Genomic DNA, 115,343 nt, shown 5'->3' on the forward strand with positions numbered 1-115,343 from the left:
GGTGTGGTCGACCACCACGCCCATGTCGGTCTCCCGGCCGAACAGGTCGGCCCAGGAGGCGTAGAACCCGAAGGCCTGGTTGGCGGCGAGTCCCACCGACACGAAGATCAGGAGCTGCGTCGCGAACAGCAGCCCTATACGGCCGCTGACGGGCCGCCAGCCCCGGCGCGCCAACCGTGGCCAGAGCCACACCGTGCCGGCGAAGACGGCCAGGGCGGCCAGGACCGCCAGCACCAGCGTGACGTTGCTCGTGAGACCCATTGCTTGCTTTCGCTTTCCTCGGCCTTTGAAACGGCTTTGAGGAGCTGAGTGAACCTCTCCTCACCAGACACCGTCCTAGAGGGCGCAATGTCGCCGGATGCCCGAATGAAGGCTCCGGATCCAAGGTCACTCGCAGAACCACGGGATGCGATGTCTGTCAGGACAGATGAGGAAATGTCGGGCGGGGTTCCGATCCGATCAACACGGCTGCGGCGTGCACTGCACGGGCCGCGCCCCGAGGCCGTACCCGTCCTCGTCGCCAGAGCCTGCACGCTCGTGGGTCTGCTGGACATCGCCGCCGGCGTCTTCCCACGCTTCCGGCACAGCCGTATGCACACCATGGCGGAGGTGCTGCCCGGCGCGCTGGGCCCGTTCGCGGCCGCGCTCTCGCTCAGCGCCGGTGTGCTGTTGCTGCTGCTGGCCCACGGCCTCAGGCGCCACAAGCGCCGGGCCTGGCGGGCGGCCGTGGTCCTGCTGCCGGCGGGCGCGCTGGCGCAGTTCACGTACCGGCACTCCCTGGTCGGGGCGGCCATCTCGCTCGCCCTGCTCGCGCCGCTGCTGCGCCACCGCGACCAGTTCAGGGCGCTGCCCGACCCGCGCAGCCGCTGGCGCGCGCTCGCCAACTTCGTCCTCATGGGCGCCGGTTCCCTCTTCCTCGGGCTGATCATCGTCAGCGTCCACCCGAACCGCATGGTCGGCGACCCGAGCCTGGCCGATCGCATCACGCACGTCCTGTACGGCCTCTTCGGCTTCGAGGGCCCCGTCGACTACCAGGGCGACACCTCGTGGACCGTCGGAGCCTCCCTGGGCGCCCTGGGCCTGCTCACCGCCATCACCACGATCTACCTCGCCTTCCGGCCCGAGCACCCGGCCGCCCACCTCACGGAGGAGGACGAGAGCCGTCTGCGGGCCCTGCTGGCCAAGCACGGCGGCCGCGACTCCCTCGGCCACTTCGCGCTGCGCCGCGACAAGGCCGTCGTCTTCTCCCCCAGCGGCAAGGCGGCGGTGACCTACCGCGTCGTCTCCGGTGTGATGCTCGCCAGCGGCGACCCGATCGGCGACGTGGAGGCCTGGCCGGGCGCCATCGAGCGCTTCATGGACGAGGCCAAGGCGCACTCCTGGACGCCCGCCGTCATGGGCTGCTCGGAGACCGGCGGGGAGGTCTGGACCCGGGAGACCGGCCTGGACGCCCTCGAACTCGGCGACGAGGCGGTGGTGGACGTCGCGGATTTCTCGCTCGCCGGCCGCGCGATGCGCAACGTCCGCCAGATGGTCAAGCGCATCGAGCGGGCCGGTTACGAGACCCGGGTACGGCGCGTCCGTGACCTCGGGGAGACCGAGCTGGAGCGCATCCGGCAGGCCGCCGACGACTGGCGCGGCACCGACACCGAGCGCGGCTTCTCGATGGCCCTGGGCCGCATCGGGGACCTCGCCGACGGCGACTGCCTCATCGCCACCGCCCACAAGGCGGACGACCAGCCCGGCCCGTACGGCGACCTCAAGGCGATCCTGCACTTCGTGCCCTGGGGCACCGACGGGGCCTCCCTCGACCTCATGCGACGGGACCGGTCCGCCGACCCCGGCATGAACGAACTGCTCATCGTGGCGGCCCTCCAGGCGGCCCCGAAGCTCGGCATCACGCGCATGTCGCTGAACTTCGCCATGTTCCGCTCCGCGCTCGCCCGCGGCGAGAAGATCGGCGCGGGACCGGTGCTGCGCGCCTGGCGCGGCCTGCTGGTCTTCCTGTCCCGCTGGTTCCAGATCGAGTCCCTGTACAAGTTCAACGCGAAGTTCCAGCCCCGCTGGGAGCCCCGCTTCGTCGTCTACCGGGCCTCCGGCGACCTCCCGCGCATCGGCTTCGCCGCCATGCAGGCCGAGGGCTTCGTCAACCTCGCCCTCCCGCTGCCGCGCTTCCTGCGCCGCCGCTCGCACACCGCACGCGTGTGTGCCCACGCGGTCGGAGAGCGGGACGTAAGAGCGGCGTGACCGGCCACCCCGGGACCGGCCCGGACGGAAGCCCCACCCCTCCTCCAGCCCGGGGGCTTCCGTCCGGGCCGTGCGATACCGCGGCTCCACGCTGGGCCTAGGCTGAACGCATGAGCAAGCAGAGCGGACGCGGGCGCGTCGCCGGCCTCCCCCCATGGGACCGCTGCGCGGTCATGGGAGTCGTGAACGTCACCCCCGACTCCTTCTCCGACGGCGGCCGCTGGTTCGACACGACGGCCGCCGTCAAGCACGGCCTCACCCTCGTGGAGGAGGGCGCCGACCTCGTCGACGTCGGCGGTGAGTCCACCCGTCCCGGCGCCACCCGCGTCGACGAGGACGAAGAGCTGCGACGCGTCATCCCCGTCGTCCGCGGCCTCGCCTCCGAGGGCGTGCCCGTCTCCGTCGACACCATGCGCGCCTCCGTCGCCGCCCAGGCCCTCGCCGCCGGCGCGGCGCTCGTCAACGACGTCAGCGGCGGCCTCGCCGACCCCGCGATGATCCCGGTCGTCGCCGACGCGGGCGCCCCCTTCGTCGTCATGCACTGGCGCGGCTTCCTGGAGGGCGGCAACGTCAGGGGCGTCTACGCCGACGTCGTCGCCGAGGTCGTCGACGAACTCCACGCGCGCGTGGACGCCGTCCTCGCGGGCGGCATCGCCCCCGACCGCGTGGTCGTCGACCCGGGCCTCGGCTTCTCCAAGGACGCCGAGCACGACCTCGTGCTCCTCTCCCACCTCGACCGCCTCCTCGGCCTCGGCCACCCCCTTCTGGTCGCCGCCTCCCGCAAGCGCTTCCTCGGCCGGGTCCTCGCCGGCCCGGAGGGCGCCCCGCCGCCCGCGCGCGAGCGCGACGCCGCCACGGCCGCCGTCTCGGCCCTCGCCGCGCACGCCGGCGCGTGGGCGGTGCGCGTGCACGAGGTACGCGCCACGGCCGACGCGGTACGGGTCGCCCGCGCCGTGGAAGGGGCGCGCGCCGACAGCGCGCGCACCGCGGACAACGGCGCGGAAGGAGCCCGGTGAGCGCCCCGCACACCGACGTGGAGCAGGTGGAAGCCGCCAACACCGCCTTCTACGAGGCACTGGAGCGCGGCGACTTCGAGGAGCTGTCCTCGCTCTGGCTCACCCCGGCCGACCTGGGGGTCGACGAGACCTACCACGACCCGGCGGATGTCGGCGTGGTCTCCTGCGTGCACCCCGGCTGGCCCGTGCTGACCGGGCGCGGCGAGGTCCTGAGGTCGTACGCGCTGATCATGGCGAACACGGACTACATCCAGTTCTTCCTCACCGACGTGCACGTCTCCGTCACCGGCGACACCGCCCTGGTGACCTGCACCGAGAACATCCTCAGCGGCGGCCCGGCGCCCGAGGGCGGCGAGGAGCTGGGCCCGCTCGTCGGCCAGCTCGTGGTCGCCACGAACGTGTTCCGCCGCACCTCCGAGGGCTGGAAGCTGTGGTCCCACCACGCCTCCCCGGTGCTGGCCGAGAACGGCGAGGACGAGGACGAGGAAACCCCGTCCTGAACCCGACGGGACCCGACGGGACCAATACGTGGTTGGAATCACGAACCCCTGGGTATGGGCGGCTACCAACCCGTGAGCCGCCGGGTTCCCCAGGGGAAACACACGGTGAAACCTCCTGGACCCGGCACCGGACGCGCCCCCGCGGCCCGGCCCTGTCAGTGCTCGCAGGTAGATTCGTTCGAGGCCGGGGTACCGCCCGCACACGGTACGGACCGGCCGTCACCGACGATTGCAGGAGTGATTCGCGTGGATCGTGTCGCGCTGCGCGGCCTGAAGGCCCGCGGGCACCACGGTGTGTTCCCCGAGGAGCGCCGGGAGGGCCAGACCTTCGTCGTGGACCTCGTCCTCGGACTGGACACCCGGCCGGCCGCCGCCGACGACGACCTGACGAAGACCGTGCACTACGGCGTCGTGGCGGAGGAGGTCGTGGCCGTCGTCGAGGGCGAGCCCGTCGACCTCGTCGAGACGCTCGCCGAGCGCATCGCCCAGGTCTGTCTGAAGCACGAACGGGTAGAGGAGGTCGAGGTCAGGGTCCACAAACCCGACGCACCGATCACCGTGCCCTTCGACGACGTGACCGTCACCATCACCCGGAGCCGAGTATGACCGCGTCCTTCGCCGCGGGTCCGAGCGACCCGACCGTACAGCCGGTGCCCGCCTCGGTCGTGCAGCAGGTGGACGCCGCCGACACCACCCTCCACAACCCCATGCGGGCCGTGCTCTCCCTAGGTTCCAACCTCGGCAACCGTCTGGAGACCCTCCAGGGGGCCGTCGACGCCCTGGAGGACACGCCCGGAGTCCGCGTCAAGGCCGTCTCCCCGGTCTACGAGACGGAGCCGTGGGGCGTGGCCGCCGACAGCCAGCCCTCGTACTTCAACGCGGTCGTCGTGCTGAAGACCACGCTCCCCCCGTCCTCCCTGCTGGAGCGGGCGCACGCGGTCGAGGAGGCCTTCAACCGGGTGCGGGACGAGCGCTGGGGCCCGCGCACCCTCGACGTCGACATCGTCACGTACGCCGAGGTGGTCTCCGACGACCCGGTCCTCACCCTGCCGCACCCTCGCGCCCACGAGCGCGCGTTCGTGCTCGTCCCCTGGCACGACGTGGAGCCCGAGGCCCAGCTGCCCGGCCGCGGCCCGGTCGCAGCTCTCCTCGACACCGTCGCGCGAGACGGCGTGGAGCCCCGCAAGGACCTGGAACTCCGGCTGCCCGAATAGCCGTTAAGGTCAACACGACCACTGTCCGTGGGACCGCCCAAGGACCTCGGGGGAGCTGAAGGGGCACCGTGAGAGAGCTGCGCATCAGGCTGCTGGCCGGCGTGTTCGCCGTCGCCGGGATCCTGTCCTGGGCGGGCGCCCGCCTGTGGAACTCGATCGGGACCCTGCCCAGCGTCCCGCTGGCCGCCCCCATCGTGCTGGCCCTGATCGCCGTGGTCCTCGTGGCCACGGCGCTCTCCCTGCGCGCCCGCCTCAAGGCGCAGCGCGAGCGCGTCCCCGAGGCGAAGGGCGTCGACCCCCTCATGGCGGCCCGCGCGGTCGTCTTCGGCCAGGCCAGCGCCCTGGTGGCCGCCCTCGTCTCCGGCATGTACGGCGGCACCGGCGTCTTCCTCCTGGAGTCCCTCGACATCCCCGCCCGCCGCGACCAGGCCATCTACGCCGGCTTCTCGGTCCTCGCGGGCATCGCGGTGATAGCGGCGGCGATCTTCCTGGAGCGGGTGTGCAAACTCCCGGAGGACGACGACCGCGGCTCCGGGGCTACGTCGACCGCGTGACGAAGCGCGGCGTCAACGCGCCATGATCAGGCTCATCGCCTCGTTCCGCGTCGCCGCGTCCCGCAGCTGACCGCGTACGGCCGAGGTGAGCGTCTTGGCGCCGGGCTTGCGGATCCCCCGCATCGACATGCACATGTGCTCGCACTCCACGACGACGATCACACCGCGCGGCTCCAGGATCTCCATCAGGGAGTCCGCGATCTGCGTGGTGAGCCGTTCCTGCACCTGCGGCCTACGGGCGTAGACGTCCACGAGCCGGGCCAGCTTGGACAGCCCCGTGATCTTGCCGGTGGTGGCCGGAATGTATCCGACGTGGGCGACACCCCGGAACGGCACGAGATGGTGCTCACAGGTCGAGTACACCTCGATGTCCTTCACGAGCACCATCTCGTCGTGCCCGATGTCGAACGTCGTGGTCAGCACGTCCTGGGGCCTCTGCCACAGCCCCGCGAATATCTCCTTGTACGCCCGCGCCACCCGCCCCGGCGTCTCCCGGAGCCCCTCGCGGTCCGGGTCCTCGCCGACCGCGATCAGGAGCTCACGTACGGCGTTCTCGGCGCGCTTCTCGTCGAACTCGCCGATGGAGCCCTCGCCGTCCAGCGTCACGCGGTCGGTCATCTGGTGCCTCGTTCCTAGAGTCCTCACGGCCGAAAAATGCCGCGGCCCCCCAGGCTAGAACCTGGGGGGCGCGGCATCCATTCCGGGCCCGGTGAGGTCACCGGCGCGGGACGGGTGAGCGTCAGCTCTCGGGGCGCTCCTCGGGAACGGCATCCGTGGCCTGCTCCGACGCGGTGGCCTTGGCGGTGGTGATCGCCGGGGTCGCGCCGTTGGCGCCGTTCGTCAGTGCGAGCTCCTTGGGGGAGAGCACCGGCGGACGGGTGGACGGCGTGCGGCGGGAGGAGCCGGTCCAGGCAGGGCGCGGGGGACGCTTGACGATGGGAGCGAAGATCTCGGCGATCTGCTCCTTGTTCAGCGTCTCCTTCTCCAGCAGCTGGAGCACCAGCTGATCGAGGACGTCGCGGTTCTCGACCAGGATCTCCCAGGCCTCGTTGTGCGCGGTCTCGATGAGCTTCTTGACCTCTTCGTCGACCAGCGCGGCGACCTCTTCCGAGTAGTCGCGCGGGTGCGACATCTCACGCCCGAGGAACGGCTCGGTGTTGTCGCCACCGAACTTGATGGCGCCCAGACGCTCGGTCATGCCGTACTGGGTGACCATCGCGCGGGCCGTCGCCGTGGCCTTCTCGATGTCGTTCGCGGCGCCGGTGGTCGGGTCGTGGAAGACCAGTTCCTCGGCGGCGCGACCGCCCAGCATGTAGGCGAGCTGGTCGAGCATCTCGTTGCGGGTGGTCGAGTACTTGTCCTCGTCCGGCAGGACCATGGTGTAGCCAAGGGCACGGCCTCGGGAGAGGATCGTGATCTTGTGCACCGGGTCGGAGTTCGGGGAGGCCGCCGCGACCAGGGCGTGTCCGCCCTCGTGGTACGCGGTGATCTTCTTCTCCTTGTCCGACATGATCCGGGTCCGCTTCTGCGGGCCCGCCACCACGCGGTCGATCGCCTCGTCCAGCATCGAGTTGTCGATCAGCTTCTTGTCGCTGCGGGCGGTGAGCAGGGCGGCCTCGTTGAGGACGTTGCTCAGGTCCGCGCCGGTGAAGCCCGGCGTGCGACGCGCGACGGCCGACAGGTCGACGTCGGGCGCGACCGGCTTGCCCTTCTGGTGGACCTTGAGGATCTCCAGACGGCCCTGCATGTCCGGGCGGTCGACCGCGATCTGGCGGTCGAAGCGGCCGGGGCGCAGGAGGGCCGGGTCGAGGATGTCGGGCCGGTTCGTCGCGGCGATGAGGATCACACCGCCCTTGACGTCGAAGCCGTCCATCTCGACGAGCAGCTGGTTCAGCGTCTGCTCGCGCTCGTCGTGACCGCCGCCGAGGCCGGCGCCGCGGTGGCGGCCGACCGCGTCGATCTCGTCGACGAAGACGATCGCCGGGGCGTTCGCCTTGGCCTGCTCGAACAGGTCACGGACTCGGGAGGCACCGACACCGACGAACATCTCGACGAAGTCGGAACCGGAGATCGAGTAGAACGGCACGCCGGCCTCGCCCGCGACGGCGCGCGCGAGCAGGGTCTTGCCGGTGCCGGGGGGGCCGTACAGCAGTACGCCCTTGGGGATCTTGGCCCCGACGGCCTGGAACTTCGCCGGTTCCTGGAGGAACTCCTTGATCTCCTGGAGCTCCTCGACGGCCTCGTCCGAGCCGGCGACGTCCGAGAACGTCGTCTTCGGGGTGTCCTTGGTGATGAGCTTCGCCTTGGACTTCCCGAAGTTCATGACCCGGGAGCCGCCGCCCTGCATCTGATTCATCAGGAACAGGAAGACGACCACGATGAGGACGAAGGGGAGCAGGGAGAGCAGGATCCCGACGAAGGCGTTCTGCTTCGTCGGAGAGACGGTGTACCCGTCGGGGATCTGCTTGTCCTGGTACTTGTTCTGCAGCACGGTGGCGAGGTCACGGCCCTGGTCGCCGATGTAGCTCGCCTGGATCTTCGAGCTGCCCTCGACCTTTTCGCCGTCCTTGAGCTGCACCTTGATGGTGTTCTCGTCGCCGGTGGTCAGTTTCGCTGATTCGGCCTTGTTGTCATTGATCGCCTGGACGACCTGGCCGGTGTCCACCGTCTTGTAGCCACCGGACGAGCCGACGACCTGCATCAACACGACCACGGCAAGGACGGCCAGCACGATCCACATGACCGGCCCACGGAAGTATCGCTTCACGTCCATCCATACGGAGCGGTGCCGCCCCGTCCCTCCTGCCATAGTGAGTTTGATAAGACAGTTCTTCTGACGGTACCCCAGCATCGTCGACCGAAGCCGCACGGGAGGGCTGGCAGACCCGTCTGCATGCTCCAACGGCGCGAAACCCGCGAGGGTTCCCGTTCGCCCTACAAAGACGGCTCTGTTGGCTCAGCGGACGCCGCAGCCACCTTCAGCCGCCGTAGACGTGGGGCGCGAGCGTACCGACGAACGGGAGGTTGCGGTACTTCTCGGCGTAGTCGAGACCGTAGCCGACGACGAACTCGTTGGGGATGTCGAAGCCGACCCACTCGACGTCGATGGCGACCTTGGCGGCGTCCGGCTTGCGCAGCAGGGTGCACACCTTCAGCGACTCCGGCTCGCGCGAGCCGAGGTTGGACAGCAGCCACGACAGGGTCAGGCCGGAGTCGATGATGTCCTCGACGATCAGGACGTGCCGGCCCTTGATGTCGGTGTCGAGGTCCTTGAGGATCCGCACCACGCCGGAGGACTGGGTGCCCGCGCCGTAGGACGACACGGCCATCCAGTCCATGGTGACGGGGGTGGACAGCGCCCGGGCGAGATCGGCCATGACCATCACCGCGCCCTTGAGGACGCCGACGATCAGCAGGTCCTTGCCCGCGTACTCCGCGTCGATCTTCGCGGCGAGCTCCACGAGCTTCGCGTCGATCTCTTCCTTGGTGATGAGTACCTCTTTGAGGTCGGCACCCATGTCTTTCGCGTCCACCCGCATCACTTTCGGTCGTCCCACGAGCCGCCCGTCGCCCCCCGGAGGGAGCGGGGACTCAGCCTTGCCGAATCACCAGTCTGCCACCCTGCCGCTGGGCGACGACCTTGCCGGGGAGATTGATGGCTCCCTGGCCGCGCCAACCGGTGATCAGCCGGTCGACTTCCTCGATGTGGCGGGCGAACAGCGATCCGGCCGGGGCGCCCGCCTCGATGGCCGCCTGGCGCAGGATGCGGCGGCGCACGGCGGGCGGCAGCGCGTAGAGCTTGGCGCACTCCAGGAGGCCGGCCGCGTCCCGTACGGAGGCCTCGGCCTGGCGGGCCCAGGAGTCGAGGGCGTCGGCGTCGTCGCGGGAGAGCTGGGCCGTGCGCGCGAGGGCCTCGACGACTCCTTTGCCGAGGGCCTTCTCCAGGGCGGGCAGACCTTCGTGGCGCAGCCGGGAGCGTGTGTAGGCGGGGTCGGTGTTGTGCGGGTCGTCCCACACGGGCAGGGACTGGACCATGCAGGCCTTGCGGGCGGTCTGCCGGTCGAGTCCCAGGAAGGGGCGCCGGTAACGGCCGTCGGCCCCCGAGACCGCGGCCATGCCGGACAGGGAGCGGATGCCGGAGCCGCGGGCGAGGCCGAGCAGGACGGTTTCGGCCTGGTCGTCGCGGGTGTGGCCGAGCAGGACGGCGATCGCGCCGTGGCGTTCGGCCGCGGCGTCGAGGGCGGCGTAGCGGGCGTCACGCGCGGCGGCCTCGGGTCCGCCTTCGCGGCCCACGGTCACGGCGGTGGACTCGACGGGGTCCAGGCCGAGTTCGCGCAGCCTGAGGACGACTTCCTCGGCGCGCAGGTCGGAGCCGGGCTGGAGGCCGTGGTCGACGGTGACGCCGCCGGCGCGGAGGCCGAGTCTGGGGGCCTCGAAGGCGAGGGCGGAGGCGAGGGCCATGGAGTCGGCACCGCCGGAGCAGGCCACGAGGACGAGCGGCGAGGGCGGCCGCTCGTGCGGACGCTGCTCGGTGGAAGCGTGGTGGTCGGTGAGGAGGTCGTGGAGGACGCGGCGGACCGCCAGGCGTATCGCCGCGACCGCAGGATGGGGACCCATGTCCGGTTCCCTTCATGAAGTTTTCGGGGGGTGAGCCCGAGGTTCGGTCACTCAGAGTGTGTAGATGGTGACAGAACCGGGCCGTTCCCCGAGCATTGCACGCCTACCCATGGCTCACGGTCCCTCGGACGGGTGATTGAAGGGGCGTTCGCCTGCCGTCGGCCGGATTCCTCTCACGACGTCCGCACGTGGTTCACGACTCGGCCTTGCGGTGCACCCGCGCGACCCAGTCCGCCGGTTTGGCGATCTCGGACTTGGTCGGGAGGGTGTTCGGGGAGGTCCACACGCGGTTGAAGCCGTCCATGCCGACCTGGTCGACGACGGCCCGCACGAAGCGTTCGCCGTCGCGGTACTGGCGGAGCTTGGCGTCCAGGCCGAGCAGCTTGCGCAGGGCCATGTCCAGGCGGGAGGCGCCCTTGGCCCGCCGTTGCTGGAACTTCTCGCGGATCTCGGCGACGCTCGGCACGACGGCCGGGCCCACTCCGTCCATGACGAAGTCGGCGTGGCCCTCCAGGAGGGACATCACGGCGGTGAGGCGGGCGAGGATCTCCCGCTGGGCCGGCGTCTGCACGATCTCCACGAGCGAGCGCCCGCCGTCGTCGTCCTCCTCGCCCTCGGGCCGACCGCCGGCCAGCGACTGGGCGGCCTCCCGGATGCGCTCCAGGACGGTCATGGGGTCGACCTCGGTCTCCCCCAGGAACGACTGGATCTCGCCCTCCAGGTGGTCGCGCAGCCAGGGCACGGCCGTGAACTGGGTGCGGTGGGTCTCCTCGTGCAGACACACCCACAGGCGGAAGTCGTGGGGCTGGACGTCGAGTTCGCGCTCGACGTGGACGATGTTGGGGGCGACGAGGAGGAGTCGGCCGCCGCCGTTCTCCCCCGCGGGCAGTTCGCGGGTGGCCGGGGCGAAGGTCTCGTACTGGCCGAGGACGCGGGACGACAGGAACGACAGCAGCATCCCGAGTTCGACGCCGGTCACCTTGCCGCCGACGGCGCCGAGGACCGCGCCGCCGGGGGTGTTGCCGCGCCGCTCCTGCATCTTCTCCAGGAGGGGTTTGAGGAGTTCCCGGAACCCGGCGACGTTCGCCCGGACCCAGCCGGGACGGTCGACCACCAGTACGGGAGTGTCGTGGACGCCTTCCGTCCCCATCCGGGTGAAGCCGCGGACGTGTTCCTCCGAGGCCTTGGCGTGCCGGCGCAGCTCCGCGACGACGGCCCGGGCCTCCTCGCGGCTCACCTCGGGGCCCGGCCGTACGAGCCGGGTCGCGGTCGCCACCGCGAGATTCCAGTCGACCATCTGAGAAGAAGCCGCACCACCGATGCTCGTCATGCGTCAACCGTACGTGAGCCCTCCCGCTTGGGGCAGGCCGCGCGGGAGGGCAACGCGCACGCGTGGTCAGCCGCAGCCGCAGGCGGCCAGCGCCGTGGCCGTGCGGTCGAGCGCGCTCTGGGCCGCCGCCGGGTCCGTCGTGTCCGAGGCCAGGAACGCGAAGGCCAGCAGCCGCCCGTCCTGGTCGACGACCGTCCCGGCCAGGGTGTTCACCCCGGTCAGGGTGCCCGTCTTGGCCCGTACGACGCCGGCCGCGCCGTCGGTGTAACGGCTGGTCAGGGTTCCGGTGAAGCCGGCCACCGGGAGGCCGGTGAGGACGGGGCGCAGGTCCGGCCGGTCCGGGTCGCCGGCCTTCACCAGCAGGGCGGTCAGCAGGTTCGCCGTGAGCCGGTCGGCACGGTTCAGTCCGCTGCCGTCGTGGAAGTCGGCGCCGGCGAGCGGGAGTCCGAGCTTCTTCAACTGCGCACGGATCGCGTCGCCGCCGCCCTCGAAGTCGGCGCGTTGCTCGTCCGCCAGGGCGGTCTGGCGGGCGAGGGCCTCGGCGATGTCGTTGTCGCTGTTGGTCAGCATGCGTTCGACCAGGGCGGACAGGGGCGGTGAGAAGACCTCGGCGAGGTTCTGGGCGCGGCCGGTCGCCTTGGAGGGGCCGGGGGACGTCGTCTTGATGCCGTCGGCCGCGAGGAACCGGGCGAAGGTCCGGGTCGCGTCCGCCGCCGGGTCGCTCACGCGCGCGACGGGGCCGCTCGAGGAGTCGTCGGTGCGGGCCTCGTCCACCATCAGGGCGCTGACGGGGGCCAGGTTGTCGTTGACCCCGATCGGGTGGATCTCGGGGCCCGCGTAGAGGGTCTTGTCGTAGGAGAGCGTGACGGCCTTGATGTCGCGCTTCTTGAGGGCCGCGGCGGTCTCCCGGGCCAGCTCGCGCAGGCTCGCCCAGCCGGCGGTGTCCTGGCGGGCGGTGAGGGTGGGGTCGCCGCCGCCGACGAGGACGAGCTCCTTGGTGTCGGGCTCCAGGGCCGTGCGCGTGGTGAGGCGGTGGTCGGCGCCGAGGGCGGACAGGGCGGCGACGGCGGTGGCGATCTTCGTGGTGGAGGCGGGGGTCAGCGCGGTGTCGGCGCCCGCGCCGTAGAGCCGCTTGCCGCTGGCGACGTCCACGACGGCCGCGGTGTGGCGGGTGCCGAGCGAGGAGTTGCCGAGGAGCGGTCCGAGGACGGTGGCCAGGGCTTTGCCGGTGGGCGCGGACTTCACCGTGGCGGTCCCGCCGCCGAGTGCGGTGAGCACGGACGCGGCGCTCGGTGCGGGACGCGGTGCGGCGTCCGCCGTACCGGAACCGCCTTCGTGATCTGTGCCACCCGTCCGCTCGAGGGCGACCGCCCGGTCCCGCTCGGCCGTACGCTGACCCGAGGAGTCCCACGGACCGGCGGCGGTCGCCACGGTGGCGGCCAGCGCCAGACCGGCGCCGGCGGCGCCGGCGGTGTACTGCCAGGTCCTGACGGTCTTCGGCCGGGACATCCCGGCCAGCCGTGTGACCTGCGGCTTCACGGCGTCGGCGGTCCGTTGCAGATACGGCCGTACGGTGTCCGTGGCCCGGGTCAGTCCTGGACGTACGGCGTCCGCGGCGCGTGCCAGACGCGGTCGTACGGCGTGCGCGACCCGCACCACATGCGGTCTCGCGGCCCGCCAAGGCCTCAGTTCAGGCACGACCAACAGCCCCTTTCGCGATCACACACCTGCGTGAGGGACACTTAACCACCAGAACTATGTGTTGATCATGGAGGAGCCACCGGTGGAGTTCGACGTCACGATCGAGATCCCGAAGGGTTCGCGGAACAAGTACGAGGTGGACCACGAGACCGGTCGGATCCGCCTGGACCGTCGACTCTTCACCTCGACCGCCTACCCGACCGACTACGGCTTCGTCGAGAACACCCTCGGCGAGGACGGCGACCCGCTGGACGCGCTGGTCATTCTTGACGAGCCGACGTTCCCGGGCTGTCTCATCAAGTGCCGTGCGATCGGCATGTTCCGTATGACGGACGAGGCCGGCGGCGACGACAAGCTGCTGTGCGTCCCGGCGACGGACCCGCGTGTGGAGCACCTGCGTGACATCCACCACGTGTCCGAGTTCGACCGCCTGGAGATCCAGCACTTCTTCGAGGTCTACAAGGACCTGGAGCCCGGCAAGTCCGTCGAGGGCGCCGACTGGGTCGGCCGTGTCGACGCCGAGGCCGAGATCGAGCGGTCCTACAAGCGCTTCAAGGACCAGGGCGGCCACTGAGCCCTTGTCACGGACGGGCCGCACGCGCACGCGTGCGGCCCGTTCGCATGCCCGCGCATACTGAGGCTTACGGAATGTGTCGTTCAGGGAGCGTTACGGAGTGACGGAGGCGGAGCACCGCAAGCCGCAGTCGGACGAGGCCAGGAGTTTCTACGACTCCGAGATCACGTCCGAGTTCGCCCTCCCCGACGGGCTCGCGGTGCCGAGAACCGCCGGCGGCGAGCCGGAGACCACGTCGGAGTTCGCGCTGCCGAAGGGGCTGGAGGTTCAGCAGCCGTCGGCCGCGGAGCCGGAGGGCTCGGCGTTCAGCATGCCGCGCACCTACAGCGCGAAGGACGCCCCGCCCGCGTTCACCCCGCCGACCGGCATACCGGTGGTCCGTCTCACCAAGGACGTGCCCTGGCAGGACCGGATGCGCACGATGCTGCGGATGCCGGTGACCGAGCGGCCCGCGCCGGAACCGGTGCAGAAGTCCGAGGACGACACCGGCCCCGCCGTCCCGCGCGTGCTCGACCTGACCCTGCGTATCGGCGAGCTGCTGCTCGCGGGCGGTGAGGGCGCGGAGGACGTGGAGGCGGCGATGTTCGCGGTCTGCCGGTCCTACGGCCTGGACCGCTGCGAGCCCAACGTCACCTTCACACTGCTGTCGATCTCGTACCAGCCGTCGCTCGTGGACGACCCCGTGACGGCCTCCAGGACGGTACGGCGGCGCGGCACCGACTACACGCGCCTCGCGGCCGTCTTCCAGCTCGTGGACGACCTCAGCGACCCCGAGACGGCGATCTCCCTGGAGGAGGCCTACCGGCGGCTCGCGGAAATCCGACGCAACCGGCACCCGTATCCGACCTGGGTGCTCACCTCGGCGAGCGGGCTGCTCGCGGGCGCGGCCTCCGTGCTGGTGGGTGGTGACCTGCTGGTGTTCGTCGCGGCCGTGCTGGGCGCGATGCTCGGCGACCGGCTGGCGTGGCTGTGCGCGGGGCGCGGACTGCCGGAGTTCTACCAGTTCACGGTCGCCGCGATGCCGCCGGCCGCGATCGGGATCGCGCTGACGCTGGCCCACGTGGACGTGAAGGCGTCCGCGGTCATCACCGGTGGGCTGTTCGCGCTGCTGCCCGGGCGGGCGCTGGTGGCGGGCGTGCAGGACGGCCTGACCGGCTTCTACATCACCGCGTCGGCCCGGCTCCTGGAGGTCATGTACTTCTTCGTGGGCATCGTGGTGGGCGTGCTGGTCATGCTCTACGTCGGGGTGCAGCTCGGGGTGCATCTCAACCCGGACGAGGCACTGTCGACGGATCCGCGGCCGCTGTGGCAGATCGCGGCGTCGATGCTGCTGTCGCTGACGTTCGCGGTGCTGTTGCAGCAGGAACGATCCACCGTGCTGGCCGTGACCCTGAACGGCGGTGTCGCCTGGTGCGTGTACGGCGCGATGCACTACACCGGCGAGTTCTCCCCGGTCGCCTCCACGGCCGTCGCGGCGGGGCTGGTCGGGCTGTTCGGGCAGCTGCTGTCCCGGTACCGGTTCGCTTCCGCGCTGCCGTACACGACCGCGGCGATCGGTCCCCTGCTGCCGGGATCCGCGACGTACTTCGGGTTGTTGTCGATCGCCGGGAGCCAGGTCGACGAAGGGCTGGTGTCGCTGTCGAAGGCGGCGGCGCTGGCCATGGCCATCGCCATCGGGGTCAACCTGGGGTCGGAGATCTCCCGGCTGTTCCTTCGGGTGGGATCCGCCAGCAAGCGGCGGGCCGCCAAGCGGACGCGGGGGTTCTGACCCGCCGCGCCCCGGCAGCTCTCAGTACCCCTGGTTGTAGGGGTTCTGCTGGTCCTGTCGGCCGTACTGCTGGTTGCCGTAGTGCTGCGGGTACTGCTGGGCGTACGGCTGCTGTTGCTGCGGCTGCTGTTGCTGCGGCTGCTGGCCGTAGTACTGGTCGTAGCCGTTGTGCTGCTGCTGAGGGGCCTGCTGCGGCTGGTCGTCGGACGGGATGCGGCGGAGCTGGGTCGTCGCGTCGTCCATGGGCTGGTACTGCTGCTGGGGCGGGGCCTGCGCCGCAGCCTTCTTCTTCTTGGAGCGCTCGCGCAGGTACTCGATGAGGATCGGGACCACCGAGACCAGGACGATCAGGACGAGGATCGCCTCGACGTTCTTCTTGATGACGTCGATCTGGCCGAGCCAGTAGCCGGCGAGGGTGACGCCGGTGCCCCAGGCCACGCCGCCGATCACGTTGTACGTCAGGAAGGTGCGGTACTTCATCCGGCCGGCGCCCGCGACGATCGGCGCGAAGGTCCGCACGATCGGCACGAAGCGGGCCAGGACGATGGCCTTGGGACCGTACTTCTCCATGAACTCGTGGGCCTTCTCCAGGTTCTCCTGCTTGAAGAGCTTGGAGTTGGGGCGGCTGAAGAGCCTCGGGCCGAAGAACTTGCCGATCATGTAGCCGACCTGGTCGCCGAGGACGGCGGCCAGCACGATGAGCGTGCACACCAGCCACAGGGGCTGGCTGATGAAGTTGCCCTCGGCCACGAAGAGACCCGCCGTGAACAGCAGGGAGTCGCCCGGCAGGAACGCGAAGAGACCCGACTCGGCGAAGACGATCAGCAGGATTCCGGGGAGGCTGAAGGTCTCGATCAGGTAGTCGGGGCTGATCCACTCGGGGCCGAGCGCGAGCGTGGTCACGGGATTGTGGCTCCTGCGTGTGGGGGTCGGGCTGGGACTGGCTGCCCTCAAGTATCAACGCAGCCACGGTGGCCCAGGTTCCATGGGGGTCCCCAGGATGCACTGTGCGCCGTCCGGGACAAAGCTGTGAGCCATGGGTATTGACGAATACGGCGGCGGCCAGGAGCCCCGACCGGATGTGCTCGTGGTGACCACGAACGACGTACCCGGCCACCGGGTCCAGGAGGTGCTGGGCGAGGTCTTCGGGTTGACCGTGCGGTCCCGGCACCTCGGCAGCCAGATCGGTGCCGGGCTGAAGTCGATGATCGGCGGCGAGCTCAGGGGGCTCACCAAGACGCTGGTGCAGACCCGCAACCAGGCCATGGAGCGGCTCGTCGAGCAGGCACGCGCGCGTGGCGCGAACGCCGTGCTGATGTTCCGCTTCGACGTGACCGAGGCGGCGGACGTCGGCACGGAGGTGTGCGCCTACGGCACGGCGGTGGTCCTGACCCGGGAGTAGCCCCCGGCTCCCCGGGTCAGGCGCTCTAGGCGGTGTGCCGGGCCGCGTTCGCCCTGATCGCGTCCCTGAGGTGCTCGGCGAGACCGGGGCGCATGGAGTCGTAGAACGCCTTGAAGCGCTCGTCCGACACGTACATCTCGGCCAGCCCCTGGTGCATCTCGTACGGGCAGTCGTAGAACCAGCCGCAGATGTGCTGCCGGTGCTCCTCCGCCATGTCCATGGCGGCAGGGGAGGTGGGTGTGTCACCGGCGGCCATCAGGGCGTCGTAGCGCTCGCCCCAGTCGGCCACCTCGGCCTGCATGCGCTTCCAGTCTTCCTTGGTGTACCGGGCGGCGCGGCGCTGCGACTCGGCGTACGCCTCCGTGCCGCCCCAGCGCTCCTCCGCCTCCTGCGCGTACTGCTCCGGGTCCTTGTCCCCGAACACCTCGAACCTCTCCTCCGGCGTCAGATCGATGCCCATCGTGCGTGCCTCCATGGCGTGCTCCACGGCCGTCGCCATCTTCTGCAGCTTCTCGATCCGGGCGGTCAGCAGCTCGTGCTGGCGGCGCAGGTGCGCGCGCGGGTCCGCGTCCGGGTCGTCGAGCAGGGCGGCGACCTCGTCGAGCGGGAAGCCGAGCTCGCGGTAGAACAGGATCTGCTGCAGCCGGTCGAGGTCGGCGTCGCTGTAGCGCCGGTGGCCCGCGTGGCTGCGCTCGCTGGGCACGAGCAGGCCGATGTCGTCGTAGTGGTGCAGCGTGCGCACCGTGACGCCGGCGAAGCCCGCGACCTGTCCCACGGAGTAGCTCACTTCGTCCGCTCCCTTCTCGGTACGCGCTCCACGGTGGCTCCTCACGCCACGTGAGGTGCAAGCCCGGCACGGACACCTCCGGATGTCACGTCCGTTATGTCCGCTTATCGTGAGCCCGTGGCCCAGGACACCGCGCAGCAGGCATCCGCCGCCCCGGCGACCCCGGCGCGCGCCCTGCTGCCGTTGATCCTCCCCGCTCTCGTCGTCGGGGTGGGCGCGAGTCTGCTGTTCATCGGGGTGAGCGCGGCGGCCGAGGAGCTCCAGCACGTGCTGTGGCGGAACCTGCCGGACGCGCTGGGGGTGGGCCGGTACTCCGTGCTGTGGATGCTGGTCATGCTCACGGCCACGGGGCTGGCCGTGGGGCTGGTGGTGTGGAAGGTCCCCGGGCACGCCGGTCCGGATCCGGCCACCATGGGGCTCGACGCTCCCGTGCTGCCGCCCGCCGTGCTCCCGGGGCTCCTCCTGGCGACCGCGCTGATGCTCGCGGGCGGCCCGAGCCTCGGGCCCGAGAACCCGGTCATCGCGGTGAACGTGGGGCTCGCCTTCTGGCTGGGTTGCCGGCTGGCTCCCCGCATGCCGCGCGGGCTGTGGCCGGCGCTGGCGGAGGCGGCCACGATCGGCGCGCTGTTCGGGACGCCGGTTGCGGCGGCGCTGGTGATCTCCGAGGCGCTGGCGGGGCGGCAGCTCAGGGGCGCGCTGTGGGACAACGTCTTCGGGCCGCTGCTGGCGGCCGCGACCGGCGCGCTGACGACCACTCTGCTGGCCCGTCCGAGCTTCGACCTGCGACTGCCCGCGTTCGGACGCCCCGGTTGGGGCGATCTGCTGGCCGTGCTGGTGGTCGCGTCGGCCGCCGCGCTGCTCGGCATGGCGGCCGTGCTGGCCTTCCCGTACGTCCATGGCGCGTTCACGCGGTTGCGGCACCCGATGGTCGCGCTCCCGGTCGGCGGGCTCGTCCTGGGGCTGCTCGCGGCCGTCGGCGGCCATCTGACGCTCTTCAAGGGGCTGGACGAGATCGGCGAGCTGGCGGCCGATCCGACGGGCTGGTCGGCCGGGGAGTTCGCCACCATGACGGTGGTGAAGCTGGCCGCGCTGCTCGTCGCGGCCTCCTGCGGCTTCCGGGGCGGGCGGATCTTCCCGGCCGTGTTCGTCGGCGTCGCGTTCGGGCTGTGCGCCCACGCGCTCGTGGACGCCGTACACCCGGCCCTCGGCGTGGCGGCCGGGGTGCTGGGCATGCTGCTCGCCGTCACCCGGCAGGCGTGGGTGAGTCTCTTCGTCGCCGCCGTACTGGTGGCCTCACCCGCGATCCTCGCCCTGTTGTGCGTCGCCTCGCTGCCGGCCTGGCTGCTGGTGACAGGGCGGCCGCAGATGCAGTTGCGCGCGGACGGAACCCCGGTCCGCTGACCGACGTCGATCCCTTCAGGAGGCACGCCCATGCCACTGCACCAAGGGCCCGAGAAGCCCGACGAGCGCCCGCTGTCCGTCAACCCCTTCTACGGCGAGGCCGATCCGGTCGGCGGGATGACCGAGGCCCCGCCCAAGCACCGGCTGCCCACCGCTCCCCTGCCGCCGTCGACCGCCTACCAGGTGGTCCACGACGAGCTGATGCTCGACGGCAACTCCCGGCTGAACCTCGCCACCTTCGTCACGACCTGGATGGAACCGCAGGCCGGGGTCCTGATGGGTGAGTGCCGGGACAAGAACATGATCGACAAGGACGAGTACCCGCGCACCGCCGAACTGGAGCGGCGCTGTGTGGCGATGCTCGCCGACCTGTGGCACGCGCCGGATCCCTCGGCGGCGGTGGGGTGTTCGACGACCGGGTCCAGCGAGGCGTGCATGCTCGCGGGCATGGCGCTGAAGCGGCGTTGGGCGCGGCGCAACGCCGACCGCTACCCGGGGGCGCGGCCCAACCTGGTCATGGGGGTCAACGTCCAGGTGTGCTGGGAGAAGTTCTGCAACTTCTGGGAGGTGGAGGCCCGCCTGGTGCCCATGGAGGGCGAGCGCTTCCACCTCGACCCGCAGGCCGCCGCCGAGCTGTGCGACGAGAACACCATCGGGGTCGTGGGCATCCTCGGCTCCACCTTCGACGGCTCCTACGAGCCGATCGCGGACCTGTGCGCCGCCCTGGACGCCCTCCAGGAGCGCACCGGCCTGGACATCCCCGTGCACGTCGACGGGGCGTCCGGCGCCATGGTCGCGCCCTTCCTCGACGAGGACCTGGTGTGGGACTTCCGGCTCCCGCGCGTGGCGTCGATCAACACCTCGGGGCACAAGTACGGGCTGGTCTATCCCGGTGTCGGCTGGGCGCTGTGGCGGGACAAGGAGGCGCTGCCCGAGGAGCTCGTGTTCCGCGTGAACTACCTGGGCGGCGACATGCCCACCTTCGCGCTGAACTTCTCCCGCCCCGGCGCGCAGGTCGTCGCCCAGTACTACACCTTCCTGCGGCTGGGCCGCGAGGGCTACCGGGCCGTGCAGCAGTCCACGCGGGACGTGGCCCGGGGCGTCGCCGACCGCGTGGAGGCGCTCGGCGACTTCCGGTTGCTGACCCGCGGCGACGAGCTCCCGGTGTTCGCGTTCACCACGGCCCCCGACGTCCAGGCGTACGACGTCTTCGACGTGTCCCGACGGCTGCGCGAGCGGGGCTGGCTGGTGCCGGCGTACACCTTCCCGCCGAACCGCGAGGACCTGTCGGTGCTGAGGGTGGTGTGCCGCAACGGTTTCTCGACCGACCTCGCCGACCTGTTCGTGGAGGACCTGGAGCGGCTGCTGCCGGAACTGCGCCGCCAGCCGCACCCGTTCACCAAGGACAGGGGGGCGGCGACGGGCTTCCACCACTAGGCCCGCCGGGCGGGGGGGGGCGACCGCTCCGGCCGTGCCGCCGGGAGGTGCCGGGAGCGGCGCACTCCGGTCCCCGCGGGACCACCGGCCACCTTTCGGCCGTGTGGACCGGTGGGGACCGCCGCGCCGCCGACCCTTGGGGAGCCGCCTGCCGTGCGGACGGCTCACCGCCGACCCTTGCCGCCAGCAATGCCAGCGGCCACTCCACCGCCGCCCACACGTGCCCCGGTTCACCGCCGCGGAGGTAGCCGGAGCGGCGCACCCCGGCCCCTGCGGCTCCGCCGGATACCGTTCGGCCGCGCGAACCGCCGTGCTGCCGACCCTGCCGGGCCGCCTGACTGCGGGGACCGCCGCGCCGCCGACCCTTGCCGCCAGCAATGCCAGCGGCCACTCCACCGCCGCTCACACGTGCCCCTGTTCACCGCCGCGGAGGTAGCGGGAGCGGCGCACCCCGGCCCCTGCGGCTCCGCCGGATACCGTTCGGCCGCGTGGACCGCTGTGCTGCCGACCCTGCCGGGCCGCCTGACTGCGGGGACCGCCGAACCGCCGACCCTTGGGGAGCCGCCTGCCGTGCGGACCGCTCACCGACGCCGGGCTGCCCTAGCGGCTCAGTCGGGCGAACCGCCGTAGGGCCAGCGGGAAGAAGACCGCCAGCAGTCCCAGCGGCCACAGGACGGCGGCCCAGGCATGCCCCGGTTCGCCGCCGGGGCCGCCCAGCAGGTCGCGGACGGCGGTCACCGTCTGGGACATCGGGTTCCACTCGACGACCGTGCCCAGCCAGCCGGGCATGGAGTCCGGGGTCGCGAAGGCGTTGGACAGGAAGCCGACCGGCCAGACCAGGATCTGCACGGCCTGCACCATCTCCGGCTTCCCGGCGACCATCGCCAGATGGATGCCGATCCAGAGCATGGCGAAGCGGAACAGGAGCAACAGGCCGACCGCGGCCAGGAGTCCGGTGAAGCCACCCTGGACCCGCCAGCCGATCGCGTACCCGACGCCGATCATCGCGGCCAGGCTCAGCACGGACTGGAGCATGTCGGCGGCCGAACGGCCCACCAGGACCGCCCCGTTGGTCATCGGCATGGACCGGAAGCGGTCGATCACCCCCTTGTTGAGGTCCTGGGTGACGGCGATCATGGTCGCCTCCAGCCCGAACGCCATGGTCAGCGCGAGCATCCCCGGCACCAGGTAGCCGAGATAGTCCCCGTCGACACCGCGGCCGCCGCCGACGAGGTAGCCGAACATCAGCAGCAGCATCACGGGGAAGACCAGACCGACGAGGACCCGCACCGGCTGCCGTGCCCAGTGGGCGAGTTCGCGCCGGGTCATGATCCAGGAATCGGTCAGCGCGTACGTGCTCACACGGCCTCCTTGACTCGGTTCTCGTCACCGGTGAGGTGCAGGAACACCTCGTCCAGCGTGGGCCGGCGCAGGGCCACGTCCTCCGCCTCGATCCCGGCCGCCTCCAGGGCCCGTACGACCTCGGAGAGCGCCGCCATCCGGTCGGTGACCGGCGCGCTGAGCAGCCTGCGGTCGGGGTCGACGGAGACGCCCTTCGACGGCACCGGCAACAGGGCCAGCGCCGCGCCCAGTTGGCCCGCGTCCCGCAGGACCACGTCGACGCGGTCGCCCCCGATGCGCGCCTTCAGCTCGTCCGGTGTGCCGTCGGCGGCGACCCGGCCCCGGTCGACGAGGGAGATCCGGTCGGCGAGCTGGTCGGCCTCCTCCAGGTACTGCGTGGTCAGCAGGACCGTCGTACCGCCGCCGACCAGGGAGCGGACCGCGGCCCACACCTCGGCGCGGCCGCGCGGGTCGAGGCCGGTGGTGGGTTCGTCCAGGAACAGCACCTCCGGATCGCGGACGAGGGAGGCGGCGAGGTCCAGGCGGCGCCGCATGCCGCCGCTGTAGGCACGCACCGGTTTGCGGCCGGTGTCGGCGAGGCCGAAGCGCTCCAGGAGTTCGTCGGCGCGCACGCGCGCGTGGCGGGCGCCGAGGTGGTAGAGGCGCGCGAACATCTCCAGGTTCTGGCGGCCGCCGAGCTCCTCGTCGAGGGCCGCGTGCTGGCCGAGCAGGCCGATGCGCAGGCGCACGGCGTAGGCCTCGCGCTGCACGTCGTGGCCCGCCACCGTCGCGCGGCCCTCGTCCGGGCGCAGCAGGGTGGCGAGGACACGGACCAGGGTGGTCTTGCCCGCGCCGTTGGGGCCGAGCACGCCGTGGACGGTGCCGCGCGCGACCCTCAGGTCGAGCCCGTCCAGGGCGGCCTTGTCGCCGTACCGCTTCCGCAGGCCTTCCGCGACGATCACGTCGGTCATCGGGCACCCTCCCCAGGGGTCATGTAGTCAAACTTGACTACATGGGCAGAGTACTGCCGTCGGTCGCACTCGTCAAACTTGATTAGCTCGCGTCCTCGGGATGCCGCTCCCCCGTCGCGTACGGGTTCTCCTCGCCCTCGGCGAGGACGCCCACGAAGGGGTCGCCCTCCCCTGCGAAGGTGTACGCCCCGTCCTCGACGCGGGCGATGAGCCCCCGGGTCCACTCGGCCTCGGCGTCGGCCGTGTGGACCCAGAGGTTCATGATCTCGCCGATGTGGCCGAGCTGCTGCGGACCCTCCTCGGGGACGTAGTGCTCGGTGACGGCGGAGCGCCACTCCTCGATGCGCCGGATGCGCTCCTTGAGCAGTGCGACCGCCTCCGCGCGCGGCAGGTCGACCATGAAGCCGATGGCCGCCGACTTGATGTCCATCTTCTGGTCGTAGGAGGTCAGCGCCTCCCGCACCAGCCGCAGGAACTCCTCGGTGCCCACGTCGGTGATCTCGTACTCGGTGCGCGGGGGCCCGCCGACCGTGGAGGGCGCGATCTCGTGCGCGTGCAGCAGCCCCTGCTTCGCCATCTGCTTCAGGGCGTGGTAGATCGAGCCGGGCTTGGCGTTGGACCACTCGTGCGCGCCCCAGTACTCCAGGTCGTTGCGCACCTGGTAGCCATGGGCCCGCCCGTGCTGGCGCACCGCGCCGAGCACGAGGAGACGGATCGTTGACATGCGGTCCAGGTTATGGCTTCCTCACTTCGCGGCGAGCGCCACCAGCTCGAACGCCGTCTTCCCGTCCAGGGACTCGCGGATGATGTCGGCATGGCCGGCGTGCCGGGCCGTCTCACGGATCAGGTGCAGCAGCACCCAGCGCACGGAGACCCGGCCCCCCGGCGGGAACCAGGGCTGGTCCGGCAGCGGGAAGGTATCGTCCAGGCTCGGCACCGAGCGGGCGAACGCCTCCGTCTCGGCGGCCACCTTCTCCCAGTAGGCCAGTTGCGACTCGACGGTCTCGCCGCCGACCAGGGCGAAGCACTCGTGCCAGTTCGACTGGTCCCGCTCCACGGCAGGCCTCTCGCCCTTGGCCCGGGCGATCCAGCTCTGCTCGACCTCGGCGACGTGCTTGAGCAGCCCGCCCAGGGACAGCTCGCTCGCGCTGGGCTTGGCGGTGGCCTGCTCGTCCGTCAGCCCGAGCACCGCCCGCCGGATCCCGCCGCGCTGCTCCTCCAGGAAGGCCAGGAGCGCGCCGCGCTCGTCGCCGTACTCCTCCGCGGGAACGTGAGTGACCATGACAGCCGCCTTTCGTCGGGCTCGGGGGCCTTCCCCCCGACACCCACAAAGCTACGGACCCTTGAGGACAGGTTCAGTCCTCAAGGGTCCGTGGCGCTCTGGTCGGCCGGAATCAGAACGGGAAGGCGCTGCGGCCGTGCTGGACGGAGATCCACTTGGTGGTGGTGAAGGAGTCCAGCATGGTGTCGCCGTTCAGGCGGCCGATGCCGGAGTGCTTCTCGCCGCCGAAGGGGACGATCGGCTCGTCGTGCACGGTGCCGTCGTTGACGTGGAACATGCCGGTGTCGATCTGCTTGGCGAAGGCGACACCGCGCTCGATGTTCGCCGTGTGGACGGCGCCGCTGAGGCCGTACGGGGTGTCGTTGACCAGGCGGACGGCCTCCTCCTCGCCGTCGAAGGTGACCAGGAGGGCGACCGGGCCGAAGAGCTCCTGCTTGAGGAGGGGCGAGTTCGCGGGGAGGTCCGTGAGGACGGAGGGCTCGACCAGGTTGTCCCTCGTGGTGCCGTGGACCAGCGCGGTGGCGCCGTCGGCGATCGCCTGCTCGACAGCGCTCGAAACGGCGTCCGCCTGCGAGGAGTTGATCACCGGGCCGATGACCGTCTCGGGGTCGCGCGGGTCGCCGGCCTTGAGGGTCTTCACCTTGGCGACGAACTTCTCGGTGAACTCCTCGGCGACCGTACGGTCCACCAGGACGCGGTTGGCGGCCATGCAGACCTGGCCCTGGTGGACGTACCGGCTGAAGACGGCGGCGTCGACCGCGTAGTCGATGTCGGCGTCGTCCAGGACCACCAGGGCGCTGTTGCCGCCGAGTTCGAGGACCGAGCGCTTGAAGTTGGCGGCGCAGACGGTGGCCACGTGGCGGCCGACCTTGTCGGAGCCGGTGAAGGAGATGACCTTCGGGACCGGGTGCTCCAGGAAGGCGTCGCCGATCTCGGCGATGTCGGTGATGACGACGTTGAGCAGACCGGCGGGCAGCCCCGCGTCCTCGAAGATCTTCCCGACCAGGGCGCCGCCGACGATGGGCGTGTTCTGGTGCGGCTTGAGGACGACGGCGTTGCCGAGCGCGAGCGCCGGGGCGACCGACTTGATCGACAGCAGGAAGGGGAAGTTGAAGGGGCTGATCACACCGACGACACCGACCGGCACGCGGTAGACGCGGTTCTCCTTGCCGTCCACAGGGGAGGGGATGATCCGGCCCTCGGGGCGCAGCGAGAGGTTGACGGCCTCGCGCAGGAACTCCTTGGCGAGGTGGAGTTCGAAGGCGGCCTTCAGGCGGGTGCCGCCGAGCTCCGCGATGATCGCCTCGGCGATCTCCCCCTCGCGCTCCTCGATCAGCCGGAGCGCCTTCTCGAACACCGCGCGGCGGGCGTAGGGGTTGGTCTCGGCCCACTTCTTCTGCGCACGGGCGGCGGCCCGGTACGCCTCGTCGACCTCGTCGACCGTGGCTATCGTGATCGACGCGAGCTTCTCGGCGTCGTACGGATTGAAGTCGATGATGTCCCAGGAGCCGGTACCCGGGCGCCACTCACCGTCGATGTACTGCTGGGCCAGGTCGGTGAAGTACGACGACATGTGATCCCCAAATCACTAGCAGACACACGATCAACGTCACGGTCTGATCACACGTCATCGTACTTGCGCGGCACGCCAGTTGGGCACGCAGAGCAATCTTCTGGGGAGAACCCTAGGAGAGTTGGAGGAGACCCCGCAGAAGATCCCGGCTCTCGTCCGGGCCCGGGCTGTCCTGCTGGAGCTCCTTCATCGCCTTCTCGTACTGCGCGACGTCCTCGCGCTTGTCCAGGTAGAGCGCGCTGGTGAGCTGCTCCAGGTAGACGACGTCCGTCAGGTCGGACTCGGTGAAGCTGAGGATGGTGAAGGCGCCGCTCTCGCCGGAGTGCCCGCCGAAGCCGAACGGCATGACCTGGAGCCGTACGTTGGGGCGTTCGGAGACGTCGATGAGGTGCTGGAGCTGTCCGCGCATCACCTGGCGGTCGCCGTACGGGCGGCGCAGGGACGCCTCGTCGAGCACCACGTGGAACTCGGGGCCGCCGTCGTCGGCCAGGTACTTCTGCCGCTCCAGGCGCAGCGCCACGCGCTTCTCGACGTCCACCTCGCTCGCGCCCTGCATACCGCGCCGCACCACTGCACGTGCATACGCCTCGGTCTGCAACAGGCCGTGGATGAACTGGACCTCGTAGACGCGGATGAGGGAGGCCGCGCCCTCCAGACCCACGTAGGTGGGGAACCAGCTCGGCAGGACGTCGGAGTAACTGTGCCACCACCCCGCGACGTTGGCCTCGCGGGCGAGAGAGAGGAGCGAGGCCCGCTCCTGCTCGTCCGTGATGCCGTACAGCGTCAACAGGTCTTCCACGTCACGCGTCTTGAAGCTCACCCGGCCCAACTCCATCCGGCTGATCTTCGACTCGGACGCGCGGATCGAGTAGCCCGCCGCCTCGCGCGTGATGCCCCGGGCCTCACGCAGTCGCCTGAGTTGCGAGCCGAGCAGCATCCGCCGCACCACCGATCCGGGCTCTCCCGCGCTCACGTTCGCCAGCCTCCCCAACGTCTTCAGGGGCCGAAGTCTGCCACTAAAACACTCCGAGCAGTACTCGTCCGATTACAGATATGGAAAGAAGCCAAAGATTCCGCACAGGCCGGAGACAGCCGGAGGGGAGGAAGAGGCAAGAAGCAGGAGAGAAGATGGCGGAAAAAATGGCCAACAAGCGGTACGGGTATGGTTAATTCGGTCACGTGCACGTGCATCTGCACCTTGCATCTGCATCGCTCATCCGAAACCATGGTCCCGCGCAACCGCTGCATCGCAACGACCGCGAGTTCCCGGGAGTGCCTCGCATGGGGATGAATGGATCGACCATGCTCGAGCCGTTACGGCAGGGCCTTCCGCCGCTGGATCCCGCGGCCGTGTCCGACGCCGCCTCCTGTTCCCTGCCCGCACGCTACGAAGCGGTGGGCGACGCACGGAGGTTCACCCGCAGAACGCTCGACCAGTGGGAGCTGGGCGACCACTTCGACGACATCTGCCTCGTCGTCTCCGAACTGGTCACCAACGCGCTGCGGCACGCGATGCCGGCGCACAGCGCGCACTCCGTCGAGCACAGTCCGCCCGTGCGGCTGCACCTGATGCGGTGGACCGGGCGACTGGTGTGCGCGGTGCGCGATCCCAGCCAGGAGAGTCCGGTCGCGCGCGACTCCGAGGACTTCTCGGCGGAGTCGGGGCGCGGACTGTTCCTCGTCGACTCCTTCAGCGACAGCTGGGGTTGGCATCCGATGGCGGGGACGCTGGGCGGCAAGGTGGTCTGGGCGCTGTTCCGGCTCCGGCCGCACGCCGGTCCGGCCGCGGCTTCCACCGAGTGAGACACCGCGGCGTTTTACGACGCCGCGGTTCTACGCGCGTCACTGCGTGCGCGACCACGGTTACCGCGGGTCACTCAAGGGCGGACGAGGATCAACCGGCTATCAGGTGGTCGAACTCGCCGTCCTTGATGCCGAGAAGCATCGCCTCGATCTCCGCGCGCGTGTAGACGAGCGCGGGGCCGTCCGGGAAGCGGGAATTGCGAACCGCAACTCCCCCGTCCGGCAGGCGCGCGAACTCCACGCAGGAACCCTGCGAGTTGCTGTGCCTGCTCTTCTGCCAGGCCACCCCGCGCAGATCCGTGGCCGTCATGCCGTTGTACACGTCGAGGTCCACAGGTCGCTCCCCGGTGGTGCGGTGGCCGTGTGGCCAGTGATGCAGCGGTCAACTAGTCCGGATCATAGCTGTGTTCACGTGCAGATGCATGAGCAGATGCACGTGCACGAGGGGTGTTCCCGCGGTTACAGATGTGACGTGTGGGGCGTCAGATGCGTTCCATCATGCGCCCCAGTGCCCGCATCACATGCGTCCGCCAGCCCCCGTCCATGATCGTCCGGGCCATGAGCTGAGCGGGGTCGTCGGGATCGAATCCCTCGTGCACTAGGAAGAGACGCGTCCCGCGCCCTTCCTGTTCCACCTTCCATGTCACGGTCCAGTCCGCCGAGTTGGCCGGGTCGGCGTCGGTCCACCGCAGACGGAGCATCCGCTGCGGCTCGAAGGCGAGGACCTCCACGTCGACGGTGCCCGAGAAGTCCGCGTTGGGCCGCGGGACGGAGGTCATCGTGTACCGGTGCCCGACCTCCAGCCGGAACGCCTCCGCCCCCCGCATCTGCCACTGCGCGAGCAGCGCGGGCTCGGTGAGGGCGCGCCAGACCTTGGCGGGCGGGTGCGGGAAGAACTGGTCGACGCGGATGACCGTGGGGTCGCCGTCGGGTACGTCGTTCATGTCACGTCGCCGTCGGGCATGCGGTCGAGCAGGGCGCCCAGGTCCTGCAACCGGCCGCGCCAGAACCGCTCGTACGGATGGAGCCAGTCCTGCACCTCGGCGAGCGGGGCCGCCTCCAGGCGGTAGATGCGCTGCCGGCCCGAGCGCTGCTCGGAGACGAGGCCGGCCTCGCGCAGCACCCGCAGGTGCTCGGACAGGCTCGGGCGCCGCATGTCGAAGTGGTCGGCCAGGGCCTGGACGGGCTGAGGGCCGCCGTCGCGCAGCAGCCGCAGCACCTCGCGGCGTACGGCGTTGGCGAGGGCGGCGAAGACGCGGTCCGCGTCGGCCTCGGTGGTCGTGGCCTCGACGGCTCCCGGTGCGGTCATGCGGGCCTTCCTACGGGTGAGCCTCCGTCAGCAGCATCAGACCGTTGCCGTCGGGGTCCGTGAAGGAGGCCATGCGGCCCCACGGGAGCTCGTCGGGTCCCTGGACGGGGGTCCCGGCCTCCGCGAGCCGCGCACAGTCCGCGTCGACGTCGGTCGTGACCAACATGATCCCCCGGGCCGAGCCGGGCTCGAAGCCGCCCATGCCGGGACCGGAGAGCGTGAAGACGGTCTGCGCACCCTCGGGGGCCACCTGGAGCCAGCGCCCCTGGGGCAGTCGCCGGTCGGCGGTGACGGTCAGACCGAGGACGTCGGTGTAGAAGCGCAGGGCGCGGTCCTGGTCGGAGACGGGGAGGGTGACGAAGGAGGCGTGGGTGATGGCCATGCCCCGAGAATAGGTAGGAGATTCCCTACGCGTCAACCGTAGGAAATCTCCTACCTATAGCCCTTCACCTGGTGGAGTAGGGCAGCAGTGCCATCTCGCGGGCGTTCTTGATGGCGCGGGCGAGCATGCGCTGCTGCTGGGCGGACACGCGGGTCACGCGGCGGCTGCGGATCTTGCCGCGGTCGGAGATGAACTTCCGCAGCAGGTCGGTGTCCTTGTAGTCGATGTAGGTGATCTTGGCCGCGTCCAGCGGGTTGGGGCGGTTCTTCGCGGGCTTGCGCTCGGGCTTGCGAGGCATCAGACCTCCAGGAGGGTGTCGAAGGCGGGTGGGAGGCGCTTCCAGGCGTCGCGGCCGGCCGCGTACTCGGCGTCGGTGAGCAGGCAGGACTCCAGGAGCCGTTCGAGCCCGTCGCGGTCGAGGCCGGGCGAGGTGAAGACGAGGTGCTGGCAGCAGTCGCCGTGCTCGGGGTGCCAGTCCATCGCGGCGGCCGCCCGGCGCACCGGCGGGACCATGTCCCAGGCGGCGTCGGGCAGCGAGGCCAGCCACGGACCCGCGCTCTCCACGCACAGGGCGCCACCGGCCGCGTCCCAGTGCAGCAGGACGTCGGGCTTGTCGGCGAGCCAGAACCGGCCCCGGCTGCGGGCGGCGGCGCAGGTGATGTCCTCCAGCGCCTCGTACAGCCGCTCCGGGTGGAAGGGCCGCCGGCGGTGCCAGACGAGCGTGGCGACACCGTGCGCGTCGGCCTCGGCGGGCAGCAGGGCGCAGGCGGGATGCTGGGCGGCCGCGGCGGACTCCACGTCGAACCCGGCGAGGGCGGCGCGGGCCAGGGGCGAGTGCGCGGAGTGCCGTACCGGATGGCGGGTGCCCGCATCGTCGGTCGGCTCGCCGTCCCGGATCGGGACCCGGCGGGCCGTCGGGTGGAGCTGGGCGAGGAGTTCGTGGTCCTCCTCGTCGGCCTCCGGGGAGTCGAGGACGGCGAGGACGGGGGCGTACTCGAGCTGGCGGGCGAAGGTGTCGGCCACCGTGCGCTGGTCGGTGGCCGCCGCGGCGAGGCCGCCGTCGGCCAGGTCGTCGCCGTTGCCGAGGTAGGGCAGGACGAGGGCCGGGTCGACCGCGGTGATCACGCCGGTGACCGTGAGGCCGCCGGCCGCGACCACCTCGGCCATCGCCTTGGGCTCGACGGAGTCCCACAGCTCGACGACCGCCAGGCGCAGCGTCCCGGCCGCGTCCAGGCGGCGCAGCTCCGGGACCAGGTCGTCCCGGAGCGCGCAGCAGGCGCAGTCGTTGACCAGGGGCGCCTCACCGGCGGACAGGACGCCGGTGGCGTCGCGGATCGTCCGTACGACGGTGCCGGCGGCGGCCGTCGCCAGGTCGTGGTGGAGGACGACACTGCCCGGCACGTCGGCGAGCAACTGGCCGACGGCCGCCCTGCGCGCGTCGGCGTGCAGCCCGCCGACGATCACGACGGAGAGCATCAGCCCTTCTTTCCGTACCGGCGCTCGAAGCGCTCCACGCGCCCTGCGGTGTCCAGGACGCGGGCGGTGCCGGTGTAGAAGGGGTGGCTGACGTTCGAGATCTCGACGTCCACGACCGGGTAGGTGTTGCCGTCCTCCCACTCGATCGTCTTCTCGCTCGTCATGGTCGAGCGGGTGAGGAAGGCGTGGTTCGCGGCACGGTCACGGAAGACGACGGGGCCGTAGGACGGGTGGATTCCCTCGCGCACGGGTCAGCGCTCCTCTCGGAAGTCGACGTGGCGGCCGACGACCGGGTCGTACTTCCGCAGGGTCATACGGTCCGGGTCGTTGCGGCGGTTCTTGCGGGTCACATAGGTGAATCCGGTCCCGGCGGTGGACCGGAGCTTGATGACCGGACGGAGTTCGTTGCGAGCCATGCTGCTATCTTACTGAAAATGAATTCCATTTACACAACTGCTCCGAGAGAGGTGCGTCACCCGTGTCCGCCCACTGCATGCTGACCGGAGCCCAACCGGGCTTCGGCAACCGCATCTCCCACTCCCACCGGCGCACCTCGCGCCGCTTCGACCCCAACATCCAGTCCAAGCGCTACTGGCTGCCGAGCGAGGGCCGGTACGTGCGGCTGCGACTGAGCACCAAGGGCATCAAGACCGTCGACACGATCGGCGTCGAGGCGGCCGTGGCACGGATCCGCGCGCGCGGTGTGCGGGTCTGAGGATTCGAGGGGAGAACCGGTATGGCCAAGAAGAGCAAGATCGCGAAGAACGAGAAGCGCCAGGAGATCGTCGCGCGGTACGCCGCACGGCGGGCCGAGCTGAAGGAGATCATCCGCAGGCCCTCGTCCACGGACGCCGAACGGCTCGCCGCGCAGGAGGAGTTGCGGCGCCAGCCGCGGGACGCGAGCGCCACGCGCGTGCGCAACCGGGACCAGGTGGACGGACGCCCGCGCGGCTACTTCCGGGCCTTCGGGCTGTCCCGCGTGGGGCTGCGCGAGCAGGCGCACGCGGGATATCTGCCAGGTGTCCGCAAATCGTCCTGGTAGCTCTCACGGGTGGTGCTGGTAGCTTGCTGCGGTCGTCCGGCCGACCGCTACACCTTGGGAGCTTCCAGTGACTTCGGCGATCTTCTCGCGCACTGTGCCGGCCCGGCGGGCCGGGCTGGCGGCCGCGGGGCTGGTGGGTGTGCTCGTCCTGACCGCGTGCGGCGGCGGGGGCTCGGACGACGACACGTCGCCCAGCTCCAGCCCCTCCGTGCCGCCCCCGGCGTCGCCCTCCGCCTCTGCCTCCGGTACGTCGTCCGCGGCGTCCGGCGAGGTCGCGGGGAGCTGGCTGACCACCGCCGGCGGCAAGGCGGTGGCGTTGCTGGTCAACGGCGACCAGGCCGGGCTCTTCGCCACCGGCGGCACGGTGTGCAGCGGTACCGCGAGCGCCGAGGCGATCCGCCTCACGTGCACGGACGGCAGCAAGGACCGGGCCGAGGGGACGGTCGAGTCGGTCAGCAGGACCAGGCTCAAGGTGAAGTGGTCGGGCGGAGCCGGCACCGAGACCTACACCCGGGCCGAGGGCGGTCAGCTGCCGAGCGGGCTGCCCACGGCGGGTCTCGGGTCGTAGCGCAGGACGTCGATGGGGGTCGGGCAACCGTGGCGTCCCGGCATGCGTGATGATCCATGCACCGGATCGCTCACATCAGAGGACTTCACATGCGCGCCGCCCCCCTCGCCGTCACCGCCCTCGCCGCCGCCCTGCTCCTGACCGGCTGTTCCGGCGACAGTGACGGCTCCGGCAGCTCGGACGGCTCCGGTGGTGACAAGGCCACCGCGAGCTCCGCGAACGGCACCACGTGCCGGATCGACGCCATGGACGTGGAGGTCGGCCCCGCCAACGTGGCGCCCGCCGCCGGGGACACCGGCAACATCCCCGTCACGCTCACCAACCAGAGCGCCGGGTGCACGTTGGACGGCTTCCCCGGCATCGGCCTGAAGGCCGCGGACTCCTCGGCGAGCGTCTCGCCCGACAAGGGCGCGGCGTCCGCGAAGGTGACCCTGGCCAAGGGCACGGCCGCCACCTTCACCCTCACCTACACGCGCGGCGAGGCCGGCGCCAAGGCGAGCCTCGACGTGCAGACGCTGGAGATCGGCCTGCCGGGAGCCGACACGCGCAAGAGCTTCAAGTGGTCGTACGGGCCCGTCCAGGGCAAGGGCGACAACGCCGGTGACCCGACCGCCTCCGTCGGCGCCTTCACTCAGGCCGGCGACTGAGCCGGGGCCGGTTGCCGACCTGCGCGCGGTCGGCCGCCCGGGCGCCCTCGGTCCAGCCCGCCTCGTCGCTGACACCGCGCAGCCGGGTCGTGGTGGTCCGCGGGAACATCCGTTCCATGCGGTCGGTGACGGCGACCTCGCGGGAGGCGAGGACCGGCAGCAGGTCGTCGGTCACCGGGGCCTCGGCGGCGGCGCGCAGGCGGTCGCCGAGGCGGTGGGCGTAGGCCGCGAGGAACGACTGCCGGAACGTCTTGGTGCGCTTGCGGCCGCCCGCCCGCTGGGCCGCCTCCGCCTTCGCCATCGCGGACTGCGCCTGCACGAGCAGCGAGGTGTACAGCAGCTCGACCGCCGCCAGGTCGCCCTCGAAGCCGACGACCGTGGAGAAGGCGAACGGTTCGTTCCACACCGCGCGGCAGTGGTTGGCCGTGGCCACCGCGTCGAGGAGCACCGCCTTGGCCTGCTCGTACGGCGGCTCGACCCCGATCCGGCAGGCGCCGGGGGTGTCCTTCGCGGGCGCCCGGGCGTCGAGCAGCGCCTCGTCAACACTGTGCCGGGCCATCAGCTCCTGCGCCTTCGCGGTGAGCGCCTCGGCCTCCTCCGGGAAGCCGGTCGCCTCCGCCTTGGCGAGCAGGGCGCGGATCCGGCCGAGCGTGCGGGCGTCCGACTTGGACTCCCCGTTGTGCTCCCGCCGGGGTTCCTCCAGCGGCTCCAGCGCGGGCAGGCGCAGCAGCAGTCGGTACAGCTCCAGTACGGCGGTGGCGTGCGTGAAGCGGTCGGGGCGGGGGGTGTCGTCGCCGGGCTCCTCCAACTGGGCCAGCTGCGCGGTCCAGCGGGGGCCGCGCGGGCGGTCGTCGGGGGCCTGCGCGCGGATCAGGGCCGTGGCGAGCCGCACATGGGTGTCGTCCAGGTCCCGTCGCACGATCCGTACGACATCGGCGGGCTGCCAGCCGCGCCGCCAGGCCTGCGCCACGAACTCGGCCCCGCGCCGGGCCAGTTCGGCGTCCGTGGCGGGGTCGGCGGCGAGCAGGGAGGCACCGGTGTCCAGGGCGGTGTCGTCGTCGGCGTAGAGGGCGGTGCGGAAGGCGCGGTCGACGGTGGCGGTCGGGTCGCCGTTCGTGTCCCTGGTCTTGTCGGCGCCCGGGCCGCCGCTGTTGTGGGCGCCCGCGCCGCTGCTCCTGTGCCTGCTCGTGCCGCTGCTCTCGCTCCTGCTCACGGGGCGATCGTCTCACTCCCCGAAAATCGGTCGCCCACGCGCGCGTGCCGCTTCGAGCATGGCCGCATGGTGGACATGTCTCTGTACGCGGCGTTTCTCGTCGCCGCCTTCGCGCTCTGTGTCACTCCCGGCCCCGACATGATGTTCATCGTGGCGATGGGCGGCCGGGGCGGGCCCGCCGCCGGGGTGATGGCGGCGTTCGGCGTGGCCTGCGCCATGCTCGTGCACACGGTCGCGGCGGCGCTCGGGCTGTCGGCGCTGTTCAACACGCTGCCCACGCTCTACCACGTGCTGCGCTGGGTGGGAGCGGCCTACCTGCTGTACCTGGCGGTGAAGGCGTTCCGGGACCGGTCGGTTCCGGGTGAGAGCGGGGACACCGCCGGTGGGACGGGGATGCGGCGGGCCTTCTGGCAGGGCGCCGTCACCAATCTGCTCAACCCCAAGGTGATCCTCTTCAACGTGGCGTTCCTGCCCCAGTTCGTGAACCCGTCGCTCGGACACGTGCCGGGGCAGCTGCTGCTGCTCGGGATCACGCTCGTGGTCATGGGGTTCCTGTGGGACGGCGGGGTGGGGCTGCTCTCCGGGCGGCTCGGGACCGTCCTTCGGCGCAGCGCGCGCGTGAACCGGTGGATGAACATCGTGTCGGGGACGGTGTTCACGGGCCTCGCGGTGCGGCTGGCGGCCTCGCCGAAGTAGCGGTGGAACAAGAGGCAACCTCAGGTTGACAGCACAAGGGTGTCAACCTATGGTTGACAGCATGACGACGAACCCCACCATCACGTCATCCGTACGGCTCGACGACCTCATCACGGCCATCAAGAAGGTCCATGCCGAGCCCCTCGACCAGCTCCAGGACGCGGTGATCGCCGCCGATCACCTCGGGGAGGTGGCCGACCATCTGATCGGCCACTTCGTGGACCAGGCCCGGCGTTCGGGCGCCTCCTGGACGGACATCGGCAGGAGCATGGGCGTCACCCGGCAGGCGGCGCAGAAGCGGTTCGTGCCGAAGGAGTCGGCGGACCTCAGCGCCGACCAGGGCTTCAGCCGGTACACCCCGCGGGCCCGCAACGTGGTGATGGCGGCCCACAACGCCGCCATCACCGCCCGCAACCCCGAGGGCCGTCCCGAGCACCTGGCCCTCGGCCTGCTGGCCGAACCGGAGGGCCTCGCAGCGAAGGCGCTCGTCGCCCAGGGGGTCACCCTCGACGCCGTCCGCCAGGCGGCGACCGACGCGCTCCCGCCGGCCGCCGAGGAAGTCCCCGAGCTCGTCCCGTACGGCTCCGACGCCAAGAAGGTCCTGGAGCTCACCTTCCGCGAGGCGCTCCGGCTGGGCCACAACTACATCGGCACCGAACACATCCTGCTGGCCCTGCTGGAGTTCGAGAACGGCACGGGGGTCCTGTCGGGTCTCGGTATCGGCAAGGGGCCGGTGGAGGACGCCGTCGCCAAGGAGCTGGCGGTGTACACGAAGTCGCAGGGCGAGGAGGTCGAACAGCCCTGAGAGATGTCCGGAAGGTCCGTTGTCAGAGGCGGCTGGCAGACTCGCAGACATGACCGACCGGTGGGCTCTCGCTCCGGCCGAGGACGGTGGTGTGGAGGTCGCCGCCCTCGGCGCCGACGGGCTGCCCGTCGGGCCGGTGCGCTGGGAGCAGGACCTGGTCGAGGCCGTACGGGGGCGGCCGCAGGTGGCGCGGTGGGTGTGGCGGTCCACCGCCGAGGTCTATCCGCGTCTGCTCACCGCGGGGGTGCGGGTGGAGCGGTGCTACGACATCGAGGACGCCGAGACCCTCCTGCTCGGTCACGAGGGGCGGCACGGGGAGCCGCGTTCGGCCGTCGCCGCCCTGGCCCGCCTGCGCGGCGGCCCCGTACCCCCGGACCCGCCCCAGCGAGCCGCCGAACCGGGCTCGCAGTCACCCCTGTTCGAGCCGCAGAGCGTCCATGTGCCGCTGACCGATCTCGTCGCGGTCTACGCCGACCAGCAGCGGCGGCACGACGCCACCGCGCACCCCGACCGGATGCGGCTGCTGACCGCCGCCGAGTCGGCGGGGATGCTGGTGGCCGCCGAGATGAACCGCGCCGGGCTGCCGTGGAGCGCCGAGACCCACCGCCGGGTGCTGCACGAACTGCTCGGCGAGCGGTACGCCGGCGGCGGTGAGCCGCGCAGACTCGCCGAGCTCGCCGACGAGGTGTCCGCCGCCTTCGGACGCCGGGTGCGGCCCGATCTGCCGGCCGATGTCATCAAGGCGTTCGCGCAGGCCGGCATCAAGGTGAAGTCGACCCGGCGGTGGGAGATCCAGTCCCTCGACCACCCGGCCGTGAAACCGCTGATCGAGTACAAGAAGCTGTACCGCATCTGGGTCGCCCACGGCTGGTCCTGGCTCCAGGACTGGGTGCGGGACGGGCGGTTCCGGCCCGAGTTCCTCGCGGGCGGGACCGTCACGGGCAGATGGGTCACCAATGGCGGCGGCGGCCTTCAGATCCCCAAGGTGATCCGGCGTGCGGTGGTCGCCGACCCCGGCTGGCGGCTCGTCGTCGCCGACGCCGACCAGATGGAGCCGCGCGTCCTGGCCGCCATCTCCCGTGACCCGGGGCTCATGGAGGTGGCGGGCCGGGAGAGCGACCTCTACCAGTCCGTGTCCGACCGGGCCTTCTCCGGCGACCGCGACCAGGCCAAGCTCGCCGTGCTCGGCGCGGTCTACGGCCAGACCTCGGGCGACGGCCTGAAGAACCTCGCCGCGCTCAGACGCCGTTTCCCCAAAGCGGTGGCCTACGTCGACGACGCGGCCCGCGCGGGCGAGGAGGGCCGGCTGGTGCGGACCTGGCTGGGGCGGACATGCCCGCCGGCGGCCGGCGCGGGTGACGCGGAGGAGGCGGGCATACCCCAGGACGAGCCGGCCGGGCAGTCCGCTTCCGGCGAGGACGGCTGGGTGCCCGGGTACGCCTCGACCAACACCCGTGCCCGGGGCCGGTTCGCCCGCAACTTCGTGGTGCAGGGCAGCGCCGCCGACTGGGCGCTGCTGCTGCTCGCCGCACTGCGGCAGGCCTGTGCGGGGATGGCGGCCGAACTGGTCTTCTTCCAGCACGACGAGGTGATCGTGCACTGTCCGAAGGAGGAGGCCGAGGCGGTCGTGGCGGCGATCCGGGAGGCGTCGGACCTGGCCGGGCGGCTGACGTTCGGCGAGACGCCGGTGCGGTTCCCGTTCACGACGGCTGTGGTGGAGTGCTACGCGGACGCGAAGTGATCACCGTAAACCGGAGTCGTCGAGCAGGGCGATGAGCTCCTGAAGCACCGCCTTCTCGTCCGTGCCGTCCAGCGCGTCGAGAGCGGCCCGCCACTGCTCGTACGCCTCCTCGGTCCTGCCCCGCTCGCACAGCAGGAGCCCGTGCTGGTGGCGGGCGAGGGCTCCGGTGTAGCGGTCGGCGCGGGCGTCCGCGCGGCGCAGCAGTTCCGCGCACTCGGCGGCGGCGCGTTCGCCGTGGCCGATCAGGCGCAGGGCGCGGACCAGGCCGAGGCGGGTCTGCGACTCGCCGTGCCAGTCGCCGGGGCTGCCCAGGATGCGCAGGCTCTCCTCGAAGTGCGCCACCGCGGCGGCCGGTTCGCCGAGGGTGAGATGGGCGTGACCGATGTTGCAGTGCGCCGAGTGCCGGACGACCGCGCTGCCGGTCTCCTCGCCGATCGCCAGCGAGCGGCGGTGCTGCTCGATGGCGGCGCGCGGGTCGGTGTGCTCGTACAGGTTGCCCAGGTTGCTGTGGGTGACGGCCTCGCCGAAGGGGTCGTTCAGCCGCCGCGCGTAGGCGAGGCTCTGCCGCAGTGCCTCGCCCGCCTCGGCGTACCGGCCCAGGCCTTCGAGCAGCAGACCCCGGTTGTTGAGGCAGCGGCGCGTCCAGGAGTCCCTGCCGAGGCGCCGCCAGATCGCCAGGGCCCGGTCGTTGAGGGCCAGCGCCTCGCTGTGCCGGCCGGTGAGGAAGTGCAGCCCGGCCAGGTCGCCCAGGGCGCACGCCTCGGCCTCCTCGTCGCCGAGCCGCCGCGCCACCGTGAGCGCGGCCCGGCAGAGGATCTCCGTCTCGGCGACCCGGCCGCTGCGCTGGAGGAAGGGCGAGAGCAGCCGCAGCAGGGTGGAGACATGGGCGGCGGTGCGTTCGTCGGGGGTGTCCGTGTGCCGTTCGGTCAGGGCGACGATGTTCTCCAGCTCCGACTCGGCCCAGGCGAAGGCCTTCTCCGAGGAGGGGAACGGCGGGATGGCCAGCACGTGCGTCGCGTGCTCCGGCGGCTGCGCGGCGGTGGGGCGGCGGCGGTCCTCCAGGTCGAGGCCCGGTTCGAGGATCGCGGCAAGGGCGCGTTCGGCGACGGCCGCGTACCAGCGCAGGGCGGTGCGGGCGATGTCGGGGGCGTGGCCGGTGCCCGCGAGTTCCCTCGCGAAGTCGCGGACCAGGCCGTGCGGGGCGTAGCGGCCGTACGCCTTCTCCTCCAGCAGGGCCACGTCGACCAGGCGGTCGAGGGCGTCCTCGGCGCGGGTCTCGTCGGTGCCGTCGGTGCCGAGCAGGCGGGCGACGAGCGGGACGCCGTAGGTGGGCAGGTCGAGGGCGCCGATACGGCACAGGGTGAGCGCGGCGTCGCGGTCGGAGCGGCGGCCGGAGGCGGCGAGGGCGTCGTGGGCGACGGCCAGGGAGCGGCGGACGGAGAGGTCGTCGTACTCCAGGTGCCGCAACCGGTCCTCGGTGGCGGCCAGTTGGTCGGCCAGGACATCGGGGGTGAGGGCGTGCCGGGCGGCCAGACGGGCGGCCACGACGCGCAGGGCCAGCGGGAGGCGGCCGGTGAGCTCTATGAGGGGGTGTGTGGCGTCGATGGGGGCGGCGGTATCGGGGGTGGACGCGGCGTCGTAGGCGGAGGCGGAGGCGGTGCTGCCGTCAGCGGGGTCGGCGCCCTCGGTGCCGGGGGTGCCCGGGGTGGCGGGGGTGCCCGGGGTGGCGGGGGTGCCCGGGGTGGCGGGGGTGTTCCTGCCGTCCCGGCCCGACACCGCGCGCAGCAACTCCGCGCTCTCCTCGGCCGAGAGCGGGGCGAGCGGGAAGCGGTGGGCGTCGTCGAGGGCGGTCAGCGGGGAACGGCTGGTGACGATCACCGCGCAGCCGCCGCCGGCCGGCAGCAGCGGCCGTACCTGAGCGGCGCTCGCGGCATCGTCCAGCACCATGAGCGTACGGGTGGGCGCGAGCAGCGAGCGCAGCAACGCGGCTGCCGCGTCCGGGTGTTCGGGGATGCTGCGCGGGTCGGCGCCGAGGTCGCGGAGCAGGGCGGTGAGGGCCTGGGCCGGGGTGAGGGGGGTCATGCCCGGGGTGGCGCCCTGGAGATTGACGTAGAGCTGACCGTCAGGGAAACGTTCCCGCAGCTCATGGGCGACATACAGGGCGAGCGCGCTCTTGCCGACGCCGGCCATGCCACTGACGACACCGACGGCCGGGCCACCGTCGGGGGTCAGGGCACGGCGGAGGTCGGCGCGGGTGCTGAGACGGCCGGTGAAGTGGCCGGGGGGCGGAGGGAGTTGGGCGGGGCGGGGCAGGGGGACGGGGAGAAGGGGGGTTTTGGGTGCGGGGGGCAGCGGGTCGGCGGCGGGTGACGGGTGGGCTTGGTCGGTAGGGGATGACGGGTGCGCTTGGTCGGTGGGGGATGACGGGTGCGCTTGGTCGGTGGGGGGCGGCGGGGGGTCGGCGAGTGCCGCGTCTCCGCGCGTAGCGCCCGGGGGAAGCGCACCGGGAGAGGTCGGCCGGTGCCCCTGGCGTGCCTCACCGAAGTCAACGGCCCTTCCCTGGCGGCCGGTGGTGGCCGCCCGGTCCGCCTCGCCGCTCCGGCCGGGCTCGCCTTCCACCGCGGAACCCGGCCGGAGGTGCCGACGACGGTCGGACGCCGGCTGGTCGGACCCGGTGTCGGCCCGCCCGCCGCCGCCTCCCCCGCGCAGCACCTCCACATGTGCCTCGCGGACCGCCGGACCCGGTTCCACGCCGAGCTCCTCGACCAGGCGGGTGCGCAGGTCGCGGTGGACGGCGAGGGCCTCGGCCTGGCGGCCGGTGCGGTGGAGGGCGAGCATCAGCTGGCGGTGGTAGGACTCGCGCAGCGGGTGCTCGGCGGCCAGCGCGGAGAGTTCGGGGACGAGGGCGCCCGGCCGGGTGTCGGCGAGGGCCAGCTCGGCGTCGTAGTGCCACTCCAGGAGGAGCAGCCGGGCCTCCTCCAGGCGCTGGACCAGGGCGTATCCGGCGAGTTCGGAGGGGACCCCGCTCAGTGGTGCGCCCCGCCACAGCGCGAGCGCAGCCGCGCAGGCCTGGACGGTCTCGGCCCAGTTCCCGTCGGTGTGCGCGCGCCGAGCGCGGGCGGCGTGGCTCTCGAAGACCTGGACGTCGAGTTCACCCGGCGCGACGCGCAGCAGATAGCCGGGGGCCACCGCCTGAAGCCGTTCGGGGTCGTCGAGCAGCCGTCGCAGCCGGGAGACGTGGTTGTGGAGCGAGGCCTTCGCCGAGGCGGGCGGGGTGCTCCCCCACAGCGCCTCCTTGAGGGACTTGGTGGAGACGACGCGGCCGGCTTCGAGGAGCAGCGCGGCCAGCAGGATCCGCTGCTTGCGGCTGCCGACCATCCGCACTGCGCCGTCGTGGCCGTCGTACAGGATCGGTGGCCCGAGCAGTCCGAACCGCAGCCCCGACTGCGATCCGCGCCTCATCACGCCGCCCACTTCTGGCGGAAACCCGCCCTCTTCACGGCGGTTTCCCGCCAGCCGTCCGACGCCGGCCGCTGCCGGAATCCGCTGTCGTCCCGCGGCTGTACACCGTCGGTCCCCCATCACCGCCGTCTACTTCACGCCAACCGGCGGACGTCAAAACGTAGATGCGTTGGCCACATGTTAGCGATTTGTTGGCGCAACCTGATGTGATCACAACATCGGATCTGGCCCGAGGGCGCGCGCGTACGACGCGCAACTCGGGGGAGTGTCGCCGTCGTGGCCGGATCCGTGGGACGCGAGAGGGTCCCGGTCGGCGGAGGTGAACGACCGGGATCCTCGTCCTGTCCTCGAGGCCGGGGGCCCTCAGATCACGGGCGGGCGTCCCAGTCGGGTGAGGTGCCACACCGTTCGCCACCGCATCGCCCGCCGTTCACCGGCCGGTTCCCGCAGGCCCTCGACGAACCCGCCGAACCAGGCGCGCAGTCCGCTCGACGAACGGATCCGCAGCAGGGTGAGCGCCGTCCACACGCCGAGGTGCACGGGGATGAGCGGCAGGGGCAGCCGGCGGCGGACCAGCCAGACGCGGTTGCGGGCGTTGACCCGGTAGTAGATGGCGTGCCGGGCCGGTGAGGTGCGCGGGTGCCGGAGCAGCAGTTCGGGCGCGTACAGGATGCGCCAGCCACGGTCGGCGGCCCGCCAGGCCAGGTCGATCTCCTCGTGGGCGAAGAAGAACTCGGCGGGCCAGTCCCCGGTCTCGGCGAGCATGGCCATGCGGAAGGCGTGCCCGCCGCCCAGGAACCCGGTGACGTAACCTCCGCGCATCGGGTCGGAGGCGCCGACACGGGGCACGTGCCGCTGCTGGGTCTCGCCGCTCTCGTCGGCGATACGGAAGCCGACGATGCCGAGCCGCTCGTCCGCCGCGAACAACTCCTGAACGCGGCGCAGCACATCGGCGTCCACGAGCAGGCCGTCGTCGTCCAGTTCCACTACGACGTCCACGTCGCCGAAGTCCCGCAGCCGGGCCAGCGCCACGTTCCGCCCGCCGGGGCAGCCGAGGTTCTCCTCGACGTCGAGGGTGGTGACCTCGCCGGGCAGGGAGAGCCGCTCGGCGAACTCGGGCAGCCGGCAGCCGTTGCCCACGATCACGATCCGGGCCGGGGCGATGTCCTGCTCGGCCACGGACCGCAGCAGGGCGTCGACCTCGTCGGGCCGGTTCCCCATCGTCACGACGGCCACGGCGATCCTCGGCGCGCCCATGTCCTCACCTCGTCCCCTGCGTGCCCGGCATGCCCTGCGTCCGCTGCGTGCCCTACGTCCCCTGGTGCCGGTCGTCCCGATGGGCAGCAACCGGCGCGATGCTAGCCGTTCACGGCAAGGACTTCTCCGGTATGAGGAGGTGTGGCGGGGCGGTTCTCCGGCAGAGGTGTGCCCCCTGTGTCAGCCTCAGCCTCGCCGGTTCTCCTTCCGTCGTACGAACTTCAGGCCCGACCAGTCCTCCCCCAGCGACGCGACCTTCACGTCGACGACGCCGAGCGGCAGGAAGACCTCCCGCAGGGCGTTCTCGGTGATGTCGCTGACGTGTCCGGCGGCCCTGCGCGGCCAGGCGATCCACAGGGCGGCGTCGTCCGCGAGTCCGGCCACCAGGTCACCCGCCTCGGCGGCGAGCCGCGCGTACTCGCGGTGGAAGGCCACGGCGACGTCCGCGCCGCGCGGGCCGCCTGCGGTGACCTCGCAGTCGTCGGGCAGACCGGGGATGTCCCACCCCTCGGGGGCGCCGTCGAGCCGCACCCGGTGCCCCGCCTTGATGCCGAGCTTCCTGGCGAGGGGCGTGGCGGAGTAGCCGCCCGCCGACCCGGTTCCTGACATACGGCCCTCCGCGCGCTGGTCCAGCCCCGTCCACCCCATCGTGACGGCCCGGACGGAGGATGTCCGTCACGGACACGGCGTCCCGGGGCAGGCGTCCCAACCGGCACTCCGAACCAGCACCCCGAACCCTCTATCGCACCACCCGCGCGAGCAGCGTGGCGAGGTCCGCGAGGAACTGGAGCCAGGGCCGGGCCTGCTCCGCCCGGCGCCCGAAACGTCTGCGCCAACCGTCCGGCCGGAGGTCGCCCCGGCGCTGGATCGTCCTGTCCCGCACCCGCCGTAAGGACATGGCGCGGCTCGTTCCGGTGCGCTTGCGTCGCCTCATGCCGGGACGTTAGCCGCGTCCCGGTGGGTGGCGCAGGGCAGCGGACCGCCAAAGCGGGCGTGCGGTTATTGGCGGTAACGCGTAAACAGGCCGCGAGCGAGCCCCACACGGGCCCGTGCAGATCAGCGCGTGACCTCGAACGGGCCGCGCTCGGCGGGAAGTTCGTGTCGGTGACCCTCAGGGTGCGGGTGCAGGTGCAGCGGGCCTCCTCGCCGGAGACGGTCTCGCACAGGGGCCCGACCAGGACGCGTCTACCCGCTCCGGGGCAGTCCCTCGACGCGGTCCTCCACGAAGGCCGAGTACTGCGCGGACATCTTGTCGACGTAGGTGTGCAGGTTGAACTGGCGCTCCACGTGTCGGCGCCCCTGCTGTCCCAGCCTGCTGGAGAGCTCCGGGTCGAGGATCAGACTGCGCACCCGTTCACCGAGCTGATCGAGGTCGCCCGGCGTCACGACGTACCCCGTCCCGCCGTGGACGACGGCCTCCGGCAGACCACCGGTCGCGGTGACGACGACGGGCCGCCCGGCGGACATGGCCTCCAGCGGGGCAAGGCCGAGCGGCTCCGGGTAGTCGGAGGGGTACACGACCACGTGGGACTGGGCGTACAGCCGTGGCATGAGCTCCTTGGGGGTGGGGACCAGATCCACATGGGAGCGCAGGTTCAGGTCGTCGATGAGCCGGTTGAGCCGCAGCAGGAACCCCTGCTGTTCCTCGTGCCAGTCGACGACCTCGTGCGGGCTGGTCAGCACGAGGCGCACGGGCAGGCCCGTCCGGCGGAGCCTGCCGACCATGCGGACGGCCAGCTCGGCGCCCTTGTCCGGGATGAGGCGGGCGGGCAGCAGCACCGTGCCGGCGCCGTTGGCGCGGGCCGGCGGCAGATCGCGGAACCGGCTGGTGGCGATCCCCAGGTAGGTGCGCCGGGCCCGGATGCCCAGATGCGTGCGGCAGGCGAACGCAAGGTAGTCCGACACCACGTAATGGCCGTCCCACGACCGGCAGAACCGGGCCGTCCACGGGTCCTCGGGCCAGATGCTGTGGTAGGTGTGCAGCAACGGCGTACCGGTGCGCTCCCGGAGCCGGGTCAGCGCCAGTGCCGGGACCGGCGAGAAGTGGTGCAGGTTGTGTCCGTGCACGAGTTGTACGCCCCGGCTGTCCACGGTCCGCGTGAGCCACTCCAGCAGGTCGGACGCCTGCCGCTGTTCCAGGGGCGTCAGCCGCCTGCGCCCCCCGTTCGGGGCGGTGCGCTGGTACTCGGTCAGCCGCAGCAGGGGGTGGGTGAGGATGTCGACCTGGTCGACCGGCTGGGGCCGTGTCTCGCCGGTGAGCAGGGTCACCCGGTAGCCCCGGCGCGCCAACAGGGCGGCGTAGTCGGCCAGATGTGACTCGACGCCTCCGACCGTAGGCGGAAAGGCCCAGTGCACGAGAGCTATGGAGCGCCGCGTTTCGGTTGGCCCACCGCCTATCACGTATCTCCCTCTCGTCGGGGACCGTTCTGCGTCAGGTCGTGCGGAACCCGGATGCCTCGATACGCCACTCCTCGCCGTCGACACCCAGCACGTCCGTGCCGCCGTCGATGTCCACGCGCACGTCGAAGGAGTGTTCGCCGAGCCTCAATCCCCGAACAGAGTAGGGGGAATTCAGTCCCATGAGTGAGGGCGCGATCGGCCGTAGCGCCAGCCGTCGGCCGGGAACATCGACTTCCGGTCGCAGCATCGCGGAGCAGAGCAGCGCCGCGGACGCCGCCGCCCAGGCCTGCGGCCTGCACGAGGGGGGATACGGCGCCGGCTGCCCGAACCGGGACGAGGGATAGGCCGCGTACAGCTCGGGCAGCCGGTAGTCGAAGTGCGCGGCCGCGTCGAGCATGCCGCCCAGCAGGGTCGCCGCCTCCTCGACGAAACCGGTGGTGGCGAGGCCGTGCACGGCGATGGCGGAGTCGTGGGCCCAGACCGAACCGCCGTGATAGCTGAACGGGTTGAAACCGGCCAGGTGCGCGGAACGGGTGCGGATGCCCCACGGGGTGCGCAGTTCGTCGGACATGAGGGTCTCGGCGACCCACCGGTGTTCCTTGTCGTCCTGGAGGATGCCGGAGTTCAGCAGGTGCCCCATGTTGGAGGCCGGGCCGGTGACCGGGTGCCCGCTCCCGTCGACGGCGATGGCCGGATAGCGCCTGCCGTCCTGGCCGTCGACCCAGAAGAACCGGTGGAAGGCGGCGCGCAGCCGCTCGGCCCGTGCCCGCCAGCGTGCGGCCTCCTCCGGCTCCCCGGCGAGCGCGGTGAGGAGTTCGGCGTAGCCCGTGGCGGCCCGGTACGCGTATCCCTGGACCTCGCACAGGGCGATGGGCGGGTCGACTCGCCTGCCCTGCGCGTCCCGGATCGCGTCGGGCGAGTCCTTCCACCCCTGGTGCAGCAGCCCGTCGGCGCGGCCCTTGCCGTAGCTGATCAGGTCGTTGCCGTCCATCGCCTGCTCGACCCAGCCCATGGCGGCCGTCGCGTGCGGCAGCAGCGCCCTGACGTCCTCCTCGGCGAGGCCCCACTTCCACGCCTCGTGCAGGAGCACCACGAACAGGGGGGTGGCGTCCACCGAGGCGTAGTAGCGGGCGGGCAGCACCATGCCGTCGCCGTGCCGCGTCTCGGCGGGCCGCAGCTCGTGCAGGATCCGGCCCGGGGCCTCCTCCGTGAACGCGTCGTGGCGGGTGCCCTGCCGCCTGGCCAGGGCCCAGAGCGTGCCCCGGGCCAGCCCGGTCCCGAACGGGAGCATCATGCGGGCCGCCCAGATGCTGTCGCGGCCGAACAGCCCCAGGAACCAGGGGCATCCGGCGGCCACGAACTGGTCCTCGCGCTCCTCGGCGGAACTGTTGCGCTCGGCGAGCCGCAACGCCTCCAGGTCGGACAGGGCCCGCTCCAGCAGCGCGGCCATGCGCGCGTGCCCGGACACCTCGGCCCGCTGCCACGGGGCGCCCTGCCGCGGCGGCACCGGATAGCCCGCGACGGTCGTGGTCTTGCCGTGCACGAGCAGGTGTACGGACCACTCCTCGTCCGGCTCCAGCAGCAGCTCCCAGCGGAACTCCACCTGGCCGGGGCGGCCGTCGACCGGCGTGATCCGCGGCGGGGTCCCGCCCCCGGCCGGCCGCACGGGCTCGATCCGCAGCACGACCTCGCTCTTGTCGTGCGGGCTGTGCCACCGCACCGCCGGGACGACCCCCTCCACCTGCTCGCACGGGAGGTCGTCGACCGGCAGGCCCGCCTTGATCGTGGCGACGTCGGCGAGGTCGGTGGCGGCCACCACCGAGACGGTGAACCGGGCCGTCCGACCGCCGACGTTCTGCACCAGCACGGTGTCGCCCGACTCCCCCCGGTCCGGACGCCGTACGGCCCGCTCTCGCGCGACCAGCAGCCAGGGAGCGGACGTCGGGTCCTCGGACGACCGGCACACCGCCCTGAACAGCGCTTCCCGGGAGCCCTCGGGACGGTGGGCGACATGCTCCGGCTCCTGGCCGTCGACGAGCAGCCTGAGCGTGTGCAGCAGCCTGCGGTCCTGGTCGTAGAAGCCGTCGACCCCGGTTCCCCGCAGCTGTCCGTCCTCGCGGGACATCGCGAACGACGGCGCGGCCAGGCAGATCACCGTGTCGTCGAGAAACGGCTGACGGCCCGTCTGAGGGGAGGCGGAGTCGTTCACTGAAGTACCTTTCCGAAGCGCCGCGGGGCCCACTGCGACCGTGCCGGCCCGGCCCGTCGGGCGGTCGTCGCAACCTCGCACGCGGCGAGGGCGGTCGCCGGACAAAACACCCGGGGCAGCCGCTTGACGGGGAGCCACGATAACGGCTGGCCGCCCCCTCAGCCATCATGCGAGGTCGGGCGAGCCACGGGGGAACACCGGCGGGCCACGGGCGGGCGAGTTGTGCAACGGGGGCGCCAAAAGTCGTTCTCCGCCCCATACTTGTTGCCTCACATGGGGGAACGGTGTCGGGCGGGGGGATCCCATGCGCCGTAACAGTCGGGGCAGGCGACGTCTGGATCAGGTGCTGACCGTCACGGGCACGGCCGTGGCCGCGGGCGCCCTCGCCGGGGTCAAGTTCGTCGGCGGATGGGCGCAGTTCCTGGTGATCTGCCTGCTGGCCGCGGGCACCGGCCTCGGCGCCTACTCGGGGAACTCCCTGCGGGCGCGCGCCGCCGGGACTCCGCCGCAGGTGCTGATCAGCCACCCGCACGGCGACGAACCCTGGGCGCACTGGCTGGCCTGGCGCCTCCGGCGCATCGGGTACCTCACCTCCACGCGGCCGTGGGCACCGTCGGAGCAGTTGGTGCCGCCTCCGCCTGAGGTCGCCCCCGATCACGAACTCATCATCGTGTCCCGGGCGTTGGAGGACGCGGACCACTCGGCCGAGCACGCGCGCGTGGCCCGCGCACGCGGCAGATCCGTACTCGCCCTGGTGACCACGCACCGCCATCCGCCGTTGACGCGGTGGGCCGGTTGCGAGGTGCTGACGCTGGCCGCCCGTACGGCCGACGACGCGGCGGCCACCATCGACGCGCGGCTGCACCAGGCCGGCGCGGTCCCCCTGCCGGAGTACACGGCCCCCCATGTGGTCGGCGAGACCGAACCGCGCTATCCGGCCCTCGGCCCCCTCGTCACCAACCTGGACCGACGGGCGGTGTCGCACTTCGCGGCACGGCGCGAGGAACTCGCCCAGCTGCGCGCGGTCCTCGGCACGGTGAACGTCTCGGGCGGCGGCCGCACCTGCGCCATCCACGGCCTCAGCGGCATCGGCAAGACGCGGCTGGCCCTGGAGTACGCCCGCCGCCACGAGGATCTGTTCGACGTCATCTGGCGGATCGAGGCCGCCCACGCCCCCACCGCCCGCGCGAGTCTCCTCGCTTTGGCGCACCGGCTCCAGGACCTGCGCGATCAGCAGTCGGGGACCCGGGCCCAGCACGAGGACCGCGATCCGGAACAGACGCTCCAGCACCTGCTGTCCCACGAGTTACCCAGGACCAGGGCGCTGTTGATCTACGACGGGGCGGAGGACGACTCCACCATCCGGCAACTGCTGCCCGACACCGGGAACGGCGGGCAGGTCCTGATCACCTCTGTCAATCCCGTCTGGCAGCGCAGCGCCCCCCACCACCGCATCGCCCTGGAGGCGTTCACCGCACAGGAGGCCGTGGCCTTCCTGCGCAACGAGAGCGGGATCGACGACGAGGCAGGACTGGCGAAGATCGTCGACAGGCTGGGGCGGCTGCCCCTGGCCCTGGAGCCCGCGGCGGCCTCCCTGCGCGACGAACCCGACATAGACGCCTACCTCCAGGCCCTGGACCTTCCCTCACAGGTCGCTCCCTCCGCCCGTCCGGAGACCAGCCCTAGCGGTGCCCCGGCCTGGATCCACTCCTTCAACCAGGCAGAGACGAAGGACGCGCTCGCGGGACTGCTGCTGCGGCTGTGCGCCTTCCTCGCGCCGCAGGGCATCCCCAGCTACTTCTTCGAGGCCGACAAACAGCGCACCGACCTGCTGCCGAGGCCCCTCGCCGAGGGACTGGCACAGCAGTCACGCGACCGCCGTATCAAGGACACGGCCAGGAACTCCTCGCTGCTCACCGGCGAGGCGAAGCTGGTGATGCACACCCAGGTGCAGGCCGTGATCCGCGAGGAGATGCCGGCGACGGAGCAGACGTTCCACGCGGCGGCCGCGGTGTGCCTGGTCAACGGCTGGTTCCCGGAGGACCCGGAGCAGGAGAGCACCTGGCCCCGGTGCGTCGAACTGCTCCCCCACGCCCGGGTGGTGCTCGACCACTGCGGACGGCTCGGGGTCGTCGACGAGAACACCTCGACGCTGCTGCAGAGCATGGGCGAGTACTTCCGTGTGCAGGGCGACCGCACCGAGGCGGAACGGCTCCTGACGGACGCCCTGCGCCAGCGGGAGAACCTCTGGGGCCGGCAGAACTCGCTCGTCGCCAACACTCTGGTCTCCCTCAGCCGGCTCAAGGTGCTCAGCGCCGAGCTGCCCGAGGCGCGCAGCTTCGCCGAGAACGCGCTCGACATCCGGCTCCGCCTCGACGGCGACCGCGACCCCAGGACGCTGGAGAGCCGTATGCAGCTCGGGCGGGTCCTGCGCGAGCTCGGTGACTTCGACGGGGCGTCCGAAGCCGCGGCCCAGACGCTGCTGCGCCTGCGGAGGCTGTCCGAGTCCGACCCGGTGAAGATCGCCGACGGACTGTGCGACCTCGGCCTCGTCCGCTGGCGGCAGGGCCTGCTCGACGAGGCGCTCAGCCTGCACCGGGAGGCGCTCCACCTGCTGGAACGGGCGCCGGGGGACGGCGAGCCCGCCCGGCGCAACCGTACGGCGTTCGTCCACCAGGCGCTCGGGCTCGCCCTGTTGGACTCCGACGACCTGGAGGGAGCCGAGCAGCACCTCAGGAGCGCGCTGGACGTCCTGGAGTGCGCCGGGTACGCGGTGAGCCATCCGATCGTGCTCTCCTCGTCCGTGCACCTGGGCGAGACGCTCAGGCGGCGGGCCGCGCGGTACCGGGGGCGGGACGACCGGCGCTCCCCCGCACGCGAGCGCACCTCGCCGGGAGAGCGGGAGGCCGAGCGTCTGCTCGCCGAGGCGAAACGGATCTTCGACCAGGTGCTGTCCGCCCCGCACATGGACGGGGACCGGGACCACCCGGACCGGGCCTGCGCGCTGGTCCGCTACTCGCACCTCCTCCACGACCAGGGCAACAGCGAGGCGGCGTTGACGGAGGTCAAGAACGCCATCCGGATCTACACCGAGAAGTACGGCTCCCAGCACCCCTACGTGGCCGAGGCCCGCTACCGGCGGGCCCTGATCCGCAAGGGGAGCGGGGGCGAGCCGCCGCGCTGGCGGGAGGACCTGACCACGGCACGGGACATCTACCGGCGGGTGCATCCCCCGGACCACCCGCTCATCAAGCGGATCGAGGAGGAGCTGGGGGACGATCCCGGGCCGACGCAGGGGGAAACCGGGGACGACCCTCATCCCTGAGATCATCGAGAAGGCGCGTCGAAGCCCCGCCGGCCGGGATGGTCGACGGGGCTTCGCGGTCGTGTCGTAGGTGCGCGTCAGGCGATGTAGCCGGCCACGTCCGCGATCACGTTGGTGGTGCTGCTCGTGTAGAAGTCCACCTTGCCGTCGGAACCGACGGGCACGATCACCTGGTTGGCGATCGTCCTGCCCTGCGCCCAGTTCAGGTTGGAGGCCGTGGGACGGCTGCCGCCGTCGGCCCAGGCGGTGAGGTAGCCGCTGCCGGTGGTGCCGGTGACGGTGACGGTCAGCACGACGGCCTTGACGCCGGTGGACGGGATGCCGTCGATCCCCGCGATCTGCACGGCCAGCGTCTTGCCGGAGCCCAGCGCCGTCGTCTTGCGGGTGTCCAGCAGACGCAGCGGGGTGACCGTGTCGAAGGTCGAACCGCTGGTGGAGAAGTAGCCGGAGACGTCGGCGATCACATGGCTGGTGCCGTGCACGTAGATGCTGACGTTGCCGTCGCTGCCGATCGGCACGACCACCAGGTTGGGGATGGTGGTGCCGGTGGCCGACCAGTTGACGTTGGACGCGGTCGGGCGGGTGGCGCCCTCGGGGTAGGCCTCCAGGTATCCCCCGCCGACGGTCTGGGTGGCCGTCAGGTTGAGCACCACCGAGGTGGCGCCGGTCGGTACGCCGCCATGCCCGCGGACCTTGAGGCTGACCACCGCGTCGGTGATCTTGCTGGTGGTGGAGATGCCGACCTTGGAGCGGGTGTCGAGCAGGCGGGCCGGGTTCAGGGCCGTGTACTTCGAGCCGGTGGTGCCGCTGGTCCAGTAGCCCTGCACGTCGGCGATCAGGTGGGTGGTGCTGCTCGTGTACAGGTCCACCACGCCGTCGTCGGCCACCTTCACGGTCGCCGAGGCCGCGATGGTCTGGCTCGCGCCGGTCCAGTTGAGGTTGCTGGTCGAGGGCCTGCTGGTGCCGTCGGCCCAGGCGATCAGGGAGCCCGCGCCGGTGGTGCCGGTGACGGTGAGGTTGAGCACGACGGCGGTCACGCCGCTGCTGGGGATGCCCGCGGCGCCCTCGATCTTGACCGGGGCGGTGCCGCCCGCGACCAGGGGCTTGGTGGTCGGGATGGAGCTGAGGCCCCAGCCGGTGCCGTTGCGGGTGTCCAGCAGCCGCTTGGGACTGCTGAGCGCGTGGAAGGTGGAGGCGCCGGTGGCCGCGGTGCCCCGGGCCGCGCACAGGGCGGAGGTCAGGCCGGCCTCCCTGGGCGAGCCCAGGCCGGTCACCTCGTCGTATCCGGCCGCCGCCGTGTAGCCGGTGGCGTGGACGGAGTTGTTGCCGCTGGTCACGTCCCAGAAGTCCGCCGGGTAGCCTGCGCGCGCGGCCCGGTAGAGGGCGTTGTTGAGGAAGCCGACCCGGCCGTTCGCCTGGCAGGCCGTACCCGCGTTGGCCTGGACGATCGCGGCGGCCCAGGTCGGCGCCGCGGCGCTGGTGCCGCCGACGATGCCGGGAATCGGGCTGGAGGACTGGCTGTCGTCCTGGAGGTAGACCGGATAGCCGTGGGCCGGGTCCGCCAGGGCGGCGACGTCCGGGACGGCCCGCTTGGTCGTGGTGGCGACACCGCCCTGGTAGACGACGGGCGCCCAGCGCGAGGAGACCCCGCCGCCGGTGCCGCCGTCGGCGTTGCCCCAGGTCGTCTGGGTGCTGGTGGAGCCCGAGGTGGTCATGGTGGTGCCGCCGACCCCGGTGACGTAGGGCTGGCTCGCGGGGTCGTCGACGGCCTTGGCCGTGGAGCCGGTCGCCTGGTAGCAGTCGCTGGAGCCGTCGTCGCCCGAGGCGGCGACGACGCTCTGCCCCTGGGCGGCGGCCTCCGCGAAGACGGTGTTCTCGGCGTTCGCGGTCGCGCTGCTCTCGACCGCCTCGCACTCACCCCAACTGGTGGAGATGACCTGCGCCTGGTCGTCGGTGACCATCCGCTGGTAGACGTCGAGCACGTTCTGGTCGGTCGCGGACCCGGCGTCCGGACCCTGGTAGTCGATGATGCTCGCGCCGGGCACCAGACCGATCAGGTCCTCGATGTCGAGCGCCGACTCCACTCCGACCGATCCGTCGGTGGCCGGCGCGCCGGCGCCCGCCGTGGTGTCGACGTACACGTGGGACACCGAGGTGTCGGTACCGGCGCAGGCCTGGTAGGCGGCGATGCTGCCCGCGTCGACGTTCTCCAGCTCGAACACGGCCACGGTCTGCCCCGCGCCCGCGGTGGCGGAGCTGGTCATCCCGTAGGCGCCGGCCAGCTTGCCGGGGCTGTAGTAGTCGGCGCCGTCGGTCAGACCCGAGCCGGTGAAGTCGGCGCAGAGGGCCGGGCTGTACGAGGCGGCGGTCACCGCGCGCGAACCGCGTCCGGAGACGGTCGTGGGGGTGGCGGAGGTACGGGAGTCGGTGGAGGTGTGCCGACTCGCGGGGCGCCGCACCGCGGAGTGATGACTGCTGACGGTGTTGACGCTGCTCAGGCCGACGATCCCGGTCACCGAGGACGCCACGCTCGCGGGCAGCGAGGGGGCCGAGGTGTTGAGGTAGTCGGTGCTGCCGTCCTTCAGCCGGACGTTGCGGAAGCCGGTGCCGAAGGCGTGGGAGGCCTGTGCGGCGGTGGCGGTGACCGGGACGGACAGGCCGTCCGGGCTGACCTTGCCGGGTGAGAGACCGGCCGCCTTCAACGCCCGGGTCACTCCCGCGATGGTGGCCGGCGTGGGACCGAAGACCGAGGCGAACTGCCCCTTGGCGAGGTAGTGGTGGTACTGGGCGTTCCCGGGCGTGGACACGGCGGTGACGAAGTCCGCCAGCGACCGGGGGTCACGCGGGGCCAGGTTCACACTGAGGTGCAGCGTGGTTCCCGACGGGGTCGCGCCGGTCACCGTCGCACCCGCCGGGACGCGCGGGGCGGTCCCTATTCGCTCGGGTGCGCCCGGCCCGGCCGTTCCTGCCTGGGCGACCGCGCCGGTGGCGGTCGCGGTGACGGCGATGAGGGCGACCGCGGCGGTGGACGCCACGGTGAGCGCCCTGGCCCGTCTGCCGCTCCTGGCTGCCGCGCGCGCGGGACGTCCCGGGGCGGCGTGGACCATCTTGGCCATGCAGAATCTCCTAGGAACTGACGCACCGTCAGACCTGTGGCCTTGAGGGTGGTCGAAGGGTCACTCAGGCCGACGGGTGCGTCCGCGTCACAAAGCGCGCAGGAGTTATCCCTCTTAACCGAAGTGTGGCCATTTCCTATCAGGGCAAGGCAGTTACTGTCTCTGCCCGCTGGAGAACCATGAGCTGATCTTTACGCCGAGGTGGGGAAGGTCAGCGCGTCCCAGGGCCGGCGGACCATGGATGCCCGGCGGTGACCGGGCATCCAGTCGCAGAGCGGGAACTCATGTCGGTACTGCGGCCAGAACCCGTCTTCAGATGCCCTCTCAGAGGGTGACGGTGCTGCCGGGCAGGCTGCCGTCGCACAGAGCTGCCCACATGACACGGCGCCGGGGCTTGCCGCTGGAGGTGACGGCGATGCCGCCACGGGAAACGGCGAGGGCCGTCAGTTCCGTGTCCGGCAGCGACTCGCGCAGGACGGTGCCCGCGAGGACGTACCAGTCGGGCTTGGCGGCCTCCAGGACCACGGTCGCCTTCGGTACGCCGTCGCGGTGTCCGAGGAGCACCGCCACCCGTCGCTCGGGAATGCCCCGCTCGACGAGCTGTGCCTCCAGGCTTTCGGCGAAAACCATCCGGCCACGTACCTTCAGCCCGTCTCCGAGACGGCCGACGACGAAGAGCTGTCCGTCGTGCAGGAAGCCCGCGTCACCCGTGCGCAGCGTGCCGTCGCCGATGCTCGTGCCCGAGGCGGAGCCGGGGTCGCCGACATAGCTGGTCGCGACCGAGGCGCCGGTGACGACGATCTCGCCGACCGTGCCGTCCGGTACGGGCCGCTCGTCGTCGTCCGTGATGGTGACCGACACACCCTCCAGCGGACGCCCGCAGCCCACGATCCGCCCGCCCGCCGTGGCCGCCGCACCACCGTGCTCAGGAGACAGGGCCGTCCAGCCCTCGCCGATGGGAAGCCCGGTGACGGCCAGGGTCGCCTCCGCGCCGCCGTACGCGGGCAGCAGGGCCCGGCGGTCGAATCCGTACGGGGAGAGCAGTTCGTGGAACTTCTCCAGGACCGTCGGGTCGATGCGCTCGGCGCCCAGGATGATCGAGCGCAGCGAGTCGAAGCGCAGCCCTTCGAGGTCCTGCGGCTTGATCCGGCGCAGGATGTACGCGAGGCCGAAGTTCGGCATCGCGGCCAGGCCCACGCGATGCTCGCTGATGCAGCGCAGATAGCGCTCGGGGGAGCGGATGAAGTCCTCCGGCTGAAGCATCCAGCCGTCGCACCCGGTCGTGACGATGTTGATGAGGCAACCGATGAGGCCCATGTCGTGGTGGACCGGAAGCCACGCGATGCCCGGCAGGTCGGGCGACCAGTCGAGCCAGCGCCGCATGGCCGTCACATTGGCGCGCAGGGCCGCGTTGGTGACCTGAACGCCGCGGGAGAAGCCGCTGGAACCCGACGTGAACTGGAGAAGTGCGAACTCCGCGGCGGGGAACGGCCCTTCGGCCGGTGCGACGTCCGCGACGAACTCGTCGAAGAGCACCGGCTCGGGGAGCCCGAGGTCCGCCGTGATCTTGCGTACCTTCTCGATGGAGTCCTCGTCGCACAGCGTCACGGCCGGCTGGGCCGTCTCGAACAGGTGCGTGGCGTGCTTCTCGTAGTCGTCGGCGCGCTGGAAGGCGAACGGCGGGGCGATCGAGCAGGCGGTGCCGCCCGCGGCGATCGCGCCGAACCAGCCGGCCGCGAAGCCGGGGCTCGACCGCTGGACCACTGCGACCACGTCACCGTGCCGCAGACCGTGTGCGTGCAGGGCGGCGGCGGCGCGCAGCGTCAGATCGGCGAGGGCGGCGTACGACCAGAAGTCCCAGCTGTCGCCGGCGGCGGCGAAGTGCAGCCCCCGGTCGGCGGACGGCTGCTCCAGCCACTCCAGAAGTGCCTTGTCCGGGGCGTTCAACGTGATCTCTCCTCGCATACGGTCGCGGGTTCTTGGCCTGTCCGGCAGAGGTCGGGCGCAGGCACCGGGCCGGTCCGACCGGTACGCGTCGAGCCGGCCCGATGAGCGGATCGCGCTCACCGGACCGGTTTCCACAGGCGGCGCCGTTGGGGGTCCAGAGGCACCGCCGGGCATCTCGACGGCCCCGATCATGCCGAGGACCCCGGTGCCTGATCCAGGCAAGGATCCGGCAATCCGGCGGGCGGCACCGATCCGACCAGCAATGCCGATTGCCGGTCCCCTTCCTGGTCCGCGCCGGTACCCGCCCCACAGCATCGATACGACGCAGACGCAGGTGAGTTGGTCGGAAAGGTGGTCGGAGTCGGATGAGTTCGCATGGCGCGGAGGGCACGGAGCTCCCGCTGACCACAGCCCAGTACGGAGTGTGGCTCGCGCAGCGCTTCAACCCCGCCGCCACCGTGTTCAACTCGGCGCACTACCTCGACATCCACGGCTCCGTGGACGCGGGCCTGCTGCGCGAGGCGATCCGGCGGGCGGAGGCCGAGTGCGGCAGCTACGCCGTGCGCCTCACCGAGGGACCCGACGGGCCGGTCCAGCGAATGACCGCGACCGGGACCCCGCCGCTGGAGACCCTGGACCTCACCAAAGGCGGTGGCGCCGGTTCGTCGGACACGCTCGCCGATCGCCTGGACGCCGCGCTCGCGTGGATGGACCGAGACCGCGAAACACCCCTCGACCTCGCGCGGGACGCCCTCTCCCGGGACGCGCTGCTGAAGATCGGCGACGAGCGGTTCCTCTGGTACCGCCGCTGCCACCACATCCTCACGGACGCGTTCGGCGGCGTCGTGTTCACCCGCCGCGTCGCCGAGCTCTACGCTGCCGCCGTCCGCGGGGAGCCCGCCGGGGGCACCCCACTCGGCTCGCTGCGGACACTGATCGACGACGAGGCGGCGTACCGATCCGCCGAACAGTACGCCCGCGACCGCACCTACTGGACCGAGCGCTTCGCCGGCAACCGGGAGCCGGTGAGCCTCTCCGAGGCGCCGGCGGACCACGCGGCGCGGGGCGCCGTCTCCCGTACGGTCGCGCTGACCGAGGCCGACATGGCCGCGCTGCGCGGTGCGGGGCGGGCCGCCCGCACTCCCTGGACGGTGCCGGTGATCGCCGCCGTGGCCGCGTACCTGCACGGTATGACCGGCGTCCGCGACATCACCCTCGGCGTGCCGGTGACCGCGCGGCGCGGCCCCGAGACGCAGTCCGTGCCCGGCATGCTCGCCAACCAGCTCCCGCTGCGCGTCACCGTCGACCCGGCGGCGACGCGAACCGAGCTGCTGGCCCAGGTGTCGCGGCGGCTGGGCGACCTCCTGGTCCACCAGTGCTACCCGTACGAGGAACTGCGGCGGGAGCTCGACCTCGTACGCGAGGACAGGCACCTTTTCGGCATCGTCGTCAACGTCCTGCCCACCCGCGGCGATCTGCGGTTCGGCGGGCACCCGACCTTCCCGCACCCGCTGCCCGGCGGCACGGTCCTCGACCTCAACATCAGCGTCCGCAGGGGGCCCGGCGGCGAGGTCCTGCTGGTCGACTTCGAAGCCAACCCAGGCCGCTACACGCAGGACGACGTCGACGCCCACCTGCGGCGCTTCGTCGACTACCTGCGTGCCCTCGCGGCGGCGGACGGCGACCTGCCCCTCGGCCGGATCGAGCTGACCTCCGGCGCCGAGCGGACGCGGGTGCTGCGCGCGTGGAACGACACCGAACGGCAGGTCCCGGCCACCACCCTGCCCGAACTCTTCGAGGCCCAGGCCCGCAGGACCCCACACGCCGACGCCGTGCGCCACGCGGGTACGACGCTCGACTACGCCGGGCTGAACGCACGGGCCAACCGGCTGGCGCGGATCCTCGTCGGACGCGGCGCGGGCCCCGGCCGCTTCGTCGCCGTCGCCATGCCGCGCGGCGTCGAGGCCGTGGTCGCCTTCCTCGCCGTACTGAAGGCGGGTGCCGCCTATCTGCCGGTCGACATCGGCTATCCGGCCGACCGCATCGCGCATGTACTGCGGGACGCGCGGCCCGCGCTGGTACTGACCGCCGGCGAGAGCGGGGCCGGGCTGCCGGACGACACCGGGGCCGAACTCCTCCGCGTCGACGGCCTGCCACTCCTGGACGGCGGCGACAGCTGCGACGTCACCAACGCCGAGCGCACCCGGCCGCTGCACCCCCAGGACGCCGCCTACGCCATCTACACCTCGGGGTCGACCGGCGTCCCCAAGGGCGTCGTGGTGCCGCACGCCGGGGTGCCGAGCCTGCTGGCGAGCCAGAAGGAGGTGCTGGGGCTGCGGGAGCACGAACGCGTGCTGCTGTTCGCGTCGCCCGGGTTCGACGCTTCCGTGTGGGAGCTGTGCACGGCGCTGATGACCGGCGGCTGCGCGGTGGTCGCCGAGCAGGACAGACTGCTGCCCGGGGCCGCACTGGCCGCCCTCGTCGCGGAGGCCGGCGTCACCTGCCTTCTGCTCGCGCCGTCGGCCCTGGCGGTCATGCCCGAGGACGGACTCCCCGAAGGCGTCACCCTCGTCGTCGGCGCGGAGGCCTGCGCCCCCGACCTCGTCGAGCGGTGGTCCGCCGGACGCCGGATGGTCAACGCCTATGGGCCCACCGAGTCCACCGTCATCGCGACGATGAGCGCACCGCTCACCGGGCGCACGGTGCCGCCCATGGGCCGCCCCGTCGTCAACTCCCGCGTCCTGCTGCTCGACGACGCGCTGCGCCCGGTGCCGGTGGGTGTGCCCGGCGAGCTGTACATCGCGGGCGCCGGACTGGCCCGCGGCTATGTGAACCGCCCCGACCTCACCGCCGAACGTTTCGTCGCAGACCCGTTCGGCCCGGCCGGTTCGCGCATGTACCGCTCCGGGGACGTCGCCCGCCGCAACGCCGACGGCGACCTGGAGTACCTCGGCCGCTCCGACCAGCAGGTCAAACTCCGCGGCTTCCGCATCGAACTGGGCGAGGTCGAGGCGGCCCTCGCGGACCAGCCCTCCGTCGCCCGGGCCACGGTGCTGGTCCGCGAGGACAAGCCGGGCGTTCGGCGGCTGGTCGCCTACGCCGTGCCGGCCTCGGGGAGCGCACTCGACCCCGCCGCCCTGCGCGCGGCCCTCGCGGCCACCCTGCCCGACTACATGGTCCCCGCCGCCGTCGTCGAACTGCCGGAGCTGCCCCGCACCCCGAGCGGCAAGCTGGACCGGGGTGCGCTGCCCGAGCCGGTCATCGCAGGCGGGGCGGGCGGCCGGGCACCGCGCACGGATCGGGAGGCACTGCTGTGCGCGCTGATCGCGGAGGTGCTGGACGCTGAAGAGGTCGGCATCGATGACAACTTCTTCGACCTGGGCGGCGACTCCATCACCGCCATCCGGCTCGCGACCCGGGCCGCCGAAGCCGGGCTCGCGCTCACTCCGCAGAGCATCTTCTCCGGCCGCACCGCACACGCGCTGGCCGAGGCCGCCGAGGAACTGCCGGCAACCGGGGCCGACCCCTCTGGCGCCACGCTGCCGAGCCTCGACCCCGAGGAACTGGTGGGGCTGCATGCCCGCTGGGGCGAGGACGGCATCGAGGCCGTGCTGCCGCTGACGCCGCTGCAGGAAGGCATGCTCTTCCACGCACTGTTCACCGAGGGCGGCGCGGACGCGTACACCGTACAGAAGAGCTTCGGCATCGGCGGCGACCTCGATCCGGCGCTGCTGCGGACGGCCTGCGAGGCGCTCGTACGCCGGCATGCCGTGCTGCGGGCCGGGTTCGACCAGACAGCGTCGGGCCGGCCGGTGCAGGTGGTGCCCCGGGCCGCGAAGATCTCCTGGGCCGAGGCGGATCTGAGCGGATGCGGCGCGGGCGAGCGTCGGAAGCGGACCGCGCGGTTGCTCGCCGAGGAGAAGCGCCGCCGCTTCGACATGGCGCGCCCGCCGCTGCTGCGCTTCACCCTGATCCGCAACGCCCCGGACCGTCACACCCTGGTCCTGACGAGTCATCACATCCTGTTCGACGGCTGGTCGTTGCCGCTGATCCTGCGTGATCTGTTCGCCCTCTACCGGGCGGCCGGCGACGGCGACGGCGGCGCACTGCCCGCGGTCGTGCCGTTCGAGGACTACCTGGAGTGGCTCGCCGCGCAGGACCGGGACGCCGCCGAGGACGCCTGGCGGACCGCGCTCACCGGTCTGGAGCAGCCCACTCTGACCGCCCCGGACACGGCACGGGCACCCGAGGAAGCGCTTCCCGGGCTGGCCGTCGCGGAACTGTCGGAGGACCTCACCGCACGGCTGACGGCCGAGGCCCGGACGCGCGAACTCACCCTCAACACCGTGGTGCAGGGCGCCTGGGCGCTGCTGCTGAGCGGTCTCACCGGCCGCCGCGACGTGGTGTTCGGGGCGACGGTCTCCGGGCGGCCGCCGCTGCTGCCCGGCGTGGCGGAGATCGTGGGCCTGCTGATGAACACGGTGCCGGTGCGCGTGCGCACCCGCCCCGGCGAACCGCTCGTCCGTCTGCTCACCCGCCTCCAGGCCGAGCAGTCGGCGCTCGGCCCGCACCAGTACCTCGGCCTTGCCGACGTGCAGCGGATCGCGGGAGTCGGTGAACTCTTCGACACCACCACCGTGTTCGAGAACGCCCCGATCGACCGTGAGGCCATCAGGAGCACCGCGGGCGGTCTGCACATCAGCCAGACGGACGCCGACCAGAGCGGGGCGACGCACTACCCGCTGAGCCTGATCGTGGTGCCGGGCACCCGGCTGCGCCTCGAGTTCACCTACCGCACCGACGTGTTCGACTCCGCCGGCATCCGCCGGATCACCGACCGCCTCCGGCGTCTGTTCGAGACGTTCGCGGCGGCCCCGCAGACCCCCGTCGGACGCATCGCGCAGCTCACCCCGGCCGAGCACACCCAGGCCGTCGACGGATGGAACGACACCGCCCGCCGCTACCCGGCGGCCACCCTGCCCGAGCTGTTCGTACGGCAGGTCCGCGAGACCCCGCAGGCCACGGCCGTCGTGCACGGCGACCGGTCGCTCACGTACGCCGAACTCGACCGCGAGGCGGGCCGACTGGCGACGGTGCTGGCCGCCAAGGGCGCGGCCCCCGGCGAAGTCGTGGCGGTCTCGCTGCCGCGCTGCGTCGAGCTGCTGGTCACCCTGTTCGCCGTGCACCGGACGGGCGCGGCCTATCTGCCGGTCGACCCCGACTACCCCGAGGACCGCGTCCGGCACATGCTGGCGGACGCGGACCCCGTCCTCGTGGTCGACGAGGGCGCCCACCGGGCGTTGGCCGACACCGCCGCGGGGGCCGAACCCCTCGTCGAGGGCCCGGACCTGCACCCGCTGCACCCGGCGTACGTCATCCACACCTCCGGCTCCACGGGCCGGCCCAAGGGCATCGTCGTCGCGCACGAAGGGGTCGCCAACTACCTGCACTGGAAGCAGGACCGCTTCCCGCTCGGACCGGGCGACCGCGTCCTGCAACGCACCTCGATGAGCTTCGACCCGTCGGTGTGGGAGATCTTCTGGCCGCTGATGGTGGGCGCCACCGTGGTGATCGCGGACCCCGAGACGCGGCACGGGCCCGGCTACCTCGCGGCCCTGATCCAGCGGGAGAACGTCACCGTCGCCCAGTTCGTGCCGTCCACCCTGGAAGTGTTCCTCCAGGAGCCCGGCGCGCGCGGCTGCCGATCGCTGCGCACGGTGTTCTGCGGCGGAGAGGCCCTCACGGCCGGACTCGTCGACCGCTTCCACGCCGCCCTCGACGCCGAGCTGTACAACCTGTACGGCCCGACCGAGGTGTCGGTCTACACCACCACCCGAGCGACCCACCCCGGTGACACCGCGTCCGTCCCGGTCGGTCTGCCGGGCGCCAACCTGCGGGTGTACGTCCTCGACGACGGCCTGCTGCCCGTGACGCCCGGCGTCGAGGGCGAGGTGTACATCGCGGGCACGGGCGTGACCCGCGGCTACGTCAACCGCCCCGCGCTCACGGCCGAGCGGTTCGTGCCGGACCCCTACGGCCTGCCCGGCACCCGGATGTACCGCACCGGTGACCTCGCCGCACGCCGCCCGGACGGCGAACTGGAGTACCGCGGACGCGTCGACCACCAGGTCAAGGTGCGCGGGCACCGGATCGAGCTCGGCGAGATCGAGACCGTGCTGAGCCAGGACCCCGCCGTGCGGCGCGCGGCGGTCGTCATCCGCGAGGACCAGCCCGGCGTGCCGCGCATCGTCGCCTACCTGGTGCCCGAGCCGGGCGCCGTCCTCTACCCGGAGGGGCAGCGCGAGCGGGTGGCCGCCGCCCTGCCCGACTACATGGTCCCGGCCGCCTTCGTCGAGCTGGACCGGATCCCCCTCTCGCCCAACGGGAAGCTGGACCGACGGGCCCTGCCGGCACCGGAGTTCATCGGCGCCGAGGACAGCAGGGCGCCCAGGAACGCTCGTGAGGAAGCGCTGTGCGCCCTGTTCGCCGAACTGCTCGGCGTCGCCCGGGTCGGCATCGACGACAGCTTCTTCGACCTCGGCGGCGACTCGATCGTCTCCACCCGCCTCGCGGGCCGCGCCCGCACCGAGGGCCTGGCGATCACGCCGCGCGACGTGTTCACCCACCGCACGGTCGCGGCCATCGCCGAGGCCGCCCAGGACATCACCCCCGGCTCGCCGGGCCAGGCATTGCCACGGAGGCCGCTGGTCTCCCTCGAACAGGACGAACTCGATGAGCTTGAAGCACAACTGGGGGATGTGAAGTGAAACAGAGATCACTGGAAGCCGTACTGCCGCTGTCCCCGCTCCAGCAGGGCATGCTCTTCCACGCCCTGTACGACGGCGAGGGCGTCGACTTCTACAACATGCAGACGCCCTTCGAGCTGACGGGCGCCCTGGACGCTCAGGCGCTGCGCATGGCGTGCGCAGCGGTCCTGGACCGGCACGCGAGCCTGCGTGCGGGCTTCCTCCAGCGGCGCTCCGGCGAGGCCGTGCAGGCCGTCGCCGGCCAGGTGGAACTGCCCTGGGCCGAGGTCGACCTGAGCGCCTTCGGCGAGCGGGAGCGACGTGCCCGGCTCGGCCGGCTGCTCACCGAGGACCGCGAGCGCCGCTTCGACATGAAGCGGCCCCCGCTGGTTCGCTTCACCCTGGTGAGGCTCGACGCCGAGCGACACGTGCTGGTCATGACGAACCATCACATCCTGGTCGACGGATGGTCGTTGCCGATCGTGGTCCGCGACGTCTTCCGCTGCTACGCACGCGGCGGCGACGCCTCCGGGCTCGAACCGGTGGCCCCGTTCAGCGACTACCTGGGCTGGCTCCAGGAGCAGGACCGGGGCGAGGCCGAGTGCGCCTGGCGGGACGCCCTCGCGGGCGTGGAGCAGCCGGCGCTCGTCGCGCCCGGTGCCGGTTCCGGCAGCGAGGCGGGCCGCCAGCAGCGCGTCACCGCCGACCTGACGGAGGCCTTCACGGCCGAGCTGACCGCCGCCGCACGCGGCCGGGGGCTCACGACCAACACCCTGGTGCAAGGCGCCTGGGCGCTGCTCATCGGCCTCCTCACCGGCCTCGACGACGTCGTCTTCGGGGCGACCGTGGCGGGCCGGCCGCCGGAGGTCGCGGGCGTCGAGGGCATGGTGGGCCTGCTCATCAACACCGTGCCCGTACGGGTGCGCCTCGACCCGGACAGCACCGTCGGCGCCCTGCTGGCGGGGCTCCAGGAGCAGCAGTCCGCACTCAGCGGCTACCACTACCTCGGGCTCGCCGACATCCACCGGGCCGCCGGGGTGAACGAACTCTTCGACACCACCGTCGCGTTCGAGAACTACCCGCTCGACCCCGCGATGTCCCGCGACGGCCTGCCGGGTCTGCGGATCGCGCTCGCGCAGGAGGGCGTGGACGACACTCCCGAGGGCACGCACTACCCGCTGAGCCTGGCCGTGTACCCCGGCGAGCGGCTGCGCCTCGAACTCAACCACCGCCTGGACCTGTTCACGCGGGACGAGGCGGCGGACCTCCTCGCCCGCTTCCGGCACCTGCTGGAGACGGTCGTCGCCGAACCCGGCACCCCCGTCGGACGGATCGGGCTGCTCACCCCGGCCGAACGCGACCAGACCCTGCGGACGTGGAACGACACCGTCCGCCCCTACCCCGCGACGACGCTGCCCGCGCTCTTCGAGGACCGCGCCCGCAGCACCCCCGAAGCGACCGCCGTGGTCTGCGGCGACATCCGGCTCACCTTCGCCGAGGCCGACGCGCGCGCCAACCGGATCGCCCGCCGGCTGGTGGCGGAGGGGCTGGGCCCGGACGACCTGGTGGCGCTGGCGCTGCCCCGCACCGCCGACACCGTCGTGGCGATCCTCGCGATCCTCAAGTCCGGCGCGGCGTACACGCCGGTCGACCCGGAGTACCCGGCCGAGCGGATCAGCTCCCTGTTCGAGGAGGCGCGCCCCGCTCTGGTCCTGACGGACACGGCGTCGGCGGCGGCCCTGCCGGCCGGCGGCCCGGCGCGGCTGCTGATCGAGAAGGCGCTCGCCGACCAGGCCGACGAGACCGGCGACGGCGACCTCACCGACGCCGACCGGGTACGCCCGCTGCTGCCCGCCCATCTCGCCTACGTGATCTACACGTCCGGTTCCACAGGACGGCCCAAGGGTGTCGCGGTGGAGCACCGCAGCCTCGCCAACATGTTCCACAGCCACCACGCCAACTTCTTCACGCCGGAGACCGAGACCGCGGGCGGCCGCCCGTCCCGGGTGGCGCTCACCAACGCGCTGGTCTTCGACGCCTCGTGGAGCCAGCTGCTGTGGATGGTCGCGGGCCACGAACTGCACGTGGTCGACGACGAGGTGCGCAAGGACCCGCGCGCGCTCGCCGACTACGTGGCCCAGCACGCCATCGACGTGCTCGACACCACCCCCAGCTTCTTCCTGCAGCTGCGCTCCGCCGGACTCCTGGAGCGCGCAGGACACCGGCCGCGCACCCTCGCGCTCGGCGGCGAGGCGGTCGGCGAGGCGCTCTGGGCCGAACTGCGGGCCACCTCCGGCCTGTCGACGTACAACCTCTACGGACCGGCCGAGTGCACGGTCGACGCCATGCTGGGCCGGGTCGGCGACACGGCGGCGCCGACCATCGGTCGCCCCGCCGACAACATCCGGCTGTACCTGCTGGACGAGCGGATGCGCCCCGTCCCGGTCGGCGTGGAGGGAGAGCTCTACCTCGCCGGCGCCGGTCTCGCCCGCGGTTACCTGGGCCGCCCCGACCTGACGGCCGAGCGTTTCGTCGCCGACCCGTTCGGCGCCCCGGGCACCCGGATGTACCGCACCGGAGACCTCGGCCGGCGCCTCCCGGACGGCTCCGTCGTGTTCTCCGGGCGCTCCGACGACCAGGTCAAGGTGCGCGGGTTCCGTATCGAGCTCGGTGAGATCGAGTCGGTGCTGGCCACGCACGAGAGCGTGGACCAGGTGTGCGTCGTCGTCCGCGAGGACCGGCCGGGCGTACGCCGGCTCGTCGCCTACGCCAAGCCGGCGGCGGGACACACGGTGGACGTGACGCTGCTGCGGGCCCACACGGCGGCGGCCCTGCCCGACTACATGGTCCCGGCCGCCGTGGTCGCCCTGCCCGCCCTGCCGCTCACCCACAACGGCAAGCTCGACAGGGCGGCGCTGCCCGCCCCCGAGTTCACCACGGGCGCCGCGAGCAGACCAGCGCGCACCGCGACCGAACGCGTGCTGTGCGGCCTGTACGCCGAGGTGCTGGGCACCGAGGACGTCGGCATCGACGACAGCTTCTTCGACCTCGGCGGCGACTCGATCAGCTCCATGCAGCTGGCCGCCCGGGCCCGTGAGGCCGGACTGCTGATCACGCCGAAGGACGTGTTCACCCACCGGACCGTCGCCGTACTCGCCGAGGCGGCCCGGGAACTGCCCGCCGAGTCTGCCGGGGGGCAGCGGTCGTACGACGGTCCGCTCGTCACCCCCGACCGCGACGAGCGTGCCGAACTCGACCTGCTCTTCCCGGACCTCACCGACGTACTGCCGTTGACGCCGCTCCAGGAAGGCATGCACTTCCACGCGGTGCTCGCCGAGGACGGCGTGGACGTCTACAACACCCAGCGCCCGCTGGAGCTGACGGGTGAGCTGGCGCCCTCCGTGCTGCGCGCCGCCTGCGAGGCACTCGTCGCCCGGCACCCGAACCTGCGCGCCGCCTTCGTGCGGCTCCTGTCCGGCAGGCCCGTCCAGGTCGTGCCCGAGAGCGTCGAACTGCCCTGGCAGGACGTCGACCTCGGCGGGCTGGACGACACCGAGCAGCGCGAGCGCGTCGCCGCGCTGATGGCCGAGGACCGGGCCCACCGGTTCGACATGGCGCGTCCGCCGTTGTTGCGCGTGACCCTCGTACGCCTTGCCGAAGACCGTCACCTGTTTCTGCTGACGCACCACCACATCCTGCTGGACGGCTGGTCGTTGCCGTTGTTCTTCCGCGACCTGTTCGCGATGTACGCGCGGGGCGGCGACGGCTCCTCGCTGCCCGCCCCGGCGCCCTTCCGCGACTACCTCGGCTGGCTGCGGGACCAGGACCGCGACGCCACCGAACAGGTGTGGCGGGCGGCCCTGGCGGGCCTGGACGAGCCGACGCTCGTCGCCCCGGGCGCCGACGCGGCCGCCGCGGAGGTCCCCGAACTCGTCGCGCACCGTCTCGACGAGGAGCGCACGGCTGCGCTCACCGCCCGCGCCCGCTCGCTGGGCCTGACCCTCAACACCGTGCTCCAGGGTGCCTGGGCCCTCGTCCTCGGCCGGCACACCGGTCGCCGCGACGTGGTGTTCGGCGCCACGGTCGCGGGCCGTCCGGCGCAGCTGCCGGGGGCCGCGGAGATGGTCGGCCTGCTGATGAACACCAACGCGGTACGGGTACGGCTCGACCCCGCCCGGCCGCTCGGCGCCGAGCTGGTGCGACTCCAGGACCAGCAGGCCGCGCTCAGCGAGCACCAGCACGTTCCGCTCGCCGACGTCCAGCGCTGGACCGGTGTCGGTGAACTCTTCGACACCGTCGTCGGGTTCGAGAACACGCCCGTCGACCGGACGCAGGTGCGCCGTCAGGTTCCCGGACTGCGCATCGCCGTCGACGACACGGCCGCGCCCGGCGCCACGCACTACCCGCTGAGCCTCGTCGTGGTGCCCGGCGAGCGCGTCAGCCTCGAACTCAACTACCGGGGCGACCTGTTCGACCGCGACGGCGCACAGGCGCTGCTCGACCGGCTGTGCCGCGTGCTCGACGCGTTCACCACCGACCCGGCGACGCCCGTCGGCCGCGTCGACCTGCTCGCGCCCGAGGAACGCGTCCGCATCCTCCAGGAGTGGAACGCGACCGGCCGGGAGCTGCCCGCCATGACCGTGCCGGAGCTGTTCGAGGCCCAGGTCCGCCGCGCGCCCGGAGCACCGGCCGTGGTCTTCGGCGAACACACCCTGACCTACGCCGAACTCAACGCCCGCGCCAACCGGCTGGCCCGGACGCTCGTGGCTCGGGGCGCCGGGCCCGAGTCCCGGGTCGCCATCGCCATGCCGCGCTCCCCGGAGGCGGTCGTGGCCACCGTGGCCGTCCTCAAGGCGGGCTCCTCCTACCTGCCCGTCGACACGGCGTACCCCGAGGACCGCATCGCCTACATGCTCCGGGACTCCCGGCCCGCCCTCGTCCTGGCGACCCGGGAGACCGCCGTGGGCCTCCCCCGCGATCCGGGCACCGAGATGCTGCTGGTCGACGGCGAACACCTGGCGGGCGTCGACCCCGGTGACCTCACCGACGCCGACCGGCCCGGAACGCTGCGCCCCGCGTCGGCCGCGTACGTGATCTACACGTCCGGCTCCACCGGCCGGCCCAAGGGCGTCGTCGTCACCCACGCCGGTGTCGCCGCAATGGTCGCCACCCAGGAGGACCGGATCGGCGCGGGCCCGGGCGGACGTGTGCTGCTGTTCGCCTCGCCCAGCTTCGACGCCTCCGTCTGGGAGCTGTGCACCGCGCTGCTCACCGGTGCCTGCGCCGTCACCGCCCCCGCCGACCGGCTGCTGCCCGGGCCCGAGCTGGCCCGCACGGTCGCCGAGCACGACGTGAACTGCCTGCTGCTGCCGCCCTCGTCGCTCGCCGTGATGCCCGAGGACGGGCTGCCGCCCGGCGTGACCCTGGTCGTCGGCGGCGAGGCGTGCGCGCCGGAACTCGTCGCACGCTGGTCGGCCGGACGCCGGATGGTCAACGCCTACGGGCCGACCGAGTCCACCGTCATGGCGACGATGAGCCGCCCGCTGGCGGGCCGCGAGGCCCCGCCGATGGGCGCGCCCGTGGCCGACACCCGCGTGTACCTCCTGGACGACGGGCTCCAGCCGGTTCCCGCCGGCGTCCCCGGCGAGCTGTACATCGCGGGCGCCGCTCTCGCCCGCGGCTACCTGGGCCGCCCCGACCTGACGGCGGACCGCTTCGTCGCCGACCCGTTCGGCACCCCGGGCACCCGGATGTACCGCTCGGGCGACCTCGCCCGGTGGCGGGCCGAGGGCGAACTGGAGTACCTGGGCCGCGTCGACCACCAGGTCAAGGTGCGCGGGTTCCGCATCGAGCTCGGCGAGATCGAGTCGGTGCTCGCCGGCCACGACACGGTCGGCCGGGTCGTCGTCCACGTCCGCGAGGATCAGCCCGGCGTCAAGCGGCTCGTGGCCTACGTCATCGCCGCGCCGGACGCCGCTGTGGAACCCGCCGTGCTGCGCGCCCACGCGGCCGCCGCCCTGCCCGAGTACATGGTCCCCGCCGCCTTCGTCGCCCTCGACACGCTGCCGGTCACCCCGAGCGGCAAGCTCGACCGGGGCGCGCTGCCCGCCCCCGGGTTCGCCGGGGGCGCCGAGAGCCGGGAGCCGCGCACCGAGCTGGAGAAGTCGCTCTGCGACCTGTTCACCGACGTACTGCCGGTGGAGAGCGTCGGCATCGACGACAGCTTCTTCGACCTCGGCGGCGACTCGATCATGTCCATCCAACTGGTCACCCGCGCCCGGAAGATCGGGCTCGGTGTCACCCCGAGGGATGTCTTCACGCACAAGACGGTCGCCGAACTGGCCACGGCCGTCACCGATCTCGCCGCCGCACCGGCCGAGCCCGCCGTGCTCGCCGACGCGCTGGTGTCCCTGGACCAGGACGAACTCGACGAGTTCGTAGCGGGATGGGAGAACCCGTAGTGACTCAGCAGACCAATGAAGTGGCTCAGCGGACCCGGGAAGTCCGGGAAGCGCGGGAAGGGATCCGGCAGAGCCCGCAAGCGCCCCGGCGCGGCACCGAAGCGGCCACCCGGCACGCCCTTGAGGGTGTCTACCCGCTGACCCCGCTGCAGGAGGGCATGCTCTTCCACGCCTCCTACGACACGGACGGCGTGGACGTCTACAACGTCCAGACCGCCGTGGAACTGACCGGCGACCTCGACCCGGCGCGCCTGGAGTCGGCGTGCCGGCAGGTGTTGCGACGGCACACGGTCCTGCGTACGGCCTTCCAGCAGCGCAAGTCCGGCCGGCCGGTGCAGCTCGTGGCCCGTGAGGTCGCCGTACCGTGGCAGGTCACCGACCTGAGTGCCCTGCCGGCGGCCGAACAGCGAGCCCGGCTCAGCCGGGCGCTCACCGAGGACCGGGCCCGCCGTTTCGACATGACCCTGCCGCCGCTGGTGCGCTTCGCCCTCGTACGGATGGCACGGGACCGGCACATCCTCGTCCTGACGCACCACCACATCCTGCTCGACGGCTGGTCGGTGCCCTTGGTCCTCGGCGACCTCATCGAGCTCTACGCGCGCGGCGGCGACGAGGCGGCGGCCGCCGCGCTGCGGCCCGCGGTGCCCTTCCGGGACTACCTCGGCTGGCTCGCCGGCCAGGACCGCGCCGCCGCCGAGGGCGTCTGGCGCAGGGCCCTGTCCGGCTTCGAGGAACCGACTCTGGTCGCGCCCGGCGCGGACGCGGCGGGCGGCGGCGCCATGCCGCGTGTCGTGGTCGCCGACCTCCCCGAGGACGTCACCGCCCGCCTCACCGCGACCGCCCGCAGCCACGGCCTGACTCTCAACACGGTGGTCCAGGGCGCCTGGGCGCTGCTGCTCGGGCTGCTGACCGGCCGACGCGACGTCGTCTTCGGCGCAACCGTCTCCGGGCGGCCCCCACAGCTGTCCGGCGTCGAGGACATGGTCGGCCTGCTGATCAACGCGGTCCCGGTACGGGTGCGCCTGGACGCGGACCTCCCGCTCTCGGGGCTGCTCACCCGGCTCCAGGACGAGCAGAGCGCCCTCACCCCCTACCACTACCTGGGGCTTGCGGACGTCCAGCGGCTGGCCGGAGCGGGCGAACTCTTCGACACCTCCGTCGCCTTCGAGAACGCGCCGGCGTCCGGGGACGCTGCCGCCGACGCGATCGCCGGGCTGCGGATCGGCCTCGCGGACCTGTCCCACCTCGGCGACGAGGCGACCGGCTCCAACCACTACCCGCTGAGCCTGGTGGCCACCCCCGGAGACCGGCTGCGCCTCCACGTCAACTACCGGGCCGACATCTACGAGCGTGCCGGAGCCGAGGACATCGCCGCCCGGCTGCGGCACCTGCTGGAGGTCTTCGCCGACGCCTCCGACACGCCGGTGGGCCGGATCGGCTGGCTCACCTCCGGCGAACGGGGGCTGTCCGCCCGCTGGAACGACACCGCCCACCCGGTGCCGGACGCCACCCTGCCCGAACTCTTCGAGGCCCAGGCGGCCCGCACTCCCGACGCCAAAGCCGCGGCCTTCGCCGCCAAAGCCGCTCAGCCCGGTGAGTCCCTGACCTATGCCGAGCTGAACGCCCGCGCCAACCGGCTGGCACGGCTGCTGGTGGAACGCGGTGTGGGACCGGAGAGCAAGGTCGCGGTGGCGCTGCCGCGCTCCCTCGACCTCGTCGTCGCCCTGCTCGCGGTCCTCAAGGCCGGCGGCGCCTACCTGCCCTTCGAACCAGGGCTGCCCGCCGACCGCGTCGCGTTCATGCGCGAGGAGGCCGCACCGGTCACCACGGTCACCCGCGGCGGGCTGAGCCTCGCCGGCGCCCCCGGTGCCGTCCTGCTCGACGACGACGCCACCCGCGTACGCCTCGCCGCCCTGTCCGGCGCCGACCTCACCCCCGCCGAACGCCGCGCACCCCTGCGCCCCGGCCACCCGGCCTACGTCCTCTACACCTCGGGTTCGACCGGGCGTCCCAAGGGCGTAGCCGTGCCGCACGAGGCGATCACCAACCGGCTGCACTGGATGCAGGCGCGGTACGGGCTCACCGGCGAGGACCGGGTGCTGCAGAAGACACCGGCCGGCTTCGACGTGTCGGTGTGGGAGTTCTTCTGGCCGCTGATCACCGGCGCGGCCCTGGTCCTCGCCCGTCCCGACGGGCACCGCGACCCCGTCTACCTGGCGGCGACGATCCGCGGCCACGCCATCACCACCGTGCACTTCGTGCCGTCGATGCTCCAGGCGTTCACCGACGAGCCCACCGCCGCCGACTGCACCGGACTGCGCCGGGTGATCTGCAGCGGGGAGGCGCTCCCGGTGGAACTCGCGGGCCGGCTGCGGGCCCTGCTGCCGGACGCCGGGCTGCACAACCTGTACGGGCCCACGGAGGCGGCCGTCGACGTCACTCACTGGGCGGCCGTCCACGAACCGGGCGCCGCCTCGGTGCCGATCGGCCGGCCCGTGTGGAACACCGGCATCCATGTGCTCGACGCCGAACTGCGGCCGGTGCCCGCCTCGGTCCCCGGCGAGCTGTACATCGCGGGAGTCCAGCTGGCGCGCGGCTACCTCAACCGGCCCGCGCTGACCGCGGAACGGTTCGTGGCCGACCCGTTCGGCCCGCCCGGCAGCCGCCTCTACCGCACGGGCGACCTCGCCCGCCGGCGGCCGGACGGCGTGGTCGAGTACCTGGGCCGCTCCGACCACCAGGTCAAGATCCGCGGACAGCGCATCGAACTCGGCGAGATCGAGGCGGCGCTGGACGCCCAGAGCGGCGTCGCGCAGTCCGCGGTCCTCGCCCGGGAGGACCGGCCCGGCAGCCTCCGGCTCGCGGCCTACGTCGTCGCGGAAGCCGGTCACCGGCCCGACCCGGAGGCCCTCAGGACCGCGGTCGCCGCGACCCTGCCGGACTACATGGTGCCGCCCGACCTCCTGGTTCTCCCCGCTTTCCCGCTCACCCCGAACGGCAAGCTGGACCGCAGGGCGCTGCCCCGGCCCGAGCAGCCGGCCCCGGCCGCCGGGCGGGAGCCGCGCGGCGAGCGGGAGCGGACCCTGTGCGGCCTGTTCGCGGACGTGCTGGGACTGGAGCGGGTCGGCGCCGACGACAGCTTCTTCGACCTCGGCGGCGACTCGATCATCTCCATCCAGCTCGTCGCCCGCGCCCGCAGGGCCGGGCTCGTACTCACCCCGAAGGACGTCTTCACCCACCGCAGCCCCGCTGCCCTCGCCCGCGTCGCCCGCGCCGAGGAGGGTGGAGTGACGGAGAGCGCCGACGCGGGCATCGGCGCGCTGCCCCTCACTCCGATCGCCCACTGGCTGCGCGAACGCGGCGGCCCCTCCGACGCGTTCCACCAGTCGGTACTGCTCCAGGTCCCGGCGGGTCTCGCCCCGGATGCGCTCACCCTCGCCCTCCAGGCGGTGCTCGACCGCCACGACGCGCTGCGCATGCGCCTGTCGGTGCGCACGACGGACGGCCAGTGGTCCCTCGTCGTACGCCGTCCCGGAGCCGTACGGGCCGCGGGGTTGCTCTCCCGGCAGGACGTGCGCGGTCTGGACGACGCGGCGCTGCGCGATGCCGTCCGGGAGCGGTCCGCGCAGGCCGCCGCCGAACTCGCCCCGATCACCGGGGCGATGGTGCGGGCGGTGTGGTTCGACGCCGGTGCCGACCGGCCGGGGCGGCTGCTCCTGGCCGTCCACCACCTGGCGGTGGACGGGGTGTCCTGGCGGATCCTGCTGCCGGACCTGAAGGCCGCGTGGCAGCACGCCGCACGCGGCGCCGACCCGATGCCTGCCCCCGTCCCCACCTCGCTGCGGACCTGGGCGCGACGGCTGTCGGAGGCGGCCACCGACCCACGCAGAACCGCCGAACTACCCCTGTGGCGGGAGATGCTGGCGGCTGGCGACCCACCGCTGAGCGACGCGCCCCTGAACCCGGCCCGCGACACCCACGCCACCTCGTCCTCCCTCACCGTGCGCCTTCCGGCCGAGGTCACCGAGAGCCTGCTGACGACGGTTCCTGCCGCGTTCCGGTCCGGCGTCGACGACATCCTGCTCACCGCGCTCGCGCTGGCCGTCGGGGCGTACCGGCGCGAGCAGCATCTTGGCGAGGACACCTGTGTCCTGATCGATCTGGAGGGCCACGGCCGCGAGGACGTCGTGCCGGGCCTCGACACCTCGCGCACGGTCGGCTGGTTCACCAGCCTCTACCCCGTGCGCATCGACCCCGCCATCTGCGACTGGGACGAGGTGCGCGCCGCCGGGCCCGCCCTCGGCCGGGCCGTCAAGCGGGTCAAGGAGCAGCTGCGGGCACTGCCGGACCACGGTGTCGGCTACGGCATGCTGCGTCACCTCAACCCGGAGACCGGTCCGGAACTGGCCCGGTACGCGCCCCCGCAGATCGGCTTCAACTACCTGGGCCGGGTCTCCGGTTCGGGCGAGGCGGACTGGGGGCTCGCGGCCGAGCAGGACGCCGTGGTGTCGGGCGCCCAGAGCGCCATGCCGCTGTGGCACACCCTCGACGTCAACGCCGTCACCGAGGACCGCGCGGACGGTCCGCACCTGACGGCGACCTGGACGTGGGCCGGGGAGCTGCTCTCCGAAGTCGACGTACGCGCCATCGCCGAGGCGTGGTCCGCTGCGCTGCACGCCCTGGTCGCGCACACCCGCAGGCCGGGAGCCGGCGGTCTCACCCCCAGCGACGTACTGGCGGAGATCACCCAGGAGGACCTGGAGGGCCTCGAAGAGCGGTACGCGGGCTCGGCGCCGACCGATGTCCTGCCGCTGTCGCCGTTCCAGGAGGGCCTGCTCTTCCACGCCCGCTACTACCCGGGCGGCGTGGATGTCCACAACGTGCAGCTCGTCCTGGAACTCACCGGCGAGCTCGACCGCGACCTGCTGCGCTCCGTGTGCCAGACGCTCATCGACCGGCACCCCGCGCTGCGCGCCGGCTTCGCCTGGACCGACTCGGGCCGGCCGGTGCAGGTGATCCAGCGGTCGGCGCCCGTCCTGTGGCAGGAGGCCGACCTCACCAGCGTCGGCACGGAGGGCCCGCACGCCGCCCTGAACCGGCTGCTGAAAGACGACCGCCGTCGGCGCTTCGACCCGGAGCACTCACCGCTCGTACGCTTCACGCTGGTCCGGATGGCCGACGACCGGCACACGCTGCTCTTCACCCACCACCACATCCTCGCCGACGGCTGGTCGGCCTCCGTCCTGCTGCGGGACCTCGCCGCGCTGTCCGCCGCGCCACGGGGCGACGACACGGCACTCGCGCCCGCCGTGTCGTACCGCGCCTACCTGCGCTGGCTCGCGGAGCAGGACCCCGCCGCCGCGCAGGGCGCCTGGAACGAGGCCCTGGACGGCGTGACGGAGCCGACGCTGATCGCGCCGGACGTCGACATCGCCTACGTACCCGAACTGCCCGACCGCGTTCTCCTCGAACTGCCCGCCGATGTCACCGCCGCCCTGACGGCGACCGCGCGCGGGCAGGGCGTCACCCTCAACACCCTGGTGCAGGCGGTGTGGGGGGTGCTGGTCGGCGGACTCACCGGACGCTCGGACGTGGTGTTCGGCGCCACCGTCTCCGTACGGCCCCCGGAGCTGCCCGGCGTCGAGGACATGGTCGGCCCGCTGATCAACACGGTGCCCGTACGGCTGCGATGGGACGCGAGGGAACCGCTGGCGGCGCTCTTCGCCCGGCACCAGGAGGAGCAGACGCGGCTGGAGGGCTGCCGGCACCTGGGACTCGCCGACATACAGCGCTCGGCCGGGGTGGGGTGTCTGTTCGACACCTCCGTCGTCTTCGAGAACTACCCCTCCGCGCAGGCGCTCCCAGCTCTGCCCGGCACCGCGGCCCGTGTCACCGGGTTCAGCGGACGGGACGCCTACCACTACCCGCTGAAGCTGATGGCGGTGCCCGGCGAGCGCCTGTACCTGGAGCTGAGCCACCGGCCCGACCTGGTCTCGCCGGAACAGGCCGAGACGGTCGCGGCACAGCTCCTGGGCCTGCTGGAGACGGCGGCCGACCGGCCCGGTACGCCCGTCGGTGAGGCCGTCGCGGGCATCGGGCGGCTCGTCGCGGCGGTCGCCGCGGAGCCGCGCCGGGGCCGGACGCCCGCCGTACCGGACGGTGCGTCCCGCGTCCGCGAGGCCCCCGTCAGCCCCGAGGAGGCGCTGCTGTGCGACCTGTTCGCCGAAGTGCTCGGCGCCGAGGCGGTCGGACCGCACGACGACTTCTTCGACCTGGGCGGCGACTCCCTGACGGCGCTGCGACTGACCGGTCGCGTCACCGTCCTGACAGGCCAAGAGCTCTGCGTCCGTGAGGTGTTCACGTACCCCACGGCCGCGGAATTGGCGGACCACATGGCCGGGACCCTGCTCGGCCGGACCGCCTCTCAGTAGGACCGCGGCCCCCCGGGCCGCACAGGACCGGATGTTCCGGACGACCGGAACCGGCTGTTTCACGGATGAGGAGCAAGAAGTGGCAAACCCCTTTGACGACCCCGACGCGACGTACCTGGTTCTGGTCAACGACGAGGACCAGCACTCGCTGTGGCCGTCGTTCGTCGAGGTACCGGAGGGCTGGCGTGTCGCGCACGCGGAGGCCTCCCGCCAGGCGTGCGTCGACTACATCGAGGAGAACTGGACGGACATGCGGCCCAAGAGCCTCATAGTCGCGAGCGGGGCCGCCTGATGACCGCCGCGGAAGACACCCCCGGCCTCACCGACACACCCGCCTCCTACACGCTCACGGCGGACGACATCGCGGGCCTCGAAGAACTGCTGGAGTCCCTGCGCGACACCAGTGGTGACCCGACACTCCCCGAGTTCTACGAGAGCGCGTGGCACGCCCCGGAGCGGCTCCCGGAGGGGTTGCGCAGGTTCCTTCAGGAGTTCGCCCGGGACGAGGGGTCGGCGGCCTGCCTGATCCACGGGTTCCCGACCGGCGACGAGGTCGGTCCGACCCCGGACCACTGGTCCTCGGCGATCGAGCAGAAGAGCACCCGCGACCACGACCTCTACCTCGCGCTGTGCGGCATGGTCCTGGGGGAGCCGTTCGGCTGGGCGACCCTCCAGAAGGGCCGGCTGGTGCAGAACGTGCTGCCCGTGGCGGGGGACGAGCAGTGCCAGAGCGGCTACGGGAGTTCGGCGCTGCTGGAGTTCCACACCGAGGACGGCTTCCACCCCCAGCGCTGCGACTACCTGCTCCTGCTGGGGCTGCGCAACCACGACCGGGTGCCGACCATCGTGGCCTCCGTGCGTGACGTACGGCTCGACGAGGACGACCAGCGCCTGCTGTCCGAGAAGAGGTTCCACATCTTCCCGGACGACGAGCACATCCGGCAGTTGGAGGCCCGGGACCCCAACCATCCGGCCCTGTCCAAGGCCCGGCGGATGGTGAGCGACCCGGAACCGGTGGCGGTGCTCTTCGGGGACCGGTTCTCCCCGTATCTGCGCCTGGACCGGCCGTTCATGCGGTGCGCCGGGGACGACCCGGCCTCCGAGGCCGCCCTGGACCGTCTGATGGCGGAGCTGCAGCGGGTCCAGCAGGACGTCGTGGTGGGCGCCGGCACCCTGCTGGTGGTCGACAACTACCGCGCCGTGCATGGCCGCCGCGCGTTCCGGGCCCGCTACGACGGGACCGACCGCTGGTTGAAGAAACTCACCGTGAGCCGCGATCTGCGGCGCAACCTGAGCGACTTCACCGCCGGCAGCCACCGCGTCCTCGTCTGATCGGCCTCCGATCGGACGCGGCCCGCGGGTCACCCGGTCCCTGTCAGCACGGGGCGCCGACTCGAGTCGGCGCCCCGTCACCGATTCACGGAAAGGTTCTTCCGCAATGCGCACGATTGTGGTGTCGGGTGCCTCCAGCGGCATCGGGCAAGCGGTCGCCGAACGGTTCGCCGCCGACGGGGACCGAGTCGTCAACTTCGACGTCGTCCCGCCGGTTGGACCCGGCGGGACGACCGACGGCATCCCCTGGACCAAGGTCGACGTGGCCGACTGGTCGGCCGTACGGGAGGCGGTCGACGAGGTCCACGAGCGGTACGGCTCCCTCGACGTGGTCGTCGCCAACGCCGGTATCAGCAACCGGCGCGGGGTCCTCGAACTCACCGAGGAGGACGTGCGCCGCACCATCGACGTCAACCTGATGGGAGTCCTCGCCCTGTGGCGGCACGCCGCCCCGCACATGGTGCGCCGCGGCCACGGCGTCCTGCTGGCCACGGCCTCCGTCAACGGCTCGCGCGGATATCCGCTGTACGCCGACTACAACGCGACCAAGGCCGGCGTCACCTCGCTGTGCCAGACCTTCGCGATGGAGCTGAGCCCGGTGGTCCGCACGGCCTGCGTCACCCCCGGCGCGGTCCTCACCCCGATGCAGCGCGCCGAGTACAGCGACGCCATGCTCGCCGAGGTCAACGAGCGCATCCCCGCCCGGCGCCATGCGACGCCGCGCGAGATCGCCGCCGCGTTCCACTACCTCGCCTCGCCCGAGGCGGCCTTCGTCACCGGGCAGGAGCTCGTCGTCGACGGCGGCGAGACGGCCGGCGCGACCACGGCGTTCTTCCCCGGGCACACCCCTTCCAGCGAAGGAAGCTGACGATGTACGACCTCCCCCGGCTCGGCCCGGACGACCTGCCGACGACGGATCTCGCCGATCCGCGGATCCACGCCGGGTACGACCTCACCGACGTCTGGCGCCACCTGCGCGCCGAGGAACCGGTGTACTGGCAGCCGGAGACCGCCGGGCACCCCGGCTTCTGGGTCGTCACCCGCTACGACGACGTGGCCTCGGTCTACAAGAACAAGGAGGCGTACACCTCCGAGCGGGGCAATGTCCTCGACACCCTGCTCGCGGGCGGCGACTCGGCGGCCGGGAAGATGCTCGCGGTCACCGACGGGCCCCACCACTCCGCGCTGCGCACGGTGCTGAACAAGCCGTTCTCGCCGCGGGCCCTCGAGGTGGTGGTGCGCAGCGTCCGCCGCAGCACCTGGCGCCTGCTGGAGGAGGCCGTCGAGCGGGGGGAGTGCGACTTCGCGACCGATGTGGCCGCCCACATCCCGCTCGCCGCGATCTGCGACCTGCTCGGGGTACCGGTCTGCGACCGCGGCCACATCATCGAACTCACCTCGACGGCCCTGTCGTCGACGGACGGCGCCCCTACGACTGAGAGCACCTGGACGTCCCGCAACGGGCTCCTGCTGTACTTCGCCGAACTCGCGGAGTCCCGCCGCGAGAAGCCGTACGACGACATCGTGAGCCTGCTCGTCGGGCAGGAGGTGGGCGGTCGCCCGCTGAGCCACGAGGAGATCATCTTCAACTGCTACAGCATCATCATGGGCGGCCACGAGACCACGCGGCTGGCCATGATCGGCGGGTTGCAGGCCCTGGTCGAGCACCCCGCCCAGTGGGAGGCGCTCAAGAGCGGGCAGGTCGCCACCGCCACGGCGGTCGACGAGGTCCTGCGGTGGACGACACCGGCGCTGCACGGTGGGCGCACGGCGACCCAGGACACCTTCCTGGGCGACGAGTTCATCGAGGAGGGCGACGTCGTCACGGTGTGGAACGTGTCCGCCAACCGCGACGAGCGCGTCTTCGCCGACCCCGACCGCTTCGACCTGGCGCGCACTCCGAACAAGCACCTGTCCTTCGCACACGGCCCGCACTTCTGCATCGGCGCCCACCTCGCCCGCCAGGAGATCTCGGCCGTGCTGGAGGCGCTGCGCGCGATGGTCCGCACGCCGGTGGTGACGGGCCCGCCGCAGCGCGTCTTCTCCAGCTTCCTCAGCGGCCTCGCGACGCTGCCGGTCACCCTGGAGCGGGATCCGGAGTACCGTCCGGGCGCCGGGCCGCCGGCCTGAGCGCGCACGTACGTACGGCTGTGGGGCCGGACCCAGGTGCCCGGGTCCGGCCCCACAGCCGTACGCGCGTCCACGCGCCGCCGGTCAGAGGGCGGCGGCGCGGTACTTGCGGACGGCCAGCGGCACGCACACCAACAGGATCAGCGCGGACCAGAAGAGGGACGTGGCGGCCGCGTGCCGCATCGGGAAGGACGCGGCGTCGACGCCGGTGTCGTTGCCGAAGAGGTGGCGGACCGCCTGAGCGGTGGCCGAGAGCGGGTTCCACTCGGCCACGGGGCGCAGCCAGGAGGGCAGCGTGTGGGTCGGCACGAAGACGTTGGACAGGAACGTGAGCGGGAAGATCCAGATGAACCCCGCGGTGTTCGCGGTCTCCGGCGACGACACGCTGAGCCCGAGCAGCGCGCCGATCCAGCTCATGGCGTACGCGAAGAGCAGCACCAGCGCGAAGGCGGCGAGCGTGTGGAAGGGGCCCGTGTGGACGCGCCAGCCGACGGCGAGCCCGCAGCCGGCCAGCGCGCACACCACGAGTGAGTTCTGGATCAGGCCGGCGGTGGTGCGGCCCGTCAGTACGGCGGCGCGGGCGATGGGCAGCGACCGGAAGCGGTCGATGAGCCCCTTCGCGAGGTCGTCCGCGATGCCCACCGAGGTGGTGCCGGCGGCGAAGGCCAGGGTCTGCACCATGATGCCGGGCACGATGAGTTCCCGGTAACTGGCGCCCTCGGGAACGGCGATGGCACCGCCGAACACATAGGTGAAGAGCAGGACCAGCATCACCGGCTGAAGGGCCGTGTAGACCAGCAGTTCGGGATTGCGGCTCATCCGCTGCAGATTGCGCAGGGTGAGAACCCAGCCGTCGGCGAACCAATGGCCGATGCCTGCGTACGGTTTCCTGCTCACGTCGGTCGCGGTGGTCAGGGGGCTGACGGCGCTCACGGTGCGTTCCTCTCGGCGTTCCCGGCACGGACGCGTACCAGCGCATCGTGCCGAGGAGAACGCCCCGACAACCAGGAAAGGGCACCGGCAACTTGATGCCGGGACCAGGCACGGTCCCGCCGGCGCCCGATCGGGGCAGGCCCTCGGTGCCCGGCTCAGATCCAGCCCTGCTGGGCCGCGCGCAGGCCGGCCTGGAACCGGCTGCGGGCGTCGAGCCGGCTCATCAGGTCCGAGGCGATCCGGCCCACCGTCCGCTGGGAGACCCCGAGCCGGGCCGCGACCACGGCGTCGGTGTGTCCCTCTGCGAGGAGGTTCAGCACCTCGGCCTCCTGCCGGGACAGTTCGCTGCCGTCGGGCTTCTCGACCTCCGAGCCCAGCGGTTCCGCGGTGGTCCACACCTTCTCGAAGAGGGCGCCGAGCGCCGCGGTCACCCCGGGGATCGTGATCTGGATCGCGCCACGTCTGGTGTTTTCCGGATCGACGGGAAGCAGCGCCGTTTCCCCGTCTATGAGGATCATGCGGAGGGGAAGTGTGGGCACGGTTCGCACCTGGCCGCCCAATTCGGTCAACCAGTACGCATACCGCGCTGTCGGCGGATGCGTGCGCGCACTGTCTAAATACACCGTGCGCATCGACACGCCCCTACTGATAACCTCCTTGTCCAGAGGCATACTTGCAGCAAGGCTGCTTTCCGACTGAGCTCCGCCGGGATTGAACGCAAGGCATTCGCGCGTCGCGGACCGCGCCAGTTCCACAAGGCGTTCACGGATCGCGTCCACGCCCACAAGGTTTTCGACGTGTTTCTGGTCCACCGACGGATACAGGTCGGCGAACTCGTCGAGCAGGTCGGACACCGCGGCCCGACGCAGCTCGAACTGCTCGTGCTTGGTGCGCAGTTCGGCCGCGTTGCGCAGGAGCAAGGTATGGAGTCCGAGCTGCGGATCCTCGGGGAGCACCGTGTTGCGATGTTCGTCAGGAAGCTCCACGAGTTTCAGCTCGGCCAACTGCTCTATTGTTTTCTGTATGTGACCGACCGGCTCTGACAGGTGTTCGGCTATTTCCTCGACACGCCAGCGCTTGCGACCGAGGATCACCCGATAGACCGCTTCCGCCGACTCGTCGAGCCCCAATCCGTCCAAAAAGCTACCCATGTCGCATGACTTCCCCCCGTATTCCGCCTTGTCGCTCTGTGGAGCGCCGCACCGACAAAACGTCTCTCTCATGCTCGGGGTGCGGCCCGAGTGAGTGATTTTTCGACGCGGCACGCCCAGCGAAAGGCTTGCCGCAACGACAGTTTACCCAGTAATGCCGCGGGCATACGGGTTGAGCTGGACCGATGGGTAACTTCAAAGAATCGGCAATGACTTGACCAAGAACATTGACGCGGCGCAAGGGAGTTTGCTTGGAGGTCTGTTCCCCTCGAGCGTCGAGGCTGTGGACGACTTCGGCGACTCCGGCCCGGCCGCGGCGATGGCGCTGTATCCCGAAGAGGCCCGTCTGATAAAGCAAGTCCTGGCGGAAAGGCGCCACGAGTTCACCACCGTGCGCGGCTGCGCCCGGCTGGCCCTGACCGCCCTCGGACTGCCCGCCGCGCCGCTGCTGCCCGGCCATCGGGGCGCGCCCCGATGGCCGGAAGGAGCCGTCGGCAGCATGACCCACTGCCAGGGGTACCGGGCCGCCGCGGTGGGCCACGCATTCCGCTTCCGGGCGCTGGGCATCGATGCCGAGCCCGACGAGCCGCTGCCCCGAGCCGTCGCCGCCAAGGTGGTGTCCCCCGAGGAGCGGGCGCGACTGACGCGGATGACCAGCCACGATGCGACCGTCGCCTGGGACCGGCTCCTCTTCTGCGTCAAGGAGACCGTCTACAAGGTCTGGTCCCCGCTGGCCGGCAGCTGGCTCGGTTACGAGGACGCCGACGTCCGGTTGCGACCGGACGGCACCTTCACCGCGCGGATCCTGGTGCCCGCGCGGACGGCCGAGGGCGTACGACTGGAGGGTCTGGAGACCCTGACGGGCCGCTGGCGCGCCGCCCGCGGCCTGCTGCTGAGCGCCATCGCGCTGCCGAACCCAGCAGGTCCGCACGGAGAGTGACGGTCCACCGGACGCTTCTTACCCTCCTTTCACCTTGTGGCGCACTTATGACAGCCGGTATTTCCTGCCACGGAATTCACTTCCGATTCGGCCACGCATTCGAGCAAGATTCAGGTCGGGGGATCGCGGGGGAGAATCGCGACGGCCTCGACCAGTCCATTGAATGTTCAACGGGGAGTGGAGTCGTGTTCAAAACAGCCAGAGTCGTCGGTGCCATGGCAGGCATCATGCTGCTTTCCCTGGCAGCGTTTGGGGGAACCGCTCAGGCCGATTCATCGTCCGGCGTCGAGATCACCTGCCGCACGGACGGCGGCGGGGGAAGCTCGGACTCACTGGGCTGGGACCTGGTGCCCATGTGTGTGATTTCCGGTCGGCTCGGCTGACCGCTTTCATCCAGCGCCACGGGGGGCGGGGACGCAGTTCCTGGACGCGGCCTGCCCTCCGTGTGCTTCGTCGCCATCGACAGCCCACTGAAGGAGCCGGACCATGCAGCGCACCATGCTCAAGTCGAAGATCCACAGAGCCACCGTCACCGAGGCCGACCTCAACTACGTGGGCTCGCTGACGCTCGATCCGATCCTCATGGACGAGGCCGACCTGCTGCCGGGCGAGCTCGTCCACATCGTCGACGTGAACAACGGCGCCCGTCTCGAAACCTATGTGATCGAGGGCGAGCGGGGGTCCGGAGTGGTGTGCATCAACGGGGCCGCGGCCCGGCTGGTCCACCCGGGAGACATCGTCATCATCATCGGATACGCCACGGTGGACGACGCGGAAGCCGCCAAGCTCGAACCGCGCGTGGTCTTCGTGAACAGCGAGAACGACATCGTCAAGGTGGGCAACGACCCCGCCGCGTAGCAGGTGAGCGACCCCCGCGGGCGGGTGAGCGGCGGGGAGACGGAGCGTCCGACAGGGGGGCGGGGTCACGGCCCCGCTCCCCCTCGGCGTTGACCACGTGTGTGACTTGACTGAAGCAAAGTGTTGGACGGCATGGGGGAGGGGTTCATTCCATGGTGCACTCCGCTGACCTGGGAATGGTCGAGCTGATGGATGTCCGTCAGATCTGCGAGTACCTGATCGGACGGCGCAGGGCGGTCGGCTGGACACAGGAGGAGCTGGCCGAGCGCTCGGGGGTGAGCGTACGCACCATCCGCAATCTGGAGACGGGCGCCAACACCAATCCCCGCCGGACGTCGGTCGAGCTGCTGCTGAAGGCGTTCGGCACGACGCTGTCCTCGCTGTCGCAGTCGGGCCTGTCCACCGGCGGCGGCGCGCCGCCCCAGGTCTGGATCCCCGCGCAGCGCGGCGACCGGGACCGGGGTGCGGACACCGTCGACCCCGCCCGATGGCGCGGCACCCGCCCCCCGCTCGACGCCTTCGTGGGCAGGGAGAGCGACCTGCGCCATGCGGTCGGCACCGCCCGGCGCAGCCGGCTGCTGGTGCTCACGGGGCCGGGTGGGGTGGGCAAGACGCGCCTCGCGCTCGCGGCCGCCTCCCGTCTGCAACCGCTGTTCCGGGACGGTGTCGTGGTCGTCGACCTCACCGCCTGCCCCGGCGAGCAGCAGGGCGCCGCCCAGGCCTACGAGACGGTGCGCTCCGCCGTGCTGCGCGAGACCGGCCTGGCGCACACCGGGTCCGGCGACGCGGAGGGGCAGTTGCTCGTCGTCCTGGACAGCGCGGAGCACGTGGTGGGGGCCGTGTCCCGGCTCACCCGGGAGCTCATGGAGTACCACCCCCGGCCGCACTTCGTCGTCACCTCCCGCCGGCCGCTGACCGCTCCCTCCGCCGACACCTGGGAGGTGGAGCCGCTGGCCACGGAGGCCGCGGAGGACGACGGCATGCCCGCGGCCGTCGAGCTGTTCCTGCGCCGGGTCGGCTCGGGTGTGCCCACCCTGGACCTGAGCGGCCGGCTGCCCCTGGTGTCGGCACTGTGCGCGCGCCTCGACGGACTGCCGCTGTCGATCGAACTGGCCGCGCGCCGGGTCCGGTCGGTGCCGGCCGAGCTGCTGGTGAGCGCGGAGTCGTCGCTGCACCTGCTGGACCGGATCGACACCGGCGGACTGTCCCGGCACCGGACACTGACCGACAGCATGCGCTGGAGCCTGGAGCCGCTCACCTCCGAGCAGTGGCTGATACTCCGTCACATCACCGCCATACGCGGGGTGTTCACGGCGGAGGAGGTGCTGCGCGGCCACCGGGTGGACGACGAGGGCGAACCGGGGCGTGTCATCGGCCTGCTCGGTGAACTCGCCGACGCCTCGCTCGTACGCATCCGCCGCGGGCGCCGCTACGAGTACGAGACCTACTCGCTCGTCCGCGAGTACCTCACCGCCCTGCGGGAGGACGAGCTGTGCCGGGAGCTCGAACCGGACGGCCTGCTGATGCCGGAGGCGTCGTAGGGTGCGCGGCGGTGCCCGGGTCCGTGGCGGACCCGGGCACCGCCGTTCGCGTTCAACGGCCCGCGGCCTCCTTGAAGAACCCGACCGAGAAGCGGTACGGGGTCTTCAGGCTCTCGTCCATCGCGTACTCGATCTCCGGCAGATAGGCCGACGCGAGCTCCGTGGCAGGCTCCAGCCGCTGGAGCAGCCGCTGCAGAACGAGGATCAGCCAGCCGGTGGTCGACGGCGCGCCGTGCACGGGGCGGAAGGTGTGGAGCCACGTGTAGAGGCAGGACGCGGCCGCGTGATGCACGCAGTGCTCGGCCGCGTCGTCCTGGCCCGCCACCGACGCGGCGTCGGAAGGCGCGGCCGCCAGGCGGGTGTAGAACGCGGCTCGGCGGGAGCCGAACGCGTCCAGCACCTTCGCCAGATCGGCGGCCTCGGCCGGTTCCAGACACTCCGCGGCGATCCGGGCCGTCTCCGCCACCGCGTCGTTCCAGCCGCGCGTGATCTCGTCCTCGACGGCGTTCGTCAGTTGCAGGACGTGGCGCGCGGGCTGCCAGGCGGGGGCCTCCGCGCTCCAGTCGAAGAGGGCCTCCAGAACTCCTTCGCCCCCGCTCTGCGCGTTCTGCGCGTGCGGCGCCAGGTTGGGCAACTGTGCCGCGATGTTGTGCAGGTTGACGTGGGTCGTGCCCTCGAAGATGCTCGCGATGGCGTGATCGCGCTGGAGCTTCTGGAAGACCCCGGAGGCGACCCCCTCACGCAGATAGCTGCGGGCCCCCAGCACCCGCGCCATGTCCTGGATCACCTCCTCGCCGATCACCGGGACCAGGTACTTGACCACGGACGACCACATGCTCAGCCGGGACGGCGCCACCGACAGTGCCCGGGCGATTGGCAGCGCGGTGCACTCGGCGATCAGCAGGTCGAGGTGCGCGTGGACGAGGTGCCGGCGGATGACGGGCAACCGGTAGATCTCGGCGCCGTACAGGGAGCGCTCGTGCGCGTACTGGAGGCCGATGCGCAGGACGGAGTCCATGGTCCCGATCGACAGCGCGCCGATCGCGGTACGGGTGATCTGCAGCGCCTTGAGCACTTCGATCAGACCGGCGCCGTTGCGCCCGAGCACCGCGCCGCGCGGGACCCGGGCGCCGTCGAAGACGATGCCGCTCAGGTCGTGCCCGCGCAGACCGGCCGTCCGCACGAACGGGTGGTTGCTCCAACTGCCCGGCTCCAGCTGCTCCTTGTCGACCAGGAGCAAGGTCTGGCCGCGGCCCTCCACCGTGGCGAAGACCGTCACGAAGCGGCCGCGGGTGGCGTTGCCGACCGGCCACTTCTCACCGGTGAGCACGAACGTGTCGCCCTCGGCGAGCGCCGTCGTCGCGTTGCCCTGCAGATCACTTCCGTGGTCGGGCTCCGACACCGCGAAGCAGGCGAGTTCACCGGCGAGCAGCCCGTCGGCCACCCGCTTGCGCTGCTCCTCGTCGCCCCACAGCCAGACCGGGTTGACACCCAGCAGCGCGGAACCGAACATCACCGCGACCGTCAGGTTCCGGCGGGCGAGCGAGCGCGTCAGGACGAAGACCTCTTCGAGGTTGTTCAGCCGGCCGCCGAACTCCCGCGGCACCAGGAACTGCGGGAACCCCCACTCCCGGGCCAGCTCCGCCGCGCCCGGCGGCAGTTCCTCCCGCTCCTCGTGGGCCACGATCGACGCGAAGCTGAACGGGCCGTCGCCCTCCATCGGGTCGCCCAGCGTGCGTTCCAGATCCGCGACGAGTTCATGAGTCGGCCGATTGTTCGCTGCCTGCGCCATAGGGGCATCTCCTGAATTACGGGGAATGTGGTTCGCCGACATCGGCCATGCCGTTCGGTTTACCGGCCATGTTCGCGTGCGCGCGGACGGCGATTCCAGGCAGGGCACCGGCAACTGAGGCTGCCGTGAAGTTGCCCGGCCTGTACCTGGCTGACCGGACACGGAAAACCGGAAAGTGAGCCTGGCGCGAACTGAGTCGTCCTGTCTGCTGCTGGGCAGCGGCAGGGAAAGGGGACCCCACATCGATGGCTGATATATCCCGCCGTGAGCCGGAATCCGAGACGGATCCGACTCTCGTCACCCTGGAGCAGACCAGGTCGGATCTCATGGAGGTGGACGCATCGATCCGAGCCTGCCTCAACTGGGACTACGGCGAGCGAGACAACCGTATCTGGAGCCTTTATCAGAAGAACAAGAAATCCCAGTGGGACGCCGAGACCACCATCGACTGGGATTACGACGTCCGGTTCGGCGCCCCTCTCGACGACGCGTACAGCGCGGGCGTGGCCACCTTCGTGGTGGGCAACGAGAGCCCGGTGCCGAAGGAGCTCCTGAACGAGTTCCGCTGGCAGTACCAGGCGTGGATGGTGAGCCAGTTCCTGCACGGTGAACAGGGCGCCCTGGTCACCACCGCCCGGCTCGTCGAGACGGTCCCCGACATGGAGTCGAAGATCTACGCGGCCTCCCAGGTCGCGGACGAGGCCCGGCACGTGGAGGCGTACGCCAAGTACATCGACGAGAAACTCGGCGAGTCCTACGTCATCAACCCGGGTCTCAAGGCCCTGCTGCGGGACCTGCTCGCGGAGTCCAACTGGGACGTCGTCTATCTGGGGATGCAGGTCATCGTCGAGGGGCTGGCCCTGGCCGCGACCCGGCTCGCGGGCAGCGGTTTCGGCGACCCCATCATCACCTCGATCACCAAGATGATCGCCCGGGACGAGGCACGGCACGTCGGGTTCGGCTCGGTCGCGCTCGCGGGCCTGTACGACGGGATGACCTCCAAGGAACTCGACGAGCGGGAGAAGTTCCTGCTGGAGGCGGTCCATCTGATGTCCCGGCGCTTCCTGCTCCGCGAGGTCTGGGAGCGCATGGAGCTCGACGTGGAGAAGGGGGTGAAGTTCGCGCAGACGGACCCGATGATGTTCGGTTACCGGCAGCTCCTCTTCCAGCAGGTCATCCATCTGCTGCGGCAGCTGGGGCTGCTCACCCCGAAGCTCAGGGATCTGTTCCTGACGGAGAACCTGGCGCGGCCCGAGGCGTTCCGCAACCTCGCCTGAGCCCGGTCCTCGACGCACGAGGAAAGGAACCGGGGTCCGTGTCGGCGCACTCCCCGCCGATACGGACCCCGGTTCCTTTCCTTGTGCGGATGCCGAGCGCGTACCGACCCGGCCGGGACGCCTCACACGTCGGCCGGCACCAGGTCGTCCCTCGCGGCCGCCTCGCCGGCGCCGGTGAGGCTGAGGAAGACGTCGTCCAGCGTCGGCCGGGACAGCCCGGCGTCCTCCAGGGCGATCCCCGCGTCCTCCAGCAGCCGCAGTGCGCGGGCCAGCGTCGGAGTGCCGCCGTGCACGGCGACGACCACCTCGCGGCTGCGCTCGACGTACTCGGCGGGGCGCGCACCGAGCCCGGTGAGCACCTCGGCGGCCTCGGGCAGCCGCTGCGGATCACGGACCACCAGGCGGATCCGCTCCCCGCCGGTCTGCCGCTTCAGCTCGTCGGCGGTGCCGCGTGCGATCACCTTCCCGCCGTCCACGACGGCGATGGAGTCGGCGAGCCGGTCAGCCTCCTCCAGGTACTGCGTGGTGAGCAGCACGGTGGTCCCGTCCCGCACCAGGTCCCCGATGACCTCCCACATGTTGATCCGGCTGCTCGGGTCGAGGCCGGTGGTGGGTTCGTCGAGGAACAGCACGGGCGGCGCCGCGACCAGGGACGCGGCCAGGTCCAGCCTGCGGCGCATGCCTCCGGAGTACGTCCGAGCCGGGCGGTCGGCGGAGCCGGTGAGCGTGAAGCGGTCCAGCAGTTCGGCGGCCCTGGCCTGCGCGGCCTTCCGCCCCAGGTGGTAGAGGCGCCCCACCATGACGAGATTCTCACGGCCGGTCAGGGTCTCGTCCACGGCCGCGTACTGGCCGGACAGTCCGATGATGCCGCGCACCTCGTCGGGCTGGGTGGTGACATCCCGGCCCAGGACGGTGGCACGGCCCGCGTCCACCTTGAGCAGGCTGGTCAGCACACGCACCGTGGTCGTCTTGCCCGCGCCGTTGGGCCCGAGCAGCCCGAGCAGCGTGCCGGCGGGCACTTCGAGATCCAGGCCGTCCAGGGCTCGTACCGGTGTCCTGCCCTGGTACGTCTTGACCAGGCCCTCCGCACGGATGGCTGGAGTCATAGGTGTCTTCCTCGGTGTCTTCCTCGCGGATGGGAATTCCATGATTGGCGTGGCCGAGTGGAACGCGGAATGGATGCGGCCGTAATTGCTGACGGGTTGCCGCAATGTTGCCGCTGACGGTTCGACGGCATCGACCCATTTGCCGGAACCGATACCTGTCCCGCGTATCGGCGCACGGTCATGATGCGAGATGATCGGATGGCAGCCGACCCATGACGAGATTCAAGAAGATTCTCCACGGGGCGCCCTGTCCAGCCAGATTCATTTCCCATCGCATTCACCGAACGGCTGGGGGACTTCTTATGTCTGCGACCGAACGGGCCCGCGTCGACGACGTGGTCGTCACCGGACTGGGCGCCACGACACCGCTCGGCGGGGACGTGAAGTCCAGCTGGGCCGCACTGCTCAACGGCCGCCGGGTGGCCGTGCGCCTCGACAACAACTGGCCCGAGGATCTGCCGGTCCGCATCGCGGCGCGCGCCGCCACGGACCCCGACGCCGTACTGGACCGCATAGAACTGCGCCGACTCGACCGGGCCAGCCAGTTCGCGTTGATCGCCGTCCGGGAGGCCTGGGCGGACGCCGGCTTCTTCGGCCGGGCCGGGGAGACCGGCCAGCCGGACGCGGAACGCGTGGGGGTCGTCCTCGGCAGCGGCATCGGCGGGCTGGGCACTCTCGTCGACGGCTACGAGCAGATGCGCGCCCAGGGAGCCCGGCACCTGTCGCCCCACACCATGCCGAAGATGATGATCAACGGCTCCGCCGGGCAGGTCGGTCTGGAGATCAACGCGCGGGCCGGGGTGCACGCCCCCACTTCCGCCTGCGCGGCCGGCGCCGAGGCCATCGCCGCGGGCCTGGACATGATCCGGCTCGGCCGCGCCGACGTCGTGGCCGTCGGAGGCACCGAGGCGATCATCCATCCTCTGACCGTCGCGGCGTTCACCAGCATGAAGGCGATGTCACGCAGGAACGACGACCCCGAGCACGCCTCCCGCCCCTACGACACGCAGCGCGACGGTTTCGTCATGGGCGAGGGCGCCGCCGTCCTGATCCTCGAGTCGGCACGGCACGCGCGGGCCCGAGGAGCCCACGTCCACGCCGAGTTGGCCGGGGCGGGCATCAGCGCCGACGGCCACCACATCGTGGCGCCCGAGCCGGGCGGCCGGGGCGCGTCCGCCGCCCTGCGCAAGGCGCTGGCCGACGCGGACCTGACTCCGCGGGACATCGCCCACGTCAACGCGCACGCCACCTCGACCCCGCAGGGCGACTTCGCCGAGAGCCTGGCGATCCGCTCCGTCCTCGGCGACGACGGAGGCGCGGACGCCGGCTACGCGGTCTCCGCGATCAAGTCGACCGCGGGTCATCTCATGGGCGCCTCGGGGGCGTTGGCGGCACTCGTCAGCGTGCTGGCGCTCCGTGACAGGACGGCGCCGCCGACGATGAACATCGAGCACCTCGACCCGCGGATCGGCCTCGACGTCGTACGAGACCAGCCGCGGGCCCTGCCCAGGGGCGCCCTCGCGGGCGTGAGCAACTCGGCGGGCTTCGGCGGCCACAACGTCGTCCTCGCCTTCCGGGGCCAGGCGTGAGCGCCGCGGAGGGCACCGCGCCCCGGGAGACGTCCGGCGACCTGGACCTGGGGAACCTGGCGTGCGCGTGGGAGCTGACGCGGGCCGTGCTGCTCCCCTGGACGGGGGCGGCGGGCCATGCGCCGACGCCGAAGCCCGTGACAGGGGAGCGGGCGGCCGAGTAGCGCGTACGAGGGCACAAGCACGGTGGCGCCGACGGGGAACAACCACCCGTCGGCGCCACCGCCGTGTTCCGTGCCGTATACGCTCCGCGGCCGGCGTCGGCCTCAGCCCTGGGCCGGCCAGGACGCTCCGTAGCGCGCGCAGATGGAGTTCACCTCGAAGGCGTCCGGCAGCGAGATGGAGCCGTCCTCCACGTGGCCGCCGATCAGGCGGACGATGTCCTCGACCCGCTCCAGGGACATCGCGACCTCGGGGGTCATCGCCTCCAGCTTGAACAGGTCCTCGATGGTGAAGCCGAGCTCGGCCAGCGCCAGCGAGTGGAAGCCGAGGTCTCCGATCAGGCGGAGGTCGGGGGTGACCTTGTCGACCTTCTGCGGAGCGACCAGGCGAACGAGCGTGCAGACCAGGTCGGGAATCTCCGCCGGACTCACCACGACATCGGTTTCGGACATGTGCGAGCTCTCTTTCTGACGACGTGCGAGCCGGGTGTCGAGGCTCGGCGTGCGTCATCGTGCCGGGGCGCGGTCCCCGCTCACCAGGCAAGCCGACCGGCAAGCGGACACCTGCCCGCGCGCGGCCTGCCCGGCGCCAATTGCCGCCAGGCTGCCGGAGATCCTGCCTGGTCCCGGCCCTCGGCGGCGGGACACCATGCCCGGCATGGAGAACCGCTGGATCACAGGGCGCCTCACGGCGGGTGCGCCGCGCGTACGTCTGATCTGCCTGCCGCAGGCGGGAGGGGGCGCCGGCGCCTTCTCCAGCTGGCGCGCGCACCTGCCCGAGGGCGTCGAACTGGCGCCGGTGGAACTGCCGGGCCGCGGCACCCGCGAGGCCGACCCGATGCCGGCCCGGTTCGACGACCTGGTGGACGCCCTGTACGACGGACTCCTGCCCGAACTGGACGTGCCCTACGTCCTGTTCGGTCACAGCTTCGGCGGCGCCCTCGCCTACGAGCTCACGCTCCGCGTCGAGGAGCGGGGCGCGCCGGTGCCCCTCGCCACCCTGGTCTCCGCCTCGCGCGCTCCGCAGACACCCCCCACGGGCACCATCTCGGACGCCCCCGACAAGGAGCTGCTGGCGTGGCTGGTGAACAGCGACGGGCTGCCCCGTGAACTGCTGAAGTACCCGGACTATGTGGCCTATTTGCTGCGCACGATACGCACCGACATAGCTTTCGCCGAACGGTATCTTGTAAGCGATCCAAGACCGGTGCGCACCCCGTTGCACGCGCTCTGCGGTGAGGAGGACCAGGTCGTCACCGCCGAGCAGGTCCGGCACTGGAAGGAGTGCGCGGCGGGCGACCATTCCTTCACGGTCATGCCGGGCGGTCACTCCTATCACCAGACGCACGCCCCCCAACTGATGGAATTCGTGCGGGAGATCCTGCCGGCCGGCGGGACCCCCGAGGAGGAACGACCGTGACCGACCCCCACACCCTGCACGCCGGGCTGTCTCTGGCGGGCGAGCTCGCCGCGAAGGACGACGGCAGCAACTTCACCACCTACTTCAACACCCTCCTCATCGTCGGCATCACGACGATCATCGTCATACGCCAGTTCACCGCCCAGCAGGTCACGAACCGCATGTTCTTCTGGGTGGCCGTGCTCATCGTCCGCGGCTGCGTTCCGCCGGGACCCGCGGAGATGAAGCCGGCGAGCATCGCCCTGCTCGTCCTGTCCCTGCTCGCCTCGGTCGCCTTCGGCCTCTGGCGCGGAGCGGCCTTCCCCATGTGGCGGGACGCCGAAGGACGCGTCTTCCGCAAGGGCGACCGGCGGATCCTCTTCCTGTGGCTCCTGACCGTGGCCACGCGGCTGGTCTTCGGCGGCATCGGAGCCGTCGCGTTCCACGAACCCTTCAACGCCGACGCGCTCTGGCTCGGCATGGGCGTCACGCTCGCCGTGCAGCACGTGGTCATGACGCGCCGCAAGGCGGGCGCACCGCTGCGCGTCACGGACGGCGGAGCGGTACCGGCGGCCCGATGAGGGACTTCGCGAGGAACCGGGCGAGGGACGGGAACCGGACGCGATGAAGGTGTACGAGCACCACGGGATGTACACGGCCGGAGCGTGGCGGCCGGCGGCCACGGATGAGTCGACCGACGTGGTGAACCCGGCCGACGAGCGTGTCATCGCCACGGTGCCGGCCGGCACCGGCCACGACGTCGACGCCGCCGTCGCCGCCGCGCGGACGGCGCTCCCCGGCTGGGCCAGGACAGCCCCGGCCGAGCGGGCGGCGGCCCTGACCGCCCTGGGGCGCGAACTGCGGGCGCGTGTCAAAGAGTTCGCCGAAACGATCACAGCGGAGCTCGGGTCCCCGCTGGCACTGAGCCGGCTGGCGCACGTCCGCACCCCGCTCGCCGTCCTCGACTCCTACGCGGAGCTGGCCGCCCAGCACCCCTTCGAGGAGCGGATCGGCCGTTCCACGGTCCTGCTGGAGCCGGTCGGCGTGGTCGGCGCGATCACGCCGTGGAACTATCCGCTGCACCAGATGGTGTCCAAGGTGGCGCCCGCCCTCGCCGCAGGCTGCACGATCGTCGTCAAACCGGCGGAGGAGACCCCGCTCACCGCCCGGCTGCTGGCCGAGTGCGTGGCCGCCGCGGGACTGCCGCCCGGCGTCTTCAACCTGGTCACAGGGGTGGGCGAGGTGGCGGGCCGGGCCCTGGCAGAACATCCTGACGTGGGCATGGTGTCCTTCACGGGCTCCACCGCCGTCGGCAAGGAGGTCGCCGCGCACGCCGCCCGCACGATCAGGCGCGTCGCCCTGGAACTCGGCGGCAAGTCCCCGAACGTGATCCTGCCGAGTGCGGACCACACCACGGCCGTCCGCACCGGCGTCACCAACGTCTTCACCAACTCCGGCCAGACGTGCAGCGCCTGGACCCGCATGCTGGTCCACCGCAGCCGGTACGAGGAGGCCGTCGCGCTGGCCGTCGACGCCGCCGCCGCGTACGCCCCGGGCGACCCTCTGGACCCCGCGACCCGCATGGGCCCGCTGGTCAGCGCCCGTCAACGCGCCCGCGTACGCGACTGCGTACGACGCGGAATCAAGGAGGGCGCACGCCTGGTCACCGGCGGACCCGAGGCGCCCGAGGGCCTGCCACGGGGCTACTTCGTACGCCCCACGATCTTCGCCGACGTCACCCCGGACATGTACGTCGCCCAGGAGGAGATCTTCGGCCCTGTTCTCTCGATCATGAAGTACGAGGACGAGGACGACGCCGTACGCATGGCAAACCACTCCGTGTACGGGCTCTCCGGCGCGGTGTGGTCAGCCGAAACGCCCGAAGCGGTGGCCTTCGCCCGCCGCCTGAACACAGGCCAGGTGGACATCAACGGCGCTCGCTTCAATCCCCTGGCCCCCTTCGGCGGCTGGAAGCAGTCCGGCATCGGCCGCGAACTGGGCCGACACGGCCTGATGGAGTACCTCCAGACGAAATCACTGCAACTGTGAAGCGGAGGCGCCGGGCCCGTTGCTCGGGCACCCCCTGACGGAAGCCGCCCAGGAGAAACCACGTGCACAAAATGCGGACTGCCCGCTCGGGATCATCCCCGAACGGGCAGTGAGTGAACGGCCTGTGACCAGCCATTTCATCGCTGAGCCGCCTTCGGGATTCGAACCCGAGACCTACGAATTACGAGACCATGAGCGATCGTGTTGCGTGGTGCTTCGTCGTGCTGTCCGGTGACGTTTTTCCTGACCAGGACACGTGAGACAGGTTGACCCGTGCCACCCCGTGATGCACCGTCCAAAGGCGTCCGTCCACCGGCGGAGCAGACGGATGAGGTCAGTGACGGCACTGCGTGGCTGCACGCGTATCCCCTGCCGGGGCCGGAGGGTTACATGAGGGCGCTTAGCCGACCTCGACAAAAGCACCTTCGTCGCTGCCAGCCGGATGACGGCCAGAGCCCAGACGGGCAGCCTTTGCACGCTCGGCGCTCCGGAGCGTGAAACCGGCACCGAGTTCAGCACGACCGACATCCTCGAGGACGGGCGGAACCGAGGTTGATCGTCATCGAGTGCTCCAGTCTCGTCCACTTCCTCCTCGACTACGGCCAGACCGGCACCGCGATCCGTGAGCGAGTGGGTCGCGCCGACACCCTCGCGGCGCCGGGGCTGCTGGCCCACGAGATCACCTCGGCCGCCTTCGGGCTGGCTCGCGGCCGACGAGGGAGCAAGCCGAAGATCGTGGCAAAGGAGGTCGTGTCCCCGTCGTGGTGTGGCCGATCACGGTCCGTCGCCTCCGCTTCGGAGCCGTCCGATACGTGCCACTGCGGGCCGTCGGCCGATCACCGCTGGTCCCGACTCGGCGGGACGCCATCGCAAAGGAAGCCCAGAAGGCGATCACCGACGATCAGGCCCTCGCTCTCGACCTGTACCTCACGCTGGTCCTGTGGCAGCGTAAGCGAGCTGTCGAACAATCTCTCCGTCCAGGACGCCCATTACGTAACCCTGCTGAGAGTCTCGGCGTCCCACTGATCACCAACGACGCCAGGATCGAGCGCAGCGGGCCAGCACGCTGCAAGATCCTTCGAGGCACCTGCCCCGATCAGGTTCTGGCGTTCCCCCGGTTCTCTCGTCGAGGGCCTAATGGACGTGCCGACCGCCGAACTGTCCGCGCACGATGTGTGCCTGGCGTTGTCGGCGGTGGAAGAACCGGCGTGTCTGGGCGGCGAGTTCGGCTGGCTCCTGGCCCGATATAAATGTGAGGCAGGTTGCCTTCGAGGTCGGCGTTGACCAACTCGTCTGGGTTCAGCTCGGGTGAGTACGAGGGCAGGAAGTGCAGCTCGGCATGGTCCTTGTCGTCGGCGAGCCAGTCCCGGTCGACCTTCGAGGTGGGCCGAGTGCCGGTCGACGACCAGGCGGACCTTCCAGTCGAAGTACCCAGTGAGCCGGGCGAGGAGGCAGCACACGTCCTGCGCGTCGAACGAATCAGTGACGACCATGAAGTGCATTCGGCCACGGGTGCCGATCGCGGACCTCACGTTCACCGAGAAACGGTAAACAATGCGGCGGACGGTGTCCTGACGGGCTGTCATGAGCGACGGTATCCTGCGTTGGTGGCCGAACCGATCCCTCTTGAACTGATCGACGCCGTACGCAACGAAGACGCTGTCCTGTTCTGTGGTGCTGGCTTGTCCGTGTCTCAGGGACTGCCCGCAGCCGGTGACCTCGCCCAAAGCATTGCCGCTCGTATGCAAGATTTCGACGGCGATCCCAAGAATCTCACCCAGGTGGCAACCGCCTACGCGGCGCTCAGGGGTCGGCACGCCCTGATCTCGTTCGTGGTGGAGTCGCTCATGCGCCAGCCCTGCCGCCCCGGCCCGGCGCACGCCGACCTCGCCGGACTCCCCTTTCACGCCTTCGTCACGACAAATTGGGACACCCTAGTGGAGGGAGCGCTGCAGGCGGCGCAGCGGCGACACCAAGTCGTCGTGACGGACAGCGATGTACCTTTCCTCACGAGGGCAGCGGTCCCCGTGGTGAAGATCCACGGCGAACTCGCCCGACCAGAAACGCTTGTCATCACCGACCGGGACTATTTCGACCTCTTCTCGCTGCGACTCTCACTGACTCGCCTGTTGGACCACTACTTCAGCACGAAAACACTGGTGTTCGTCGGATTCGCACTCGCCGACCCCGACTTCAAGCAGCTGTTCCACGCGTGCACACAGCGTTTCGGCCCCCTGCGTCGCCACGCGTACGCCGTCCAGCTCGGGCCGGCTTCAGCCGATCGTCACATCTGGCAGGCCGAGCAGGTTGACGTGATCGACGCGGACGCCAAGGACTTCGCTGCGGACCTGGTGCGTGCAGTGGCATTGCCGCAGTCCTCCGGCACCGCGTGAAGGGGCTCCGTCAGCCCGTCTTGCCGCACGACGCCACAGTCCGCACGCATAAGGGCAGGTGACCAGTTGCGGAACGCTCTGCGCAGGATCAGCCGGGATGTCGTCGCACGGCGTAATGTCGACGCGTACGTGGTGTCGGCCGCGGCTCTGGGATTCGCCGTAGTCGACTTGATCAGCGATGTCGTATCCGACAGGATGCGTTGGACCGTGCTGCTCGCCGGCATATCTCTTCTCGTCTTCCGCATCACTCTTCCGGCGCAGCGAGCCGGAGGACGCGACTTCCTGTACGACCGACAACACCTCGCCGAAGTACCGCTCAGTGAGCGGATCGAGCGCGCCCACACGCTGTGGGTACTCGCTCCGTCGGCGGTGAATCTGCTCGGTCCGGAGACAGTCTCGGCTCTTCGTACCGGCATGCTTTCCAAGCGCGGCTCTGTCGTCAGGATCCTGATCCTAGATCCTGACCAGGAGCAGGCCGTACAGATCGCAGAACAGCAACTGGACAGCAGCCTGCGCTTCCCGATCCAGTCGCTGCGACCCTCCATACGCACGACGCTCGAAAGGCTGCACCTTATGGCGGGCTGGCACGTGGCTGGCAGTCTGGAATGGCGCCTGCTCGACCTCAGTCCCGGGTTCAGCCTTGTCGCGATAGATCCGGGCGAGCGTCACGGCGTGCTCATCCTCGAAATCCACGGCTATCACGGCGACAGCATCTCGTCGCGGATGCACGTCGAACTGCGTCGGGAGGACGATCCCCGTTGGCACGACTACTGGGCCGATCAGTTCGAAGCCCTGTGGAACGCGTCAGCCGGACGTATGGGCACCCCGTCTACGTGACACCGGCGCGGCATGCCAGGCCGCCGGAGGCTTACGTGGCATCGCGCCCGGATGCAGATAGCTCGAGACGGCATTGGTCAGGAGAAGGCTTTCGGCGGACAGGGCCAGGCCCTCGCTGCGACGTTCGAGTACTCCGAGGTCTGTCAGGCGGTTCAGTTTGGACGCGAGTTCCTCGAGTTCGGCCGCCGATGTCGCGGTCGGCGGTGGCACCGGGGTGCCGCTCCGCAGCCCGCAGATGATCCGCCGCATCTCGAGCTCGACGGCCGAGAGCCGAGTCACGAGGTTTATTGCCCGGTCCACCTCGCCCCAGTGCGGCGACCGCTGTGCGAGAAGCGCCCGGTAGCCCGCCACGTCGCGCTCCCGCTGAACAAGACCGTCGGGGAGGAACGAATAGCTGCCCGAGCCAAAGCCCAGGTGCCGGAAGGACTCGTACCGGTGCCGCGTCCATCGGTGGAGATCCTCGGCCCCGCGCACGAAGGCGGTGCCGTATCCAGGGATGTAGCCGAGGTCGTACAGGGCGCTCTGCACGGTCCACAGCTCCTGCAGGAGGTCGTCCGCCGACGGCAGCGTATGCAGTGCCGTTCGGCTGATCGGGATGTTCTCGACAGCCCACAGCTGATAGATGCTGACACTTGGCACGCGCATCCCCTGAGCCCGAAGATCGTTTACGGCGGACACGATGTCGCGTCCCTCCTCGCGAGGGCCTTCGGGTCCTCGCGGGTAGCCGACGAGGAAGTCGACGTTGTAGGTGGCCACCGCCTGGTCGACCGCGGCAACCAGGGCCTGTGTCGCGGAGATAGTCGCCGCGGTCCGTCCCATGCGGCTAAGGACAGCATCGCTCCAGGCCTCCACACCAACGCTGGCCCTGGTGACGGGAAGTTGGCGCCGTGAGGTGAGGGTCTGGAAGAAGGCGGCCCACCCGTGGACGTCGCGTCCCTGCTCAGGGGCGCACTCGATCGTCACCTCCACGTCGGCGCCGTAGGGCAGCCGCAGGGCTGCGGCGATCCGGTCCAGCAACTGGTTGAGCTCGTCGGCAGAGAGCATGGTGGGCGTGCCGCCACCCAGGTACAGAGCCCGGAGGGGCGGCACGCACTCTATGCCACCGAACAGTCGTAACTCCTGGCTCAGAGCCTGGAGATAACTGGACACCATGCCTTCGTTCTGAGCCGTCTGCCGGTGAAGACTGCAAAAATTGCAGTTCATACGGCAGAACGGGAAATGCACGTACATCGAGAAGTCCGGCCACACGACGGCCTCCGCGATGTCGAACCCTCCGCGGGAACTGCGGCCCAGAGCGACATAGGGTGGTGGGTAGGTGTACGTGAAGCTGTGAGATTCCGGCGATATCCCTGGTAAGAGATCGCTGACCTTGCTCCGTTCCCACATGGTGACCCCTGATTTGCCAGTCCGGTCGGTGGATCCTGCTCAAAACGGGCGGCGTGTGCCCGGTCAGTAGTTCTCCGTCGCCACGATCGGCTCCCAGTAGGCGCGCGTCTCAGCCTTGACGCTTCCCGGGCACCATCCTTCAAACACGCACCGGGTGCTGTCCGCCATGTCGAGGTAGGAACCGAACGAGTCGTTCTCGGCCTTACGGCTCACGCACATGGGTTCGTGCCGGCAGCAACTGCGGGCGTGGGCCCACAGCAGCACATCGAAATCGAACATGGGCATGTCTGCGAGACCGGGCAGCTTGCTGCAAACGTCCAGCGAGATTCGGCGGATCTCGGTCTCCAGTTCCGGCTCGACCGGCAACTGAGCGCGCAACCGTTGGGCCGTCCGAGGGTCGCCGATCTCGATACAGCCCGTGCGGAGCAGGACACGCATACGGTGATAGTCGATCATGGGCTGGATGGAGTCCTGGTCCCGGATCGTCCACCGTTTCGAGAAGTGCACGGTCATGAGGAACGCGCTGCTCTTCTTCTGCAACGGGTCCTGGAACGCAGACAACTGCTCCAGGAGCGCGTAGGCGCCGGTTAGACCTCCGGCCCGCTGATCGGCACGGCCGAGAAGCGTGGTGACCCTGCCGTCGAACGTCCGCAGCAGTTCCTCGGCCGTTGTGCGGAGGATGGCTGCGCGACGGTCGAGATCGGTGAGGTTGACCTGGGTATCGGTACTGTGCGATGTGAGGAGTCGCAGGAGGTCGGCGGCCGTGAAGGCAGACATGTTCTGCGGCGAGAGGACGGAGGCGTCGGCAGCCGCCTGTGCGCTGAACGCACGGAGCAGGAAGTCCCACCCCTTAAAACGTTGCTCTCCGAATACGCCCGCCAGCCCGCCCTTTGTCGCGTGGCACACCGCGGCGGTCCAAAGGTAGGCACGGAACGCCTCCTCGTCGGGGACCGGTGCCACCGGTGTCATCTGAGCCGCGAAGTCCGCGGCGAGAGGAAGGGAGCCGAGGCTCTTGGCCAGTTGCTCGACCCTGCTGTTCACCACGGTGACGATGACCTGCTGTGCTGTCTCCGGCACTAAATTCTCCTCTTCGGACTGATACAGGCATTCGGATTGATACAAGGTTCAGGATGCGTCGGCCGCTGTGTACGCCATGCGGAAGCCGACGTATTCGTTGCGCGTCCCAGGAGACAGCGAATACTTGTTGCTGACGACGCTCGTGCCTTCCGCGGAACCCGCCCAGGAGCCTCCCCTGGCGCACTTGTGCTGGCCCGTCGGGGGGCCTTGAGGATCCACGACCTCTGTCGGGTCATGGCCAGGAGCCCACCAGTCGGACACCCAGTCGAACGTGTTGCCACACATGTCGGCCACTCCGCAGGGGCTGTCACCGTTTGCCGGTGTGTACTGTCCGATCGGTGTCGTACTCCCAGGCCCGCCCACGCGGCTGTTGCCCTTGGCGGGGTCGAAGGTGTTACCCCATGACCAGTACGACTGCGTACCTCTGAGCGGATCCCAACCGGCCGCCTTCTCCCATTCGGCGGCGGTGGGAAGGCGAGTGGGCAGGCCGGCTTCTGTTGCGAACCACGCGCAGTACTCCGTCGCGTCCCACCACGACACCTGGACCACCGGGTGCTCCATGAGCCGGTCCGGCGGCTCACCGCCCTCCCAGTGGTCGGGTGCACGGTGACCGGTGGCGCGGACAAAAACCCGGTACTCGTAGTTGGTCACCGGATACCGCTGGATGGCGAAAGCCGAGACCGTCACCCGGTGGCACGGTTGGGAGTGTTCGAAACGCACGTCATCCGTGCCGAATAGGAAATCTCCCCCGGGCACGTCGACGAAGAGGGGTTCGTCGCCTCCCGCATGCGGGGGTGTCTCCCCGAACATGGCACGTCGGGCAACACGCCGGACCGCGGGGTATTCGCTCAGCAGAGCCAGTTCGAAGAGAACAGTCTTACGGGCATCGGGACTGCCGACAGCCCAGTTCAGCACTGCGAGACGGACCGGCGGACTCTCCGTGCCCAACATCCGGGTGCACTCGGCCCATACGTCGACGTCGCACTGTTCCGCCTTCGCGGTCCACCATGTGATGTCACTGTCGTAGTGATACGCGGCATGGAGTGCAAACAACGCCTCGGGCGGACTGAACTCCAGTTCTTCCCTGTGTCGTTCGACCAATTCCCATTGCGGACGGCTGGGTAGGATCTTCACCTGCCGCCAGTCGACCGACGATTGCTGCAATAACTGCCGGACATACTTGAGTTCGATATCGCGAGGCTCGATCCAGCCCCACACTTTGGCCGCCAGTACATCGTGCGCCAGCTCAAATACTTCTTCTCCGCGGCCTTGCACGGACCGAATTACGCGCGCCTGCATGAGGTCGTGCAGTACCTGTTGGAGTATGCCGTCCGAGACATCCAGACGCCTGGTGATGACATCGCGGGCGATTTCCTTGGTGGACATGACATTCTTCGTTCGATCAGCCGAGACCATGCATTGCAGAACACCTTTGGCAACTGGCAGGAGTTCCGCTGCTAGAACGTCCAAGGTGTGGTCCAGGTAACGGGCCAGGATGGCATCTGTCCCGCCCAACGTGCCGTAGAGCTCCGCCTTGACCGAGCGGGAGCCAGGAGGGATCTCTCGCTGAAGAGTGTGTCCGATGATCTGCAGCTGGCATGGGTCAATGCCGTCGTCGTCTAGGTCTTCCATGAGTCGCGCGACGAGCCCCGGATCGATCTCGATGCCGACTTCTTGGAAGATCTTGTTCAATACATCGCTCACCTGGCTCCGGCTGAGACGGCGCACAACGAAGTGGCTTCGCAGGATCTTACCCAGAGGGGGGCTTAGCTCCAGCAAATAATGGAGGAAGTCATCCCGAATCACAAGAGCGATGCGAATGTCCAGAGAGGCGTCCGTAAGACAGGCATGCAGCTGCTCGGCAAAGTCACGTCTGGCCCCCGGACCGACACGTAGGAAGAATTCCTCGAACTGGTCGATCGTGACCACCAAAGGCCTTTTGCGCGAACATGAGGAAAGCGCAGTCCGGAGATCCTCCGATGCCCATTCTTCTCCGTCCTCTATCAAGCGAAGCGCATTGAGGATCTCTTTGGTGGGATGATCCAGCGCCCGGATGGTACAGGTGTCGTAGCCCTTGGCATGAAGCCTGGGAATGAGACCGGCGTTAACAAGAGAAGTCTTACCCACCCCCGAAGGCCCTACAATCACGGTCAGAGGGTTCGTGGCGATGATCATCGCCAGACTTTCCGCCTCGTCGTCTCGGCCGAAGTAAATCTTGGATTCCTGCTCGGTGTAGTAGTCGAGAAATTTGAAGGGTCCCAAGCTGTGCACGCTTTGGGGCGCGACCGAAGCAATCGAACGTCCCGCCGGATCACTAGCGTCTACTAATTGCTGCAGCACCACCCCCAGTGGACCTGAGACCACTTCGTATCCGCGGCTCTCCCAGACCCGAACAATGACCCTCTCATCGTTGGCTATATCTTCCGTAAGAATATATCGTCGGCGAGAATGAGTGGAGGACATCTGGAGAAGTGTGTGCAGGGCTTCCAGATACGGGTCGTCAAGACCGTACGCGATAAATACCAGCGTCTTCGTAAGCAGGATACCTCGGACCATAAGTTCCAGTTGATCGATCGATGTCGACAGGCGCATCAGCCTGTCACTGCTCAACGCGACGCTGTCAGGTTGTGAGAGACAGCCTGTCAGTTTGATCAGCCAGGGCTGTCGTTCCTGGGACGTGTACCACGTCGCAATCGGATCGATGATGACCGTGGACGTCGCATTACCGATGCGACGCAAGGCCGTCTCCGCATTGAGTGACACGCTGGTGGTGATCAGGGCCTGTGATGCCAAGCGAACAGCGAGCAGCAGTTCATGGGGGATGTCAGGATCTGGCGCACCCATCTGCTGCCTGAGCAACGCAATCAGCGCGTGCCGACCGCGCAATGCCTCGTACTGGGAGACCAGGCTAGGCAAATCCTTAGTGGGGCGGATGTCACCCCCTGGTAGATTGAGCTTCGCCCCCAGCAATAAGGCAAGTTCAGCGCCTGAAGCAGCTCCCGCAGGAGGCCCGGGATTGAGCGCATCACCAAGGACCGGGACCACATCGGCCACAGCGGCGGCTTCGAGTAACTCTCTCGGCACATCGACCATATCCCCGACCGCGCTTCCCCTGGGTTCAACTGACGGTACGTTAGCAGCAATGCCTGAGCGCGTCAGGAGTACCGGGAGGCGCCGAGGCGGAATTCAGACGTGTCCATGGTGATCAAGTCTTCATGCAGGGGCTTCGGCGTAGTTCGATGTCGTCCGTTCTGATCACGTGAGGACAAGAAGGACGAGGGGCCGGGTTTGGTCTCGGGCTGCCCGTCGGAGGCCTGAGGCGATGTTGCGGCGCCGGTCAAGCGGAGAGCTCACAGGGCCTCGACGGCTCAATGAAGACGACATCTTCGATTCCGCAGGTCGTCGGAGCTGGTGAGAGTCGGCAATCTTGTGCTGTGCCGGTCGAGGGTGGTTTTCCTAGCCCAAGATCGTCTGACAGCCAGCAGGTGACTTCGATGTTGGTCAGCACGAGCAGGGCCCGCAGCAGGGTGGTCGCGCCACGGGGCCAATAGCCGCAGCTTGGTGTTGATGCGCCAGTTCTTGAGGTGCGCGAACGCGTGCTCGCAGACCGCGCGGACGGACGCCATCAGCTTGTTGACCTGCTTCTTCGCAGGGGTGAGGGGCGCGGTACGGACGGTCGTGTAGCCGGTGATGACCACGGGATTGTCCACATCATCGTCCAGGCCGGTGAACCCGAGGTCGCCGATCGCGCCCAGCTCATGGGCGCGCAGGCGCTCGACTAGCTTGTTGTAGGGGCCGTGGTGATCTCCGAGGAGCGTCCCAGGCGAGCCGCGGACAGCCACAGCAGAAGGCCCTTGTCGTCGGTCAGCGCGAGGAAGAGCAGGCTGTGGGCCTTGTGTTTCCCGCTGTAGTTGCGGCGGTTGTCCGCCCCGGTGCGACGCCGGGTACCGATCAGGGTGCCGTCGACCAGGACGACGTGGCAGCCCTTTCGGATGACTTGTCTCAGCGTCCTCTCCAGCCGCGGGGCCCGCGCGGCGAGCAGTTCGATCACCTCCATCACCCAGCGGCGCACCGTGGTCGCGGAGACGCGGTTGCCGCCCGCCATGTCGGAAAGCCACTGGTCATGACCGAGAACGGCGAGGGTGATCGTGGCGATATGAACTGCCGCCGGGGCGCAGGTGTTACGGCCCCAACGGCATGCCGTGGGTGGCCGAGCACGCTCACAGCGTGGCGGTGAACTTCCCGTCGGCCAGCTTGCGGGCCAGCCCCGCTCGGCCAGCCGGTTTAGCTTCGCACGTAGCGCCTCCGAGCAGGCCGGCTCGGTGGACATCCCCAGCTCGGCGCAGACCTGCTTGACCTGACCGGCGTATCCGCCCGCCGCACCACATCCATGATCCGCTGGTAATCCGCGGGGAGGACCGCCTCGTCCATGCCGCGCTCGCGCTGCGGCACCAGCAGCACCGCACGGCCCGCGACCTGCCCGGCAGCCTGCGCCGGCGTCGCTTCCCGATCCGTTTCGGTGTGCAACTGCTCGGCCAGCCGACGCGCCGACCCGCTCGGCAACAGCGAGTTCCTCCAGCTCGTCGCGCACCTCCTGAAGCTGCTGGCTCAGCTTCTCTGCCTGCGCCTCCAGTTCGGCCCTGCGGGCGGTGATCAGCTCACGAAGGGGACAGTCCCGCGCTCGACGTCAAGGTCGCCGGTCTGCGCGCGGTGCTGCACGCGCTTCCTTCCGTCAGCGGGACGGCGGCGATCCATGATCTTCGCTCAACCGAGTGGAGTGTCCTCTGGGCTCAGTCACCATGGGTGTGGCCGGCGCGACTACTGGAACCTGCCGAAATGAAGATCCACCATCTGAAGTCGCTGGTCGCGGGGCTGGTGTGAGTCGTTGACCGTGTGCTCGTGCTGGGCACAGGCGATTGGCTGAACTCTAGATCGCCCGCCGTTTCGGTGGTTGCGGATTCACGGGTTTCTCGGCGTGAGTGAGGCGCCTGTCCGTGCCATCCGCGGGAGGTACATCAGGTGGCCAGGGACGCGGAAGCGGGCCTTTCGATCCCGGACTGCACATGAGAACTGTCGGGACCGGACAGCTCCAACGACGCCGATCGACCAAGAAAAGACCGGACCACTTCATCGGTCGCTGGTCGGCAGCGAAAACTCCCTGATGGACTGTCACACACGGCGTCCACCGGCTGTCCACCGAGAGCCCTGGCACGAGCCTGATCCATCCCTCCCTGGCAGAGAAAAGGCCAGGTCAGACGCCTAAATCTGAATCTTCGTCACAGAAGTGGCCCCTGCGACCTACGCATTACGATGCGTAGACCGCAGAGGCCCGATTAGCCCGAATTCCAAGGTCACTCAAAACAAGAAACCCCAGGTCAGAGGCCCGACCTGGGGATCCCCATGGAGCCGCCTTCGGGATTCGAACCCGAGACCTACGCATTACGAGTGCGTTGCTCTGGCCATCTGAGCTAAGGCGGCGCGCTGTCCGCACCATGGTGCGATCAGCAACGTCGGTAAGTCTACACAGTTTCCGGGGGTGCTCCGCACCGGCCCTCGGGGCACCCCCGGCCGCTCCGGTGACCGGGCTAGGAGCAGCGTTTCCCGGGCACGGGAGGGGTGCCGCGGAGCAGGTAGGCGTTGATCGCGGAGTCGATGCAGGCGCTGCCGCGGCCGTAGGCGGTGTGGCCGTCGCCCTCGTAGGTGAGCAGGCGGGCCGAGGTGAGCTGGGCGGCCAGGGCGCGGGCCCAGCGGTAGGGGGTGGCCGGGTCGCGGGTGGTGCCGACCACGACGATGGGGCCGGCGCCCCGCGCCTCGATGCGGTGCGGCTCACCCGTGGGCGCGACCGGCCAGTACGCGCAGCTCAGGGAGGCCCAGGCGAGGCCCTCGCCGAAGACGGGGGACGCCTTCTCGAAGGCCGGGACGGCCTTCTCGGCCTCCTCCGGGCTGTCGTAGGCGGGCGGGAGGTCGAGGCAGTTCACGGCCGCGTTGGCGGACATCAGGTTGCTGTAGCCGCCGTCGGCGTCCCGCTCGTAGTAGCTGTCGGCGAGGACCAGGAGACCGGCGCCGTCCCTCTCCTTCATCGCCGACGTCAGCGCCTCCCGCAGTTGCGCCCAGGAGCTCTCGTCGTACATCGCCGCGATCACACCGGTCGTGGCGAGGGCCTCGCCGAGGGTGCGGCCGTCCGCGTCGCCGGTGGGGATCGGGTGCGCGTCGAGCTTCCGGAAGAAGGCCTTGAGGTTCCGGCCGACCTCCGGGCTCGGCGTGCCCTTCGCCCCGAGCGGGCAGTCCGGCTGCTGCACACAGTCCTTCGCGAACGACTGGAACGCCGTCTCGAAGCCCGCCGTCTGGTCGAGGTTCACCCGGCGCGCGGGCAGCGAGGGGTCCATCGCCCCGTCCAGCACCAGCCGTCCCGAGCGGCCGGGGAACAGTCCCGCGTACGTCGCTCCGAGGAACGTCCCGTACGACGCCCCCACGTAGTTCAGCTTCTTGTCGCCCAGTGCCGCCCGCACGATGTCCATGTCCCGGGCCGACTCGACGGTCGACACGTGCCGCAGCAGCTTCGCCGAGTGCGCGCCGCACGCCTCCGCGAACTTCTTGTAGGTGTCGACGAGTTCGGTGACCTCGCGAGCGTCGTCGGGGGTGCTGTCCGTCTGCGTGTACGTGTCCATGTCCGGCCCGTCGAGGCACTCGACGGGCTCGCTGCGGGCGACTCCGCGCGGGTCCACCGCGACGATGTCGTAACGGGCCCGCACCTGCGCCGGGTAGCCGATCCCGGCGTACGCCTGGACGTAGCCGACCGCCGAGCCGCCCGGTCCGCCCGGGTTCACCAACAGCGACCCGAGGCGCTCGCCCGGCCCGGTGGCCTTCTTGCGGGAGACGGCGAGCCGGACGTCCCCGCCGGCCGGCCGGTCGTAGTCGAGCGGCGCCCTCAGCGTGGCGCACTCGAAACCGGGGACCCCGCAGCTCCGCCAGTGCGCCTTCTGCCCGTAGTACGGCGCGAGGGCCGCCGGTGTCGACCGCGGCAACGCGCCGAGGGCCACGTCGGCGGCCGAGGTGGCCGATGTCGTCGAGGCGCCCGCGGAGCAGGCGGAGACGAGCAGGGCGGCGACGGCGAGGAGGGCGCCGCCGGTGCGGGCCGTGCGCACCGGTGCCGCCTGTGCCCGGCGCAAGGGGAATTTCCGGCTGCTGGGGCGGGGATTTCGCCTGATGTGCATCGAGCGAGCGTAACTCTCCGCGATGGATCACATGCCCTGCGTGAACGATCCGGCCCGTACGAGTGACCCGTCAAACGCCTGATCACCGCCGGTGCTCAGCCCGCTCTGAGGGCCATCGTCATGGCCTCCACCGCGAGCAGCGGGGCCACGTTGCGGTCGAGGGCCTCGCGGCAGGCTCCGATGGCCTCGATACGGCGGAGCGTGGTCTCCGGGGAGCTGGCGCGGGCCAGCCGCTCCAGGGCGTCCTCGGCGTCCGCGTTGGCGATCGCCACCCGGGAGCCGAGCTGGAGGGCGAGGACGTCCCGGTAGAACGCCGTCAGGTCGGTCAGGGCCAGGTCGAGGCTGTCGCGCTGGGTGCGGGTGCGGCGGCGCTTCTGCCGGTCCTCCAGGTCCTTCATCACGCCCGCCGTGCCGCGGGGCATGCGGCCGCCCTGGGAGGCGCCCATCGCCGCCTTCAGCTCCTCGGTCTCCTTGCCGTCCATCTCCTCGGCGAGCTGCTTGGCGTCGTCGGCCGCCGCGTCGACGAGCTCCTGCGCCGCCCTGAGGCAACCGCCGACGTCGTCGATCCGCAGGGGCAGCTTCAGCACGGCGGCACGGCGCTCGCGCGCGGCCGGGTCGGTGGCGAGGCGGCGGGCCCGGTCGACATGGCCCTGGGTGGCCCGGGCGGCGGCCATCGCGGCGGCCGGCTCGACGCCCTCCCGGCGCACGAGCATGTCGGCGACGGCCTCCACGGAAGGGGTGCTCAGGTTCAGGTGGCGGCAGCGGGAGCGGATCGTCGGCAGGACGTCCTCGATGGAGGGTGCGCACAGCATCCAGACCGTGCGGGGGGCGGGCTCCTCCACGGCCTTGAGGACCGCGTTGGCCGATTTCTCGTTCAGCCGCTCGGCGTCCTCGACGAGGATGATCTGCCAGCGGCCGGTCGCCGGCGAGGTGAAGGACTTCCTGACGGTGTCCCGCATGTCGTCGGCGAGGATCTGGGTGCCGACGGCGGCCACGGAGGTGACGTCGGCGTGGGTGCCGATGAGCGCCGTATGACATCCGTCGCAGAAGCCGCAGCCGGGCACTCCGCCGAGGGCCCGGTCCGGACTGACGCACTGCAGTGCGGCGGCGAAGGCCCTCGCGGCCTGGTTCCGGCCCGCTCCCGGGGGTCCCGTGAACAGCCAGGCATGCGTCATCTTCGACGCCTCCGGCGGCGGGGCGTCGGTGGCGATGGCGGTGACCAGGGCGTCGGCGTCCCGAGCGGCGGCCGCGAGCTGCTCGCTCACCCTCTCCTGGCCGACCAGGTCGTCCCATACGGTCATGGGTCACGCCGCCCTTTCGTCATGGTTCGCGGTACGGGATCCATTGTGGGGCCGACCACTGACAACGGGGGCCGGCGGTCGGTTGTCAGGCACGCCCGACCGCACCCCCGGGGGCGCGGGGAACCGCGCGACCAGCCACGACGAACCCCGCACCCGAAGGACGGCCCTCACCGCCCCCGGCGCCGCCCGTCTCCGTACCCCTCGTCATGCGGCCCGAGCAGCTCGTCGGCCAGCGAAGGCAGGTCGTCCAACGGGGTCTCCTCGGCCCAGTCCGACCGAGCCCTGCGCCGCGGTGTCCCCGTCTCGTCGACCTGCGGAAGCTCCCGCGTCCGCTCCTCGTCCCGGAAGTACCCCGGCGGCACCCGGTCCGAGGGCCCCTCTCCCGGCGCCGGAGGCACGGGAGGCAGTACGGCCGTCTCGTCGGCCGAACCCGGCGGCACGACGGGCGGCAGCACCGCGGTCTCCTCGGCGGCACCCGGCGGAACGGGAGGCAGCACCGCGGTCTCGTCCGCCGCTCCCGGCGGAACCGGCGGCTGCGGCAGCTCGGTCGTCACCTCGGAGTCGGAGACGGACCCACCAGTGGCCTCGTCCGCGGAGGAGTCCTCGTCGTCCTTCTCCATGGACACCCGGGGCAGCACAGCCGTCTCGTCCACCGGGCCACCCGACGCGTTCGTCGGCGTCACCACGGGCGTGGGCACGGTCGCCGCGTCCATCCCCACCGCGGGCGTGGCGGCCTGCTTGGGCCCCTCCTCCGCCGCCGCGGCCGCGGCCTCGGCGAGCCGTCGGGCCTCCTCCGCCCGCAGCAACGCCTCCTCCGCCTTGCGCTGCTTCTCCAGCCGCTGTTCCTCGGCCTGGGCGCGCAGGCGCGCCTCCTCCTCGGCCCGCTTGCGGGCGGCCTCCTGCTGGGCCTTGCGCCGCGCCTCTTCCTCCGCGCGTGCCTTCTCCTCGGCGAGGAGCCGTGCCCGCTCCTCCTCGGCCCGCCTGCGCGCTTCCTCGGCCCGCAGCCGGGCCTCCTCCGCCTGGCGTTCGGCCTCGCGGCGCTGGGCCTCCTCCAGCTCGCGCCGCTTGCGCTCCTCTTCCTCCGCCTTCAGCCGCGCGAGCTGCTCCTGGCGCTCCCGCTCCAGGCGCTCCTCCTCGGCCTTGCGCGCGGCCTCTTCCTCGGCCTTGCGCCGCGCTTCCTCTTCGGCCTTGCGGCGGGCCTCCTCCTGCTCCCGGATCTCCTGCTCGGACAGCGGCAGCATCTGGTCGAGGCGGTGCCGTACGACGGTCGTGACGGCCTCGGGCTCCTGTCCGGCGTCCACGACCAGGTATCGCCCGGGGTCGGCTGCGGCCAGTGTGAGGAATCCGGACCGCACGCGCGCGTGGAACTCCGCGGGCTCCGACTCCAGCCGGTCCGGCGCCTCGGTGAACCGCTCGCGGGCGATCTCCGGGGACACGTCCAGCAGGACCGTCAGATGCGGCACCAGACCGTCCGTCGCCCAGCGGTTGATGCGGGCGATCTCCGTCGGGGACAGGTCGCGGCCGGCGCCCTGGTACGCCACCGAGGAGTCGATGTACCGATCGGAGATCACGACCGCGCCCCGCTCAAGGGCGGGCCTGACCACGGTGTCCACGTGCTCCGCGCGGTCCGCCGCGTACAGCAGCGCCTCCGCGCGGTGCGAGAGCCCGGCGCTCGACACGTCCAGCAGGATCGACCGCAGCCGCTTGCCCACCGGGGTCGCGCCCGGCTCGCGCGTCACCACGACCTCGTGACCCTTGGCCCTGATCCACTCGGCGAGCGCCTCGGCCTGGGTGGACTTCCCGGCCCCGTCGCCGCCTTCCAGAGCGATGAAGAAGCCGGAGGAGGCGGGCACCGTCTCCGGGTCGTCGCCGCCGAGCAGCGCGTCCCTCAGGTCGTGCCGCAGGGGAACCCCGGACCGGTCGTCGACCTTGGCGAGCACCAGCGCGGCCACCGGCAGCAGCAGCGCGCCGACCAGCATCAGGGTGAAGGCGGCGCCGCCGTGCGCGAACACGAACTTGCCGTTCTCCAGGCGGTGCGGTCCGATCGCCGCGGCCACCACGGGGGCGACCAGCGCGCCGAACGCCACAGCGACCCGCACGACCGCGTGCAGGTGCTCGGTGGTCCGGGCCCGCCGGTACTCCTCGGTCTCCTGGTCGAGCAGGGTGTGCCCGGTGTTGGCTGCCACGCCCGCGCCGACACCGGCCAGCGCCTCGATCAGCAGCACGGTGGTGACGTCCGGGACGAGCCCGGCGGCCAGCAGGGCGATGCCGGTGAAGGCGATCGCCAGCGCGAGCAGCCGGCGCCGCGACAGCGAGACCAGCACCCTGGGCGCCGTACGGACACCGACCACGACGCCGCCGGTCAGCGCGAGCACCATCAGCCCGTACATCACCGGGCCGCCGCCCAGGTCCTTGGCGTGCAGCACGGCGACGGCCACGGCGGCCGCGATCGCCCCGGCGACGGCGGCGCAGGCCGGCACCAGCAGCGGGATCGCGCCGGTGCGGCCCTTGTCGACGCCGGTGCCCGTCTTGGGCCGGCGCAGCCCCTCCAACGGCGAACGCGCGCGCGGGGTGCGGGTGTCGGGCAGTTCCAGGAAGGTCAGCAGGGACAGGGACGCGGCGAACAGTCCGGCCGCGACGTACGACGCGAGGGCCGCCTGGTGCTGGCCGAACCAGTCGATGCCGGAGCCCAGCACGTTGTTGAGCAGGCCCGCGACGACGAGCGCGGCACCGGCCAGCGGGATCGCCACGAAGGTCGTCCGCAGCGACAGACGGCGCAGGGCGTCCAAGTGATCCGGCAGCGGCCGTACGGTCGCCCCCTCCGGGGGAGGAGCCGGCAGCAGGGCGGGCGCCGCGCTCTCGCGGCACACGGTCCAAAAGCGCTCGGCGACCCCGGTCACGAAGACGGTGACCAGGATCATCGCGAGGGCGTTGCCCGGCATCCAGTCGATCCACAGCGGCGCGACGATGAACAGCGCGAGCCGGACCCCCTCCGCGCCGACCATGGTCCAGCGGCGGTCGAGCGGCCCCTCCTGCGAAGTGAGCGCGGTCAGCGGGCCGAGCAGGACGGCGCCGAAGAGCAGCGTCGCCAGGACGCGCGTACCGAAGACGGTCGCCACTGCGAACGCCACGCCCCGGTAGCCGCCGCTGAACGAGCCCTCGGCGATCGCCGCCTGAAGGGCCAGCAGCACCAGCACCAGGAGGGCGAGGGTGTCGCCGATCCCGCCCACGAGCTGGGCGCTCCACAGGCGTTTGAGCTGGGGCCTGCGCAGCAGGGCGCGGACGGCGCGCTCGCGGGAGTCCGCGACCAGGGCATCGTCGGGGGCCGGCTGAAGGGCCGTTGGCTGCTCGGCACGGGTCATGCATTCAGCCTATCGGGAGCCACCGACAGCCCGGAGGGCCCGTCCTGACGTGCGCACGTCCCGACACCAAAGTGATGCCGGGACGTTCGCATTGCGAAGCCTCGGTGGAGGATTCAGGCCCGGGAACCCGGCCCGAAGAGGGCCGGACTCACTCCTGCCCGAAGAGGCCGGACTCAGTCCTCGGACGCCGCCTTCGACGCCGCCGCCTTCTTCGCGGTGGCGGTCGTCTTCTTCGCCGCCGTCTTCTTCGCGGCCGTCGTGGTCTTCTTCGCCGCGGTCTTCTTGGCGGCCGTCGCCTTCTTGGCCGGGGCCTTCTTCGCGGGCGCCTTCTTCGCCGTCTTCTTGGCGGGCCCCTTGGCCCGCTTCTCGGCGAGCAGTTCGTAGCCGCGCTCGGGGGTGATCTCCTCGACGCTGTCGCCGGAGCGCAGGGTCGCGTTGGTCTCCCCGTCGGTCACGTACGGTCCGAAGCGGCCGTCCTTGACGACGACCGGCTTCTCGCTGACCGGGTCGGTGCCCAGCTCCTTCAGCGGCGGCTTGGCGGCGGCGCGGCCGCGCTGCTTGGGCTGCGCGTAGATCGCCAGCGCCTCTTCGAGGGTGATCGTGAAGAGCTGGTCCTCGGTCTGCAACGAGCGCGAGTCCGTGCCCTTCTTCAGGTACGGGCCGTAGCGGCCGTTCTGCGCGGTGATCTCCTGGCCCTCGGCGTCGGCGCCGACGACGCGCGGCAGCGACATCAGCTTGAGGGCGTCCTCCAGCGTCACCGTGTCCAGCGACATCGACTTGAACAGCGAGGCCGTACGCGGCTTCACGGCGTTCTTGCCGGTCTTCGGGGTGCCCTCGGGGAGCACCTCGGTGACGTACGGGCCGTAGCGGCCGTCGCGGGCGATGATCTGGTGGCCCGTCACCGGGTCGGCGCCGAGCTCGAAGTCACCGCTCGGCTTGGCGAGCAGTTCCTCGGCGAGCTCGACAGAGAGCTCGTCCGGGGCGAGGTCCTCGGGGACGTCCGCGCGCTGGTGGCCCTCGGCGTCCTTCTCCCCGCGCTCGATGTACGGGCCGTAGCGGCCGACCCTGAGCACGATGTCGTTGCCCACCGGGAACGAGGAGACCTCGCGCGCGTCGATCGCGCCCAGGTCGGTCACCAGTTCCTTGAGGCCGCCGAGGTGGTCCCCGTCGCCGTTGCCCGCGTCGGCCGCGCCGCCCGCGGAGGGCGAGGCGCCCTCACCGAAGTAGAAGCGCTTCAGCCACGGCACGGACTGGGCCTGGCCCGCCGCGATGCGGTCGAGGTCGTCCTCCATGCGGGCGGTGAAGTCGTAGTCGACGAGCCGCCCGAAGTGCTTCTCCAGAAGGTTGACCACGGCAAAGGAAAGGAAGGACGGCACGAGTGCCGTGCCCTTCTTGAAGACGTAACCGCGGTCGAGGATCGTGCCGATGATCGACGCGTACGTCGACGGGCGGCCGATCTCGCGCTCTTCGAGCTCCTTGACGAGGCTGGCCTCGGTGTAGCGGGCCGGGGGCTTGGTGGCGTGCCCGTCGACCGTGATCTCCTCGGCGCTCAGGGCGTCGCCCTCGGCGACCTGGGGCAGCCGGCGCTCGCGGTCGTCCAGCTCCGCGTTCGGGTCGTCGGCACCTTCGACATAGGCCTTCAGGAAGCCGTGGAAGGTGATCGTCTTGCCGGAGGCGCTGAACTCGACGTCCCGGCCGTCGGCGGCGGTGCCACCGATCTTCACCGTGACGGAGTTTCCGGTCGCGTCCTTCATCTGCGAGGCGACCGTGCGCTTCCAGATCAGCTCGTAGAGCCGGAACTGGTCGCCGGTCAGGCCGGTCTCGGCGGGCGTGCGGAAACGATCACCCGAGGGCCGGATCGCCTCGTGCGCCTCCTGCGCGTTCTTGACCTTCCCGGCGTAGGTGCGCGGGGAGGACGGCAGGTAGTCGGCGCCGTACAACTGCGTGACCTGGGCGCGGGCCGCGGTGATGGCGGTGTCGCTGAGGGTCGTGGAGTCGGTACGCATGTAGGTGATGAAGCCGTTCTCGTACAGCTTCTGGGCCACCTGCATGGTCGCCTTCGCGCCGAAGCCGAGCTTGCGCGAGGCCTCCTGCTGGAGGGTCGTCGTACGGAACGGAGCGTACGGCGAGCGGCGGTACGGCTTGGACTCGACCGAGCGGACCGCGAACCGGGTCTGCTCCAGGGCGGCGGCCAGGGCGCGGGCGTTGGCCTCGTCCAGGTGAAGGGTGTTGGCGCCCTTCAGCTGCCCCAGGGAGTCGAAGTCACGGCCCTGCGCGACCCGCTTGCCGTCCACGCTCTGCAGACGGGCGACGAGGGTCGACGGATCGCTCGGGTCGCCCGCGCGGCCGGTCCCGAAGGTGCCGGTCAGGTCCCAGTACTCGGCGGAGCGGAACGCGATGCGCTCGCGCTCCCGCTCGACGACGAGGCGGGTGGCGACGGACTGGACACGGCCGGCCGACAGGCGCGGCATGACCTTCTTCCACAGGACCGGCGAGACCTCGTAGCCGTAGAGGCGGTCGAGGATGCGGCGGGTCTCCTGGGCGTCGACCAGCTTCTGGTTCAGCTCGCGCGGGTTGGCGACGGCGGCCTGGATCGCGGCCTTGGTGATCTCGTGGAAGACCATCCGCTTGACCGGGACCTTGGGCTTGAGCACCTCCTGGAGGTGCCACGCGATGGCCTCGCCCTCGCGGTCCTCATCGGTGGCGAGGAAGAGCTCGTCGGAGTCCTTCAGGAGGTCCTTGAGCTTCTTGACCTGAGCCCGCTTGTCGGCGTTGACGACATAGATGGGCTCGAAGTCGTGCTCGACGTCCACGCCGAGGCGGCGGACCTCGCCGGTGTACTTCTCGGGCACCTCCGCGGCGCCGTTGGGGAGGTCGCGGATGTGCCCGACGCTCGCCTCGACGACGTATCCGGGGCCGAGATAGCCCTTGATCGTCTTCGCCTTGGCAGGCGACTCGACGATGACGAGTCGGCGGCCGCCCTGTGCGGTCTCGCTGGTCGGGGACAACTTCGCTCTTCTCTCCGGTCGACGCTGGGGTCTCCCCAGGCCTTGGTTCCCGGGGTCGGGTCATACGGACGCTTGCGGAGTGTGACGGTACATCCCGCCCCCGTGTCAAACGGGAAAAGCCCGCAACGGCCACTCGAACGGTAACCCGACTACCGCCATTCCTGCCGCCCGGAGTACCCACCGGCCTTTTCGGGCTCATCCGGAGGGCGATCTCCCAATTACGGGTCGGCCCGTTAGCGTCGACCTCCCAGGATCCGTCCTAGAGACCGGAGAAGCACCATGCGCCGAGGGCCAGCGTGAGGAGCGCCGCGACGGTCGCGAGGGTCGCGGATGCGACGGGACTCACACCGTGGGCGACGGGCTCGCGATGCCGTACCCGGGCCGCGGTCCACGCCAGCAGCCCTCCTCCGAACAGGGCGAACACCAGCCCCGCGAAGATCGCCGGTCCGCTCTCCATGGTTCCCCCTGCCCCTTTTCTCCCGGCCGCGCGTGCGCCTCCGATGGAGACTGGCACGCGCGGGCGGCGCACAGGCGAACCCCGGGTGAACGCCGCGACGACACGGCAGCGGGCGGCCCCTGAGCGGACCCGTCCGGCCGCCGGAGGGTCACCGGAGAGCCACCGCGGCTGCCCCGGACGCCCACCGAACCCGTCCGGTTCTCGTCCGCTTCTCACCTTGATCCCGCACTTCCGCAACCGGACCCGCACCGGATTCGGCACGGAAACCGACCGGATTCAGACCGCGCGGGGCGGAGGTGTCGTCCCGCGGCCCACCTCACCGCCTGACGCGGCATGACGGCCGAGCGACGCCGTACGGCGGTCCGCCGCACGGAAGCCCTCCCCGGTCGGCACGACGTCGTGCCCGGCCGCGTCCGGCAGCGCGTCCACGACGGCCCGGCTCAGGCTCGCGCAGGGTTTCGCACCACGGGCCTTCGCGTCGTCGAGGTCGGCGGCCACGACCTGGCCGTCCGGCCCGTCCACGTTCGGCACCGACTTGCACGGCGTCCCCGCCCACACCGCCTGCACGCGGTCGTCGGCCTCCGGGGGCTGCGGGCCCGGGCGGTGTGCTGGGCTGTCTCGCCCCGCGTGCGTCGGCGCGTCAGGGAGCGCGATCTCCTTCAGCGCGGCCGCGCAGGCCGGCTCGTCGTCGTACGTCGGCCGGACGCGGCCCATGCCGCCCGCGCCGGGCGTACGCAGCAACCGGTAGCGGCCGTGCGGGGGCGTCTCAGAGGACATGCCCCGCCGGATTCACGCCGGTTCCAGGAACCCCTGCTCCACCAGCAGCCGGATCTGCGCGGGCGTACGGTCGCGCAGCAGGACCGGGTCCTCGTCCATGAGCTGGGCGATCGCGTCGAGGATGCGGCCCGCGCTCAGCGAGCCGTCGCACACGCCGGCGAAGCCCGCTCCCACGGTGTCCACCTTGGTGGCCCGGCGCATCCCGCGGTGCTGGCGCAGCACCACGTGCTCGGGGTCCTCCGCACCGGGCAGCCCGACCTGCTCCTGGACGATCTCGGGCACGAGTTTGAAGTGGGCCTCCAGCAGGGCCGCGTCGTCGTGGGCGCGCAGGTAGTCGAGGCGCTCGAAGTGCGCCCGGACGGTGTCCCCGAGCGGCTGCTCGACCGGGTGCGGCCACTCCTCCACGGTGATGGAGGGTTCGGCCGAGCCGGTCCTGCGCAGGGTGATCCAGCCGAAGCCCACGGCCCTCACCTTGCGCGCCTCGAACTCGTCCAGCCACGCGTCGTAGAGCGCCTGGTACTC

The 115,343-nt window shown here is 71.1% G+C and carries 88 protein-coding genes, 1 tRNA gene and 2 pseudogenes (2 of these 91 only partly in view); 40 read left to right on the forward strand and 51 right to left on the reverse strand.

Going from position 1 to position 115,343, the window contains the following annotated elements; genetic code table 11:
• Positions 1-261: the 5' end (the start) of an alpha/beta hydrolase-fold protein gene (locus ABZ098_RS26470; RefSeq protein ID WP_356595156.1), read on the reverse strand. 888 nt of this gene lie to the left of the window's left edge; 261 of the gene's 1,149 nt are visible here — the first part of the coding sequence; the start codon lies at positions 259-261; its stop codon lies off the left edge, out of view.
• Positions 262-435: 174 nt separating this feature from the next.
• Between ABZ098_RS26470 and ABZ098_RS26475 the strand changes: the two genes are divergently transcribed.
• From ABZ098_RS26475 to ABZ098_RS26500, 6 genes are all read left to right on the forward strand, one after another.
• Positions 436-2,247: a phosphatidylglycerol lysyltransferase domain-containing protein gene (locus tag ABZ098_RS26475; protein ID WP_356595158.1), complete on the forward strand. Its 1,812-nt coding sequence runs from the start codon at positions 436-438 to the stop codon at positions 2,245-2,247.
• Positions 2,248-2,357: 110 nt separating this feature from the next.
• Entirely contained in the window at positions 2,358-3,263 is a 906-nt protein-coding gene (folP, locus tag ABZ098_RS26480) for a dihydropteroate synthase (protein ID WP_356595159.1), read from the forward strand.
• Positions 3,260-3,763, forward strand: coding sequence for a nuclear transport factor 2 family protein (locus ABZ098_RS26485; protein WP_053846691.1), 504 nt, complete (start codon positions 3,260-3,262; stop codon positions 3,761-3,763). The genes folP and ABZ098_RS26485 overlap by 4 nt, the downstream gene beginning before the upstream one ends.
• Before the next feature lie 246 nt (positions 3,764-4,009).
• A complete protein-coding gene (gene folB, locus ABZ098_RS26490) occupies positions 4,010-4,369 on the forward strand; it encodes a dihydroneopterin aldolase (protein ID WP_356595161.1) in 360 nt (119 codons plus the stop codon).
• Entirely contained in the window at positions 4,366-4,977 is a 612-nt protein-coding gene (gene folK / locus ABZ098_RS26495; RefSeq protein WP_356595163.1) for a 2-amino-4-hydroxy-6-hydroxymethyldihydropteridine diphosphokinase, read from the forward strand. The genes folB and folK overlap by 4 nt, the downstream gene beginning before the upstream one ends.
• Positions 4,978-5,045: 68 nt before the next feature.
• On the forward strand, positions 5,046-5,531 hold the full coding sequence (locus ABZ098_RS26500; RefSeq protein WP_356595165.1) for a DUF3180 domain-containing protein: 486 nt from the start codon (positions 5,046-5,048) through the stop codon (positions 5,529-5,531).
• A gap of 12 nt (positions 5,532-5,543) precedes the next feature.
• Here the strand turns inward: ABZ098_RS26500 and folE are convergent, their stop codons facing one another.
• From folE to dacB, 6 genes are all read right to left on the reverse strand, one after another.
• Entirely contained in the window at positions 5,544-6,149 is a 606-nt protein-coding gene (gene folE, locus ABZ098_RS26505) for a GTP cyclohydrolase I FolE (protein WP_356595167.1), read from the reverse strand.
• Positions 6,150-6,270: 121 nt separating this feature from the next.
• Positions 6,271-8,304 (reverse strand): ATP-dependent zinc metalloprotease FtsH, encoded by a 2,034-nt coding sequence (ftsH, locus tag ABZ098_RS26510; protein ID WP_356595169.1) that lies wholly within the window; start codon positions 8,302-8,304, stop codon positions 6,271-6,273.
• A gap of 205 nt (positions 8,305-8,509) precedes the next feature.
• Complete coding sequence (gene hpt / locus ABZ098_RS26515) at positions 8,510-9,070, reverse strand: hypoxanthine phosphoribosyltransferase (protein ID WP_020122574.1); 561 nt, start codon at positions 9,068-9,070, stop codon at positions 8,510-8,512.
• A gap of 52 nt (positions 9,071-9,122) precedes the next feature.
• On the reverse strand, positions 9,123-10,148 hold the full coding sequence (gene tilS, locus ABZ098_RS26520; protein WP_356595171.1) for a tRNA lysidine(34) synthetase TilS: 1,026 nt from the start codon (positions 10,146-10,148) through the stop codon (positions 9,123-9,125).
• Between the two features lie 193 nt (positions 10,149-10,341).
• A complete protein-coding gene (locus ABZ098_RS26525; protein ID WP_356595173.1) occupies positions 10,342-11,478 on the reverse strand; it encodes a zinc-dependent metalloprotease in 1,137 nt (378 codons plus the stop codon).
• A 66-nt stretch (positions 11,479-11,544) separates the two neighbouring features.
• On the reverse strand, positions 11,545-13,182 hold the full coding sequence (dacB, locus tag ABZ098_RS26530; RefSeq protein WP_356595176.1) for a D-alanyl-D-alanine carboxypeptidase/D-alanyl-D-alanine-endopeptidase: 1,638 nt from the start codon (positions 13,180-13,182) through the stop codon (positions 11,545-11,547).
• A 79-nt stretch (positions 13,183-13,261) separates the two neighbouring features.
• On the opposite strand from dacB, the gene ABZ098_RS26535 reads away from it, so the two are divergent.
• The gene (locus ABZ098_RS26535) at positions 13,262-13,753 is read left to right on the forward strand and encodes an inorganic diphosphatase (protein WP_007383738.1); all 492 of its coding nucleotides are present in this window, start codon (positions 13,262-13,264) and stop codon (positions 13,751-13,753) included.
• Positions 13,754-13,853: 100 nt separating this feature from the next.
• Entirely contained in the window at positions 13,854-15,521 is a 1,668-nt protein-coding gene (locus tag ABZ098_RS26540; protein WP_356595178.1) for a threonine/serine exporter family protein, read from the forward strand.
• Positions 15,522-15,542: 21 nt separating this feature from the next.
• Here ABZ098_RS26540 and ABZ098_RS26545 read toward each other — a convergent pair whose 3' ends face one another.
• Positions 15,543-16,424 carry a VTT domain-containing protein gene (locus tag ABZ098_RS26545; protein WP_356595180.1) on the reverse strand — a complete coding sequence of 294 codons (882 nt, stop codon included), beginning with the start codon at positions 16,422-16,424 and terminating at the stop codon, positions 15,543-15,545.
• A gap of 133 nt (positions 16,425-16,557) precedes the next feature.
• On the opposite strand from ABZ098_RS26545, the gene ABZ098_RS26550 reads away from it, so the two are divergent.
• On the forward strand, positions 16,558-16,923 hold the full coding sequence (locus tag ABZ098_RS26550; protein ID WP_356595182.1) for a YbjQ family protein: 366 nt from the start codon (positions 16,558-16,560) through the stop codon (positions 16,921-16,923).
• A 25-nt stretch (positions 16,924-16,948) separates the two neighbouring features.
• Here ABZ098_RS26550 and ABZ098_RS26555 read toward each other — a convergent pair whose 3' ends face one another.
• Positions 16,949-17,710: a MerR family transcriptional regulator gene (locus ABZ098_RS26555; protein ID WP_356595184.1), complete on the reverse strand. Its 762-nt coding sequence runs from the start codon at positions 17,708-17,710 to the stop codon at positions 16,949-16,951.
• Positions 17,711-17,827: 117 nt separating this feature from the next.
• Here ABZ098_RS26555 and ABZ098_RS26560 point away from each other — a divergent pair, with 117 nt between their 5' ends.
• Both ABZ098_RS26560 and ABZ098_RS26565 read left to right on the forward strand, forming a co-directional pair.
• Positions 17,828-19,111, forward strand: a complete 1,284-nt coding sequence (locus tag ABZ098_RS26560) for an ion channel protein (protein WP_356595185.1) — start codon at positions 17,828-17,830, stop codon at positions 19,109-19,111.
• A 30-nt stretch (positions 19,112-19,141) separates the two neighbouring features.
• Positions 19,142-20,548 (forward strand): glutamate decarboxylase, encoded by a 1,407-nt coding sequence (locus ABZ098_RS26565; protein ID WP_356595187.1) that lies wholly within the window; start codon positions 19,142-19,144, stop codon positions 20,546-20,548.
• Between the two features lie 600 nt (positions 20,549-21,148).
• Here the strand turns inward: ABZ098_RS26565 and ABZ098_RS26570 are convergent.
• The 6 genes from ABZ098_RS26570 to ABZ098_RS26595 all read right to left on the reverse strand — a co-directional run bounded on the left by ABZ098_RS26570 (position 21,149) and on the right by ABZ098_RS26595 (position 26,652).
• On the reverse strand, positions 21,149-21,910 hold the full coding sequence (locus tag ABZ098_RS26570) for an ABC transporter permease (RefSeq protein ID WP_356595189.1): 762 nt from the start codon (positions 21,908-21,910) through the stop codon (positions 21,149-21,151).
• Positions 21,907-22,860 carry an ATP-binding cassette domain-containing protein gene (locus ABZ098_RS26575; protein ID WP_356595191.1) on the reverse strand — a complete coding sequence of 318 codons (954 nt, stop codon included), beginning with the start codon at positions 22,858-22,860 and terminating at the stop codon, positions 21,907-21,909. Before ABZ098_RS26575 ends, ABZ098_RS26570 begins: the two co-directional genes overlap by 4 nt.
• 82 nt (positions 22,861-22,942) lie before the next feature.
• The gene (locus tag ABZ098_RS26580) at positions 22,943-23,584 is read right to left on the reverse strand and encodes a PadR family transcriptional regulator (protein ID WP_356595193.1); all 642 of its coding nucleotides are present in this window, start codon (positions 23,582-23,584) and stop codon (positions 22,943-22,945) included.
• Between the two features lie 21 nt (positions 23,585-23,605).
• Positions 23,606-24,142, reverse strand: coding sequence for a DinB family protein (locus tag ABZ098_RS26585; protein WP_356595195.1), 537 nt, complete (start codon positions 24,140-24,142; stop codon positions 23,606-23,608).
• A 112-nt stretch (positions 24,143-24,254) separates the two neighbouring features.
• Entirely contained in the window at positions 24,255-25,715 is a 1,461-nt protein-coding gene (locus ABZ098_RS26590; RefSeq protein WP_356595197.1) for an aldehyde dehydrogenase family protein, read from the reverse strand.
• A 112-nt stretch (positions 25,716-25,827) separates the two neighbouring features.
• Positions 25,828-26,652, reverse strand: a complete 825-nt coding sequence (locus ABZ098_RS26595) for a helix-turn-helix transcriptional regulator (protein WP_356595608.1) — start codon at positions 26,650-26,652, stop codon at positions 25,828-25,830.
• 365 nt (positions 26,653-27,017) lie between these two features.
• Here ABZ098_RS26595 and ABZ098_RS26600 point away from each other — a divergent pair, with 365 nt between their 5' ends.
• Positions 27,018-27,518, forward strand: a complete 501-nt coding sequence (locus tag ABZ098_RS26600) for an ATP-binding protein (protein WP_356595199.1) — start codon at positions 27,018-27,020, stop codon at positions 27,516-27,518.
• Positions 27,519-27,609: 91 nt separating this feature from the next.
• On the opposite strand, the gene ABZ098_RS26605 is transcribed toward ABZ098_RS26600, so the two are convergent.
• The 8 genes from ABZ098_RS26605 to rpmG form a co-directional block, all read right to left on the reverse strand.
• Positions 27,610-27,852 (reverse strand): DUF397 domain-containing protein, encoded by a 243-nt coding sequence (locus ABZ098_RS26605; RefSeq protein ID WP_031042736.1) that lies wholly within the window; start codon positions 27,850-27,852, stop codon positions 27,610-27,612.
• A gap of 148 nt (positions 27,853-28,000) precedes the next feature.
• Positions 28,001-28,462, reverse strand: a complete 462-nt coding sequence (locus ABZ098_RS26610; protein ID WP_356595201.1) for an SRPBCC domain-containing protein — start codon at positions 28,460-28,462, stop codon at positions 28,001-28,003.
• Positions 28,459-28,827 carry a metalloregulator ArsR/SmtB family transcription factor gene (locus ABZ098_RS26615; RefSeq protein ID WP_356595203.1) on the reverse strand — a complete coding sequence of 123 codons (369 nt, stop codon included), beginning with the start codon at positions 28,825-28,827 and terminating at the stop codon, positions 28,459-28,461. The genes ABZ098_RS26610 and ABZ098_RS26615 overlap by 4 nt, the downstream gene beginning before the upstream one ends.
• A 10-nt stretch (positions 28,828-28,837) precedes the next feature.
• Positions 28,838-29,209, reverse strand: coding sequence for a VOC family protein (locus ABZ098_RS26620; RefSeq protein WP_356595205.1), 372 nt, complete (start codon positions 29,207-29,209; stop codon positions 28,838-28,840).
• A gap of 64 nt (positions 29,210-29,273) precedes the next feature.
• The gene (rpsR, locus tag ABZ098_RS26625) at positions 29,274-29,507 is read right to left on the reverse strand and encodes a 30S ribosomal protein S18 (RefSeq protein ID WP_356595207.1); all 234 of its coding nucleotides are present in this window, start codon (positions 29,505-29,507) and stop codon (positions 29,274-29,276) included.
• Complete coding sequence (locus ABZ098_RS26630) at positions 29,507-30,685, reverse strand: GTP-binding protein (RefSeq protein WP_356595209.1); 1,179 nt, start codon at positions 30,683-30,685, stop codon at positions 29,507-29,509. Before ABZ098_RS26630 ends, rpsR begins: the two co-directional genes overlap by 1 nt.
• Positions 30,685-30,933 carry a type B 50S ribosomal protein L31 gene (locus ABZ098_RS26635; protein WP_356595211.1) on the reverse strand — a complete coding sequence of 83 codons (249 nt, stop codon included), beginning with the start codon at positions 30,931-30,933 and terminating at the stop codon, positions 30,685-30,687. The genes ABZ098_RS26630 and ABZ098_RS26635 overlap by 1 nt, the downstream gene beginning before the upstream one ends.
• A gap of 3 nt (positions 30,934-30,936) precedes the next feature.
• A complete protein-coding gene (rpmG, locus tag ABZ098_RS26640) occupies positions 30,937-31,101 on the reverse strand; it encodes a 50S ribosomal protein L33 (RefSeq protein ID WP_019753828.1) in 165 nt (54 codons plus the stop codon).
• A 62-nt stretch (positions 31,102-31,163) separates the two neighbouring features.
• Between rpmG and rpmB the strand changes: the two genes are divergently transcribed.
• The 4 genes from rpmB to ABZ098_RS26660 all read left to right on the forward strand — a co-directional run bounded on the left by rpmB (position 31,164) and on the right by ABZ098_RS26660 (position 32,942).
• Positions 31,164-31,400, forward strand: a complete 237-nt coding sequence (gene rpmB, locus ABZ098_RS26645; RefSeq protein ID WP_055721790.1) for a 50S ribosomal protein L28 — start codon at positions 31,164-31,166, stop codon at positions 31,398-31,400.
• 21 nt (positions 31,401-31,421) lie between these two features.
• The gene (gene rpsN, locus ABZ098_RS26650; RefSeq protein WP_123990817.1) at positions 31,422-31,727 is read left to right on the forward strand and encodes a 30S ribosomal protein S14; all 306 of its coding nucleotides are present in this window, start codon (positions 31,422-31,424) and stop codon (positions 31,725-31,727) included.
• Positions 31,728-31,794: 67 nt separating this feature from the next.
• Positions 31,795-32,295 (forward strand): hypothetical protein, encoded by a 501-nt coding sequence (locus ABZ098_RS26655; RefSeq protein ID WP_356595213.1) that lies wholly within the window; start codon positions 31,795-31,797, stop codon positions 32,293-32,295.
• Positions 32,296-32,384: 89 nt separating this feature from the next.
• Positions 32,385-32,942 (forward strand): DUF4232 domain-containing protein, encoded by a 558-nt coding sequence (locus ABZ098_RS26660; protein ID WP_356595215.1) that lies wholly within the window; start codon positions 32,385-32,387, stop codon positions 32,940-32,942.
• Here the strand turns inward: ABZ098_RS26660 and ABZ098_RS26665 are convergent.
• The gene (locus ABZ098_RS26665) at positions 32,923-33,987 is read right to left on the reverse strand and encodes a DUF2786 domain-containing protein (RefSeq protein WP_356595610.1); all 1,065 of its coding nucleotides are present in this window, start codon (positions 33,985-33,987) and stop codon (positions 32,923-32,925) included. The two genes, ABZ098_RS26660 and ABZ098_RS26665, sit on opposite strands and share 20 nt — an antisense overlap.
• A gap of 234 nt (positions 33,988-34,221) precedes the next feature.
• Here ABZ098_RS26665 and ABZ098_RS26670 point away from each other — a divergent pair, with 234 nt between their 5' ends.
• The 3 genes from ABZ098_RS26670 (at position 34,222) to ABZ098_RS26680 (ending at position 37,397) form a co-directional block, all read left to right on the forward strand.
• A complete protein-coding gene (locus tag ABZ098_RS26670; protein ID WP_356595217.1) occupies positions 34,222-34,851 on the forward strand; it encodes a LysE family translocator in 630 nt (209 codons plus the stop codon).
• Between the two features lie 61 nt (positions 34,852-34,912).
• The gene (locus ABZ098_RS26675) at positions 34,913-35,656 is read left to right on the forward strand and encodes a Clp protease N-terminal domain-containing protein (protein WP_356595219.1); all 744 of its coding nucleotides are present in this window, start codon (positions 34,913-34,915) and stop codon (positions 35,654-35,656) included.
• Positions 35,657-35,705: 49 nt separating this feature from the next.
• A complete protein-coding gene (locus ABZ098_RS26680; protein WP_356595221.1) occupies positions 35,706-37,397 on the forward strand; it encodes a bifunctional 3'-5' exonuclease/DNA polymerase in 1,692 nt (563 codons plus the stop codon).
• On the opposite strand, the gene ABZ098_RS26685 is transcribed toward ABZ098_RS26680, so the two are convergent.
• The 4 genes from ABZ098_RS26685 to ABZ098_RS26700 form a co-directional block, all read right to left on the reverse strand.
• On the reverse strand, positions 37,398-40,859 hold the full coding sequence (locus ABZ098_RS26685) for a BTAD domain-containing putative transcriptional regulator (RefSeq protein ID WP_356595223.1): 3,462 nt from the start codon (positions 40,857-40,859) through the stop codon (positions 37,398-37,400).
• Positions 40,860-41,222: 363 nt separating this feature from the next.
• Complete coding sequence (locus ABZ098_RS26690) at positions 41,223-42,116, reverse strand: glycosyltransferase (RefSeq protein ID WP_356595225.1); 894 nt, start codon at positions 42,114-42,116, stop codon at positions 41,223-41,225.
• Between the two features lie 186 nt (positions 42,117-42,302).
• On the reverse strand, positions 42,303-42,725 hold the full coding sequence (locus ABZ098_RS26695; protein WP_356595227.1) for a DUF3052 domain-containing protein: 423 nt from the start codon (positions 42,723-42,725) through the stop codon (positions 42,303-42,305).
• A 130-nt stretch (positions 42,726-42,855) separates the two neighbouring features.
• Positions 42,856-43,050, reverse strand: a complete 195-nt coding sequence (locus ABZ098_RS26700) for a hypothetical protein (RefSeq protein ID WP_356595229.1) — start codon at positions 43,048-43,050, stop codon at positions 42,856-42,858.
• A 249-nt stretch (positions 43,051-43,299) separates the two neighbouring features.
• Between ABZ098_RS26700 and ABZ098_RS26705 the strand changes: the two are divergent.
• Positions 43,300-43,377: pseudogene (locus tag ABZ098_RS26705) on the forward strand (hypothetical protein); the annotation flags it as partial.
• On the opposite strand, the pseudogene ABZ098_RS26710 reads toward ABZ098_RS26705, so the two are convergent.
• A pseudogene (locus tag ABZ098_RS26710) lies at positions 43,377-44,600 on the reverse strand (glycosyltransferase family 4 protein); the annotation flags it as partial. The pseudogenes ABZ098_RS26705 and ABZ098_RS26710 sit on opposite strands and share 1 nt — an antisense overlap.
• Positions 44,548-46,725 (reverse strand): glycogen debranching N-terminal domain-containing protein, encoded by a 2,178-nt coding sequence (locus tag ABZ098_RS26715; RefSeq protein WP_356595231.1) that lies wholly within the window; start codon positions 46,723-46,725, stop codon positions 44,548-44,550. The gene ABZ098_RS26715 and the pseudogene ABZ098_RS26710, both read right to left, overlap by 53 nt.
• A gap of 304 nt (positions 46,726-47,029) precedes the next feature.
• Here ABZ098_RS26715 and fxsT point away from each other — a divergent pair, with 304 nt between their 5' ends.
• Positions 47,030-50,050, forward strand: a complete 3,021-nt coding sequence (gene fxsT / locus ABZ098_RS26720) for an FxSxx-COOH system tetratricopeptide repeat protein (protein WP_356595233.1) — start codon at positions 47,030-47,032, stop codon at positions 50,048-50,050.
• A gap of 77 nt (positions 50,051-50,127) precedes the next feature.
• Here fxsT and ABZ098_RS26725 read toward each other — a convergent pair whose 3' ends face one another.
• Together ABZ098_RS26725 and ABZ098_RS26730 are read right to left on the reverse strand one after the other, a co-directional pair.
• Complete coding sequence (locus tag ABZ098_RS26725) at positions 50,128-53,166, reverse strand: S53 family peptidase (RefSeq protein ID WP_356595235.1); 3,039 nt, start codon at positions 53,164-53,166, stop codon at positions 50,128-50,130.
• A 324-nt stretch (positions 53,167-53,490) separates the two neighbouring features.
• Positions 53,491-55,113, reverse strand: a complete 1,623-nt coding sequence (locus ABZ098_RS26730; protein WP_356595237.1) for an AMP-binding protein — start codon at positions 55,111-55,113, stop codon at positions 53,491-53,493.
• Positions 55,114-55,478: 365 nt separating this feature from the next.
• Between ABZ098_RS26730 and ABZ098_RS26735 the strand changes: the two genes are divergently transcribed.
• The 7 genes from ABZ098_RS26735 (at position 55,479) to ABZ098_RS26765 (ending at position 78,213) form a co-directional block, all read left to right on the forward strand.
• Complete coding sequence (locus ABZ098_RS26735; RefSeq protein WP_356595239.1) at positions 55,479-61,880, forward strand: amino acid adenylation domain-containing protein; 6,402 nt, start codon at positions 55,479-55,481, stop codon at positions 61,878-61,880.
• Entirely contained in the window at positions 61,877-68,320 is a 6,444-nt protein-coding gene (locus tag ABZ098_RS26740; protein WP_356595241.1) for an amino acid adenylation domain-containing protein, read from the forward strand. The genes ABZ098_RS26735 and ABZ098_RS26740 overlap by 4 nt, the downstream gene beginning before the upstream one ends.
• On the forward strand, positions 68,320-74,751 hold the full coding sequence (locus ABZ098_RS26745; RefSeq protein WP_356595243.1) for an amino acid adenylation domain-containing protein: 6,432 nt from the start codon (positions 68,320-68,322) through the stop codon (positions 74,749-74,751). Before ABZ098_RS26740 ends, ABZ098_RS26745 begins: the two co-directional genes overlap by 1 nt.
• A 79-nt stretch (positions 74,752-74,830) precedes the next feature.
• Positions 74,831-75,043 (forward strand): MbtH family protein, encoded by a 213-nt coding sequence (locus tag ABZ098_RS26750; RefSeq protein WP_356595245.1) that lies wholly within the window; start codon positions 74,831-74,833, stop codon positions 75,041-75,043.
• Complete coding sequence (gene gntD, locus ABZ098_RS26755; RefSeq protein WP_356595247.1) at positions 75,043-76,083, forward strand: guanitoxin biosynthesis L-enduracididine beta-hydroxylase GntD; 1,041 nt, start codon at positions 75,043-75,045, stop codon at positions 76,081-76,083. Before ABZ098_RS26750 ends, gntD begins: the two co-directional genes overlap by 1 nt.
• A gap of 106 nt (positions 76,084-76,189) precedes the next feature.
• A complete protein-coding gene (locus ABZ098_RS26760) occupies positions 76,190-76,951 on the forward strand; it encodes an SDR family oxidoreductase (protein WP_356595249.1) in 762 nt (253 codons plus the stop codon).
• A gap of 2 nt (positions 76,952-76,953) precedes the next feature.
• Positions 76,954-78,213 (forward strand): cytochrome P450, encoded by a 1,260-nt coding sequence (locus ABZ098_RS26765; protein ID WP_356595251.1) that lies wholly within the window; start codon positions 76,954-76,956, stop codon positions 78,211-78,213.
• Between the two features lie 84 nt (positions 78,214-78,297).
• Here the strand turns inward: ABZ098_RS26765 and ABZ098_RS26770 are convergent, their stop codons facing one another.
• Together ABZ098_RS26770 and ABZ098_RS26775 are read right to left on the reverse strand one after the other, a co-directional pair.
• The gene (locus ABZ098_RS26770; protein WP_334588463.1) at positions 78,298-79,146 is read right to left on the reverse strand and encodes an ABC transporter permease; all 849 of its coding nucleotides are present in this window, start codon (positions 79,144-79,146) and stop codon (positions 78,298-78,300) included.
• Positions 79,147-79,301: 155 nt separating this feature from the next.
• Positions 79,302-80,297: a helix-turn-helix transcriptional regulator gene (locus ABZ098_RS26775; RefSeq protein WP_356595254.1), complete on the reverse strand. Its 996-nt coding sequence runs from the start codon at positions 80,295-80,297 to the stop codon at positions 79,302-79,304.
• Positions 80,298-80,580: 283 nt separating this feature from the next.
• Here ABZ098_RS26775 and ABZ098_RS26780 point away from each other — a divergent pair, with 283 nt between their 5' ends.
• The 4 genes from ABZ098_RS26780 to ABZ098_RS26795 all read left to right on the forward strand — a co-directional run bounded on the left by ABZ098_RS26780 (position 80,581) and on the right by ABZ098_RS26795 (position 83,636).
• A complete protein-coding gene (locus ABZ098_RS26780; RefSeq protein ID WP_356595256.1) occupies positions 80,581-81,237 on the forward strand; it encodes a 4'-phosphopantetheinyl transferase superfamily protein in 657 nt (218 codons plus the stop codon).
• A 185-nt stretch (positions 81,238-81,422) separates the two neighbouring features.
• On the forward strand, positions 81,423-81,620 hold the full coding sequence (locus ABZ098_RS26785; protein WP_356595258.1) for a hypothetical protein: 198 nt from the start codon (positions 81,423-81,425) through the stop codon (positions 81,618-81,620).
• 103 nt (positions 81,621-81,723) lie between these two features.
• Entirely contained in the window at positions 81,724-82,095 is a 372-nt protein-coding gene (gene panD, locus ABZ098_RS26790; protein WP_356595260.1) for an aspartate 1-decarboxylase, read from the forward strand.
• Positions 82,096-82,247: 152 nt separating this feature from the next.
• Entirely contained in the window at positions 82,248-83,636 is a 1,389-nt protein-coding gene (locus ABZ098_RS26795; protein WP_356595262.1) for a helix-turn-helix domain-containing protein, read from the forward strand.
• A gap of 52 nt (positions 83,637-83,688) precedes the next feature.
• On the opposite strand, the gene ABZ098_RS26800 is transcribed toward ABZ098_RS26795, so the two are convergent.
• Entirely contained in the window at positions 83,689-85,428 is a 1,740-nt protein-coding gene (locus ABZ098_RS26800; RefSeq protein WP_356595264.1) for an acyl-CoA dehydrogenase family protein, read from the reverse strand.
• A gap of 245 nt (positions 85,429-85,673) precedes the next feature.
• Here ABZ098_RS26800 and ABZ098_RS26805 point away from each other — a divergent pair, with 245 nt between their 5' ends.
• The gene (locus ABZ098_RS26805; RefSeq protein WP_356595266.1) at positions 85,674-86,705 is read left to right on the forward strand and encodes a ferritin-like domain-containing protein; all 1,032 of its coding nucleotides are present in this window, start codon (positions 85,674-85,676) and stop codon (positions 86,703-86,705) included.
• A gap of 122 nt (positions 86,706-86,827) precedes the next feature.
• Here the strand turns inward: ABZ098_RS26805 and ABZ098_RS26810 are convergent, their stop codons facing one another.
• The gene (locus ABZ098_RS26810; protein ID WP_356595269.1) at positions 86,828-87,811 is read right to left on the reverse strand and encodes an ATP-binding cassette domain-containing protein; all 984 of its coding nucleotides are present in this window, start codon (positions 87,809-87,811) and stop codon (positions 86,828-86,830) included.
• Between the two features lie 302 nt (positions 87,812-88,113).
• On the opposite strand from ABZ098_RS26810, the gene ABZ098_RS26815 reads away from it, so the two are divergent.
• Positions 88,114-89,400: a beta-ketoacyl-[acyl-carrier-protein] synthase family protein gene (locus ABZ098_RS26815; protein ID WP_356595272.1), complete on the forward strand. Its 1,287-nt coding sequence runs from the start codon at positions 88,114-88,116 to the stop codon at positions 89,398-89,400.
• Positions 89,397-89,564, forward strand: a complete 168-nt coding sequence (locus ABZ098_RS26820; RefSeq protein WP_356595274.1) for a hypothetical protein — start codon at positions 89,397-89,399, stop codon at positions 89,562-89,564. Before ABZ098_RS26815 ends, ABZ098_RS26820 begins: the two co-directional genes overlap by 4 nt.
• Before the next feature lie 102 nt (positions 89,565-89,666).
• On the opposite strand, the gene ABZ098_RS26825 is transcribed toward ABZ098_RS26820, so the two are convergent.
• Entirely contained in the window at positions 89,667-90,014 is a 348-nt protein-coding gene (locus tag ABZ098_RS26825; protein ID WP_356595276.1) for an acyl carrier protein, read from the reverse strand.
• Positions 90,015-90,219: 205 nt separating this feature from the next.
• Between ABZ098_RS26825 and ABZ098_RS26830 the strand changes: the two genes are divergently transcribed.
• The 3 genes from ABZ098_RS26830 to ABZ098_RS26840 are packed head-to-tail and all read left to right on the forward strand — an operon-like array spanning position 90,220 to position 93,009.
• Positions 90,220-90,981, forward strand: a complete 762-nt coding sequence (locus tag ABZ098_RS26830) for an alpha/beta fold hydrolase (RefSeq protein WP_356595278.1) — start codon at positions 90,220-90,222, stop codon at positions 90,979-90,981.
• The gene (locus ABZ098_RS26835) at positions 90,978-91,541 is read left to right on the forward strand and encodes a hypothetical protein (RefSeq protein ID WP_356595280.1); all 564 of its coding nucleotides are present in this window, start codon (positions 90,978-90,980) and stop codon (positions 91,539-91,541) included. The genes ABZ098_RS26830 and ABZ098_RS26835 overlap by 4 nt, the downstream gene beginning before the upstream one ends.
• Positions 91,542-91,590: 49 nt before the next feature.
• On the forward strand, positions 91,591-93,009 hold the full coding sequence (locus tag ABZ098_RS26840) for an aldehyde dehydrogenase family protein (RefSeq protein ID WP_356595612.1): 1,419 nt from the start codon (positions 91,591-91,593) through the stop codon (positions 93,007-93,009).
• 1,096 nt (positions 93,010-94,105) lie between these two features.
• Here the strand turns inward: ABZ098_RS26840 and ABZ098_RS26845 are convergent.
• Entirely contained in the window at positions 94,106-94,519 is a 414-nt protein-coding gene (locus tag ABZ098_RS26845) for a transposase (protein WP_356595282.1), read from the reverse strand.
• Between ABZ098_RS26845 and ABZ098_RS26850 the strand changes: the two genes are divergently transcribed.
• Together ABZ098_RS26850 and ABZ098_RS26855 are read left to right on the forward strand one after the other, a co-directional pair.
• Positions 94,401-95,402: an SIR2 family protein gene (locus ABZ098_RS26850; protein WP_356595284.1), complete on the forward strand. Its 1,002-nt coding sequence runs from the start codon at positions 94,401-94,403 to the stop codon at positions 95,400-95,402. The two genes, ABZ098_RS26845 and ABZ098_RS26850, sit on opposite strands and share 119 nt — an antisense overlap.
• 66 nt (positions 95,403-95,468) lie before the next feature.
• A complete protein-coding gene (locus ABZ098_RS26855; protein WP_356595286.1) occupies positions 95,469-96,239 on the forward strand; it encodes a hypothetical protein in 771 nt (256 codons plus the stop codon).
• Here ABZ098_RS26855 and ABZ098_RS26860 read toward each other — a convergent pair.
• The 13 genes from ABZ098_RS26860 to ABZ098_RS26920 all read right to left on the reverse strand — a co-directional run.
• A complete protein-coding gene (locus ABZ098_RS26860; RefSeq protein WP_356595288.1) occupies positions 96,207-97,625 on the reverse strand; it encodes a radical SAM protein in 1,419 nt (472 codons plus the stop codon). The genes ABZ098_RS26855 and ABZ098_RS26860 overlap by 33 nt on opposite strands.
• A 63-nt stretch (positions 97,626-97,688) precedes the next feature.
• On the reverse strand, positions 97,689-98,747 hold the full coding sequence (locus tag ABZ098_RS26865; protein ID WP_356595290.1) for a queuosine salvage family protein: 1,059 nt from the start codon (positions 98,745-98,747) through the stop codon (positions 97,689-97,691).
• 3 nt (positions 98,748-98,750) lie between these two features.
• Positions 98,751-101,795 carry an SUMF1/EgtB/PvdO family nonheme iron enzyme gene (locus ABZ098_RS26870; RefSeq protein WP_356595292.1) on the reverse strand — a complete coding sequence of 1,015 codons (3,045 nt, stop codon included), beginning with the start codon at positions 101,793-101,795 and terminating at the stop codon, positions 98,751-98,753.
• A 275-nt stretch (positions 101,796-102,070) separates the two neighbouring features.
• Positions 102,071-102,544, reverse strand: coding sequence for a transposase family protein (locus ABZ098_RS26875; protein ID WP_356595294.1), 474 nt, complete (start codon positions 102,542-102,544; stop codon positions 102,071-102,073).
• Entirely contained in the window at positions 102,481-102,807 is a 327-nt protein-coding gene (locus tag ABZ098_RS26880; protein ID WP_356595296.1) for a transposase family protein, read from the reverse strand. Before ABZ098_RS26880 ends, ABZ098_RS26875 begins: the two co-directional genes overlap by 64 nt.
• A 1,296-nt stretch (positions 102,808-104,103) precedes the next feature.
• Positions 104,104-104,180 (reverse strand) — tRNA-Thr (locus ABZ098_RS26885).
• 107 nt (positions 104,181-104,287) lie between these two features.
• A complete protein-coding gene (locus ABZ098_RS26890) occupies positions 104,288-105,916 on the reverse strand; it encodes an alpha/beta hydrolase (RefSeq protein WP_356595298.1) in 1,629 nt (542 codons plus the stop codon).
• Positions 105,917-106,011: 95 nt separating this feature from the next.
• Positions 106,012-107,217 carry a DNA polymerase III subunit delta' gene (locus ABZ098_RS26895; RefSeq protein WP_356595300.1) on the reverse strand — a complete coding sequence of 402 codons (1,206 nt, stop codon included), beginning with the start codon at positions 107,215-107,217 and terminating at the stop codon, positions 106,012-106,014.
• A gap of 167 nt (positions 107,218-107,384) precedes the next feature.
• Positions 107,385-110,579 carry a dTMP kinase gene (gene tmk, locus ABZ098_RS26900; RefSeq protein WP_356595302.1) on the reverse strand — a complete coding sequence of 1,065 codons (3,195 nt, stop codon included), beginning with the start codon at positions 110,577-110,579 and terminating at the stop codon, positions 107,385-107,387.
• 173 nt (positions 110,580-110,752) lie between these two features.
• Positions 110,753-113,587, reverse strand: coding sequence for a type I DNA topoisomerase (gene topA, locus ABZ098_RS26905; RefSeq protein ID WP_356595304.1), 2,835 nt, complete (start codon positions 113,585-113,587; stop codon positions 110,753-110,755).
• A gap of 259 nt (positions 113,588-113,846) precedes the next feature.
• Complete coding sequence (locus ABZ098_RS26910) at positions 113,847-114,044, reverse strand: hypothetical protein (RefSeq protein ID WP_356595306.1); 198 nt, start codon at positions 114,042-114,044, stop codon at positions 113,847-113,849.
• Positions 114,045-114,320: 276 nt separating this feature from the next.
• Positions 114,321-114,821, reverse strand: a complete 501-nt coding sequence (locus tag ABZ098_RS26915; protein WP_356595308.1) for a hypothetical protein — start codon at positions 114,819-114,821, stop codon at positions 114,321-114,323.
• A gap of 12 nt (positions 114,822-114,833) precedes the next feature.
• Positions 114,834-115,343, reverse strand: partial view of a methyltransferase gene (locus ABZ098_RS26920; protein ID WP_356595310.1) — the 3' portion only. Its footprint extends 1,017 nt past the window's final position; only the last 510 of its 1,527 coding nucleotides appear in the window; its start codon lies off the right edge, out of view; its stop codon occupies positions 114,834-114,836.

This window comes from Streptomyces sp. NPDC006335 (assembly GCF_040612795.1).
Lineage (GTDB): Bacteria > Actinomycetota > Actinomycetes > Streptomycetales > Streptomycetaceae > Streptomyces.

What these genes read in the sequence shown, in the direction of transcription:
- ABZ098_RS26475 (WP_356595158.1), top strand. Translation starts at nt 436, where the DNA reads ATGTCGGGCGGGGTTCCGATCCGATCAACACGGCTGCGGCGTGCACTG.
- folP (WP_356595159.1), top strand. Translation starts at nt 2,358, where the DNA reads ATGAGCAAGCAGAGCGGACGCGGGCGCGTCGCCGGCCTCCCCCCATGG.
- folK (WP_356595163.1), top strand. Translation starts at nt 4,366, where the DNA reads ATGACCGCGTCCTTCGCCGCGGGTCCGAGCGACCCGACCGTACAGCCG.
- folE (WP_356595167.1), bottom strand. Translation starts at nt 6,149, where the DNA reads ATGACCGACCGCGTGACGCTGGACGGCGAGGGCTCCATCGGCGAGTTC.
- ftsH (WP_356595169.1), bottom strand. Translation starts at nt 8,304, where the DNA reads ATGGACGTGAAGCGATACTTCCGTGGGCCGGTCATGTGGATCGTGCTG.
- hpt (WP_020122574.1), bottom strand. Translation starts at nt 9,070, where the DNA reads ATGCGGGTGGACGCGAAAGACATGGGTGCCGACCTCAAAGAGGTACTC.
- tilS (WP_356595171.1), bottom strand. Translation starts at nt 10,148, where the DNA reads ATGGGTCCCCATCCTGCGGTCGCGGCGATACGCCTGGCGGTCCGCCGC.
- ABZ098_RS26525 (WP_356595173.1), bottom strand. Translation starts at nt 11,478, where the DNA reads ATGACGAGCATCGGTGGTGCGGCTTCTTCTCAGATGGTCGACTGGAAT.
- ABZ098_RS26550 (WP_356595182.1), top strand. Translation starts at nt 16,558, where the DNA reads ATGGGTATTGACGAATACGGCGGCGGCCAGGAGCCCCGACCGGATGTG.
- ABZ098_RS26565 (WP_356595187.1), top strand. Translation starts at nt 19,142, where the DNA reads ATGCCACTGCACCAAGGGCCCGAGAAGCCCGACGAGCGCCCGCTGTCC.
- ABZ098_RS26575 (WP_356595191.1), bottom strand. Translation starts at nt 22,860, where the DNA reads ATGACCGACGTGATCGTCGCGGAAGGCCTGCGGAAGCGGTACGGCGAC.
- ABZ098_RS26580 (WP_356595193.1), bottom strand. Translation starts at nt 23,584, where the DNA reads ATGTCAACGATCCGTCTCCTCGTGCTCGGCGCGGTGCGCCAGCACGGG.
- ABZ098_RS26585 (WP_356595195.1), bottom strand. Translation starts at nt 24,142, where the DNA reads ATGGTCACTCACGTTCCCGCGGAGGAGTACGGCGACGAGCGCGGCGCG.
- ABZ098_RS26590 (WP_356595197.1), bottom strand. Translation starts at nt 25,715, where the DNA reads ATGTCGTCGTACTTCACCGACCTGGCCCAGCAGTACATCGACGGTGAG.
- ABZ098_RS26595 (WP_356595608.1), bottom strand. Translation starts at nt 26,652, where the DNA reads ATGCTGCTCGGCTCGCAACTCAGGCGACTGCGTGAGGCCCGGGGCATC.
- ABZ098_RS26600 (WP_356595199.1), top strand. Translation starts at nt 27,018, where the DNA reads ATGCTCGAGCCGTTACGGCAGGGCCTTCCGCCGCTGGATCCCGCGGCC.
- ABZ098_RS26610 (WP_356595201.1), bottom strand. Translation starts at nt 28,462, where the DNA reads ATGAACGACGTACCCGACGGCGACCCCACGGTCATCCGCGTCGACCAG.
- ABZ098_RS26615 (WP_356595203.1), bottom strand. Translation starts at nt 28,827, where the DNA reads ATGACCGCACCGGGAGCCGTCGAGGCCACGACCACCGAGGCCGACGCG.
- ABZ098_RS26620 (WP_356595205.1), bottom strand. Translation starts at nt 29,209, where the DNA reads ATGGCCATCACCCACGCCTCCTTCGTCACCCTCCCCGTCTCCGACCAG.
- rpsR (WP_356595207.1), bottom strand. Translation starts at nt 29,507, where the DNA reads ATGCCTCGCAAGCCCGAGCGCAAGCCCGCGAAGAACCGCCCCAACCCG.
- ABZ098_RS26630 (WP_356595209.1), bottom strand. Translation starts at nt 30,685, where the DNA reads ATGCTCTCCGTCGTGATCGTCGGCGGGCTGCACGCCGACGCGCGCAGG.
- rpmG (WP_019753828.1), bottom strand. Translation starts at nt 31,101, where the DNA reads ATGGCTCGCAACGAACTCCGTCCGGTCATCAAGCTCCGGTCCACCGCC.
- rpsN (WP_123990817.1), top strand. Translation starts at nt 31,422, where the DNA reads ATGGCCAAGAAGAGCAAGATCGCGAAGAACGAGAAGCGCCAGGAGATC.
- ABZ098_RS26660 (WP_356595215.1), top strand. Translation starts at nt 32,385, where the DNA reads ATGCGCGCCGCCCCCCTCGCCGTCACCGCCCTCGCCGCCGCCCTGCTC.
- ABZ098_RS26670 (WP_356595217.1), top strand. Translation starts at nt 34,222, where the DNA reads ATGGTGGACATGTCTCTGTACGCGGCGTTTCTCGTCGCCGCCTTCGCG.
- ABZ098_RS26675 (WP_356595219.1), top strand. Translation starts at nt 34,913, where the DNA reads ATGACGACGAACCCCACCATCACGTCATCCGTACGGCTCGACGACCTC.
- ABZ098_RS26680 (WP_356595221.1), top strand. Translation starts at nt 35,706, where the DNA reads ATGACCGACCGGTGGGCTCTCGCTCCGGCCGAGGACGGTGGTGTGGAG.
- ABZ098_RS26685 (WP_356595223.1), bottom strand. Translation starts at nt 40,859, where the DNA reads ATGAGGCGCGGATCGCAGTCGGGGCTGCGGTTCGGACTGCTCGGGCCA.
- ABZ098_RS26690 (WP_356595225.1), bottom strand. Translation starts at nt 42,116, where the DNA reads ATGGGCGCGCCGAGGATCGCCGTGGCCGTCGTGACGATGGGGAACCGG.
- ABZ098_RS26695 (WP_356595227.1), bottom strand. Translation starts at nt 42,725, where the DNA reads ATGTCAGGAACCGGGTCGGCGGGCGGCTACTCCGCCACGCCCCTCGCC.
- ABZ098_RS26700 (WP_356595229.1), bottom strand. Translation starts at nt 43,050, where the DNA reads ATGAGGCGACGCAAGCGCACCGGAACGAGCCGCGCCATGTCCTTACGG.
- fxsT (WP_356595233.1), top strand. Translation starts at nt 47,030, where the DNA reads ATGCGCCGTAACAGTCGGGGCAGGCGACGTCTGGATCAGGTGCTGACC.
- ABZ098_RS26725 (WP_356595235.1), bottom strand. Translation starts at nt 53,166, where the DNA reads ATGGCCAAGATGGTCCACGCCGCCCCGGGACGTCCCGCGCGCGCGGCA.
- ABZ098_RS26735 (WP_356595239.1), top strand. Translation starts at nt 55,479, where the DNA reads ATGAGTTCGCATGGCGCGGAGGGCACGGAGCTCCCGCTGACCACAGCC.
- gntD (WP_356595247.1), top strand. Translation starts at nt 75,043, where the DNA reads ATGACCGCCGCGGAAGACACCCCCGGCCTCACCGACACACCCGCCTCC.
- ABZ098_RS26760 (WP_356595249.1), top strand. Translation starts at nt 76,190, where the DNA reads ATGCGCACGATTGTGGTGTCGGGTGCCTCCAGCGGCATCGGGCAAGCG.
- ABZ098_RS26765 (WP_356595251.1), top strand. Translation starts at nt 76,954, where the DNA reads ATGTACGACCTCCCCCGGCTCGGCCCGGACGACCTGCCGACGACGGAT.
- ABZ098_RS26775 (WP_356595254.1), bottom strand. Translation starts at nt 80,297, where the DNA reads ATGGGTAGCTTTTTGGACGGATTGGGGCTCGACGAGTCGGCGGAAGCG.
- panD (WP_356595260.1), top strand. Translation starts at nt 81,724, where the DNA reads ATGCAGCGCACCATGCTCAAGTCGAAGATCCACAGAGCCACCGTCACC.
- ABZ098_RS26795 (WP_356595262.1), top strand. Translation starts at nt 82,248, where the DNA reads ATGGTGCACTCCGCTGACCTGGGAATGGTCGAGCTGATGGATGTCCGT.
- ABZ098_RS26800 (WP_356595264.1), bottom strand. Translation starts at nt 85,428, where the DNA reads ATGGCGCAGGCAGCGAACAATCGGCCGACTCATGAACTCGTCGCGGAT.
- ABZ098_RS26805 (WP_356595266.1), top strand. Translation starts at nt 85,674, where the DNA reads ATGGCTGATATATCCCGCCGTGAGCCGGAATCCGAGACGGATCCGACT.
- ABZ098_RS26810 (WP_356595269.1), bottom strand. Translation starts at nt 87,811, where the DNA reads ATGACTCCAGCCATCCGTGCGGAGGGCCTGGTCAAGACGTACCAGGGC.
- ABZ098_RS26815 (WP_356595272.1), top strand. Translation starts at nt 88,114, where the DNA reads ATGTCTGCGACCGAACGGGCCCGCGTCGACGACGTGGTCGTCACCGGA.
- ABZ098_RS26825 (WP_356595276.1), bottom strand. Translation starts at nt 90,014, where the DNA reads ATGTCCGAAACCGATGTCGTGGTGAGTCCGGCGGAGATTCCCGACCTG.
- ABZ098_RS26830 (WP_356595278.1), top strand. Translation starts at nt 90,220, where the DNA reads ATGGAGAACCGCTGGATCACAGGGCGCCTCACGGCGGGTGCGCCGCGC.
- ABZ098_RS26860 (WP_356595288.1), bottom strand. Translation starts at nt 97,625, where the DNA reads ATGTGGGAACGGAGCAAGGTCAGCGATCTCTTACCAGGGATATCGCCG.
- ABZ098_RS26870 (WP_356595292.1), bottom strand. Translation starts at nt 101,795, where the DNA reads ATGGTCGATGTGCCGAGAGAGTTACTCGAAGCCGCCGCTGTGGCCGAT.
- ABZ098_RS26880 (WP_356595296.1), bottom strand. Translation starts at nt 102,807, where the DNA reads ATGGCGGGCGGCAACCGCGTCTCCGCGACCACGGTGCGCCGCTGGGTG.
- ABZ098_RS26890 (WP_356595298.1), bottom strand. Translation starts at nt 105,916, where the DNA reads ATGCACATCAGGCGAAATCCCCGCCCCAGCAGCCGGAAATTCCCCTTG.
- ABZ098_RS26895 (WP_356595300.1), bottom strand. Translation starts at nt 107,217, where the DNA reads ATGACCGTATGGGACGACCTGGTCGGCCAGGAGAGGGTGAGCGAGCAG.
- tmk (WP_356595302.1), bottom strand. Translation starts at nt 110,579, where the DNA reads ATGACCCGTGCCGAGCAGCCAACGGCCCTTCAGCCGGCCCCCGACGAT.
- ABZ098_RS26910 (WP_356595306.1), bottom strand. Translation starts at nt 114,044, where the DNA reads ATGGAGAGCGGACCGGCGATCTTCGCGGGGCTGGTGTTCGCCCTGTTC.
- ABZ098_RS26915 (WP_356595308.1), bottom strand. Translation starts at nt 114,821, where the DNA reads ATGTCCTCTGAGACGCCCCCGCACGGCCGCTACCGGTTGCTGCGTACG.